This is a genomic window from Hyunsoonleella flava (assembly GCF_004310325.1).
GTDB lineage: Bacteria > Bacteroidota > Bacteroidia > Flavobacteriales > Flavobacteriaceae > Jejuia > Jejuia flava.
Window position 1 is genome coordinate 1 of record NZ_SIRT01000011.1, and the last position, 115,343, is coordinate 115,343.

The 115,343-nt window shown below is 35.6% G+C and carries 97 protein-coding genes (1 of these 97 running past the window's edge); 76 read left to right on the forward strand and 21 right to left on the reverse strand.

What is annotated here, in order from left to right; translation table 11 throughout:
* Window positions 1–169: 169 nt before the first annotated feature.
* Window positions 170–994 (reverse strand): universal stress protein, encoded by an 825-nt coding sequence (locus tag EYD45_RS12265; RefSeq protein ID WP_130964853.1) that lies wholly within the window; start codon window positions 992–994, stop codon window positions 170–172.
* Window positions 995–1,177: 183 nt separating this feature from the next.
* Between EYD45_RS12265 and rimP the strand changes: the two genes are divergently transcribed.
* The 3 genes from rimP to infB all read left to right on the forward strand — a co-directional run bounded on the left by rimP (window position 1,178) and on the right by infB (window position 5,637).
* Window positions 1,178–1,639, forward strand: a complete 462-nt coding sequence (gene rimP, locus EYD45_RS12270) for a ribosome assembly cofactor RimP (RefSeq protein WP_130964854.1) — start codon at window positions 1,178–1,180, stop codon at window positions 1,637–1,639.
* Window positions 1,640–1,652: 13 nt separating this feature from the next.
* A complete protein-coding gene (gene nusA / locus EYD45_RS12275) occupies window positions 1,653–2,885 on the forward strand; it encodes a transcription termination factor NusA (protein ID WP_130964855.1) in 1,233 nt (410 codons plus the stop codon).
* A gap of 73 nt (window positions 2,886–2,958) precedes the next feature.
* Window positions 2,959–5,637: a translation initiation factor IF-2 gene (gene infB / locus EYD45_RS12280; RefSeq protein WP_130964856.1), complete on the forward strand. Its 2,679-nt coding sequence runs from the start codon at window positions 2,959–2,961 to the stop codon at window positions 5,635–5,637.
* A gap of 65 nt (window positions 5,638–5,702) precedes the next feature.
* On the opposite strand, the gene EYD45_RS12285 is transcribed toward infB, so the two are convergent.
* A complete protein-coding gene (locus tag EYD45_RS12285; RefSeq protein WP_233702644.1) occupies window positions 5,703–6,065 on the reverse strand; it encodes an SPOR domain-containing protein in 363 nt (120 codons plus the stop codon).
* Between the two features lie 245 nt (window positions 6,066–6,310).
* Between EYD45_RS12285 and EYD45_RS12290 the strand changes: the two genes are divergently transcribed.
* From EYD45_RS12290 to queG, 13 genes are all read left to right on the forward strand, one after another.
* Window positions 6,311–7,612 carry a c-type cytochrome gene (locus EYD45_RS12290; protein ID WP_130964858.1) on the forward strand — a complete coding sequence of 434 codons (1,302 nt, stop codon included), beginning with the start codon at window positions 6,311–6,313 and terminating at the stop codon, window positions 7,610–7,612.
* Window positions 7,613–7,644: 32 nt separating this feature from the next.
* The gene (locus tag EYD45_RS12295; RefSeq protein ID WP_130964859.1) at window positions 7,645–10,746 is read left to right on the forward strand and encodes a TAT-variant-translocated molybdopterin oxidoreductase; all 3,102 of its coding nucleotides are present in this window, start codon (window positions 7,645–7,647) and stop codon (window positions 10,744–10,746) included.
* A 28-nt stretch (window positions 10,747–10,774) separates the two neighbouring features.
* Window positions 10,775–12,514 (forward strand): NrfD/PsrC family molybdoenzyme membrane anchor subunit, encoded by a 1,740-nt coding sequence (gene nrfD / locus EYD45_RS12300; protein WP_130964860.1) that lies wholly within the window; start codon window positions 10,775–10,777, stop codon window positions 12,512–12,514.
* Window positions 12,515–12,523: 9 nt separating this feature from the next.
* A complete protein-coding gene (locus EYD45_RS12305; RefSeq protein ID WP_130964861.1) occupies window positions 12,524–13,057 on the forward strand; it encodes a DUF3341 domain-containing protein in 534 nt (177 codons plus the stop codon).
* 9 nt (window positions 13,058–13,066) lie between these two features.
* Window positions 13,067–13,621, forward strand: coding sequence for a c-type cytochrome (locus EYD45_RS12310; protein ID WP_233702645.1), 555 nt, complete (start codon window positions 13,067–13,069; stop codon window positions 13,619–13,621).
* 20 nt (window positions 13,622–13,641) lie between these two features.
* Window positions 13,642–15,021 (forward strand): quinol:cytochrome C oxidoreductase, encoded by a 1,380-nt coding sequence (locus tag EYD45_RS12315; RefSeq protein ID WP_130964862.1) that lies wholly within the window; start codon window positions 13,642–13,644, stop codon window positions 15,019–15,021.
* Between the two features lie 30 nt (window positions 15,022–15,051).
* A complete protein-coding gene (locus tag EYD45_RS12320) occupies window positions 15,052–16,125 on the forward strand; it encodes a cytochrome c oxidase subunit II (RefSeq protein WP_130964863.1) in 1,074 nt (357 codons plus the stop codon).
* A gap of 26 nt (window positions 16,126–16,151) precedes the next feature.
* Entirely contained in the window at window positions 16,152–17,942 is a 1,791-nt protein-coding gene (locus tag EYD45_RS12325) for a cytochrome c oxidase subunit I (protein ID WP_130964864.1), read from the forward strand.
* A gap of 223 nt (window positions 17,943–18,165) precedes the next feature.
* On the forward strand, window positions 18,166–22,854 hold the full coding sequence (locus EYD45_RS12330; protein WP_130964865.1) for a gliding motility-associated C-terminal domain-containing protein: 4,689 nt from the start codon (window positions 18,166–18,168) through the stop codon (window positions 22,852–22,854).
* Between the two features lie 26 nt (window positions 22,855–22,880).
* The gene (locus EYD45_RS12335) at window positions 22,881–23,837 is read left to right on the forward strand and encodes a PorP/SprF family type IX secretion system membrane protein (protein WP_130964866.1); all 957 of its coding nucleotides are present in this window, start codon (window positions 22,881–22,883) and stop codon (window positions 23,835–23,837) included.
* 19 nt (window positions 23,838–23,856) lie between these two features.
* Window positions 23,857–25,743, forward strand: a complete 1,887-nt coding sequence (locus EYD45_RS12340; RefSeq protein WP_130964867.1) for an OmpA family protein — start codon at window positions 23,857–23,859, stop codon at window positions 25,741–25,743.
* Window positions 25,744–26,132: 389 nt separating this feature from the next.
* Window positions 26,133–27,155: a Holliday junction branch migration DNA helicase RuvB gene (gene ruvB, locus EYD45_RS12345; protein ID WP_130964868.1), complete on the forward strand. Its 1,023-nt coding sequence runs from the start codon at window positions 26,133–26,135 to the stop codon at window positions 27,153–27,155.
* Between the two features lie 39 nt (window positions 27,156–27,194).
* Entirely contained in the window at window positions 27,195–28,118 is a 924-nt protein-coding gene (gene queG / locus EYD45_RS12350) for a tRNA epoxyqueuosine(34) reductase QueG (protein ID WP_130964965.1), read from the forward strand.
* A gap of 52 nt (window positions 28,119–28,170) precedes the next feature.
* Here queG and EYD45_RS12355 read toward each other — a convergent pair whose 3' ends face one another.
* Window positions 28,171–29,556, reverse strand: coding sequence for an OmpP1/FadL family transporter (locus EYD45_RS12355; RefSeq protein ID WP_130964869.1), 1,386 nt, complete (start codon window positions 29,554–29,556; stop codon window positions 28,171–28,173).
* A gap of 279 nt (window positions 29,557–29,835) precedes the next feature.
* Between EYD45_RS12355 and sqr the strand changes: the two genes are divergently transcribed.
* From sqr to EYD45_RS12370, 3 genes are read left to right on the forward strand one after another with little or no spacing between them, the layout of a single operon-like run.
* Entirely contained in the window at window positions 29,836–31,080 is a 1,245-nt protein-coding gene (gene sqr / locus EYD45_RS12360) for a type III sulfide quinone reductase, selenoprotein subtype (RefSeq protein ID WP_130964870.1), read from the forward strand.
* A gap of 28 nt (window positions 31,081–31,108) precedes the next feature.
* Entirely contained in the window at window positions 31,109–31,417 is a 309-nt protein-coding gene (locus EYD45_RS12365) for a TusE/DsrC/DsvC family sulfur relay protein (protein ID WP_130964871.1), read from the forward strand.
* 33 nt (window positions 31,418–31,450) lie between these two features.
* Complete coding sequence (locus EYD45_RS12370) at window positions 31,451–31,924, forward strand: DsrE/DsrF/DrsH-like family protein (RefSeq protein ID WP_130964872.1); 474 nt, start codon at window positions 31,451–31,453, stop codon at window positions 31,922–31,924.
* 163 nt (window positions 31,925–32,087) lie between these two features.
* Here the strand turns inward: EYD45_RS12370 and EYD45_RS12380 are convergent, their stop codons facing one another.
* Entirely contained in the window at window positions 32,088–33,116 is a 1,029-nt protein-coding gene (locus EYD45_RS12380; protein ID WP_130964873.1) for a LacI family DNA-binding transcriptional regulator, read from the reverse strand.
* 169 nt (window positions 33,117–33,285) lie between these two features.
* Between EYD45_RS12380 and EYD45_RS12385 the strand changes: the two genes are divergently transcribed.
* The 13 genes from EYD45_RS12385 to EYD45_RS12445 all read left to right on the forward strand — a co-directional run bounded on the left by EYD45_RS12385 (window position 33,286) and on the right by EYD45_RS12445 (window position 55,694).
* On the forward strand, window positions 33,286–35,937 hold the full coding sequence (locus EYD45_RS12385) for a TonB-dependent receptor (RefSeq protein ID WP_130964874.1): 2,652 nt from the start codon (window positions 33,286–33,288) through the stop codon (window positions 35,935–35,937).
* Between the two features lie 101 nt (window positions 35,938–36,038).
* Window positions 36,039–36,407, forward strand: coding sequence for a glutaredoxin family protein (locus EYD45_RS12390; protein WP_130964875.1), 369 nt, complete (start codon window positions 36,039–36,041; stop codon window positions 36,405–36,407).
* A 1-nt stretch (window position 36,408) separates the two neighbouring features.
* Complete coding sequence (locus EYD45_RS12395) at window positions 36,409–37,761, forward strand: MFS transporter (protein WP_130964876.1); 1,353 nt, start codon at window positions 36,409–36,411, stop codon at window positions 37,759–37,761.
* 15 nt (window positions 37,762–37,776) lie between these two features.
* A complete protein-coding gene (locus EYD45_RS12400) occupies window positions 37,777–38,715 on the forward strand; it encodes a carbohydrate kinase family protein (protein WP_233702646.1) in 939 nt (312 codons plus the stop codon).
* Window positions 38,716–38,724: 9 nt separating this feature from the next.
* Window positions 38,725–40,287, forward strand: a complete 1,563-nt coding sequence (gene gtfA / locus EYD45_RS12405) for a sucrose phosphorylase (RefSeq protein ID WP_130964877.1) — start codon at window positions 38,725–38,727, stop codon at window positions 40,285–40,287.
* A gap of 102 nt (window positions 40,288–40,389) precedes the next feature.
* The gene (locus EYD45_RS12410) at window positions 40,390–42,684 is read left to right on the forward strand and encodes an NADP-dependent malic enzyme (RefSeq protein ID WP_130964878.1); all 2,295 of its coding nucleotides are present in this window, start codon (window positions 40,390–40,392) and stop codon (window positions 42,682–42,684) included.
* Between the two features lie 52 nt (window positions 42,685–42,736).
* On the forward strand, window positions 42,737–43,318 hold the full coding sequence (gene ruvA / locus EYD45_RS12415) for a Holliday junction branch migration protein RuvA (RefSeq protein ID WP_130964879.1): 582 nt from the start codon (window positions 42,737–42,739) through the stop codon (window positions 43,316–43,318).
* 6 nt (window positions 43,319–43,324) lie between these two features.
* Window positions 43,325–50,545 (forward strand): T9SS outer membrane translocon Sov/SprA, encoded by a 7,221-nt coding sequence (sov, locus tag EYD45_RS12420; protein ID WP_130964880.1) that lies wholly within the window; start codon window positions 43,325–43,327, stop codon window positions 50,543–50,545.
* 127 nt (window positions 50,546–50,672) lie between these two features.
* Entirely contained in the window at window positions 50,673–51,053 is a 381-nt protein-coding gene (gene gcvH, locus EYD45_RS12425; protein ID WP_130964881.1) for a glycine cleavage system protein GcvH, read from the forward strand.
* Complete coding sequence (locus EYD45_RS12430; protein ID WP_165453931.1) at window positions 51,046–51,426, forward strand: VanZ family protein; 381 nt, start codon at window positions 51,046–51,048, stop codon at window positions 51,424–51,426. Before gcvH ends, EYD45_RS12430 begins: the two co-directional genes overlap by 8 nt.
* A 59-nt stretch (window positions 51,427–51,485) precedes the next feature.
* The gene (locus EYD45_RS12435; protein WP_130964883.1) at window positions 51,486–52,205 is read left to right on the forward strand and encodes an energy transducer TonB; all 720 of its coding nucleotides are present in this window, start codon (window positions 51,486–51,488) and stop codon (window positions 52,203–52,205) included.
* A 319-nt stretch (window positions 52,206–52,524) separates the two neighbouring features.
* Window positions 52,525–53,322 carry an energy transducer TonB gene (locus tag EYD45_RS12440; protein ID WP_130964884.1) on the forward strand — a complete coding sequence of 266 codons (798 nt, stop codon included), beginning with the start codon at window positions 52,525–52,527 and terminating at the stop codon, window positions 53,320–53,322.
* A 278-nt stretch (window positions 53,323–53,600) separates the two neighbouring features.
* Window positions 53,601–55,694 carry a gliding motility protein RemB gene (locus EYD45_RS12445; protein ID WP_130964885.1) on the forward strand — a complete coding sequence of 698 codons (2,094 nt, stop codon included), beginning with the start codon at window positions 53,601–53,603 and terminating at the stop codon, window positions 55,692–55,694.
* On the opposite strand, the gene EYD45_RS12450 is transcribed toward EYD45_RS12445, so the two are convergent.
* Window positions 55,691–56,563 carry an MBL fold metallo-hydrolase gene (locus EYD45_RS12450; protein WP_130964886.1) on the reverse strand — a complete coding sequence of 291 codons (873 nt, stop codon included), beginning with the start codon at window positions 56,561–56,563 and terminating at the stop codon, window positions 55,691–55,693. The genes EYD45_RS12445 and EYD45_RS12450 overlap by 4 nt on opposite strands.
* 108 nt (window positions 56,564–56,671) lie before the next feature.
* Here EYD45_RS12450 and cyoE point away from each other — a divergent pair, with 108 nt between their 5' ends.
* The 15 genes from cyoE (at window position 56,672) to tsaB (ending at window position 69,473) form a co-directional block, all read left to right on the forward strand.
* On the forward strand, window positions 56,672–57,565 hold the full coding sequence (gene cyoE, locus EYD45_RS12455) for a heme o synthase (protein ID WP_394343500.1): 894 nt from the start codon (window positions 56,672–56,674) through the stop codon (window positions 57,563–57,565).
* 1 nt (window position 57,566) lies between these two features.
* Window positions 57,567–58,148: a cytochrome c oxidase subunit 3 gene (locus tag EYD45_RS12460; RefSeq protein WP_130964888.1), complete on the forward strand. Its 582-nt coding sequence runs from the start codon at window positions 57,567–57,569 to the stop codon at window positions 58,146–58,148.
* Window positions 58,149–58,397: 249 nt separating this feature from the next.
* Complete coding sequence (locus EYD45_RS12465; RefSeq protein ID WP_130964889.1) at window positions 58,398–59,387, forward strand: cytochrome c oxidase subunit 3; 990 nt, start codon at window positions 58,398–58,400, stop codon at window positions 59,385–59,387.
* 89 nt (window positions 59,388–59,476) lie between these two features.
* Window positions 59,477–59,857 carry a cytochrome C oxidase subunit IV family protein gene (locus tag EYD45_RS12470; protein ID WP_130964890.1) on the forward strand — a complete coding sequence of 127 codons (381 nt, stop codon included), beginning with the start codon at window positions 59,477–59,479 and terminating at the stop codon, window positions 59,855–59,857.
* A gap of 97 nt (window positions 59,858–59,954) precedes the next feature.
* Window positions 59,955–60,677, forward strand: coding sequence for a hypothetical protein (locus EYD45_RS12475; protein WP_130964891.1), 723 nt, complete (start codon window positions 59,955–59,957; stop codon window positions 60,675–60,677).
* Complete coding sequence (locus tag EYD45_RS12480) at window positions 60,664–61,410, forward strand: SCO family protein (RefSeq protein WP_130964892.1); 747 nt, start codon at window positions 60,664–60,666, stop codon at window positions 61,408–61,410. Before EYD45_RS12475 ends, EYD45_RS12480 begins: the two co-directional genes overlap by 14 nt.
* Window positions 61,403–61,933 carry a DUF420 domain-containing protein gene (locus EYD45_RS12485; RefSeq protein ID WP_130964893.1) on the forward strand — a complete coding sequence of 177 codons (531 nt, stop codon included), beginning with the start codon at window positions 61,403–61,405 and terminating at the stop codon, window positions 61,931–61,933. The genes EYD45_RS12480 and EYD45_RS12485 overlap by 8 nt, the downstream gene beginning before the upstream one ends.
* A gap of 89 nt (window positions 61,934–62,022) precedes the next feature.
* Window positions 62,023–62,238 (forward strand): hypothetical protein, encoded by a 216-nt coding sequence (locus EYD45_RS12490; RefSeq protein WP_130964894.1) that lies wholly within the window; start codon window positions 62,023–62,025, stop codon window positions 62,236–62,238.
* Between the two features lie 106 nt (window positions 62,239–62,344).
* Window positions 62,345–63,046, forward strand: a complete 702-nt coding sequence (locus tag EYD45_RS12495; RefSeq protein WP_130964895.1) for an ABC transporter ATP-binding protein — start codon at window positions 62,345–62,347, stop codon at window positions 63,044–63,046.
* Window positions 63,039–64,268 (forward strand): ABC transporter permease, encoded by a 1,230-nt coding sequence (locus EYD45_RS12500; RefSeq protein ID WP_130964896.1) that lies wholly within the window; start codon window positions 63,039–63,041, stop codon window positions 64,266–64,268. Before EYD45_RS12495 ends, EYD45_RS12500 begins: the two co-directional genes overlap by 8 nt.
* Before the next feature lies 1 nt (window position 64,269).
* On the forward strand, window positions 64,270–65,514 hold the full coding sequence (locus EYD45_RS12505) for an ABC transporter permease (RefSeq protein WP_207303312.1): 1,245 nt from the start codon (window positions 64,270–64,272) through the stop codon (window positions 65,512–65,514).
* 104 nt (window positions 65,515–65,618) lie between these two features.
* On the forward strand, window positions 65,619–66,737 hold the full coding sequence (locus EYD45_RS12510) for an efflux RND transporter periplasmic adaptor subunit (RefSeq protein WP_130964897.1): 1,119 nt from the start codon (window positions 65,619–65,621) through the stop codon (window positions 66,735–66,737).
* Window positions 66,738–66,739: 2 nt separating this feature from the next.
* The gene (locus EYD45_RS12515; RefSeq protein WP_130964898.1) at window positions 66,740–68,194 is read left to right on the forward strand and encodes a TolC family protein; all 1,455 of its coding nucleotides are present in this window, start codon (window positions 66,740–66,742) and stop codon (window positions 68,192–68,194) included.
* Window positions 68,195–68,304: 110 nt separating this feature from the next.
* A complete protein-coding gene (locus EYD45_RS12520; RefSeq protein WP_130964899.1) occupies window positions 68,305–68,799 on the forward strand; it encodes a TlpA family protein disulfide reductase in 495 nt (164 codons plus the stop codon).
* The gene (tsaB, locus tag EYD45_RS12525; protein WP_130964900.1) at window positions 68,799–69,473 is read left to right on the forward strand and encodes a tRNA (adenosine(37)-N6)-threonylcarbamoyltransferase complex dimerization subunit type 1 TsaB; all 675 of its coding nucleotides are present in this window, start codon (window positions 68,799–68,801) and stop codon (window positions 69,471–69,473) included. Before EYD45_RS12520 ends, tsaB begins: the two co-directional genes overlap by 1 nt.
* Here the strand turns inward: tsaB and EYD45_RS12530 are convergent.
* From EYD45_RS12530 to EYD45_RS12550, 5 genes are all read right to left on the reverse strand, one after another.
* Window positions 69,470–70,285 (reverse strand): mechanosensitive ion channel family protein, encoded by an 816-nt coding sequence (locus tag EYD45_RS12530; RefSeq protein WP_130964901.1) that lies wholly within the window; start codon window positions 70,283–70,285, stop codon window positions 69,470–69,472. The genes tsaB and EYD45_RS12530 overlap by 4 nt on opposite strands.
* 86 nt (window positions 70,286–70,371) lie before the next feature.
* Window positions 70,372–70,725 (reverse strand): DUF1304 domain-containing protein, encoded by a 354-nt coding sequence (locus tag EYD45_RS12535; RefSeq protein WP_130964902.1) that lies wholly within the window; start codon window positions 70,723–70,725, stop codon window positions 70,372–70,374.
* The gene (locus tag EYD45_RS12540; protein ID WP_130964903.1) at window positions 70,722–72,827 is read right to left on the reverse strand and encodes a thioredoxin domain-containing protein; all 2,106 of its coding nucleotides are present in this window, start codon (window positions 72,825–72,827) and stop codon (window positions 70,722–70,724) included. The genes EYD45_RS12535 and EYD45_RS12540 overlap by 4 nt, the downstream gene beginning before the upstream one ends.
* Window positions 72,828–72,916: 89 nt before the next feature.
* Window positions 72,917–73,117 (reverse strand): dodecin family protein, encoded by a 201-nt coding sequence (locus tag EYD45_RS12545; RefSeq protein ID WP_130964904.1) that lies wholly within the window; start codon window positions 73,115–73,117, stop codon window positions 72,917–72,919.
* A gap of 71 nt (window positions 73,118–73,188) precedes the next feature.
* Complete coding sequence (locus EYD45_RS12550; RefSeq protein WP_130964905.1) at window positions 73,189–74,094, reverse strand: NifU family protein; 906 nt, start codon at window positions 74,092–74,094, stop codon at window positions 73,189–73,191.
* A gap of 137 nt (window positions 74,095–74,231) precedes the next feature.
* On the opposite strand from EYD45_RS12550, the gene EYD45_RS12555 reads away from it, so the two are divergent.
* Window positions 74,232–75,236, forward strand: a complete 1,005-nt coding sequence (locus tag EYD45_RS12555; RefSeq protein ID WP_130964906.1) for a PorP/SprF family type IX secretion system membrane protein — start codon at window positions 74,232–74,234, stop codon at window positions 75,234–75,236.
* 103 nt (window positions 75,237–75,339) lie between these two features.
* On the opposite strand, the gene EYD45_RS12560 is transcribed toward EYD45_RS12555, so the two are convergent.
* Window positions 75,340–76,494, reverse strand: coding sequence for a vWA domain-containing protein (locus EYD45_RS12560; protein ID WP_130964907.1), 1,155 nt, complete (start codon window positions 76,492–76,494; stop codon window positions 75,340–75,342).
* Window positions 76,495–76,507: 13 nt separating this feature from the next.
* On the reverse strand, window positions 76,508–77,221 hold the full coding sequence (locus tag EYD45_RS12565) for an SIMPL domain-containing protein (RefSeq protein WP_130964908.1): 714 nt from the start codon (window positions 77,219–77,221) through the stop codon (window positions 76,508–76,510).
* A gap of 220 nt (window positions 77,222–77,441) precedes the next feature.
* Between EYD45_RS12565 and EYD45_RS12570 the strand changes: the two genes are divergently transcribed.
* The 16 genes from EYD45_RS12570 to EYD45_RS12645 all read left to right on the forward strand — a co-directional run bounded on the left by EYD45_RS12570 (window position 77,442) and on the right by EYD45_RS12645 (window position 88,409).
* On the forward strand, window positions 77,442–79,607 hold the full coding sequence (locus EYD45_RS12570) for a tetratricopeptide repeat-containing sensor histidine kinase (protein ID WP_130964909.1): 2,166 nt from the start codon (window positions 77,442–77,444) through the stop codon (window positions 79,605–79,607).
* A 135-nt stretch (window positions 79,608–79,742) separates the two neighbouring features.
* Window positions 79,743–80,477 (forward strand): LytR/AlgR family response regulator transcription factor, encoded by a 735-nt coding sequence (locus tag EYD45_RS12575; protein WP_130964910.1) that lies wholly within the window; start codon window positions 79,743–79,745, stop codon window positions 80,475–80,477.
* 34 nt (window positions 80,478–80,511) lie between these two features.
* A complete protein-coding gene (locus tag EYD45_RS12580; RefSeq protein ID WP_130964911.1) occupies window positions 80,512–81,027 on the forward strand; it encodes a gamma carbonic anhydrase family protein in 516 nt (171 codons plus the stop codon).
* Between the two features lie 191 nt (window positions 81,028–81,218).
* Window positions 81,219–81,584: a cupin domain-containing protein gene (locus tag EYD45_RS12585; RefSeq protein WP_130964912.1), complete on the forward strand. Its 366-nt coding sequence runs from the start codon at window positions 81,219–81,221 to the stop codon at window positions 81,582–81,584.
* A 56-nt stretch (window positions 81,585–81,640) separates the two neighbouring features.
* Window positions 81,641–82,087 (forward strand): hypothetical protein, encoded by a 447-nt coding sequence (locus tag EYD45_RS12590; RefSeq protein ID WP_130964913.1) that lies wholly within the window; start codon window positions 81,641–81,643, stop codon window positions 82,085–82,087.
* The gene (locus EYD45_RS12595; protein ID WP_130964914.1) at window positions 82,087–83,022 is read left to right on the forward strand and encodes a 2-hydroxyacid dehydrogenase; all 936 of its coding nucleotides are present in this window, start codon (window positions 82,087–82,089) and stop codon (window positions 83,020–83,022) included. Before EYD45_RS12590 ends, EYD45_RS12595 begins: the two co-directional genes overlap by 1 nt.
* A 9-nt stretch (window positions 83,023–83,031) precedes the next feature.
* Window positions 83,032–83,442 (forward strand): response regulator transcription factor, encoded by a 411-nt coding sequence (locus EYD45_RS17085; protein WP_130964915.1) that lies wholly within the window; start codon window positions 83,032–83,034, stop codon window positions 83,440–83,442.
* A gap of 110 nt (window positions 83,443–83,552) precedes the next feature.
* A complete protein-coding gene (locus tag EYD45_RS12605) occupies window positions 83,553–83,924 on the forward strand; it encodes a VOC family protein (RefSeq protein WP_130964916.1) in 372 nt (123 codons plus the stop codon).
* A 22-nt stretch (window positions 83,925–83,946) separates the two neighbouring features.
* Entirely contained in the window at window positions 83,947–84,405 is a 459-nt protein-coding gene (locus EYD45_RS12610) for a DUF4199 domain-containing protein (RefSeq protein ID WP_165453932.1), read from the forward strand.
* Window positions 84,406–84,411: 6 nt separating this feature from the next.
* Window positions 84,412–84,870, forward strand: a complete 459-nt coding sequence (locus EYD45_RS12615; RefSeq protein ID WP_130964918.1) for a DUF1801 domain-containing protein — start codon at window positions 84,412–84,414, stop codon at window positions 84,868–84,870.
* A 177-nt stretch (window positions 84,871–85,047) separates the two neighbouring features.
* On the forward strand, window positions 85,048–85,434 hold the full coding sequence (locus EYD45_RS12620; RefSeq protein ID WP_130964919.1) for a VOC family protein: 387 nt from the start codon (window positions 85,048–85,050) through the stop codon (window positions 85,432–85,434).
* A gap of 24 nt (window positions 85,435–85,458) precedes the next feature.
* Entirely contained in the window at window positions 85,459–86,223 is a 765-nt protein-coding gene (locus EYD45_RS12625) for a sulfite exporter TauE/SafE family protein (protein WP_130964920.1), read from the forward strand.
* Window positions 86,224–86,323: 100 nt separating this feature from the next.
* The gene (locus tag EYD45_RS12630; RefSeq protein ID WP_130964921.1) at window positions 86,324–86,782 is read left to right on the forward strand and encodes a TM2 domain-containing protein; all 459 of its coding nucleotides are present in this window, start codon (window positions 86,324–86,326) and stop codon (window positions 86,780–86,782) included.
* A 101-nt stretch (window positions 86,783–86,883) separates the two neighbouring features.
* Window positions 86,884–87,207 (forward strand): ArsR/SmtB family transcription factor, encoded by a 324-nt coding sequence (locus tag EYD45_RS12635; protein WP_130964922.1) that lies wholly within the window; start codon window positions 86,884–86,886, stop codon window positions 87,205–87,207.
* An 18-nt stretch (window positions 87,208–87,225) separates the two neighbouring features.
* Complete coding sequence (locus EYD45_RS12640; RefSeq protein ID WP_130964923.1) at window positions 87,226–87,735, forward strand: DUF6428 family protein; 510 nt, start codon at window positions 87,226–87,228, stop codon at window positions 87,733–87,735.
* Between the two features lie 59 nt (window positions 87,736–87,794).
* Window positions 87,795–88,409, forward strand: a complete 615-nt coding sequence (locus EYD45_RS12645) for an arsenate-mycothiol transferase ArsC (RefSeq protein WP_130964924.1) — start codon at window positions 87,795–87,797, stop codon at window positions 88,407–88,409.
* 16 nt (window positions 88,410–88,425) lie between these two features.
* Here the strand turns inward: EYD45_RS12645 and EYD45_RS12650 are convergent, their stop codons facing one another.
* The 4 genes from EYD45_RS12650 to EYD45_RS12665 are packed head-to-tail and all read right to left on the reverse strand — an operon-like array spanning window position 88,426 to window position 93,010.
* The gene (locus tag EYD45_RS12650; RefSeq protein WP_130964925.1) at window positions 88,426–89,436 is read right to left on the reverse strand and encodes a carboxypeptidase-like regulatory domain-containing protein; all 1,011 of its coding nucleotides are present in this window, start codon (window positions 89,434–89,436) and stop codon (window positions 88,426–88,428) included.
* Window positions 89,426–91,255, reverse strand: coding sequence for a GNAT family N-acyltransferase (locus EYD45_RS12655; RefSeq protein WP_130964926.1), 1,830 nt, complete (start codon window positions 91,253–91,255; stop codon window positions 89,426–89,428). The genes EYD45_RS12650 and EYD45_RS12655 overlap by 11 nt, the downstream gene beginning before the upstream one ends.
* Window positions 91,256–91,278: 23 nt before the next feature.
* Window positions 91,279–92,529: an aspartate kinase gene (locus EYD45_RS12660; RefSeq protein ID WP_130964927.1), complete on the reverse strand. Its 1,251-nt coding sequence runs from the start codon at window positions 92,527–92,529 to the stop codon at window positions 91,279–91,281.
* Between the two features lies 1 nt (window position 92,530).
* Complete coding sequence (locus EYD45_RS12665; RefSeq protein ID WP_130964928.1) at window positions 92,531–93,010, reverse strand: GNAT family N-acetyltransferase; 480 nt, start codon at window positions 93,008–93,010, stop codon at window positions 92,531–92,533.
* 122 nt (window positions 93,011–93,132) lie between these two features.
* On the opposite strand from EYD45_RS12665, the gene fbp reads away from it, so the two are divergent.
* Window positions 93,133–94,143, forward strand: coding sequence for a class 1 fructose-bisphosphatase (fbp, locus tag EYD45_RS12670; RefSeq protein ID WP_130964929.1), 1,011 nt, complete (start codon window positions 93,133–93,135; stop codon window positions 94,141–94,143).
* A gap of 71 nt (window positions 94,144–94,214) precedes the next feature.
* On the opposite strand, the gene EYD45_RS12675 is transcribed toward fbp, so the two are convergent.
* Entirely contained in the window at window positions 94,215–95,681 is a 1,467-nt protein-coding gene (locus tag EYD45_RS12675; RefSeq protein WP_130964930.1) for a glutamate synthase subunit beta, read from the reverse strand.
* Window positions 95,682–95,685: 4 nt separating this feature from the next.
* Window positions 95,686–100,197, reverse strand: coding sequence for a glutamate synthase large subunit (gene gltB / locus EYD45_RS12680; protein ID WP_233702647.1), 4,512 nt, complete (start codon window positions 100,195–100,197; stop codon window positions 95,686–95,688).
* Window positions 100,198–100,658: 461 nt separating this feature from the next.
* Here gltB and EYD45_RS12685 point away from each other — a divergent pair, with 461 nt between their 5' ends.
* From EYD45_RS12685 to EYD45_RS12700, 4 genes are all read left to right on the forward strand, one after another.
* Entirely contained in the window at window positions 100,659–101,672 is a 1,014-nt protein-coding gene (locus EYD45_RS12685; RefSeq protein WP_130964931.1) for an outer membrane beta-barrel protein, read from the forward strand.
* 105 nt (window positions 101,673–101,777) lie between these two features.
* On the forward strand, window positions 101,778–103,061 hold the full coding sequence (locus tag EYD45_RS12690) for an ammonium transporter (RefSeq protein ID WP_130964932.1): 1,284 nt from the start codon (window positions 101,778–101,780) through the stop codon (window positions 103,059–103,061).
* Window positions 103,062–103,291: 230 nt separating this feature from the next.
* A complete protein-coding gene (locus EYD45_RS12695) occupies window positions 103,292–103,630 on the forward strand; it encodes a P-II family nitrogen regulator (protein ID WP_130964933.1) in 339 nt (112 codons plus the stop codon).
* A gap of 34 nt (window positions 103,631–103,664) precedes the next feature.
* Window positions 103,665–104,903, forward strand: a complete 1,239-nt coding sequence (locus EYD45_RS12700) for an ammonium transporter (protein WP_130964934.1) — start codon at window positions 103,665–103,667, stop codon at window positions 104,901–104,903.
* A 335-nt stretch (window positions 104,904–105,238) separates the two neighbouring features.
* Here the strand turns inward: EYD45_RS12700 and EYD45_RS12705 are convergent, their stop codons facing one another.
* Window positions 105,239–107,830, reverse strand: coding sequence for a phosphoenolpyruvate carboxylase (locus EYD45_RS12705; RefSeq protein ID WP_130964935.1), 2,592 nt, complete (start codon window positions 107,828–107,830; stop codon window positions 105,239–105,241).
* A 436-nt stretch (window positions 107,831–108,266) separates the two neighbouring features.
* On the opposite strand from EYD45_RS12705, the gene nadA reads away from it, so the two are divergent.
* Both nadA and nadB read left to right on the forward strand, forming a co-directional pair.
* Window positions 108,267–109,193, forward strand: a complete 927-nt coding sequence (nadA, locus tag EYD45_RS12710) for a quinolinate synthase NadA (protein WP_130964936.1) — start codon at window positions 108,267–108,269, stop codon at window positions 109,191–109,193.
* Window positions 109,194–109,196: 3 nt separating this feature from the next.
* Entirely contained in the window at window positions 109,197–110,765 is a 1,569-nt protein-coding gene (gene nadB / locus EYD45_RS12715; RefSeq protein ID WP_165453933.1) for an L-aspartate oxidase, read from the forward strand.
* A 71-nt stretch (window positions 110,766–110,836) separates the two neighbouring features.
* Here nadB and EYD45_RS12720 read toward each other — a convergent pair whose 3' ends face one another.
* Window positions 110,837–111,169 (reverse strand): single-stranded DNA-binding protein, encoded by a 333-nt coding sequence (locus tag EYD45_RS12720; protein WP_130964937.1) that lies wholly within the window; start codon window positions 111,167–111,169, stop codon window positions 110,837–110,839.
* A 159-nt stretch (window positions 111,170–111,328) separates the two neighbouring features.
* Between EYD45_RS12720 and EYD45_RS12725 the strand changes: the two genes are divergently transcribed.
* Genes EYD45_RS12725 through EYD45_RS12740 form a run of 4 tightly spaced genes read left to right on the forward strand, consistent with a single transcriptional unit; the run spans window position 111,329 to window position 113,542 of the window.
* Window positions 111,329–111,859, forward strand: coding sequence for a DinB family protein (locus EYD45_RS12725; RefSeq protein ID WP_130964938.1), 531 nt, complete (start codon window positions 111,329–111,331; stop codon window positions 111,857–111,859).
* Window positions 111,860–111,871: 12 nt separating this feature from the next.
* Window positions 111,872–112,405, forward strand: coding sequence for a GNAT family N-acetyltransferase (locus tag EYD45_RS12730; protein ID WP_130964939.1), 534 nt, complete (start codon window positions 111,872–111,874; stop codon window positions 112,403–112,405).
* Between the two features lie 32 nt (window positions 112,406–112,437).
* Window positions 112,438–112,788 carry a hypothetical protein gene (locus EYD45_RS12735; protein ID WP_130964940.1) on the forward strand — a complete coding sequence of 117 codons (351 nt, stop codon included), beginning with the start codon at window positions 112,438–112,440 and terminating at the stop codon, window positions 112,786–112,788.
* Between the two features lie 58 nt (window positions 112,789–112,846).
* The gene (locus EYD45_RS12740) at window positions 112,847–113,542 is read left to right on the forward strand and encodes a hypothetical protein (protein WP_130964941.1); all 696 of its coding nucleotides are present in this window, start codon (window positions 112,847–112,849) and stop codon (window positions 113,540–113,542) included.
* A gap of 2 nt (window positions 113,543–113,544) precedes the next feature.
* On the opposite strand, the gene EYD45_RS12745 is transcribed toward EYD45_RS12740, so the two are convergent.
* Window positions 113,545–114,012 (reverse strand): CBS domain-containing protein, encoded by a 468-nt coding sequence (locus EYD45_RS12745; protein WP_130964942.1) that lies wholly within the window; start codon window positions 114,010–114,012, stop codon window positions 113,545–113,547.
* 126 nt (window positions 114,013–114,138) lie between these two features.
* Here EYD45_RS12745 and EYD45_RS12750 point away from each other — a divergent pair, with 126 nt between their 5' ends.
* Window positions 114,139–115,343 carry the 5' portion of a M28 family peptidase gene (locus EYD45_RS12750; RefSeq protein WP_130964943.1) on the forward strand. The gene runs 1,084 nt beyond the window's last position, so the window shows 1,205 of its 2,289 coding nt (coding positions 1–1,205); it begins with the start codon at window positions 114,139–114,141; its stop codon lies beyond the right edge, outside the window.

Sequence of the window (115,343 nt, forward strand, 5' to 3'; positions counted from 1 at the left end):
TGATTGCTCGCATCTTTGCGGTTATACAAAGACAAACACCTTATGTGGATACATTAAGGTTCGTAGCTTAAATTTTAACAAATTTTTTTTGGTCGAATCATAGAATACGCACTTATCAGCTGGCTTCATTTTTGTGCTATAGCTTGTTACTTCCTGTAAAATAATGTAATTAAATCCTAAACGTCATCACAGGTCGCCTCGCATGGTTTACCAAATCCTCGCTGATACTGCCGTTAAAAAAGTGCGATAATCCTTGGCGTCCATGAGTACTCATGCCTATTAAATCGGCATCAATGGATTGAGAAAAATTCATGATACCCTTTTCAATGGTTTCATCATTGTAAATATGTATCGAGCAAAAACTATGGGTTACAGTATCTAAAAACCCTTGAATCCTATATTTTGCTTCGGCAGTAGTCACAAATTTATTAGCGGTAACTACCATTAATAAGTGCATTTCAGCATTAAAAAATTCAGCAAATTTTAAAGCTTTCAAAAAAGGCACTTTGGCTTCTTCCTTAAAATCAGACGCAAATACAAAGTGTTCAACCTTAAATTCCTGATGTCGCTTTTTCACTACTAAAACGGGTGTTTCGCAGGTGCGCACTACCTTTTCGGTATTAGAACCAATAAGTAGTTCTTTAAACCCACTAGCGCCATAAGAACCCATAACAACTAAATCGATTTTGTGCTTTTCGCAAACACTGTTTATGGCCTTGTAAATATCATGGAATTCTACAGTTTCATGAACGGTAATGCCATCCAGATAGTCTTTTTTCACTAATTCTTCAAATTTTTTGTGAGCCAACTTCATAAAGAAAACAGCTTCAGGTAAATCGTTATAGCCTTTTAAAGGGTCTATTTCATGCAAGGGCAAATCCAAAACGTTCAACAAGTAAATCTCACTTTCATGTTGTTTTGCTAGTTGCGCTGCAACTTCTAAAGCCTTTTCGGCTTGCTCTGAAAAATCGGTAGGTACAAGTATTTTTTTCATGATGGGGAAGTGTTAGTTGTTAACTCATTTTTAGTGCATTTTTAGTGGAAACAAAAAGCAATATGAGTTCATATAAAAATAGGGATAAATTCTTTAAAAATCAATTAAATATATTATATTTGCGGCGTTGAAAAGGCGAAATTAATTATGAGGGGACGGAAAGTCCCCTCTTTTTATACTAAAATGTTTAAAGATACAGTACAAGGTTTATTGAATGATGCGTTAACCGAAAGGCCAGATTTATTTTTAATAGATTTTGATGTTAATACAGCAAATCACATTAAAGTAATTGTAGATGGCGACAACGGTGTTTTGGTGGAAGATTGTATGTTTTTAAGCAGGGCCATAGAGCATAATTTAGATCGGGAAGAGCAGGATTTTTCCCTAGAAGTGATGTCGGCAGGTGCAGCATCGCCTTTAGTAAATAAAAGACAGTATAAGAGACATATAAACAGAACCTTAAAAGTTAAAACCGCTTCAGAAAAAATTGAAGGTGTTTTAGCAGAAGCTACTGATAATGCTATCACGTTAGAGTGGAAAACCAGAGAGCCCAAACCAGTTGGTAAAGGTAAGGTTACTGTAAAAAAGCAAGCCAATGTGGCTTACGAAGATATTGTAGAAGCAAAAGTTATGATTAAATTTTAATTCAAGTAGAGTTATGGAGAATGTTGCGTTAATTGAATCTTTTTCAGAATTCAAAGACGATAAATTAATTGATCGTGTTACGCTAATGGCGATTTTAGAAGATGTTTTTAGAAGCGCCCTTAAAAAGAAATATGGAGATGACGATAATTTTGATATTATTGTAAATCCTGACAAAGGCGATCTAGAAATATGGAGAAACCGTATTGTGGTGGCAGATGGTGAGGTTGAAGATGAAAACCAAGAGATTTCCTTAACCGAGGCCAGAAAGATTGAGCCAGATTTTGAAGTAGGCGAAGATGTATCCGAGGAGGTGAAATTAATAGATTTAGGTAGACGTGCTATTTTAGCATTGCGCCAAAACCTAATTTCTAAAATACATGAGCACGACAATGCCATAATCTACGAGCAATTTAAAGATTTAGTTGGCGAAATTTATACTGCAGAAGTACATCATATACGACACAGAGCAGTTATTTTATTAGATGATGAGGGGAACGAGATTGTGCTGCCAAAGGACAGACAAATACCGTCGGATTTCTTTAGGAAAGGTGATAATGTACGCGGAGTAATTGACACTGTAGAGCTTAAAGGCGCAAAACCTACCATAATTATGTCAAGAAGCTCTCCGGTTTTCCTTGAGAAGTTGTTTGAGCAGGAAATACCTGAAGTTTTTGATGGTTTAATTACGATTAAAAAAGTAGTAAGAATCCCTGGAGAAAAGGCGAAAGTAGCGGTGGATTCTTATGATGATAGAATAGATCCCGTGGGCGCTTGTGTAGGTATGAAAGGCTCCAGAATTCATGGCATTGTACGTGAGTTAGGTAACGAAAATATTGATGTTATCAATTACACCAATAACTTACAACTTTTTATTACAAGAGCATTAAGTCCAGCGCGAGTAACTTCCATTAAAATTGATGAAGAAACAAAACGAGCTGAGGTTATTTTAAAACCTGAAGAAGTAAGTAAGGCAATTGGTAGAGGTGGTCACAATATCCGTTTGGCAGGTCAATTAACGGGTTACGAAATAGATGTGTTTAGAGAAGGTGCTGAGGAAGATGTAGAGTTAAGCGAATTCTCAGACGAGATTGAAGAGTGGATTATAGCAGAATTCAGTAAAGCTGGATTAGATACTGCGAAAAGTGTGCTAGAGCAGGACGTTGATGATTTGGTAAAAAGAACAGATTTAGAAGAAGAAACAATAAATGATGTCATCAGAATTCTTAAGGAAGAATTTGAAGACTAGTACCTCGTTAATTTCGCAAGAAGTTTTAACAGTATAGGTATTAATGATATATTTGAGATTTTAAAGGCAATTTATGGCTGAAACAATTAGATTAAATAAAGTTTTACGCGAACTGAATATTTCTTTAGATCGTGCTGTGGAGTTTTTGGATTCCAAAGGCATTGAGATAGAGAAACGTCCGACTACGAAAATATCTGAAGAAACATATAACGTTCTAGCAGATGAATTCGAAACGGATGCGAATAAGAAAATGAGGTCGCAAAAAGTGAGTGAAGCTAAGCTTAAGGAGAAGGAAGATTTACGCATTAAGCGTGAAAAGGAGCTTGAAGAAAAGCAAAAAGCTCAAGAAGCCATTGAAAAAGCACAGCAAGAAGAAGTTGTAAAAGCTTCAAAAGCACTTTCAGGTCCTAAAACTGTTGGGAAAATAGATTTAGATGTAAAGAAACCAGCAGAAAAGCCAGCGGCAAAAGAGGAAAAAAGTGCACCGGTAAAAAAGGAAGCACCAAAAGCAGAGGAAGCACCTGTAGCAAAGAAAGAAGTACCTAAAAAAGTTGAGGTTGATGGTGAATTGGTAACACCAGATGAAAAGGTTAAAACCCAATATAAAAAGCTTTCAGGCCCTAAAATTGCTGGCGATAAAATTGATTTAACAAAATTCAACAAGCCTAAAAAGAAGAAAGAAGAAAAGAAAACTGATGCCAAGGCGGGAGATGCCAAGAAAAAGCGTCGTCGTATAAGTAAAGCTGGCCCTGGTGGACCAGGTAGTAATAACGGGCAAAGAGGCGGTGGTAACCGTAATGATAGGTTTAAAGGAAAAGGACGCCGAAATGTTGTTAAGGAAGAGCCAAGTGAAGAGGATGTAAAAAAACAAGTGCGTGAAACACTTGAAAAATTACAAGGAAAATCTTCCAAAGGAAAAGGTGCAAAATATCGTAGAGAAAAAAGAGATCAACATAGAGATCAAACAGAAAAGGAATTACAGGCAGAAGCTGCAGAAAGTAAGATACTTAAAGTGACCGAGTTCGTTACGGCAAGTGAGGTTGCTACCATGATGGATGTTGGAGTAACTGAGATTATTTCTGCATGTATGTCCTTGGGAATGATGGTTACAATGAATCAGCGCTTGGATGCTGAAACGCTGTCTATCGTTGCAGAGGAATTTGGTTATGAAGTAGAGTTTGTTACTGCTGATATCGAGGAATCTATTGAAGAAGTTGAAGATAAACCAGAAGATTTAAAACCTCGTGCACCAATTGTAACAGTAATGGGTCACGTAGACCATGGTAAAACATCACTTCTAGATTATATCCGAGAGGAAAACGTAATTGCTGGAGAATCTGGAGGTATCACACAGCATATTGGTGCTTATGGTGTTACTCTAGATAATGGACAAAAAATAGCATTCTTAGATACACCAGGTCACGAAGCGTTTACCGCGATGCGTGCACGTGGTGCGCAAGTTACCGATATTGCTATTATTGTTGCTGCTGCTGATGATGACATCATGCCGCAAACTAAAGAGGCTATTTCCCATGCACAGGCTGCTGGGGTGCCAATTGTTTTTGCAATCAATAAAATTGATTTACCAGCCGCTAATCCTGATAAGATTAAAGAAGGTCTTGCTAATATGAATTTATTAGTTGAAGACTGGGGCGGTAAAATTCAATCCCATGATATATCTGCTAAAGTAGGTACTGGCGTAAAAGAATTACTGGAAAAAGTATTGCTTGAAGCTGAGCTATTAGAATTAAAAGCTAATCCTGAAAAACCTGCAGTAGGAACCGTTGTAGAAGCATTCCTAGATAAAGGCCGTGGTTACGTGTCTACTATTTTAGTTCAGGCTGGTACACTGCGCGTTGGCGATTATGTATTGGCAGGTCAGCATAGTGGTAAAGTAAAAGCGATGCATGATGAGCGTGGAAATGATATAGAGGAAGCTGGTCCATCAACACCGGTTTCTATATTAGGATTGGACGGTGCACCGCAAGCGGGAGACAAGTTTAATGTATTTGAAGATGAACGCGAAGCGAAACAAATTGCAGCCAAACGTTCTCAACTACAACGTGAACAATCCGTTAGAACACAACGTCATATTACCCTTGATGAAATTGGTAGACGTATTGCGCTTGGAGATTTCCAAGAGTTGAATATTATCCTTAAAGGTGATGTGGATGGTTCAGTTGAGGCATTAACAGATTCGTTCCAAAAATTATCCACTGAAGAAATTCAGGTGAATATCCTTCACAAAGGTGTTGGAGCCATTACAGAGAGTGATGTATTATTAGCTTCGGCTTCTGATGCCATTATTGTTGGATTTAATGTACGCCCCGTAGGTAATGCAAGAGATATTGCTGATAAAGAAGAAATAGACATCAGAACATACTCAATTATTTACGATGCCATCAACGACTTAAAAGATGCTATGGAAGGCATGTTGTCTCCAGAATTGAAAGAAGAAGTTACTGGTACTGCAGAAATTAGACAGGTGTTTAAAGTGTCTAAAATCGGAAGTATTGCAGGCTGTATGGTTACCAATGGTAAAATATTTAGAAACTCAGGGGTGCGCCTAATACGTGATGGTGTTGTTGTGCATACTGGAGAGTTGGCTTCATTAAAACGCTTTAAAGATGATGTTAAGGAAGTTTCAAAAGGATACGATTGTGGTATGCAAGTGAAAAATTACAACGATATCAAAGAAGGCGATATTATTGAGGCCTTCCATGAAGTAGAGGTTAAGAAAAAATTGAAATAAATAAAGTGATTTCAAGAAAAAAGCGAACCATTTGGTTCGCTTTTTTTGTTTATGGTCTATTGTGTTTACTTTTTCTTTTTTGGCTTGAAAATAAATGCTGCAGGAAACTTTCTTTTTATGCGTTTTAGTGCTCTGTCGGCTTCCAAACGTGTGCTAAAATTTCCAGCCCAAACTTTAAAATTAGGGGTTTCGTAATGCATTACTGGTCGCCAATCCCCAAAAGTTTCAGCAAAATCCTTCTGGGCATTTTGTGCGCCACTTCTGTTTCCAGAATACACTTGAATTTTATAACGTCTAGAATCTGTTTCATTTCGATTCATCTTCTTTTTCAGCTCTAAAAGGTCTGTTATTCTATCGTCTTGATTGATAGTTACTTTACCTTCTTGGGCATGTCCAATTACAGCTAAAAAGGCTGTAAATAGCATCATAAAAAAACTGTTTTTTAAACGCATAATATTTTCTTTAATTATCTATATGCAAATATATACGAGATAAATCATAACATTGGTCATTTTCTTATTTAGAATTTCTCTAAATTAGTAATTAACACTTCGCTAACATTTTGCGAATCGACTTTAAGTATTACTTTTGCGAGAGATTTTTACAACTGTGTTTTTTCATTATATTTATGAAAAAATCATACCAAAGTTTAGAAGTTAATATAACTAACAATATGAAACAGGTGATTCACCGTAGATTAAGCAATTCTATTCTTCAGTTAAGCTTAATTGTATTATTAGCGTTTACTACATCGATTTCGGCTCAGGAAGGAGATCCAGCAAAAGGAAAAGCTTTATTTAATGCCAATTGTGCTGCTTGTCACCAATTGGATAAAAAAATGACGGGACCTGCACTACGCAATGTGGAGACGCGCTTGTCTGAAGAGGAAGGTTTAGATAGGGAATGGTTGTATGCTTGGATAAGAAATAGCCCCGGAATGATTAAGTCTGGCGATGCTTATGCCAATAAAATATACAATGAGTATGGCGGTGCTGCGATGACGGCGTTTCCGCAATTAAGCGATGATGATTTAAACAATATTTTAGCCTATACTGCAGAAGAAAAGAAAGCACCTGCGGCTACGGCTGTTGCTACGACACCTGCAGGCGGAGACTCTGGCAACTCTGGAGGTATTTCAAATGAACTTATTCTTGGTGCTTTAGCAATTTTATTCATTTTATTGGCATTAGGCTTGTACCTAGTGAATAAAACACTGCGTCGTTTTGCGCAAGTGCAGGATGTTGAGTTGCCAGAATCTACAAGAACACCGCTTTGGAAAGCGTTTGTTCAAAATCAGTTCTTAATGATTGTGGTTGCTATATTCTTTTTATTGTCAAGTGCATATTTTGTTTATGGTTATCTATCTCAAATAGGAGTTGATCAAGGTTACGAACCTGTGCAACCAATACATTACTCACATCGAATTCATGCAGGTGATAATGGTATCGATTGTAAATATTGCCACTCATCGGCAAGAGTAAGTAAGCATTCAGGTATTCCATCGCTAAATGTGTGTATGAATTGTCATAAGTCAATTTATCAAGTAGCGGAAGAAACTCAGCAAGAAGGCTTACGCGAGTATGGTGTGGATTACAATGCTGAGATAAAGAAGCTGTATGAAGCTGTAGGATGGGATGATGAAAACCAAAAATATACTGGAGAAACTAAGCCTGTAAAATGGATTAGAATTCACAATTTGCCAGACTTCGCATATTTCAATCACTCACAACACGTTACTGTAGCTGGGGTTGAATGTCAAACATGTCATGGGCCTGTTGAAGAGATGGAAGTGATGTACCAGCATTCACCATTAACTATGGGATGGTGTATCAACTGTCATAGAGAAACAAACGTGGCTGTAAAAGACAATGCTTACTATGAAAAAATTCATGAGGAATTGTCCAAAAAGTATGGTGTAGAGAATTTAACCGCTGCTCAAATGGGTGGTTTAGAATGTGGAAAGTGCCACTATTAATCAATTTTAATAAGAAGTAATTCATATATAATATGTCATCAAACAAGAAATACTGGAAAAGTGTTGAAGAGCTAAACGAAAACAGCTCTATTGTTGAGACGCTAAAACAAAACGAGTTTGTAGAAGAAATTCCTACGGACGAATTTTTGGGAGATAAGGAAACTCTAGAGTCTACTTCTACTTCACGTCGTGATTTCTTAAAATATGTAGGTTTTACAACAGCTGCGGCATCGTTGGCGGCTTGTGAAGGACCAGTGAAAAAATCAATACCTTACGTGGTGCAACCGACGGAAATTATTCCTGGAGTTGCCAATTATTACGCCACTACAATCGCAAATGGTTTTGATTTTGCAAGTGTTTTAGTAAAAACTCGAGAAGGTCGTCCTATTAAAATAGAAAATAACAATATGGCAGCTACCAATGGTAGTGCAAATGCCAGAGTGCAGGCTTCTGTTTTAGGGTTATATGACAGTTTACGCGTTCAAGGACCGAAGAAGGATGGAGAGGATATTTCTTGGAGTGATTTTGATTCGGAAACAACTAAGGCGCTTATTGATGTGGCTGCTGCAAACAAAAGTATTGTGTTATTAACACAAACATTTGCTAGTCCATCTACAAATAAACTAGTAGCTGAGTTTTCTGAAAAATATGGCAACGTAAGTCACGTACAATACGATGCTGTTTCAGAATCTGCAGCTTTAGATGCTTTTCAAGCAAAATATGGAGAAAGAGGATTGGCAAATTACGATTTCTCAAAAGCAATGACTATTGTTTCTGTTGGAGCTGATTTCCTAAGTGATTGGCAAGGTGGAGGATTTGATTCTGGATATTCTAAAAATAGAATCCCAGATCATGGTAAAATGTCACGTCATATTCAGTTTGAATCTAATATGAGTTTATCTGGTGCAAATGCTGATAAGCGCGTGCCATTAACTCCAAGTCAGCAAAAGCAAGTTTTAGCTAAATTATATAGTTTAGTTGTAGGTGGTTCTGTGTCTACAGATTTACCAGACAACATTAATGATGCAGTTGCAAAGGCAGCTTCGCAATTAAAAAAAGCTGGAAGTAAAGGTGTGGTAGTTACAGGAATTCAAGATGTAAATGCTCAAACTGTTGCTTTAGAAATAAATGAGGCTTTAGGAAGTAAGGCTTTTGATCCTAAAACGCCTATCAAAACAAGACAAGGTAACGATAAAGCAGTAATGCAGTTAGTAGCCGATATGAAGGCTGGTAAAGTAGGCGCTGTTATCATGAGTGGTGTAAATCCTGTGTATACATTGCCGAATTCAGCAGACTTTGTAGAAGGTTTAAAGAAGACGGATTTGTCAATTGCATTTTCTTTAAAAGAAGACGAAACTGCTTCAGAATGTCAATATGTTGCCGCTGCACCACACTATTTAGAGTCTTGGGGTGATGTAGAATTGAAGAAAGGACACTATGGTTTAACACAACCTACTATTCGTCCTTTGTTTAATACAAGACAATTCCAAGAAGGATTATTGAAGTGGACTGAAAACGAAAGTTCTTACCACGATTATATAAAAGAAACTTGGGGTACTGACATTTTAGGTGGAAGTTCTTTTAACAAGGCATTACATGATGGTGTTTATGTTGGAACGTTAATTGAAGAGGTTGAGGCTGAAGAAGTAAGCGAAGAAAATCTTGAAGCGCCTTCTGGAAATGCAGCAAGAGCATTAGCGGCTTCTGCTAAATCTGAAGGACTTGAACTAACGTTATATACCAAAGTGGGTATGGGTGATGGGCAACAAGCCAACAATCCATGGCTACAAGAGTTTCCAGATCCTATTACAAGAACGGCTTGGGATAACTATTTAACAGTATCTAAAGCTGATGCTGAAGAATTAGGACTTACCAATACCAATGTAGCCAATGGTGCATTGAATAGTAATTATGCAAAAGTTACTGTAAATGGTTCTTCTGTAACAGTGCCGGTGATTATTCAACCAGGTCAAGCAAAAGGAACTGTTGGGTTGGCATTAGGTTACGGAAAGAAACTTGGTTTAAAAGAAGAAATGCAAACAGGTGTAAATGCTTATCCTTTATACCAAAACTTTAACTCTGTACAGAATGTATCAGTTGAAGCGGTTAGCGGAGAGCATGAGTTTGCGTGTGTACAGTTACACAATACATTAATGGGACGTGGTGATATCGTGAAAGAAACCACTTTAGAGATATTTAACACAAAGGACAAGGAGCATTGGAATCCTGTTCCAGTTGTGTCTTTAAACCATGAAGAAACTCCGGTTACTTCTCCAGAAGTTGATCTTTGGGATGAATTTGATCGTTCCATAGGGCATCATTTTAACTTGTCGATAGACTTGAATGCATGTACCGGATGTGGTGCTTGTGTAATTGCTTGTCATTCTGAAAATAACGTACCTGTTGTTGGAAAAACAGAGGTGCGTCGTAGCCGTGATATGCATTGGTTGCGTATTGATAGATATTATTCTTCAGATGATACATTTGAGGGCGACAATGATAAAAAGGATGAAATGTCCGGTTTATGGGGCGATAATGGTTCTCTTGGAGGATTTGGAGAAATGGAAGATCCAGCTGCTAATCCGCAAGTATCATTCCAGCCAGTAATGTGTCAGCATTGTAATCATGCACCGTGTGAAACGGTTTGTCCTGTTGCGGCAACATCACATGGGCGTCAAGGTCAAAACCACATGGCTTACAACCGTTGCGTAGGTACTAGATATTGTGCAAACAACTGTCCTTACAAAGTACGTCGTTTCAACTGGTTCCTGTATAATGGTAACGATGAGTTTGATTACTATATGAATGACGATTTAGGACGTATGGTATTGAATCCAGATGTTGTAGTACGCTCAAGAGGGGTAATGGAGAAATGTTCTATGTGTATTCAAAAAACACAAAAAACTATTCTTGATGCGAAGCGTGATGGACGTCAAATTAAAGATGGAGAATTCCAAACTGCTTGTTCTGCGGCATGTAGCTCTGGAGCAATGATATTTGGAGATATCAACGATAAGGAAAGTAAAGTTGCAAAACTTAAAGAAGATAATCGTATGTATCACTTATTAGAAAGTGTGGGTACCAAACCAAACGTGATGTACCAAACTAAAGTGAGAAATACAACTGAAGCATAAATCTAATTAAAGAATCAATTATATAATTATGGCGTCTCATTACGAAGCACCTATTAGAAGACCTTTAGTTACAGGAGAAAAATCATACCACGATGTTACTGTGGATGTAGCAAAACCTGTTGAAGGAAAAGCCAATAAGCACTGGTGGATAGTTTTTGGTATCTCACTTGCGGCTTTTCTTTGGGGAATTGGATGTATCATTTATACCATATCAACAGGTATCGGTACTTGGGGTTTAAATAAAACCGTAGGTTGGGCTTGGGATATTACAAACTTCGTTTGGTGGGTAGGTATTGGTCACGCAGGGACATTGATTTCAGCGGTACTTTTATTATTCCGTCAAAAGTGGAGAATGGCGATTAACCGTTCTGCGGAAGCGATGACCATTTTTTCGGTAGTTCAGGCAGGTTTGTTCCCAATTATTCACATGGGTCGTCCGTGGCTAGGATATTGGGTATTACCAATTCCAAATCAATTTGGGTCATTATGGGTAAACTTCAACTCGCCATTACTTTGGGATGTATTTGCAATTTCAACATATTTATCGGTATCGTTAGTGTTCTGGTGGACGGGTTTATTACCTGATTTTGCCATGATTCGCGATAGAGCAGTAAAACCTTTTCAAAAGAAAATATACGCTTTATTAAGTTTTGGATGGTCTGGTCGTGCTAAAGATTGGCAACGTTTTGAAGAAGTATCTTTGGTACTTGCTGGTTTAGCAACGCCGTTAGTACTTTCTGTACATACTATTGTATCCTTTGACTTTGCCACGTCGGTTATTCCTGGTTGGCACACCACAATATTCCCACCATATTTCGTTGCGGGCGCGGTATTCTCAGGATTCGCTATGGTAAACACGCTTTTGATTATCATGAGAAAAGTGTGCAGTCTTGAAGATTATATCACAGTACAGCATATCGAACTGATGAATATTGTAATTATGATTACAGGTTCAATTGTTGGTGTGGCTTATATTACAGAGCTATTTATAGCATGGTATTCTGGAGTTGAATACGAGCAATATGCATTCTTAAACAGAGCAACTGGTCCTTACTGGTGGGCGTATTGGTCAATGATGACTTGTAATGTGTTCTCACCACAATTTATGTGGTTTAAGAAGTTAAGAACAAGTATTATGTTCTCGTTCGTTATTTCAATTGTTGTAAATATAGGAATGTGGTTTGAGCGTTTTGTTATTATTGTAACCTCATTACATAGAGATTACTTGCCTTCTTCATGGACAATGTTCTCTCCTACATTTGTTGATATTGGAATATTCATCGGAACTATTGGATTCTTCTTCGTATTATTCCTATTGTACTCTAGAACATTCCCTGTAATTGCACAGGCAGAGGTGAAAACGATTTTGAAATCGTCAGGAGAACGTTATAAGAATATTAGAGAAAGAGGTGATAGCTTAGTAGGAACAGGTGCTGATGAAAGAACTTCAGGAAAAGTATCACATGTAATTGCTACAGAGCCGGAGCCAACGGTAATAGAAGGCGATAAGTCAGAAATGACAAGCACGCTATTAGAAAGTATTGGAACTTTTGACCCATCTACTGGTACAGCTGATGATTTAAAGAAGATAAGTGGAGTTGGGCCAAAAATGGAAGAAGTATTAAATAGTATTGGTATTTATACATTCCTTCAGGTAAGTAAAATGACCAAAAAAGAATACGACTTGTTAGACAGTATTACAGGTTCTTTCCCAGGAAGGGCAGAACGTGATGATTGGTCTGGACAAGCTAAAAAATTAATAAACTAAACGTAGTCAATGGAAGCTTCAAAAGTTATTCACGCTATATATACTGATGATGATGTATTAATGTCAGCTGTTAAAAAGGTAAAGGCAGAAAAGCATCATATTGAAGAAATATACACACCTTTTCCTGTACATGGATTAGATAAGGCGATGGGATTAGCACCAACACGTATTGCAATTACAGCATTCATGTATGGTTTGGTAGGTTTAACGGTTGCAATTGTAATGATGAATTTTATTATGATTAAAGATTGGCCGCAAAACATTGGTGGTAAACCAAGCTTTAGTTATTTAGAAAACATGCCTGCCTTTGTACCAATTATGTTTGAGCTTACGGTGTTTTTCGCAGCGCATTTAATGGTAATTACATTTTACTTACGCAGTAGAATGTGGCCATTTAAAAAAGCTGAAAATCCAGATCCTAGAACAACTGATGATCATTTTTTAATGGAAGTTGCTGTTCATGGAAACGAAAGTGAATTGCAAAATTTACTGGCCGAAACTGGAGCGGTAGAGATTAATTTAGTTGATAAAGAAGCGCATTAATATAGTTTTATGAAGAGCTTAATTAAAATAACAGTTATGGCAGTGGTTTTAGTGTCTTTTTCATGTAGAAAAGATACTGCACCAAATTACCAATTCATGCCAAATATGTATGAATCTGCTGGATATGAAACTTATGGGGAGAACCAGCTTTATGAAAACGGTATGGAAGCAAGAACGCCTGCCGAAGGAAGTATACCTAGAGGCTTTGTTCCTTTTGATATTGAAAACTCGACCGATGGTTACAATTTGGCAAAAGAAACGTTAAAGAGTCCTTTAGATTCCACTCAGGTTGATTTAGAAAGAGGTAAGGAGTTGTACGATATTTATTGTGGTATTTGTCATGGCAACAAAGGTAACGGACAAGGTAAGTTGGTAAAACGTGAAAAAATATTAGGTATTCCTAGCTATGATGATGCAGGAAGAGCTATAAATGAAGGGAGTATTTATCACACTATTTATTACGGTAAGAACTCTATGGGAAGTTACGCAAACCAATTAAACGAAGAAGAGCGCTGGCAAGTAGTGTCTTACGTTTTAAAGTTAAAAGCAGATTTAGAAAAGTAAGAAGATAAGATTATATAGATATGTATACATTTTCAAATAAATTAAAGACATTTTCTATCATCCTAGTAATACTTGGAGCATTAGGTGTAGGATATGGTTTTATGACATCTCATAAATCTTTTGAAGAAGTAGAGCACTTACTTGCAGAAGAAGCACATCATGGTGGTGGACATGGCGAAGAAGTACACGCAGCAGCAGGTCATGATGCCCATGCTAATAATTCACATGCAGCTGACACACATGATGATAATAGTCATGGAGAAGAAGCACACGCAGGAGTAGATGAGCATACTAAGCATATTGAACATGTACAACATCAAATAGCTAACAGACCTTGGGCTGCATTATATGTAGCGGCATTTTTCTTTATGATGATTGCATTAGGCTGTTTAGCGTTTTACGCTATTCAAATTGCATCCCAGGCGGGATGGTCCCCTGTGTTATTTAGGGTTATGGAAGGAATTACAGCTTACCTTTTACCTGGAGCAGTAATTGTACTTTTAATCGCTATAGCTTCTGGTACTATTGGTCACTACAATATTTTTATTTGGATGGATCCTGATGTTGTAGCCCATGATAAATTAATACAAGGAAAATCAGGGTGGCTAAACCTTCCAGGTTTTGCTATTCGCGGAGCTATATTTATTGCAGGATGGAGTTTTTACAGATACATTTCTAGAAAGTATTCACGCAAGTTAGAAGATGGAGAGGATAAGGGTACCTTTAAGAAGTTATTCAAGTGGTCTGCAGGATTCTTAGTGTTCTTTATTTATACAGAATCTATGATGTCTTGGGATTGGATTATGAGTGTAGATCCTCACTGGTTCTCTACATTATTTGGTTGGTACGTATTTGCGAGCATGTTTGTAAGCGGAATTACAGTTATAGCATTAATTTCTATCTACTTAAAATCTCGAGGGCATTTAGAGTTTGTAAACGAAAACCACTTGCACGATGTTGCTAAATTTATGTTTGCATTCAGTATTTTCTGGACATACCTTTGGTTCTCTCAATTCATGCTAATTTGGTATTCAAATATCCCAGAAGAGGTAACCTATTTTGTAACGCGTTTCCAAGATTATAAATTGCCTTTCTTAGGCATGGTTGTACTTAACTTTGTATTCCCAATCTTAATGTTGATGAATGCAGATTACAAACGTATACCGTGGTTTGTGGTAATGACTGGTCTAGTAATTCTATTTGGACACTACATCGACGTGTTCAATATGATTATGCCTGCTACAGTTGGTGATAGATGGTTTATTGGAATTCCAGAAATTGGTTCAATATTATTATTTGCTGGCTTATTCATTTTTATAGTATTTACAGCTTTAGCAAAAGCACCTCTATTGGTAAAAGGCTATCCTTTTAGAAAGGAAAGTGAAGAATTTCATTATTAATTAAGATATAAATAAAGACGACTGATAACAATGACTGCTTTATTAACAATTATAGTTTTAGTATTTATTTTGATAGCCATCTGGCAGATGGTTAAGATTTTTGATTTGGCTCAGGCCAAAAATGAGAATACTACTGCTGGAGTAGCTACCGATAAGGATAACACCATTAACGGTTACTTAATGATGGGCTTTTTGGCTTTCATTTATGTAATTACTATTGTGTCTTGCGTTAAGTGGGGCGATTTGCCATTAATGTCAAACTCTGCCTCTGCCCATGGGCCTACCATTGATAATTTAATGGTGATTTCTATGGTTATCATCTTCTTTGTGCAAACGGTTACTCAGTTTTTATTACACTATTTCGCATTTAAGTATAAAGGTGAAAAGGGTAAAAAAGCATTATTCTTTGCTGATAACAATAAGCTAGAGTTTATTTGGACAATAATACCAGTTATTGTTTTGGCAGGCTTAATTATCTATGGTTTGAATACTTGGATTAACATTATGGGTGTTGATGAAAGTGATGATCCATTAGTAGTTGAACTATATGCACAACAGTTTAACTGGAAAGCTAGATATGGTGGTGCTGATAATACGCTTGGTAAAGCCAATGTCCGTCTAATAGATATTGATCGTGCTAATATTTTAGGTTTAGACGAATCAGATCCTAACGCACAAGATGATATCATTACTACAGAATTGCATTTGCCAGTAGGTAGACCTGTATTGTTTAAAATGCGCTCTCAAGATGTATTGCATTCGGCTTATATGCCACATTTTAGAGCGCAAATGAACTGTGTTCCAGGTATGATTACGCAGTTTGGATTTACACCAACAGTTACTACTGCAGAAATGAGACAAACACCTCAAATGCAGGAAAAAGTGAAGAACATTAACGAAATTAGAGTAGAAAAAAGTAAAAAATTAATAGAAAAAGGAGGAGACCCTTTAGATCCTTATGAGTTTGATTACCTTTTGCTTTGTAATAAAATTTGTGGTAAATCACATTACAACATGCAAATGAAAATTGTAGTAGAAACGGAAGAAGAATACAATGCTTGGATAAAGGAGCAAAAGGAATTCAAGAACTCTCTAATTAACTAATTCAAAAAGAAAAACGATAATAGATTATGTCAGCACACGCAGATACTCACGCTCACGACGACCACGGACATCATCATAAAGAAACGTTTGTAACTAAATATATATTTAGTCAAGATCACAAAATGATTGCAAAGCAGTACCTTATTACTGGTACTATTATGGGAGTTATTGGTGTATTAATGTCCTTAATGTTCCGTATGCAAATCGCGTGGCCAGAAGAGCCAAATGTGATCTTTGAAGCATTATTAGGAAAGTGGGCTCCAGATGGAGTAATGGATGCAGATATTTATTTAGCACTTGTTACAATACATGGTACTATAATGGTATTCTTTGTTTTAACAGCAGGGTTAAGTGGTACGTTTAGTAACTTATTAATTCCGTTGCAAATTGGTGCAAGAGATATGGCATCAGGGTTCTTAAACATGGTATCGTACTGGCTGTTCTTTTTGTCAAGTGTGATTATGGTGATTTCACTATTTGTTGAGGCAGGACCAGCAGCGGCAGGTTGGACCATTTACCCGCCATTAAGTGCCTTACCTTTGGCTCAAGGAGGTTCAGGTGCAGGTATGACATTATGGTTGGTATCTATGGCAATATTTATTGCATCCTCTTTATTAGGTTCGTTAAATTATATTGTAACTGTAATAAATTTAAGAACTAAGGGGATGTCCATGACAAGATTGCCATTAACAATTTGGGCATTTTTTATCACTGCTGTTATTGGTGTTATCTCATTCCCAGTATTATTGTCTGCGGCATTATTATTAATTATGGATAGAAGTTTTGGAACATCATTCTTCTTATCAGACATATTTATTCAAGGTGAAGTATTGCATTACCAAGGTGGTTCACCAGTATTGTTTGAACACTTATTTTGGTTCTTAGGACATCCAGAGGTATATATTGTAATACTACCTGCCATGGGGCTTGTGTCTGAGATTATGGCATCAAATTCGCGTAAGCCTATATTTGGTTATCGTGCAATGATTGCATCAATCCTAGCTATTGCATTTTTATCTACTATAGTTTGGGGTCACCATATGTTTATTTCTGGTATGAACCCATTTTTGGGATCAGTATTTACATTTACAACCTTATTAATAGCCATTCCGTCTGCGGTAAAAGCTTTTAACTGGATTACTACATTGTGGAAAGGTAATCTCCAGATGAATCCCGCAATGCTATTCTCTATCGGATTTGTGTCGACCTTCATTACAGGAGGGTTAACAGGGATTATTCTAGGGGATAGTGCTTTGGACATTAACGTACATGATACTTACTTTGTAGTAGCCCACTTCCATTTAGTAATGGGTATTTCTGCACTGTATGGTATGTTTGCTGGTATTTACCATTGGTTCCCAAGAATGTTTGGTAGAATGCTTAATAAAAACTTGGGTTATATTCATTTTTGGGTTACTGCAGTTTGTGCCTATGGTGTATTTTTCCCAATGCACTTTATAGGAATGGCCGGATTACCTCGTCGTTACTATACTAACAGTAATTTCCCATTGTTTGATGATGTAGCTAATGTAAATGTTATCATAACCATTTTCGCATTAGTTGGTGGTGTGGTGCAAATAGTTTACCTATACAATTTCTTTGCAAGTATATTCTTTGGCAAGAAATCACCTCAAAATCCATGGAGATCTACAACTCTAGAATGGACAGCGCCTGTTGAACATATGCACGGAAACTGGCCAGGAGAAATTCCCCATGTACATCGTTGGGCTTACGATTATAGTAAACCAGGACATGACGAAGATTTCGTTCCTCAAAATATTCCGCTTAAAGACGGCGAGGAAGAACTACAGCATTAGATTTAATATTATATACCTTACATTCAAAACCCGTCCGTTTGGACGGGTTTTTCAGTTTAAATGAGTGTTTTTTTCGATGAAAAGTAATTTTTTTCAAAAAATTTCGATGAAATACAAAAAAATCAGTTAAATTGCAGTCGGAAAAATAGTAAGATGTTTCTGTTTAAGATTCACATCAATATATTTTCCAATTGCTATTAAGTATGATTTTTAACCATTCAAAATGAAAACTAAACCTACCCCAATGAATGTATGCTCACATATATTCTGTTGTTTATTGTTTTTGTTAATGTCATTTTACGCAACTGCGCAATGTCCAACAATAACAGACCCAAACCCTCCACCTATTTGTGATGCCTCAGGCTACACGTTCAACGACTTAAATGCCCTTGCTACTGATAATGGCAATGGTATTGTCTGGTATGATGTAGCTTCTGGCGGTACTCCATTTAATGTCAATGAACTGGTTTCTGAGGGAACGTACTACGCTGATGACAACTCTGGAACATGTGGAGTTAGAGCGTCTATTACAATTGATTTTCAAGTAGACCCTTCAGGGGAAAACCTTGACCGTATCTATTGTAGTAATGAAAGTGCAACAATTCAAACCTATATTGATGATGTGCTTCTGGGAAGTATTCCTTCAGGAGGTGCAGTAGAGGTATATAATGATTTTGATTTAACAGATCAGGCAAACCCAACAGATGCAATTCCAATCGGAGCTTCCAATTACTACATTGTTTTTGTAGATAATGGCGGCTGTAAAAGTCAAATTGAGATTGGTCAAGTAGGTGTATTCTCAGCACCAACGGATCCAACACCGGCGTCTCCACAGGAGTTTTGTTCCGATAGTAACCCATTAGTGGGAAATTTAGATCCAGGAACGACTTCTACGAATTTTCTTTGGTATAGCAGTTTAGATGGATCAGGAGACCCAATACCTCCAGCATTGGCACTTACCGAACCTTTGGTGGATGGAAACACCTACTATGTTCAAATAGATGATATCTTTTGTGTGAGTAATCCCGTTGCGGTTACAGTTAATATTGATACACCTGTGGAAGCAGGAAGTTCAGCAAATTTAGAATATTGTAATGATAATTTACCAGGTGCCGACTTTGATTTATTTGATGAATTAGGAGGAACACCTGATAATACAGGGACTTGGACAGGGCCTTTAGCAACATCAAATGGTTTTAGAGGTACTGTAAATATTTCAAGCTTAACAACAGCAGGTACCTACACATTTACATATACAGTTGCTAGTACTGGAGCTTGTCCTGATGCTGTTGCAACAGTATCTATCGAGGTTTATGAAACATTAAGTTCTGGAACGCCATCGGCCGCTAATCCTGCTTCATATTGTGAATCTGGATTACCAACAGATTTAGATTTATTTTCATTGTTGGATAGCGAAGATCCAGGTGGGCAATGGACACAAGGGACATTAAGTACGGACCCAGTTGTAACATCGCCTTTCGATTTAACAGGATTTACATCTGGCACTTATAATTTTACTTATACGCAAAATTTATTGCCAAATCCTTGTCCTGAGGAATCAACCACAGTACAAGTTGTTGTTTTAGCTGATCCAGATGCTGGTAATGCAGTCAACCAGACATTCTGTGAAAATGATTTGGCTACAAACTCACCATTTAATTTATTTGATGCTTTAGATGGTTCGCAGGACAATAACTCAGGAACATGGACTGATGCCGCAAATGCGACGGTCTCAAACCCAATCGATATTACTGGTTTTACAGTAGCAGGAAGCCCATATTTATTCACTTATACTATTGATAATGGCACCTGTTCAGACTCGGAACAAATTTCAATAACTATTGAAGATGCCCCAGAATCAGGCACACCAGTAGCTACTTTCCCAGAATTTTGTGAAGGAACAGCACCAGCAAGTTTTGATTTATTCGATTTATTAAATGGTGAAGATCAAACAGGAACATGGTATGTCGGTACAGACAACACAGGAGCAACAACACCAAATCCAATCGATTTGTCTAGCTTAACTCCAGGAACTTATGATTATACGTTCGACGTTGATGCCATTGGAAGTTGTGATGACCCATTGGTAACGGTACAAATCACTATAAATCCATTACCTAATACAGGAACACCATCACCAGCAACGTTTTGTGAAAATGATTTAGCCGCAAATTCACCGTTAGATTTATTTGGGCAATTGGCAGGAGAAGATTCAGGAGGTACTTGGACAGATGATGACACATCAGGAGCGTTATCTGGAAGTAATTTAGATTTAACGGCACTAACCATTGGCTCGTTTAATTTCACATATACTATTACTGATGTAAATGGTTGTACAAATAGTTCTACCGTAACGATAACGGTCGAAGATGCCCCAGAATCAGGCACACCAGTAGCTACTTTCCCAGAATTTTGTGAAGGAACAGCACCAGCAAGTTTTGATTTATTCGATTTATTAAATGGTGAAGATCAAACAGGAACATGGTATGTCGGAACAGACAACACAGGAGCAACAACACCAAATCCAATCGATTTGTCTAGCTTAACTCCTGGAACTTATGATTATACATTTGATGTTGATGCCATTGGAAGTTGTGATGACCCATTAGTAACAGTACAGATCACTATAAATCCATTGCCTAATACAGGAACACCATCGCCAGCAACGTTCTGTGAAAATGATTTAGCAGCAAATTCACCGTTAGATTTATTCGGGCAATTAGCAGGAGAAGATTCAGGAGGTACTTGGGCAGATGATGATACTTCAGGAGCGTTATCAGGAAGTAATGTAGATTTAACGGCACTTGCTATCGGTAGTTATAATTTCACCTATTCTATTACAGATTCAAACGGTTGTACAAATAGTTCAACAGTAACGATAACGGTCGAAGATGCACCAGAATCAGGAACCGCTAATACGCCAGTTGAATTCTGTATTTCTGAAATTACAACTGCTCAAACCTATAATTTATTCGATTTATTAACTGATGAAGACCAAACAGGTACTTGGAACGATGATGACGCAACAGGAGCCTTATCAGGAAACTTAGTTACCATTGATGGACTTGCATCAGGAACTTACGATTTCACTTATGATGTGGATGCCATTGGAAGTTGTGATGATGTAAATGTTACCGTAAGTATTATAATAAATGATACACCTGCGCCAACAGCCTCAGCTACTCAAGAGTTTTGTGACAGTGCTACGATTGGAGATTTATCGGCCACAGGGACAACAATTCAATGGTATGATGATGCTACAGGCGGAACTGCATTAGACGGCACTACGGCTTTAGTAGACGGAGAAGATTATTACGCAACACAAACCGATGGCACAACCAATTGTGAGTCTTCAACAAGAACTCAAGTTGATGTAACTATTTATCAATCACCAGATGCTGGAAATCCTAATACAACTGCAATAGTAGCTTGTAACGACAATAACAATATTGATTTATTCACAGGATTAGACGGTACTGAAGATACTGGAGGCACATGGCAAGATGATGACGCTACGGGAGCTTTGACAGGAAATATTTTTGATGCTAGTGGATTAGCACCAGGAACATACGATTTTACATATTTAGTTTCTGCAAATGCACCATGTGTGGATGATAGCACAACCATTACCGTTACTATCGAAGAACCACAGAACGCTGGGACAGATGCAACTTTAGATATTTGTAGTACAGATACCGTTACTGATTTATTTTCGCTTTTAGGAGGCGCAGATGCAGGAGGCTCTTGGTCACCAGCTTTGGCTAGTGGAACTGGAGACTTCGATCCAACAACTGATACGTCAGGAACGTACACATATACTATAACAAATGCATGCGGAACCGTAAGTAGCGATGTAGTGGTTACCGTTATTGAAGCCCCAAATGCTGGCGCAAATGCTTCGTTGGCTGCTTGTGCAGGTGACGGAACAACTGACCTGTTTACACTTTTAGGAGTTGATGCACAAACAGGAGGAACTTGGTCACCCGCTTTAACAAGTGGCACTGGCGTTTTTGATCCTTCTATGGATACTGCCGGAACTTATACTTACACAGTAACTGCAATAGCACCATGTTCGCCAGATGCAACGGCAGATGTTACAGTGACTATCGATGACAGTTTACCAGTAGTTGTCTTAGATCCTAATCCTACTTTTTGTTTGGCGGATGCACCTACTGTAGCAGATTTAAGTGATAGTATTCGTGCTACTGGAACAGTAAACTGGTACGAAGATGCTGCGTTAACAATGCCTTTGTCAGATACCGATAATATCGTTGACGGAGAAGATTATTACGCAACACAAACCAATAGTACTGGTTGTGAGTCTTCAGTAGCAGTTCAAATTGATGTTACTGTAAATGATGCAGCAACCCCTACTTTGGATGACTTTAATGAGGATTATTGTATCAATGATGGACCAACATTAAACACATTATCTCAAAATATTGTAGAGTATGACGCTGCTTTAGATAATATTGTTTGGTATGATGTCCCCATTGGAGGCGTGCCAATTCCAGATACTTCGGCATTAGGAAATACAACATATTACGCAGCTTTAGTAGACCAAACTACAGGTTGTGAAAGTTCAGTACGATTAGAGGTTACACCTGATATCACAGCCTGTGGTAAAATAAGTTTACCAGATGGATTCTCGCCAAATGGGGATGGAATGAACGATACTTACGATATTGATAATCTTGATATTCTATATCCAAACTTCGAATTAGAGATATATAACAGAAATGGAAACATTGTGTATAAAGGTAATGCGAGTACACCACGATTTGATGGTACATCAAACCAAGGAAGAGTTGTTGTAAAAGGCGATTTACCAGTGGGCGTGTACTTCTATATCTTCAGATTTAATAACGGAGTTGATGCTCCAGAACAAGGACGCTTATACTTAAGCAGATAATTTATAGATACAAAAGATTTAAAACGATGAAAAATTTAAATACATATCATAAAATAGCTGCTTTGTTAAGTTTGATGTTCATGTCATTACAAAGCTTCGCTCAACAAGACCCACAATTCACGCAATATATGTATAACATGAGTGTGATTAATCCAGCTTACGCCACTGCGGAAGAAGGCATTTTAAACCTTGGAGGGTTGTATAGAACCCAATGGGTAGGACTAGAAGGTGCACCTTCAACAGGAACTTTTTTCGCCCATACACCAATAAACGATAAAATAGAAATGGGAATTTCCTTTACCAACGATAATATTGGAGATATCGTTAATGAGAATAATATTTTTGCAGATTTTGCTTATGTGTTACCTGTTGGTATTGAAACCAAAATATCTTTCGGATTAAAAGCTGGTGTACGCATGTTTGATACTAACTTTAATGGTTTGCAACTACAAAACGGACCAGCAAGTGGGGATATCGCATTTAATGAAAACTTAAATAGGGCTTTCCCAAATTTAGGTATTGGTGCTTTCTTTTTTACCGATAACTATTATTTAGGGCTATCCGCTCCAAATATGTTGTCTACCAAACATCTTGAGAATGAAAATGGTATCAAGGCAACGGGTATTGAAAATGTGCATTATTTCTTTACAGGAGGTTATGTGTTCGATATCGATTCAAACGTAAAATTAAAGCCGGCATTTATGGGTAGAGCTGTAAAAGGTGCGCCTTTGGCCTTAGATATTACTGCTAATGTTTTGATAAACGAAAAGTTAGAAGCTGGATTGGGCTACCGTTTGGGTGATGCTATGAGTGCTTTGGTAAACTTTAGGGTGACGCCAGATTTGCGAATTGGTTATGCTTATGATTATACAACCAATAACCTTGGAGATTTCAATTCTGGATCGCATGAAATATTTATTCTATTTGACGTGGATTTATTCGGATTTAAAAACGGGTACGATCGCTCACCAAGATTCTTCTAACATTTAATACTAAGGAAACATGAAACATTTTATATACATACTTGCAAGCCTTTTATTAGTTAGCGGAATAGGGTTTGCCCAAAAGAAAAACTTAAAACGTGTAAATAAGCTTTTTGAAATGAGGGCTTATAAAGATGCTGCACAAATTTACGAAACCAAAGAGCGCAATCAGGAAGTGCTCCAGAATTTGGCAGACAGTTATTATTACAATGCCAGTCTTCAAAAGGCTATTAAAACCTACAGGGAATTATTCGTAGAATATGGCGATTCTATTGATATTGAATATCACTTTAGATTTGCACAGGCTTTAAAAGGCGTAAAGGAATACAAAGAAGCCGATAAGCATTTAAGACGCTACTATAATAAGCCAATTAATACCTTGGCATTTATTGCCGAAACGGATAAAACTACACCGCATACCTTCAAATTAAAACAAATTGAAAACAGAAACTCCAGTAGTGATTTTGGTTTGTCGTTTTATGGAGAAGATAAGGTAGCTTTTGCTTCCGCTAGAAACTCTGAGAATCCAACATATTCATGGAATAATTCGCCATATTTAGATTTATACAGCGGTACATTGAACAGTCAAAATGTGTTAGAAAACGTGCAACCATTTTCAGAATCAATTAACACAGAATCGCATGAAAGTAATGCAGTGTTTACCAAGGATGGAAAAACGATGTACTTTAACAGAACAAACACGACGCGCAAAAAAACAGATGAACAGCGTATTGCACACATTAAAATTTATAAAGCGGAATTGGTTGATGGCGAGTGGACAAATGTAACCGCCTTACCGTTTACCTCAAATGCCTACAGTACAGAACATCCAGCATTGAGCTACGATGAAAAAACCTTGTATTTCGCGAGCGACATGCCAGGAACTTTAGGGAGCTTTGATATTTTTAAAGTAGCTATAAATGAAGATGGTACGTATGGCGAACCTGAAAATTTAGGTGAAACTATTAATACGAAACACAGAGAACAATTCCCATATTTAAGTAAATACAATGTCCTGTATTTTTCATCGATTGGTCATTTAGGATATGGTGGATTAGATGTGTTTAGAAGCAATTTGGTTAATGGAGAGTTTAATAAACCAGTTAACTTAGGAAGCACAATTAACAGCCCATTAGATGATTTTGCCTATGTAGTAAGAGAAAAAGACAATAAAGGGTTTGTATCTTCAAATAGAACAGGTTATGATAGGTTGTTTGGTTTCAAAAGAGAACAAAACCCTCTAACGATGTATCAGGTGGAAGGTGTTGTTGAAGATTTAAATAGCAAGGAATTACTTGCAGGTTCATTAGTGACGTTATTTGATGAATCTGATACTGTAATTCAAGACACTATTGTTGGTGATGATGCATATTACATCTTCAAAATAGAGCCAAACAAAAAGTATAAAGTAAGAGGTACGCGAAAAGCATACATTCCTCAAGATGTTGAGTTTTCTACAGATAGCAAAGGGAAGGTGCAGCACAATATTTATTTGAGTTTAGAATCTTTTGCGGATGCTGAAGAGCGCGTAAAAGAAAAAGAAGATGGCGATGTACAAGTTGAATTAGATAAAATTTACTTCGATTTTGACAAGTCAGAGATACGTGAAGATGCTGCTACAACACTGAATGTGTTGGTAGATTTAATGAAGAAGTATCCATCTATGGAGGTGGAAGTTTCTGCGCATACCGATGCCCGTGGCCCAGATCAATATAATTTAGATTTATCAAAACGTCGTGCCGCTTCAACTTTAGAATATTTAGTTAGTCAAGGTATCGAACGTAACCGATTAAAAAGTATAGGTTACGGCGAGATGCAACCACTTAACAAATGCGTTAAAGAAGGTATCTGTGATGACGATGAATATGATATAAACAGGCGTTGTGAATTTACAATTCTAAAATAACCAACCATAAACCAACCAAAAGCCGGAAAGCCTTTCTACTGACTACGGTCAGATTTGAAAGGCTTTCGCTATTTCTAATTAAGTCATTTGTTTTATGTATTTTTATCATAATATAATGGCAATGATATGGGGTATTACATAGGAGCAATAGTTTTGTTTGTGATATTGGGTTACATTATCCACAAGTTATTCTACAAGAGGTTTATAAAATTAAATGGTAGAACACCTACAAGAAGAGAGTTGTTCAGCATATATCATTGGGAGGTTGTACTTGGAATAAGTGCTGTAACTGTTCTAGCACTTGTATATGTCCTAAAAGTCTCAAACATTTTAACCTTTTAAACACTTTAGAAACCCGAATAATCATCGGGTTAAGTCACACGATAATAATGAATGAACACCTAGACCCAACAAGCGAAAATTTTTCTCCAGAGGAAATAGATGTTGAAAAAAAACTGAGACCTCTAGAGTTTGATGATTTTACTGGGCAAGATCAAGTGTTGGAAAACCTTCAAGTTTTTGTTAAGGCTGCAAATTTAAGAGGAGAAGCCTTAGACCATACCTTGTTTCATGGGCCACCAGGATTAGGTAAAACTACTTTGGCACATATTTTAGCAAATGAATTAGATGTAGGTATCAAAGTAACTTCAGGTCCAGTATTGGATAAACCGGGAGACTTAGCAGGTTTATTAACCAATTTGGATGAACGTGATGTGTTATTTATTGATGAAATTCATCGCTTAAGTCCTATTGTGGAAGAGTATCTCTATTCTGCAATGGAAGATTACAAAATTGATATTATGATTGAAACAGGGCCGAATGCCCGAACAGTTCAAATCAATTTAAGTCCGTTTACATTAGTTGGTGCTACAACACGTTCAGGATTGTTAACCTCACCGATGCGCGCACGTTTCGGTATTCAAAGTAGATTACAATATTACCAAACCGATTTATTAACTACGATAGTACAACGAAGTGCCATGATTTTAGATGTCCCCATTTCTATGGAAGCTGCGGTAGAAATTGCAGGACGAAGTAGAGGTACACCAAGAATTGCCAATGCATTGTTGCGACGTGTTAGAGATTTTGCTCAAATAAAAGGCAACGGAAGCATCGATATAAAAATCGCAAAATTTGCTTTAGAGGCTTTAAATGTAGATGCGCATGGTTTAGATGAAATGGATAATAAAATTCTATCTACAATTATTGATAAATTTAAAGGTGGTCCGGTAGGAATTACTACCATTGCTACTGCCGTTAGTGAAAGCCCTGAAACGATCGAAGAAGTTTACGAGCCTTTTTTAATCCAACAAGGATTTATAATGCGAACACCTCGTGGTAGAGAAGTTACAGAGCAAGCATACAAGCATTTAGGAAAAATAAAAGGTAATATTCAAGGAGGATTATTCTAAAATTTCTTGTCACGCTGAACTTGATTCAGCATCTAAATGATGATTGAAGCTAAATCAAAATACACAAAACTCATCAAAACCGAAGCAAAACGCCTCGGTTTTTTGTCTTGTGGGATAAGTAAAGCTGAATTTCTTGAAGAAGAAGCCCCAAGATTAGAAAAGTGGTTGAACCAAAATAAGCATGGAGACATGCGCTATATGGAAAACCATTTTGATAAACGGCTTGATCCAACAAAACTGGTAGAAGATTCAAAAAGCGTAGTATCGCTATTGCTCAATTATTTTCCTTCAGAAGTTCAAAATTCTGAGAGTTATAAAATTTCTAAATATGCCTATGGAACAGATTATCATTTTGTGATAAAAGACAAATTAAAATCACTTTTACATTTCATCAAAGAGGAAATAGGAGAGGTAAGTGGTCGCGCTTTCGTAGATTCTGCGCCAGTTTTAGATAAAGCTTGGGCTGCAAAATCAGGCTTAGGTTGGATTGGTAAACACAGTAATTTACTCACCCAACAGGTAGGCTCGTTTTATTTTATTGCAGAACTAATTATCGATTTAGAATTGGAATACGATACGCCAGTAACCGACCATTGTGGTACTTGTACAGCATGTATTGACGCCTGCCCAACGGAAGCCATAACCGAGCCTTATGTGGTTGATGGTAGTAAGTGTATTTCATATTTCACAATCGAATTGAAAGAAAATATTCCATCAGAATTCAAGGGTAAATTTGACGATTGGATCTTTGGTTGTGATGTGTGTCAAGATGTTTGCCCATGGAATCGTTTTTCAAAAGCACACTCAGAACCATTATTTAATCCACATCCAGAATTGCTTTCCATGAGTAAAAAGGATTGGGAAGAGATTACAGAAGAGACTTTTAGAAAAGTATTTAAAAAATCTGCGGTGAAACGTACTAAATATTCTGGCTTAAAGCGAAATATTGAATTTCTTCAATAAAAAAGATTCTAAGAAAACTGTTTTCTTAGAATCTTTTTAAGGTACTTTAATCTTACTTGTTAAACTTATAACTTATACCTGCCATAATCATAGAGGTATTCATTTCATAAGATACAGAGGAACCAGGTATTGCTCCTAAAGTATTCCCAGGCGAAGCCATCATAGGAGATAGTATATTCCCTTGGGTGCTACCATCACTACTACCATAATGATAAACGGCATCTAGCGTCCAATTGCTATTTATTTCATAGCTAAAACCAAATTGGTAAGCATTTTTAATTATAGCTGTAGCGGGTACATTAAAAAAGGCTACTTCCTCTGGAATAGGATTGGAGCTATAAGTGTACCCAATTCGCAATGGCAATTTATTTATGACTTTACATTGAAGACCTGCCGATAGAATGGAAATATTTTTCCAACCAAATCCAGATACTGAAGCTGTCTGAGACCATCCAGTTTTGGAAAACCCATCTGTATTTTCATAATCTACTCTTCTAAAATCAAGAGCTAAATCAAAATCTCCTTTTGAATAACCAACACCAACAGAAAAAATAGAAGGGTAGTCCATTTGGAAATTATTGGTTGCTGTTGAATTGTCTAAGTACGTATTTTCAAATTCAAATTCGCTGAATTTTTGTGTGGTTTTGTATGATGTCCCTAATTTTAATCCAATTCCTGTATCATAAAATAAACCGAATTGAGCGCCTATTCCAGTAGACGATGCTTTGTCTGATGTAGGGTAACCAGAAGCATTAGGGTTGGCGGTAGGGTTTGGTTCTAATTCTAAGGTAGCATAATTAAAATTGGGTTGAATACCAATGGATAATTTATCGGTTATTTCAAAAGCATATGTTAAACCAATTTGCAATAGAATATAATCAGACTCAATACGTCCAAAACCATTAAAAGATTGTGGCCAGTTAATAGGGTTAGAAGCATTTGGATTCCAATCAGGATTCGGGTTCCCAGAAATATCAAGTGGAAGATTGGTTTCTTGTGGAAATGTTACCCCAAAACCACTTATACCAAAGGCAGAAGCCCCAAAAGTGTGTTTGCTACCCTTTTTCTTCCAAACCATAGCCAATGCTGGCATGGGAGAAAGACCTCTGTCATCTGCTGTTGTTCCGGTAACTGCTGGCGATCCAGGGGCTCCAGGACCAAGATCTCCAGGTTGCCATAACATGTTTGGAGGTAAAGTAGAACTTAATTCTGGAGATGAGAAGAACAAACCAACATCAAGCTTTATAATATTACCGTCAAATGTTGAAATAGCTGCAGGATTCCATTGTAAAGCTCCTGAAATATCTAAAGGTTGTGCAGTAGAAGCGCCGCCCATCGACATGTTAACGGCTCCCACACCTTGCATAATATGACCTGCTTGTGAAAAGGCGAAAATCGAAAAGAAAAGAAATAAACAGTTTAGAAGTTTAGTTTTCATAATAAAAAGTATTTAAGAGTATTCCATTAACATTTAATAAAATACTATGTTGGCTAAATTTTAATCAAAACTAGATTTTAAGTTGTATTTCAGCTATGATATTTATCACGTTTTGGTTTTTTTTTAGAAAAAAGCAATTTAAAGACACCTTGTGTAACCTTTGTTACACAAGGGTTTATGATGATTTTTGTCATATTTTTTTCAAGATATTCAAGTTAATTTTACTCAAAATTAGAATTAGAATATTTCTTATTCATAATTGACTTGAAACTTAAAAAAATGAAAAATCTAATAATTTTAGGAGCAGGCACAGCAGGAACGATGATGGCGAACCATTTGGTAGGCAAATTACCAAAGAAGGAATGGAAAATCACTATAGTAGACCAGTATAAAACTCATTATTATCAACCAGGGTTTTTGTTTTTACCTTTTGATACCTATACTGAAAATAAGGTTAAAAAAGAAGGAAAAAAATTTATACCAAAAACGGTCAATTATATTCAGAAAAAGATTGATAAGATTTTACCAGAATCTAATAAAGTTAAATTAGAAGACGAAACTCTAGATTACGATATTTTAATTGTAGCAACAGGGTCAAAAATTGCTCCAGCTGAAACAGAGGGCTTATTAGGTCCTTTATGGAGAAAAGATATTTTTGATTTCTATACGTATGAAGGTGCTTTGGCACTACGTAATAAGTTAAGAAATTGGCAAGGTGGAAAACTAGTAGTGCATATCACAGAGATGCCGATAAAATGTCCTGTGGCGCCATTAGAGTTTGCATTTCTGGCTGATTCTTATTTTAAGAAAAAAGGGATGCGAGATAAGGTTGAGATAACCTATGTAACACCTTTAGATGGTGCTTTTACAAAACCAACCTGTACCAAAGCATTAAATTACTTATTGGAGGAAAAACAAATTAAGATACAGACAGATTTTGCAATAATGGAAGTTGATAATGAAAAGAGAGCAATTGTAGATTATGTTGATAGGGAGATTCCGTTTGATTTGCTAGTAACCGTACCAACAAATATGGGCGATGAAGTTATAGAACGATCTGGCTTGGGTGATGACTTAAATTTTATACCAACACATAAACATACATTACAATCTAAGGCTCATGATAACATTTTTGTTATAGGAGATGCAACCAACGTACCTGCATCTAAAGCAGGATCTGTTGCGCACTTTCAAGCAGAAACACTAACGGACAATATTTTATTATACACACAAGGATATAAATTGAAACAAGAGTTTGATGGTCATGCCAATTGTTTTATTGAAACAGGTGATAATAAAGCGTTATTAATAGATTTTAATTATGATCAAGAACCAGTGCATGGAACATTTCCGTTTGCAAAAATAGGACCGCTTAAATTGTTAAAAGAAAGTGTATTTAATCATTGGGGGAAATTAGCCTTCAGGTGGATTTATTGGAATATGCTATTAAAGGGTATTTCTATTCCGTTTGTTGGCAGAAATATGAGTTTTAAAGGAAAGATATTCGATATAAAACAAAATTAAAAACAGTTAATATTTAAATTTTATAATCATGAAAAAAATAATCGCAAATAAAGAAATAGAAGTTAACGAGGAAGGATACTTGGTTGATTTTAAACAATGGGATCGTGAAATATGCGAATGTATTGCTGGTGAGTGCAATGTAGTAATGACAGAAAAACACTGGGAAGTCATTGAGTATTTGCAAGACAAACATCTTAAGGAAGAACCATTATCAATTAGAGGAATTAAGAAAAGTGGTGTTATAAACATAAAGGAGTTTTATGCTTTATTTCCTGGCGGACCGTTAAAAAAGTCAACATTGATTGCTGGTATTCCAAAGCCAAAAAGCTGTATCTAAAATAAACTATCAACGCAATTAAAACATAATATTATGGGAACTAAAGTTAAAAAAATGCTTTTCATTTTATCAAAAGCAACCATTGAAAATGCTTACGCAGCTTTTGTAATGGCAAACGGCGCAAGAATGGAAGGTATTGAGTCTGAAATATTTTTCACATTCTTCGGTCTAGAAGCCATTCAGAAGAAAAAATTAGAGCATTTACATGTTGCCACAGTTGGTAACCCTGGTATGCACATACCTACTATGTTAGGCGGCTTACCTGGTGTAGAGGCTTTAGCGACAAAAATGATGAAGAAAGAAATGGAAAAACTAGATATGCCACCTATTGGCGAATTTTTAGAAATCCTTTCCGATTCAGGGTGTAGGCTTTGGGCATGTAAGCTAGCAGTTGATATGTTTCATTTAAAAGAAGAAGATCTTATTGATGAATTAGATGGTATTTTAACTATTGGAGATTTTTACTCCAGAGCTGATCAAGAAGGCTGCCAACTTCTTTTTATATAGTTTAGAAACCATAGTTAGAAATTTTCATAATTACGAGTCATACAGTCAAAGAATAAAACTTATGATTCGTAATTAGCCTAAAGTCAATTTTACTATATAAATAAAAGTTGATATATTCTGCTTGCCATAAAACCAACAAATTTTTATGGTTTTAAAAAGTATGTTAACTTTTTGTAGATGCTCTAACAATCAAATCTGTTTCTAAAACAACAGTTTTAGGCTCAAAAGGTTTCTCTTTTTTTCGTGCTTTAATTTCTTTAAAAAGTTGTTTAAATGCGGCTTTTCCCATTTCAAATCCGGGTTGGTTGATGGTTGTAAGACTTGGAGATATCACAGAAGACATAAACCAATTACTAAATCCAACAATACTAATATCTGTTGGGATTTTTACACCCATTTCTTGAAATGCCGTCATAGCGCCTATAGCTACCAAATCCGTATTTATAAAAATGCCATCTACGTCATCATGGTCTGCTAATAATTGTTCTGCATTTTTTTTGCCTTCTTCAAAACTCATATCGCCACATTCACAAATATATACCAAGGATGGATCGTAAGGAATGTTATTGTCTATTAATGCTTTTTTGTAGCCTAAAAATCTATCAATGGAGTTTTGCGGTAATAATGCACCTCTAAAATGGGCGATACGTTTACAGCCAATATCTATTAAATGCTGGGTAGCGGTGTAAGCTGCTTTTCTATCATCAATTATAACTTTAGAGCATTTTACAACTTTAGCAATTTTATCAAACATCACTAAAGGCTTTTCTTGATTAATCACTTCATTTAAATGGTCGTACTTGGCGGTTCCATTGGCTAAAGAGATAATAATACCATCAACACGTTGGCTTAACAATAATTCAACTTGTTTTTTTTCCAATTCATAAGACTCATCAGATTGAAGAATAATAACAAGGTATCCTTTCTTTTCAGCCTGTGAAATAATACCTTTAATAACATTTGAAAAGAAATGGTGAACAATTACAGGAATAATTAAACCAATAGTCTTAGATTCTCTAGTTCTAAGGTTAACCGCAAAGGCATTGGGTTTGTAGTTTAATGTTTTAGCAAGTTCTCGTACTTGTAGTTTTGTTTTTTTACTAACATCAGGGTAATCCTTTAATGCTTTTGAAACAGTTGTTACAGAAATATTTAATTGTTCTGCAATATCTTTTAGTGTAACAATTTTCATTATAACAGGTGTTTAATAAACTAAAATATAGAAAAAAATTAAAATCGAAAACGTTTTCGTTACTTTCGAAAACGTTTTCGATTAAGAATTAGATAAATTATATCATTCATGACTATAGATTTGACAAAAATTAACTGAATAATTTATCGAATAACTAAAAAAGACAAAAATGAATGCAATTAAAAAAAGTGCGTTTTTATTAGTATTGATGTTGTTATCAACAAGTGCATTAATTGCGCAATCAATCTCAGGAAACGTTAAAGATGAAACGGGTATACCCTTGCCAGGTGTTAATGTTATTTTAGAAGGCACAACTAAAGGAGCTGTTACAGATTTTGATGGAAACTATAGTATTGATAATGTAGAAAATGGTGATTATACATTATCTGCTACATTTTTAGGTTATGCAAAGTTTTTGCAAAATGTTACGGTACAAGGTAATGATGTTACAGTTGACATAACCATGAAAGAAGACGCCCAATCTTTAGATCAGATTGTTGTAACGGGTGTTGTGAATCCAAAATCTAAAATTGAATCCAGTGTCTCTGTTTCTACAATGGATGTAGAGCTTATAGAACAAGCAGCTCCAAGAAGTGCAGGTGAACTTTTTAGAAATATACCAGGTATACGCGCTGAGTCTTCTGGTGGTGAAGGTAATGCTAACTTTAATGTACGTGGTGTACCAATTTCTTCGGGAGGTTCAAGATACTTTCAAATTCAAGAAGATGGTTTGCCATTAAATTTATTTGGAGATACGTCTTTTGGAAATGCCGATAACTTTTTAAGAATAGATTCTAATATTGGAAGAGTTGAAGCAATTAGAGGTGGTTCTGCATCAACCCAAACATCTAATGGTCCAGCGGGTATCATTAACATGATTAGTAAAACTGGTGCTACAGAAGGTGGTTCGTTGGGGACGACTTTTGGTTTAGACTACCAAACAAGTAGATTAGATTTTGAATATGGTGCACCACTAGAAAACGGAATGTCTTATCACTTTGGTGGTTTTATTAGAACAGGAGAAGGACCTAGAGAAATAGGATACCAAGGTAATAAAGGAGGGCAATTTAAAGCTAACCTTACCAAAAGATTTGACACTGGCTATGTACGCGTATATGCAAAACTATTGAATGATAGATCTGTAATGTATCTACCTATGCCAATGTTATTGGAAGGAAGTAATGATGACCCAACTTTCTCTAACTTGCCAGGTTTTGATATCACTAGTGATTCTCCTCACTCAGCATATTTACAACAAAGTGCAGGAACAAATCCTTTTGATGGAGGAGGTAGACATGTTAATGATGTTAGAAATGGTAACAATCCTGTATCACAATCTTTAGGAGCTGAGTTTTCTTTTGACTTAGGTGGTGATTGGAAAATAGCAGGTAAGGCCCGTTATTCTAATAATAGTGGAGAATGGGTGTCGCCATTTACGGCTGCTGTAGGTAGTGTTTCTGAGATTGAAACAACGGCAAGAGATGCTTCAAATGCAACAGGAGCATTGGTGTACGCTGATGGAGACAGAGAAGCTTTCAATCCTTCTAATGGATTAGCCCAAATTATACATATGTTTGATGTTACTGTAGACGATTTAAGCAACTTTTTTAGTGATGTGAAAATTTCTAAAAAGTTAAGTGATAACGTGGGTGTAACTGCTGGTTTATTTACAGCAACACAAAACACAAAAATCGGATGGCAGTGGAGTTCTTTCCTTTCTGAAGTTAAGGGTGGCGGTCAAGCAAGATTAGCAGATTTTGATGGTTTTTCTAGAAATGGTCAATATTCTTATGGTACGCCATTGTGGGATAATGAAGATGGAGATAATTGTTGTCAACGTAGATATAACACTGTACATAATGTAAACTCTCCCTATATAGGTGTAGATGCTGCTATTACTGAAAAGTTAAACTTTGATGGTAGTATCCGTTTTGAGAATGTTAACGTTAATGGTGCAATACAAGCAGGAGTTAAGTCTGCTGAGGGATATGGTCCATATGATTACGATGGAGACGGTGTTATACAAGGAATAGAATCTTCCGTACCTGTAATTGCAGGTACTGCAGGTCAAATAGTGAATGATGATTACAACTTTGTATCTTACTCTGCAGGGTTAAATTATAAGTTAAACGAAGGATCTGCTGTATTTGCAAGATATAGTTCTGGTGCTTCAGGAAGAGCTGCCGACAGAAATACGTATGGTGCAGATGGTTTAGCTGATGTTCAGTTTGATGAGCTTTCTCAACTTGAATTTGGTTATAAGAAAAGATTGAACAACGGTGTGCTTAACCTTACTGGGTTTATGAGTAATACAGAGGAAGGTATAAGTAATGAGTTAAACAGAACTGTAGGTAACCCTTTTAAAGCAATAGGTTTAGAAGCTGAAACAGCACTTGCATTTGGAGAAAACTTTAATTTTAATGGTTCGTTTACTTGGACAAAAGCTGAAATTGATGGTGGTGCTAACAAAGGGAATACTCCAAGAAGACAAGCAGATTTAGTATATAACTTGTCTCCTTCTTATAATTTTGGTGAAAATAGTCAGCATGGGTTTGCATTAAGTATCCTAGGTACAACTAAATCTTATGCTCAAGATGACAACGATTTAGTAATGCCAGCGTACGCTTACTTTAATTTAATTGGTAGAGCAGGCTTAACAGACGGTCTTTCTCTTGTATTGAGTGTAAACAACCTTTTTGATACTGTTGGTATTACAGAAGTTGAAGGAAATGGAGATGGAGCTTTTGGTTCTAATAGGTTAGCAAGGGCAAGATCGATAAGTGGTCGCTCAACAACATTATCTTTACAATATAAGTTTTAAGAAATCATATTAAGTTTAGTTTGAATTTGGTTGTTAAGAAAGAGTTGGGGTTTAATTTTAAGTTCCAACTCTTTTCATCTTTAACAAAAAAGTATATAAACATGAGAATTTTTGTATTATCATTTGTATTTGCCTTAATTGGTCAAGGCGCATACAGTCAAACTAAACCAGTAGATTCGGTTGCAATTGAGAGTGTGAAAACTAATAAATTAATTGTGTATGGTAGTGATACATGTCATTATTGTATTGATACCAAATCATTTTTAAAAGAAAAAAATATGGTGTTTACATATTACGATGTTGATGTAAATCTTGAAAAGCAAAACGAAATGATTGTAAAGTTGCAAAAGGCAGGAATATCGCTTGATGCCATATCACTTCCAATTGTAGATTTAAACGGAAAGTTGATAATGAATAATGTTGCGGATTTTGATGGCTTTCTAAAAAAACTAATAGAAAAAACTAAATAAGATGAAAATAGCAAAACCAAAATTGTCCTTTTGGCAAATATTCAATATGAATGTTGGTTTCCTTGGCATTCAGTATAGTTTTGGGCTGCAACAAACAGCTGTAAATCCTATTTTTTCATTTTTAGGTGCAGAGCACGACCAGCTACCATTATTAAATTTAGCTGGCCCAGTAACGGGTTTAATTATACAGCCCATAATAGGTGCTATTTCAGATAAAACATGGTCGCCTCGATGGGGAAGACGTAAACCTTTCTTTTTGATTGGGGCATTATTAGGTAGTTTGTGCTTGTTTGCTTTTCCATTTAGTCCAGCTTTGTGGTTTGCCGTTGGCTTACTTTGGATTTTGGATGTAGGAAACAATATGGCAATGGAGCCTTACAGAGCTTTTGTAGGGGATAAACTGCCCAACAGTCAGCTAAGTTTTGGGTATCAAATGCAAAGTTTGTTTGTTGGTGCTGGCATAGTTTTGGCAAATGCTTCCATCTTTCTTTTTCAAGATTGGTTTGGTGGTGTAGAGGAGGTTACCGAAAGTGTAACATCCATACCAAAATGGTTGTATTATTCCTTTTTTATTGGGGCTGTTTTGTCCATTTCAACCATTCTTTGGTCTGTTTTAAAAACACCAGAAATACCACCAACAGAAGAAGAGTTAGAGGATATAAAAAAGCATAATGCTTTATCACTTTCAGCAAGAATTAAAGCACCCATTTTAGAAATATTAGATGCCATAAAGGATATGCCAAAATTTATGTGGAAACTATCTGCGGTGTATTTGTTTCAGTGGTATGCCTTGTTTGTGTATTGGCAATTTATTGCACCAATGTTTAAGGAAAGTATGGGGTTAAACAGTTCTGAAGCTTTAAGTCAAGCTGCAAAAATGAACACAACCTACAATATATCAACTATAGTTTTTGCCTTAGCGCTTGTGCCATTAGCTTTAAAGTATGGTGGTAAAAAAGTATATGTGCTAAGTCTATTTTTAACAGGAATTGCAATGCTTAGTATTCCATATATACAAGACCCACTTTTAGTTGTATTACCTATGGTTTTATTTGGAATAGGTTGGGCAGCTATGATGGGAATACCCTATTCTATGGTGTCCAAAATTGTCCCGCAAGAAAGACGTGGTGTTTATATGGGGATTTTAAATATGATGATTGTTATACCCATGGGAATTCAAACATTAACATTTGGGCCTATTGTAAAACATCTATTAAGCAATAGTGCAGTTAATGCTATATTATTTGGAGGTGTATTTTTTATCATTGCAGGTGTCCTAGCATTAAGACTCAAGCAGCCAAAATCTACTGATGAAGATGAAGACATTGTTGTTTCGGTTGGTAGTGGCCATTAATTAAAAAAAATAGTTTTGAAACAAAATATAAGAGAAATAGATATTCTTTGTGTTGGAGAAGTTCTTGTAGACTTTATAGGTCATCAAACTGGAGAACTTATCAATAACACAAGAGATTATCACAGGTACTTAGGCGGATCACCAGCAAATGTGGCTATGAATTCTGCAAGATTAGGCTTAAAATCAGCAATGGTAGCAACTGTTGGTAATGATGGTTTTGGGGAGTATATTTTTGAGAGGCTTTCTGGCGTTGGTGTAAACACAAATTATATTAAAATAATTGGTAATAAACCAACTAGCGTTGTTTTTGTATCAAAGACAGATAGCACACCAGATTTTATTCCTTTTAGAAAAGCAGATTCCCATATCTTGGAAGATCAGATTTCAACAGACTTACTTTTAAAAACGAATATATATCACACAACGTGCTTTGCTTTAAGCAAAAATCCCGCACAAACCACTATTTTAAACAAGGCAGAAGAGGCTTTTAATTTAGGTTGTAAATTAAGTATCGATGTGAATTATGCTAAAAAGTTGTGGCAAAGTCAAGAAGAAGCGCTAGAGGTTATAAAATTGTACTGCAAATTTAACCCTTTGGTTAAGGTTAGTGAAGATGATATGCTTAGGCTTTTCGAGGAAAAATTACCTCACGATGAGATTTTCAGCTTCTTTCATTCAGAAGGTGTAGATACTGTGTGTTTAACTTTAGGAAGCAATGGTGTAAAATTATCTCAAAAAGATAAAGAGATTATCCAGCTACCTGCGATACAAATAGATGTTGTACAAGACGCAACAGGTGCTGGCGATGCATTTTGGTCTGGCTTTTTGTTTGCTTACATAAAGGAAAAGCCCATTGAAAAGTGCTTGGAAGTGGCATTACAACTTGCGGCATTAAAGCTTCAAAATGTGGGGAGGTTACCAGACAACATTAATATATTATCAGAGCTTTTATAAAACTAAACGATGTCCGAAGAATCTAATATTACAAACGGCGTTATGCTTAATGCTTATCCAGATAGTATTGGCAATACATTAAGCGATACCATTAGTATGCTTAAAAGGCCTGAGTTTAAAGATGTTTTTTCACTGTTCTATGTTTTGCCAACATTTTTTAACAGTGATTTGGATAGAGGCTTTTCAATTATAGATTACAATCTTAACGAAGATTTGGTGTCCAAGTCTGATTTAGAAGATTTAGAGCAATTGAATATTCAATTAAAGTTTGATATTGTATTGAATCATTTATCAGTAGCATCACCTCAATTTAAAGATTTATTAAAAAAAGGAGAGCAGTCTAAATACAAAGACTTTTTTATCAATTGGAATAGTTTCTGGGAAGGTAACGGTACCATGGGAGCTGATGGAATTATTATCCCAAAAAAGGAATATCTCGATAAGTTATTTATGAGAAAATCTGGATTACCAATTTTAAAAGTGCCTTTTCCTGATGGAACAGAAAAACCATACTGGAATACCTTTTATCAAAAAATTATTGAAGATAAAACGTTTTTAGGGCAGATGGATGTCAATGCAAAATCTGAACTGGTTTGGGACTTTTATGAAGAAACTTTACAAAAGGTCAGCAACTATGGCTGTCAGATACTAAGGCTGGATGCTTTTGCGTATTTGCATAAAGAAATTGGGCAATCAAATTTTTTTAATAAACCGGGAACATGGCAGTACCTAGAGCGTATCAAACAAATTGCAGATAAAAATGGGTTGACACTTTTACCAGAAATTCATGCCGAGTATGGATTGCATTTACATGATGAGGTAGCCAATGAAGGGTATCAAATTTACGATTTTTTCTTACCAGGATTAACTATTCATACCATTGAAAATAGTAGCAGTAAAGCACTTATAAAGTGGGCTAAAGAAATCATTTCTAAAGGTTACAAAACCGTAAACATGTTGGGGTGTCATGATGGTATTCCAGTGCTAGATTTAAAAGGTAAGTTTGCAAACGGTTTTTATAATAAAGGCCTGCTAGAAGATGAGGAGATCGAGACTATTATGAGTACTATTATAGAGCGCGGTGGGCGTGTAAAAAATCTTTATGACCCTGAAGGCAATAAGATTTCATATTACCAAGTAAATGCTACTTTCTTTAGTGCCTTAGGTGAAGATGAACAGAAATTGTTGCTTGCCAGAGCCATTCAATTGTTTATGCCAGGGATACCTCAGGTATGGTATTTAGATATTTTTGCAGGTAAAAATGATTATGAAGCTGCAGATGCTGGAGGAAGTGCTGGACATAAAGAAATAAATAGAACTAATTTGACCATGCAAAATATTGAAGAGGGACTTAAAAGAAAGGTTGTTTTAAATCAGCTTGAGCTATTAAGGTTGCGGAATACTTCCAAAGCCTTTTCAGGAACCGTTAGGATTAATGAAACTTCGAATAAAATCATTGATATTAAGTGGATTAATCAAAATGAATTTGCTCATCTAACAGCAAACCTTGACTCCTATAATTTCACAATAAATTACTCAGAAGCAGGGGAGCTCAAATCTTATGCTTTTTAAATTATTTTTAAGGTTTTTATAATAAATATTAATTTATTATAGGATTAGGCGTTTACTTATTAGGATTCTTATATTTGTTGGTTTAGTTGAGAATCCATTATTATGAGCGAAGAAAGTAAGAGAAGAGAGGCACTGATATACCACGCAAAACCTACTCCAGGTAAAATTAAAGTTGTTCCAACCAAAAAATATGCGAGTCAAAGAGACTTATCCTTGGCTTACTCTCCAGGAGTTGCAGAGCCTTGTTTGGAAATTGAAAAAGACAAAAATCAAGTTTATAGATATACCGCTAAGGGAAACTTAGTCGCTGTTATTTCCAACGGAACAGCAGTTTTAGGATTAGGGAATATTGGTCCTGAAGCCTCTAAACCTGTAATGGAAGGGAAAGGCCTACTCTTTAAAATTTTTGCTGATATTGATGTGTTTGACATTGAGGTTGATACCGAAAATGTGGATGCATTTATAGAAACTGTTAAAAATATAGCACCAACCTTTGGAGGTATTAATCTTGAGGATATCAAAGCTCCTGAAGCGTTTGAAATTGAGCGTCGACTGAAAGAAGAGCTGGATATTCCAGTAATGCATGATGACCAACATGGTACTGCAATAATATCTGCGGCAGCACTAATAAATGCCTTGGAACTGGCTAATAAAAACATTGAGGATGTAAAAATTGTGATAAGTGGTGCGGGTGCGGCAGCCATTTCTTGTTCACGTCTATACCAATCTTGTGGCGCGAAAAGAGAAAATATGGTAATGCTGGATAGCAAAGGTGTGATTAGGCAAGACCGTGATAACCTTACATCCCAAAAGGCTGAATTCGCCACTCATAGAAAAATAGACACACTTGATGAAGCTATGGTTGATGCTGATGTGTTTATCGGACTTTCCATGGCAGATATTGTTACGCCTGAGATGCTTAAAACCATGGCGAAAGACCCTATTGTGTTTGCTATGGCAAATCCAGATCCTGAGATTAAATACCAATTGGCCGTTGATACTAGGGATGATATCATTATGGCAACAGGTCGAAGCGACCATCCTAATCAGGTAAATAATGTCTTAGGGTTTCCTTTCATATTTAGAGGAGCTTTGGATGTTCGTGCAACAGGAATTAATGAGGCAATGAAAATGGCTGCGGTAAAAGCCTTGGCTGCTTTAGCCAAAGAACCTGTGCCAGAGCAGGTAAATGTGGCTTACGAACAAACGCGTTTGGCTTTTGGTAGAAAATATATCATTCCTAAACCTTTTGATCCTCGCTTAATTGCTGAAATTCCACCAGCCGTTGCAAAAGCAGCAATGGAAAGTGGTGTTGCCCAAACTGAAATTACTGATTGGAATAAATACAAGGATGCATTAAGAGAGCGTCTTGGTTCTGATAATAAGTTGGTAAGGTTGCTTTTAGGTCGTGCAAAATTGAACCCAAAACGCGTAGTATTTGCTGAAGCAGACCAATTAGCAGTGTTAAAAGCAGCTCAAATAGCACATGAGGAAGGTATAGCTATCCCTATTCTATTGGGTAGAAAAGAAACGATTGAAGATTTAATGAAGGAGATTGATTTTGAAGCTGATGTAACCATAATAGACCCAAAAACTGAAGAAGAAAACGAGCGCAAAAACCGTTATGCCAAAGTATATTGGGAACAGCGTAAACGTCGTGGGGTTACATATTACGCGGCACAACGATTGATGCGAGAGCGTAATTATTTTGCAGCTATGATGGTGAATGAAGGCGATGCAGACGCTTTAATCTCTGGGTACTCTAGAAACTATCCTTCAGTAGTAAAGCCTATGTTAGAGCTTATTGGTATGGCTAAGGGAGCTACAAGAATTGCAACCACTAACGTTATGATGACCAAAAGAGGGCCAATGTTTGTGAGTGATACATCAATCAACATAGATCCAACGGCGAAGGATTTAGCTAAAATTGCTGTAATGACTTCAAAAGTGATAAAGACTTTTGGTTTTGAGCCAGTAATAGCCATGACATCATATTCAAACTTCGGTTCCTCAGGAAACCCGAGGGCTTCAAAAGTAAGAGAAGCTGTAGCGTTACTGCATCGTAATTATCCAGATTTGGTTGTGGATGGCGAATTGCAAACAGACTTTGCTCTAAATGATGAAATGTTGCGCGATCAATTTCCGTTTTCAAAACTGGTAGGTAGAAAAGTAAATGGGTTGATTTTTCCAAACTTAGATGCTGCAAATATTACTTACAAACTTTTAAAGGAACTTAATGAAGCAGATTCCATTGGGCCAATTATGATGGGAATGAAAAAACCAGTACACATTTTACAGCTGGATGCTAGTGTAGATGAAATCGTAAATATGACCGCAGTTGCTGTTGTTGATGCACAGAATAAGGAAATGTGGGAGCTAGAAAAAGATATTTCCTAATGTTTGAAACGCAAATAATTTCATTACATTTGGCAGGTTAAGAGGGAAATTAATGATTACACATATTCAAGGAAAACTTGTTGAAAAGAACCCAACAGATGTTGTTATAGATTGCAATGGTGTGGGGTATTTGCTGAATATTTCTTTACATACCTATTCTCAAATTCCTGATAAAGAATTCTTAAAGTTATATACACATTTGCAGGTAAAAGAAGACTCGCATACCCTTTTTGGGTTTTCTTCAATTGCAGAGCGCGAAATTTTTAGGTTATTGATTTCTGTAAGTGGTATTGGCGCAAGTACGGCAAGAACTATGTTGTCCTCGCTTTCACCTAAACAGGTAAGAGAAGGCATTGCATCAGAAGATGTCGCGCTAATTCAATCCATTAAAGGTATCGGGGCTAAAACCGCCCAACGTGTAATTATAGATTTAAAAGATAAAATTTTAAAGATTTACGATATAGACGAAGTTTCGGTTTCTCAAGACAATACCAATAAGAATGAAGCGTTATCTGCTTTAGAAGTTCTTGGTTTTGCAAAAAAGCAAGCAGAGCGTGTTGTGGATAAAATTATGGTATCACAACCTGATGCAACTGTAGAAACCATTATAAAACAAGCCTTAAAAAATTTATAAGAGATTTTGAACATAACTAACCATAGCTGTCATAAATCGATTAAAACCTACGTTGCCCTCATTGCCCTCCTGCTTTTATCGGTATCGGTATGGGCGCAGCAACCTGCTCAAGATTCTACAAAAACAGGCTTTAGTTTAGGAAACATCAAATTCCCTAAACTTAATGGGATTGAATCTAAATATACGTACGACCCTGTTACAGACAGGTACATATACACCGAAAAAATAGGTGAGTTCAATATCAATTATCCTATCATTTTAACACCAAAAGAGTTTAAGGATTTGGTGGCTAAGGAGAATCTAAGAAACTACTATAAAGAAAAAATTGACGCTTTTGATGGTAAGAAGAAAGGTGCTGAAGACGAGCAGAAAAATTTGTTGCCAGAGTTTTATGTAAACTCGGGCTTTTTTGAAACTATTTTTGGAGGGAATACTATTGAAGTAGTGCCACAAGGTTCGGTTGAAATGGATTTGGGTGTACTTTTTTCAAGACAAGATAATCCATCTTTCTCGCCAAGAAACCGTAGTAATTTCACTTTTGATTTTGACCAACGTATCAGTCTAAGCCTTTTAGGTAAAGTAGGTACACGTCTTCAAGTAAACGCTAATTACGATACACAGTCCACCTTCGATTTTCAAAATATTATAAAATTAGATTATACGCCAACGGAGGATGATATCATTCAAAAAATAGAGGTTGGTAACGTAAACATGCCATTAAACAGTTCCTTAATTACAGGAGCTCAGAGTTTATTTGGTGTAAAAGCGCAACTGCAATTTGGTAGAACAACGGTAACAGGCGTGTTTTCTGAGCAACAATCACAAGGAAATACAGTTGTAGCCCAAGGCGGAGGAACTTTGGAGGAGTTTGATTTTTTCATAAGAGATTATGATGAAAACCGACACTTCTTTTTAGCACAATATTTTAGGGACACCTACGACGAAGCGTTAAGAAATTACCCTTTTATTAATAATAGAGGATTGCAAATTACCCGTTTAGAAGTATACATCACCAACCGAAGTAATAGAACCGACAATGTTAGAAATGTGGTGGCGTTACAAGATTTAGGAGAAAGTGATAAACTGTTTTCTCCATTTGTAAATGTTACTGCTGGCCCTGGTGCGTTTCCTGATAATGGGAATAACAATTTAGACCCAACTGCCATTGGTAGTGGTTCTGTTTTAACGGAGGCTATTCGAGATATTGCAACCGCACAACAAGGTTTTGGCGCCATACAGAACAATGTTAATGAAGGTTCTGATTATGGGAAAATTGAAAATGCAAGAAAACTACAAAACGGACAAGAGTATAGGTTTAATGCAGACTTAGGGTATATTTCCTTAAATCAACGTTTAACAGCTGATGAGGTTTTAGCGGTAGCCTATCAATTTACAGTTGGCGGTCAGGTATATCAAGTTGGTGAATTTGCAAACGACGGTGTTAATCCTAATGAAGTTGAAACCAATAATCAAGGGCAAGTTACACAGGTTACCAATAAAGCTTTGGTACTAAAAATGCTTAAAAGTAGTGTTACCAATGTACAGCAACCTATCTGGGATTTAATGATGAAAAACATCTATGATACGGGCGCTTTTAACTTAAGTCAGGATGATTTCACATTAAACATTTTTTATAATGAAGCCTCGCCTTTAAACTTTATCACACCTGTTGAAGGCACAACATTTCCACTATTTGATAATCATACACCAACAACACCAGGAGATGACAAAGAAATAGAGGAAACCACGTTGATACGGTTGTTCAATTGGGATAATTTGAACTTTAATAATGACCCACAAGGCAATGGTGATGGGTTTTTCGACTTTGTTCCGGGTATAACGGTACAGCCTCAAAATGGAAAAATTGTATTTACAAAAGTAGAGCCTTTTGGACGTTACCTCTTTGATGTTTTAGATGATGATAATAATCCAAACAATAATGATGCGGATTATGAAGCAGATGTTTACACCAACCCAAATCAGGAAAAATACGTTTACGATATTCTTTATAAGAGTACAAAAATTGCGGCATTAGAAGAGGCAGATAAAAATAAGTTCAAGCTAAAAGGGCGTTATAGCTCAAGTGGTGGCGGTGATGGTATTCCAATAGGTGCTTTTAACGTGCCCCGTGGTTCGGTAAGGGTTACCGCTGGCGGACGTGTATTAATTGAAGGTGTAGATTATACCGTAAATTATCAGTTGGGGCGTGTTCAAATTTTAGATGAAGCCTTAAAAGCATCCAATACACCAATACAAGTTTCTACTGAAAATAACGCCGTATTTGGGCAACAAACCAGACGTTTTACAGGGATAAATATAGAACATAAATTCAATGATAATTTTGTATTAGCGGGTACACTTTTAAACTTGAACGAACGCCCAATTACACAAAAGGCAAATTTTGGTTCAGAGCCTATCAATAATACTATTTTCGGTTTTAACGGTAACTTTTCTTCTGAAGTGCCTTTCCTTACTAGAATGGTAAATAAGTTACCTAATATTGATACAGACGTGCCATCCAATATTTCCCTAAGGGGAGAATTTGCGTATCTAGCACCGGGAGCACCAAATGGTACAGACCTTAATGGGGAAGCCACCTCATATATTGATGATTTTGAAGGTACACAAAATGCCATAGATTTAAAAGCACAACAATCTTGGTTTTTATCAAGTAGACCTTTAGACTTAAATAATTCTCCAGGGGATGACAATGCTGGTATCCAAAACGGTTATGGTAGAGGTATGCTAAACTGGTATACTATCGATCCCATTTTTTATAGCGTGAGACGACCAGATGGCGTTTCTGATGAAGATTTATCAAGCTTGTATACAAGTCGCGTGTTTATCAATGAATTATTCCCTGAGCAAGATTTGGTACAAGGGCAAAATTCAATATTATTCACTTTAGATTTAGCCTATTACCCAGAAGAACGTGGGCCTTATAATTTTAATCCGACAGCTAATAGCACTCCAGCTACTGATCGTTGGGCAGGAATTACACGTCAATTAACCTCTACAGATTTAGAACAAGCCAATGTGGAATACATTGAGTTTTGGCTGCAAGACCCTTTTCAGGAAAATCCAGCTAACCCTGGCGGGAAGTTGGTGTTCAACTTAGGGAATATTTCAGAAGACGTGGTAAAGGACGGAAGAAAGCTTTACGAAAATGGTTTGCCAGAAGATGGCGATATAAGCCTATTACCCCAAACAGATTGGGGAACTGTAGTGCCATTAAATCAGTCTTTAGTTTACGCATTTGACACAACAGGTCAGGAGCGTACTAACCAAGATGTAGGTTACGACGGTTATAGTGATGCTGATGAAATTCAAGAATTTGGAACAGCATTTGGAGACGACCCCTCAAATGATAACTACACCTTCTTCCTAGATGCCGAAGGTGGTATTTTTGAGCGTTACAAACAATTCAACGGTGTAGAAGGTAACACTCCAGATGTGTTTACAGATACGCAGAGAGCAAATAATCCACAACCTGATGTAGAGGATATTAACCGAGATAACACAATGAATACCATTGATAGTTATTACGAATACGAACTCGATATCACCCCCGCAACCTTAAATATTAATAACGAATTTATCGTTGATACAAAAAATGTTGAGGCGCAAAGTGAGGATAACAGACGTATTCTGGAAAATGGCGAAGTGGTGTACCCAAAATGGTATTTGTTCAGAATCCCAGTTACCAAAAGCACAAGAGCAGTTGGTGGTATTACCGATTTTCGATCAGTGCGTTTCGTAAGAACCTATTTAAAAGACTTTAATCAAAATACGGTATTCCGTTTTGGAACCTTAGATTTGGTAAGAAGCGATTGGAGACGTTATAACCAAACACTACAGGCCAACAATGATGATCCATCAGATGATGACACAGATTTTTCGGTGGGTATCGTCGGGACTATCGACAACGAAGGATCTTATGTAAGGCCACCAGGCATTGAGCCAGAGCAGCTGTTCAACAATAACACAGTAGTGCGCCAAAATGAGCAAGCCTTGGTAGTTAATGTGTGCGATTTAGAGTCTGAAGATTCTCGAGCAGTATTTAAAAATATTAGTATTGATATGCGTCAGTATAAACGCTTAAGAATGTTTTTACATGCGCAAGATGATGAATACGGTTTCACCGATACAAGCGCTGAACGTCTAGTTGGATTCATGAGAATTGGAAATGATTTGAATGATAACTACTATCAAATTGAAATTCCCTTAGTAAAATCTCCAAATGGTTCTTTAAGACGTGAAGATGTATGGCCATTTGAAAACGAAATTAATTTACCACTTGATATTCTAGGTAAAATTAAAGCTGAAGGAATAGCCAGCGGTACCCTGCTTGATGGCGAACCTACGTATTACGATGTTGTTGGTGATGATATAGTTGAAGTTACAAATTCGCTTACGGGATATGTTACTGGCCAACACCGTGTCGCCATAAAAGGAAATCCAAACTTTGGGGATGTAAGAACATTGATGGTGGGTGTTAAAAATGCTACAAATAGCGATGTTTGTGCCAAAGTATGGTTTAATGAATTACGATTATCTGATTTGGACAATGAAGGTGGTTGGGCAGCAGTTTTGGCATTGGATAGTAATGTAGCAGATTTTGCAAATGTAAGTGCTACAGGTAGAATGAGTACTTCTGGCTTTGGAGGATTGGAACAAGGCCCTAGCGAACGTGCTCTTGAAGATGTACAGCAATATGATGTGGTAACCAACATAAATGCGGGACAATTGTTGCCGAAGAAATGGGGCGTGCAGATTCCGTTTAACTATGCTCAAAGTGAAGAATTAATCACACCAAAATTCGATCAGTTTTATAAAGATTTAAAATTACAAGACCGTATTGATGCTGAAGATACTCAGGAAGGTAAAAATCGTGTAAAAGAACAATCAGAAGATTATACAAGACGTCAAAGTATCAATTTAATCGGCGTTAGAAAAAACAGGACCACCGATAAGACACCAAGATTTTATGATGTTGAAAATTTCACTTTTAACTATTCATACAATAAGGTTGAGCATCGAGATTTTGAAATTGAAAATTCAGTAAATAAAACGTTGAGAGCTGGTGCAAACTACGCCTTCAATTTTAATCCTGTTACCATAGAACCTTTTAAGAAAAACGATTCGCTGTTCACAGGAAAATACTGGAAGTTTTTAAAGGAGTTCAATTTGAATTTACTACCCACAAGTTTTGCAGTGAATACAGATATTAATAGACAATTTAACCGTCAAAAATTTAGAGAAATAGATTTAACGGGTGGCAACATTGGCGTTGAGGAATTATTTCGTAGAAATTATACGTTTGATTTTCAATATACTATAAACTATAACTTAACGAAAGCACTACAATTAAACTTCACGGCAGCAAATAATAACATTGTTAGAAATTACTTCTTAGGTGATGATTTAATTGCTGGAGAACAAGACCCAAGACTTGATGTATGGGACGGACTTCTAGATATTGGAGACCCTAACAGGCAAACCCAAAGTTTAGGTATCAATTACCAATTGCCTATTAACAAAATACCAACCTTTAGTTTTATCGATGCCACATATCAATACAATGGGGACTTTCAATGGCAAAAAGGGTCAGATTTTTTTGAAAGACCATTAGCTGATGGTGGTATAGGTGGACCAGCGCATACTGTTCAAAATTCCAATACTCATAATTTAAATACGAGTTTGGATATGCGACGCCTGTATAAATACATAGGTTTGGAAAAGAAACCAACACGTACGGTGAGAACGCGCACCAGAAGTACTGGCGGACCTCCGGGAACCAAGGAAGGTGATGTAAAAAAACCTAGAAGTAAAAATAAACCTGGAACAAAATTATTAAACGCGGGGATTGATATTTTAACCAGTATTAAGCGTGTACAAATTAACTATTCTGAAAATAACGGAACATTTATTCCAGGTTACACCAGAACTCCTGGTTTTGTTGGGACATTAAAACCATCATTTGGTTTTACCTTTGGTTCACAAAGTGATATCAGGCAGGAAATTGCCAGACGTGGTTGGTTAACATCGTTTCAAGAATTTAACCAACAATTCACACAAACCCATAGCGAGCAGTTGGATATTTCAGCAAGTTTGGAACCCGTAAGGGATTTAAAAATTGATATTTCTGGAAACAAAACCTATTTTGAGAATTTTGCCGAAAATTTTAGAGTTGATCCAGTATCACGCGATTATATTGCGTTAACACCAAATACTTTCGGAAACTTCAACATTTCAACAGTTATAATAAAAACAGCTTTTGGTAAAAGTGATGAAACAGGCTCTGATGCATTTAACGATTTTAGAGCAAACAGGCTTACTATTGCACGACGTGTTGCTGCTGCAAGGGGTGCCGATGTAAATGATGTGGATGCAGAAGGTTTTCCTCGTGGTTTTGGTAAAAATAGTCAGGCAGTATTATTACCAGCGTTTTTAGCGGCATATAGTGGTCAGGATGCAAACAGCGTTAATCTTGATGCTTTTAGGAGTGTGCCTATCCCAAATTGGGATTTAAAATATACAGGTTTTATGAAATTCGCTTGGTTTAAAAAGAATTTCAGACGTTTTTCAATTACGCACGGGTATCGCTCTAGTTATAATATCAATCAATTTCAGACAAACTTGGATTTTAACGGCATAGACTATTCGCTAGGATATGATGCTCCTGAAAATAATGATACCAAAGACCAATCAGGTAATTATAAAAATGAGCGTCTGTTCAGTAATATTAACCTAACGGAAATGTTCAGTCCATTGGTTAGAATAGATATGGAAATGAAAAATTCCATGAAGATTTTGGCTGAGGTTAGGAAAGACAGATTACTTTCTTTAAGCTTTGATAATAATTTATTAACCGAAGTTATTGGCAACGAATATGCCTTAGGTTTAGGATATCGTATTAAGGATGTGCGTATCAAATCAAAATTGGCAGGTGCTAAAAAGCGTATTGTAAGCGATTTAAATATGAAGGCTGATATCTCGGTAAGAGATAATAAAACCATAGTACGCTATTTAGATTTAGAAAATAATCAGGTCACCTCAGGACAAACCATTTGGGGTCTTAAATATTCAGCAGATTATGCTTTTAGCCGAAATTTAACTGCTATTTTCTACTTCGATTATGCCTTTGCAGATTATGCCATTTCAACAGCCTTTCCGCAAACCACTATTCGTTCAGGCTTTACTTTGAGGTATAACTTTGGGAATTAATCCTCGTGATCCTGAGGGGAAAGTGCAAATGTGTCTTCCGGTATCTTAGGCTAAACAATTAAATATATATTTGAAATCTAATTTCGAATAGATACATTTGTAAACAATACTTTTTTAAACTTTTATAATGAATATACCATCAGAATTAAAATACACCAAAGACCACGAGTGGGTAAGAATAGAAGGTGATTTGGCCATCGTAGGCATTACCGATTTTGCACAAAGCGAACTAGGTGACATCGTTTATGTTGAAGTAGAAACATTGGATGAGACCTTGGATGCCGATGAAATTTTTGGAACCGTAGAAGCCGTTAAAACCGTTTCTGATTTATTTTTACCATTATCTGGAGAAATAGTGGAGTTCAATGAAGCTTTAGAAGACGAGCCAGAAAGTGTAAATTCTGATCCTTATGGCGATGGATGGATGATAAAAGTGAAATATTCTGATGCTTCTCAAATTGAAGGATTGCTATCTGATGAGGCATACAAAGAATTGATTGGTGCTTAAAAAGGCAGCTTTATTCCTTGCCATTCCTTATACCATTGCATTAGCAACGGTAAGTTTAATCAATTTAAGTGGAAAATTACCAGATGTTGAAGTTGATTACGCTGATAAGATATTCCACTTTTTAGCTTATGCCATTCTTTGTTTACTGTGGTACGCAGTATTTCGTTTCAGTAAAAATCAACCAAAGAAAAAAGCGGTTTTAAACGCAGTACTTTTTGCTGTTATATTTGGTATAATTCTTGAGGTATTACAAGGTACATTGACCACTCACAGATCGCTTGATGTTTATGATGCCATAGCAAACAGTTTAGGAGCATTGCTAACAGGAGCGCTTTTGTTGATGAAAGGGGGAATACAAGTTAAAAATGGATAAAGGCTTGTTTTTTTCCTAAATAAGTAGTTATTTTAGCAATCTGGAAAAACAATAAAATTATGGAACCTAAAAAAAATCCGAAAGCTAACGTAGGCAGAAACAGTGGTTTGTTTTTTGCTATAGGTTTAGCACTTATGCTGTTTTTAGCATATTACTCTATCAATTATAAGACCTATGACAAGTCTGATATTGATATAGGACAATTGAACTTAGAAGAAGAGTTAGAAGAGGAAATTCCATTAACGCAACAAATTGTAACACCTCCACCGCCACCTCCGCCACCAGCAGCTCCAGAAGTCATTGAAGTTGTTGAGGATGAAGAAGAAGTTGAGGAAACTGTAATTGAGTCTACCGAGGTTGACCAAGAAACAGAAATTGTTGAGGTTGAAGAAATTGAAGTAGAAGAAGTAGAAGAAGATATCGAGGTACCATTTGCAGTAATTGAAAATGTTCCAGTATTTCCAGGATGTGAAAAAGGGAATAATGCAGCTAAGAAAAAATGTATGTCTGATAAGATTGCGAAGTTTGTAAACAGAAAGTTTAATACAGAATTGGCTGGAGATTTAGGATTATCAGGTAGACAGCGTATCAACGTTATATTTAAAATTGACAAAACAGGTAATATTACAGGTGTAAGAGCCAGAGCACCACACCCTGGATTGGAAAAAGAAGCAAAACGTGTGATTAGCTTACTGCCAAAAATGAAACCAGGTAAACAAAGAGGTAAGCCTGTTACAGTACCTTACTCATTACCTATTATTTTCCAGGTACAAGATTAAAATTAGTTCTGCTTAAGCAGCGATTAGAATAAATAAAATCCCGTTACATAATTTGTAACGGGATTTCTTTTTTGGTATGCTTCTTGTGATTTTATCATAATATTAACATTATAACTATGATAATAAAACGAGTAAGAACCATTTACTGTTTTTCGCATGCTAACAGTTCTTAATCTTATGAATTTTATTAGTGAAACTCTATTTTGGAAAATTGCGTAGCAATAGATTCAAAATAGTTAGTTGAACTAATCCCGCTTTTTCAGCGGGATCTTAGATTCAGCAGTTTCTCTTCATTGTAGTTTTAGAAAAATCACAACAAATGAAAAATTCAAAACAATCTCACGACATCGTTCGGCAAAACGATGATAGCGTGAAACAATCACATCGGCATGATGCAAATTTACAAAAAAACTCTACCCTCTATTTTCAAGTAGGCCTCATAGTTTGTCTTTTAGCCGCTATTGGTCTGTTGGAAATGCAATTTGAAACAAAAACAACGGACATTGCTTTAGAGCACAAAAAACCAACCGATGTTTTTGATATGGAGGCAATTAATTTTAAACCTTACGAGGAACCAAAGCAAAAACAGCGTGTCGAAAAACAGGAGAAAGCAGCAAAGAAGTTTATTGATAAGATTGAAGAAGTCAAAAATGATACAGATTTACCTGAAGATATTGTTGAGACCCTTGAAGAAGCAACTTCAGATGTTCCTATAGATCCTTCAACATTCAACAAGATAGAGAAACCTATAGAAGAGGTTTTTGATATTAGAGCTGTAGAGCAAGTTCCAATATATCCCGGTTGTGAAAATAAGAAAGGTAATAAAGCGAGGAAAAAATGTATGTCTGATAAAATAGGCAGATTAGTGCAAAAGCGATTCAACGGTGGCATTATAGCTTCTCGAGAAGGTTTATCTGGTACGCAGAGGATTTTTGTACAATTTCAAATTGATAAATTAGGTTACGTTACCGATATTAAAACGAATACTAAAAGTGTAAGATTAGGAGACGAAGCACAAAGAGTAGTGAATAAAATTCCACAAATGCTGCCAGGTAAGCAAAACAATAAACCTGTAAGTGTTCGGTACACTTTACCCATTACATTTATTGCAGAGTAACATTATAATTTAGCATGCATAAAGCCGTTATCTTTTTTTAGATAATGGCTTTTTTAGTGAAATTCAATTTTGAGAAGTTTAAAGAACGTATTCAACATTGTAAATTGAACTAATCCCGCTGGATAGCGGGATATTCTTAAGAAAATACACTATCTTTCAATCCAAAATGTAATCATATCCATTATATGAAATGAGCTATTGCAATAATGTTGATTTTTTTACCAAAATATCCAATAGCGAATTACATCTGACCTTTTAAAAACAATAAAATTTATCAGATGAAACAATTTGTTGCCCTTCTACTTTTTATTTCCCATTACACTGCATTTTCCCAAAATGATGTTGCTTATGAAAAGCCTCCTGTTTTCCCAGAATGTTCTACAGCAACCATTGATAGTTTGCAATCATGTTTTGATAAAAACGTATTTCAGCACATAAAGGATAATTTTAAGGTGCCTCAAAAAGTATCCAAGGAAAATTACAAGGGCAAAGTGGTTGTGCTTTTTGAAGTTGATGCCACGGGTACCTTTAGAGTGATGTTTGTCGATGCGATGTACGATGAATTGAAACAGGAAACCCAGAGAGTTTTTGGGTTATTGCCCAAAATAAAACCGGCGACATACAGCGGACGAAAAACGTTTAAGCAATACTCCATATCAATTCAAATTCCTATTGAAGATTTCAAATTACAAAGCTCAAAAAAAGTAAACGAAGTTAATGCAATTGAGCAACGAGTACTTGCTGCAAAACAAGAATTTGATAGCATAAACAATACACTTATACCTTATACAAACAAAGCATTAACCAGTCAGTTAAACATTCAGTTTACCCATAGCGATTATGCACGTTTTGATCGCGCAATGAATCTTATAGGCACTAACAGCCATACTGCACAAAAACCGTTTTTGTACACCGATGTGTCTAAATATCATGATTTTGAGGCCGAACGAGAACGCTTAAAAAGAGATACAAATACTTGGGTAGGTAAAAAGTTGTGGAACGAACATTTGGTGCAATTGCAGGGAAAGGATTACTGGTTCACGATTGACCCTATTTTTGATTTACAATTAGGTTCCGATTCTGAAATTGGTGGTACTTACAATAATACCAGAGGATTTATGGTTCAAGGTGGTTTAGGTAAAAAACTAAACTTCTATTCCACGGTTTTTGAAAGTCAGGGGCGTTTTGCAGGTTATGTAAACCGTTATATTGAGAGTATTCGAGCATCAGGATCTGAGCCTATAGTTCCCGGTAGAGGTGTTTCAAAACGTTTTAAAACGGATAGTTATGATTACCCGGTGGCAGAAGCGTATTTATCCTATTCGCCGGCTAAATTTCTAAATGTACAGTTTGGTCATGGCAAAAATTTCATAGGTGATGGCTATCGTTCTCTGCTTTTGAGTGATGTTACAAGTCCGCACCCATTTTTAAAACTCAACACCAATTTTTGGAAAATAAAGTATACCAACACATTTATGTGGATGCGTGATGTACGTCCAGAAGTTCTTGAAGATGGTGCATTTTTAACAAAATATGTTGCTAATCATTACTTAAGTTGGAATGTGTCCAAACGGCTAAACTTAGGATTGTTTGAATCCGTTGTATGGAGAAATAGTAACAACCGTGGTTTTGATGTTAACTACCTTAATCCCATTATTTTTTACCGCGCCATTGAGTTTGAAACAGGTCAGGATGCAGGAAATGCGTTATTGGGGGCATCTGTTAAATATAAGTTTACAGATAACATAAACGCCTATGGACAATTTATTCTAGATGAATTTTCATTAGGCGATATAAAAGCTGGAGAAAAAAGTTGGAAAAACAAATATGGATATCAATTAGGTATTAAATATTTTAATGCATTTAAGGTTGATAATTTGTTGTTGCAATTAGAGTATAACCGTATTCGCCCTTATACCTATTCCCATAACAGCATTGTGTTAAACTATGCACATAATAATCAACCGTTGGCGCATTTATGGGGTGCTAATTTTAGCGAATTGATTGTAATTGGCCGTTACCGCTACAACCGTTGGTATGGCGATGCACGATTTATTTTTGGCACCAGAGGTTTTGACTTTAATGATGGTACCGACAATTTTAGTTATGGAGGCGATATTTATAGAAATGAACAGGACAGACCTTTTGAAACTGGGGTGAACGTAGGGCAAGGTATAAATACGAAAACGTTTTTTGCTAATTTACAGGCTGGCTATGTGGTAAATCCGGCATCAAATCTTAAGGTTTTTACCGACATAACCATTAGAAATTTTAATCCAGAAGCTATAACAACCAGTACATTTAAAAACAACACCTTTTGGTTAAACTTTGGAATTCGTACGGATTTGTTTAATTGGTATTTTGATAATTAATTCTTCTTCAAACTCCTATAAAACGTCCTCTTAATTTTCTCGGAATTAATAAAACAACAGCCATAATCTAAAGCATCATAGGTTTTAGTGATGGTATTGTTAGCAGCAACTTCATCCTCAGTTTTACCTTTTTTAATTTCTGCTAGAACATTGGCCTTTAAAGTCTCCAACATCTTTAAAAAAGTTTCGTATTCTGCTTTGTTTGATAATGCGCCATGACCCGGAATGATTTTCGTGTTTTCATCAACCAGCATTAACCCCGTTTTTACAGCATTGATGTAACCGTCAACGCTTCCACCAGATTTTAAATCCATGTAGGGGTAGCGTCCATTAAAATAAGTATCGCCAGTATGCAGCACATTACTTTCTGTAAAGTATAATAGTGCATCGCCATCAGTATGTGCGCTATCTACATGAATAACCACGACGGTTTCACCATTCATCTGCACGCTTAGTTTATCATTAAAGGTGATAACAGGTAATGCTATTGCAGGACTTTTTTCTTTCAATCGTTTTTTTACATTATCGTGAGCCATTATTGTAGCACCCAGATTTCCAAAGTTTTCGTTACCTCCGGTATGATCACCATGGTGGTGGGTGTTCATAACATATTTTATAGGTTTATCACTCAGTTGCTTTAAGGCTGCTACAATTTTATCTGTTAAGGGAGCGAATTGGTCATCAATAATTAAAATACCGTCCTCTCCCACAGAAACACCAATATTGCCACCGGCACCAACAAGCATATACGTGTTATCGGTAAGTTTTGTAGTTGTAATGGTTACTTTATCCCATCGTGATTGTGCCGTAATATTGAAGAGGTTAAAAACGATAAAAATAAGTGCAGAAACTGATTTTAAAATGCTCATAGTAATTTGAATTAAGTCACTAAAAGTTAAAGATATTAAAAATGAACCTAACATTGTGGAAATAGGTTTTATAGAGTATCTTTGCACTCGCATTTAAGTATCATGGCTTTGAGCAACACAAAAACTTCGGTAACAACGCCTTCTGTAATTTCAGATTTTAAGGAAATTACCAAAATGCGTTTGTCTGTTAGCGTTGTGTTTTCATCGCTTGCGGGCTATTTACTAGGTGTGGATGTTGTTGATTTTAAAGTGCTGTTGCTATTGGCCTTAGGCGGTTATTTTATGGTAGGTGCTTCAAATGGTTTTAACCAAATTATAGAAAAAGATTTGGACGCCTTAATGAACCGCACTAAAAACCGCCCAATTCCGGCGGGACGCATGAGCGTTACTACAGCATTTATTATCTCATCTATTTTTACGCTTTTAGGCATTATCATTTTATACAGCATCAATAAGCAAACTGCGATGTTTGGTGCTATTTCCATTTTTTTATACACCTGTGCTTATACACCTTTAAAAACAAAAACGCCATTAGCCGTTTTTGTTGGGGCCATTCCTGGAGCTATTCCATTTATGCTGGGGTGGGTTGCGGCGACCGATGATTTTGGTATTGAACCGGGCACCTTGTTTGCGCTACAGTTTTTTTGGCAATTCCCCCATTTCTGGGCTATAGGTTGGTTTTTGTATGACGACTATAAAAAAGGCGGATTTTTTATGTTACCAACAGGAAAGCAAGACAAAGGTACAGCAGTACAAACCATAATGTATTGCATTTGGACGGTGATAATTTCAATACTACCAGTATTTGGTTTTACGGGAAGGCTACAACTATCAATAGTAGCAGCCATACTTGTGTTTGGTTTAGGGCTTTGGATGATATATTATGCGGTACGCCTATTTAGATTGATGACCGAAAAGGCGGCAAAACAGTTGATGTTGGTAAGTGTATCGTACATTACGTTGGTACAGATTGTTTATGTGATTGATAAATTTATAGCTTAAGATGGATTTAACCCAAGGAACACCACAGGAAAAGAATAGTAGAGCAAAAAAGATGATGCTATGGTTTGGTATAGTGTCATTAATTATGAGTTTTGCAGGATGGACGAGTGCTTTTTTGGTAAGTCGTTCTAGACCTGATTGGGTTAAAGATTTTGAATTGCCTAATGCATTTATCATAAGTACGGTAGTTATTATTTTAAGTAGCATTACTTTTATACTTGCAAAGCGGGCATTAAAAGGTGGCAATAGAAATGGCACTACCATTTTGTTGTTGACGACGCTTGCTCTAGGTGTTGTGTTTATATTAAATCAGTTTTCTGGATTTCAGCAGATTATTGATTTGGGCTATAATTTTACAGGTCCAACAAGCAACGTAACGATGAGTTACATTTATTTAATTGCATTTGTGCATATTTTACATGTGGTAGTTGGATTAATTTGTTTATTGGTTGTAATTTATAATCATTTTAAACAAAAGTATAATGCCGAAAATATGCTTGGTTTTGAATTGGCTGCTACCTTCTGGCATTTTATTGATATCCTTTGGGTGTACTTATTTTTATTCTTGTATTTTGTGAGCTAATAATACGCTGATAACCTTGGTTTTACTTGAAAAACAAGACTTTGGCAAGTGCGCCTGCGTTAGGGATTGCAGCGATAGCTTTTGGCGAGGCGCGCATCGAGCCAAAACTACCAGCGGAAAGCCCGACCCGACCCTAGGAGGGGAACGCCCAAATTGAAATTAATGAGTTTTTAATTTTTAGAGAGTGATATTTCGTTAGATGAATAAAATGATTATTTTTGTGCAACTTTTAAATAATAACCATTATATATGAGTACAGTAGCAGTAGAAGGCAAAACTTGGGGGGGAGGTAACCAACCTTTGAAGGCAAGTTATGGAAAAATGATGATGTGGTTTTTCATTGTTTCCGATGCATTAACGTTCTCTGGGTTTTTAGCGGCCTACGGATTTTCTAGATTTAAGTTTATCGATTCGTGGCCAATTGCCGATGAGGTGTTTACGCACTTTCCGTTTTTACATGGTGTAGATGCACCGATGTATTATGTGGCGTTTATGACGTTTGTACTTATTATGTCGTCTGTAACCATGGTATTGGCGGTAGATGCAGGTCATCATTTAAACAAAGCTAAGGTGACGTTTTACATGTTTTTGACTATTATTGGCGGTATTATATTTGTTGGCTCTCAGGCTTGGGAGTGGAATACATTCATCAATGGTGATTATGGCGCTGTACAAACCAAGGGCGGTAATATTTTACAGTTTGGTAAGTACATTGAAAAAGATGGAGAACAAGTATTTAAGCGTGTTGCGGTAAGAGATTTTGCAGTTAATGCCCATGGAGAGCGCGTAAGACATGAACGCAAAAACGGATTATGGTTTGTAAGCGAAGGTACTTTACCTACTTACAGCATGGATGAGGTGATACATGGATTACAAGCTAATAAGGATATACAAGTTAGAACTCAAATTATAAACGAAGAAGGTGAGAAAACTGTGTTATCTAGAGAGGAATCCATAAACCAAATCATGAAAAACGGGAAGGTTTATGTTGAAGGTGCAAATCTTAAAGTAAATGAATATGGGTCTCCATTGTTTGCCGATTTCTTTTTCTTTATAACAGGCTTCCACGGATTTCACGTATTTTCAGGAATTGTTATCAATATCATCATTTTCTTTAATGTAGTTTTAGGTACTTACGAAAAGCGTAAGAGCTATGAAATGGTTGAAAAAGTTGGTTTATATTGGCACTTTGTAGATTTAGTTTGGGTATTTGTATTTACATTCTTCTACTTAGTTTAATTTAAAAATTACGCCTCTAAGTTAGTTGAGGCAACACATAAAAATTGTCATTCCCTTGAAAACGGGAATCTAAATAATAAAAATTTAAAATGGCACACGAGCATAAATTAGAAATATTTAGAGGCTTATTGAAGTTTAAAAGCAATACTCAAAAAATTTGGGGTGTTTTAATTTTACTTTCTATTGTAACTGCAATTGAAGTTGCATTGGGTATACTTAAGCCAGATTGGTCTATGAGCCAAATTTTGGGCATGAAGCTTTTAAACTGGATATTCATTTTATTAACCATTGTAAAAGCGTACTATATTACTTGGGATTTTATGCATATGCGCGATGAAACCAAAGGGTTAAGACGCATGGTGGTATGGACAGCTATCTTCCTAATTATTTACTTGATCTTTATTCTTTTGCAAGAAGGTGGATACGTATTTGATGTTTATAAGGATGGTTATATAAAAAGAGATTTTTAAGCACAATTTCGTGTTAAAATATATAATGAAGGTGGTTTTTAAGAACCACCTTTTTTATTTTTGCAAAACATTTACTTAAAGCTAGTATCTAGGTTTTATGAATTATAAAAAAGCAGGTATATACGCAATTTTAGTCATTCTTTTTTTTCTTCCAGTTACCTTTCTATTGTTTCTGTATCCAGCTACCCATAATTATACACCTCTTGATATTGTAAATGAAAATGTAAAGGACTTAAATGGGTTTTCTTCAGATGCTGAAGAGGATATTCTTTTAAAAGATCACATCACAGTTTTAAGTTTTTTGGGAACGAAACCTATGGAACGGTTAACCGCCATGTCTAATTTAAAGGAGCTGGTTTATGATAAGTTCAAAGGGTTTAAAAAATTTCAAATAGTATTAGTTGCTCCTATAGAAAGTAAAGAAGATGCAGAACAACTACGAAAAGAAATCAGTCTTTATGAGGATTTACGCTTTTTACATCTTGTCTACGGTACGCCAGAGCAAGTAACAAAAGTATTTAATAGCTTGAAGTATGGCACGCCTTTAAATACCAATTATGCTACGGATGACGTTTTTATCATAGATAAGGATTTGATTCAACGTGGACGCATTGACGATAGGGAAGACCGCGAAATTGAGAAGAACAAACCCGTCTACGGGCTTAATTCATACAACTGTATAGAAGTGGCTACCATTAAAAATAAAATGAGCGAGGACTTACGTATTTTGTTTACCGAATACAGACAAAAGCGTAAAGGAGAATTTAACTCTGATACAAGAAGAGCTGATGATTTAAAAGGAGACGATGAAGAAAACTAATTATTCTTACATAGGGATTGCATTCGTTATTTTAGTTTTTGGTATTTGGTTTGTACCAAGAATTGTAGATAGAATAAATAATGATGATGTATCTCGTAAAGAAAGCAGAAGCGACCAGAAGCGTGAAACAGTAACCTCTAAAGCATCAGGTTTGGCTTTTATTGAAAATAATGGTGTAAAGAGAAAGGTTCCTGAGTTTAGTTTTACAAACCAAAGAGGGAAAACTATAACCAACAAAGATTATGAGGGAAAGGTTTATGTGATAGAGTTCTTTTTCACTACATGCCCAACGATTTGTCCTAGAATGAATAATAACCTAGTAAAAATTCAAAACACGTTTAAGGATTTTGAGAATTTTGGTGTGGCATCATTTACGATAAATCCAGAGCATGATACGCCAGAAGTATTACAAGCTTATGCTGACACTTATGGTATTACAAACCCTAATTGGCATTTATTGACTGGAAAGAAAGATGAAATTTACAAGCTAGCTAATGAAGGATTCTACATTTATGCAGCAGAAAATGCCTCAGTTGAAGGTGGATTTGAACATTCTGGTAACTTTGCATTAATTGATAAGAATGGATTTATTCGCTCAAGAAAAGATGGATTTGGAAACCCAATAATTTATTATCGTGGGATAACTTCAGAAGAAGAAGGTGCTGATGATAATGGCGAAGCAGAACAAATAAGTATATTAAAAGAAGATATAAAGAAGTTGCTAAATGAATAATTCTAAAGCCTTACTGGATGAAAAAAAATACAACAAGTTAATTGTTGTATTATCCATAGCCATTCCCGTAGTTGTTGCGGCATTGTTTGGTATTAAGATTGATGCAGAATTACCTATATTTTTACCACCTATTTATGCAACGATTAATGCTATAACAGCTTTAGTTTTGGTATGTGCATTTATTGCAATAAAGAAAAAAAAAATAAAGTTGCACGAACGTTTGATAAAGTTTGCCATTATGTTGTCTGTTTTGTTTTTGGTGATGTATGTGGCATATCATATGACGAGTGATTCTACAAAATTTGGTGGCGAAGGTACTATTGCGTATGTGTACTATTTTATATTAATCACACATATTCTATTATCAATAGTGGTTATCCCTTTTATTTTAATTACTTACGCAAGAGCAATTACCAACAATATTGAAAAGCATAAAAAAATAGCTAAAATTACATTTCCATTATGGCTTTATGTGGCTATTACGGGTGTAGTAGTTTATATTATGATTTCGCCTTACTATTAATAAAACGCTGCTTCGAGGAGCAAGTTTTGTGAACTCGAAGTAGTTAGTTGAATTAATACTGCTGGATAACAGGATCTTTTTAAATTAAAATGAAAAAAATAATTCTCATTCTATTTTTTCTTCTCTTTTTCCTAAAGAGCAGCGCCCAATGTGCCATGTGTAGAGCGGTTTTAGAAAGTGAGGAAGGACAAACCGCTGCCGAGGGTATCAATAATGGTATTATGTATTTAATGGCTATTCCCTACATCTTGGTTGCGGGAATTGGATACCTGATTTACAGGAAGTTCTATAAGTTAAAAAAGTAATAAAAGTTTTTTTTAGCATTTTATGTAACATTTTTTTGTAATTGTAGTCTTATTGCAAAGTACATCTGTTAAAATTGACTAATTTAACATTCTAATCAATCAAAAAATGCTTAAAATCAATCAGTTACACAAATCCTATAAAATAGGAGATTCCAGCTTACATGTATTAAAGGGAATAGATTTGTCAGTAGAAGAAGGCGAAATGGTTGCTATCATGGGGTCTTCGGGTTCAGGGAAATCTACCTTGCTTAATATTATTGGCATGCTAGATGTGGCAGATTCAGGAGAGTACATTCTAGACGGCTTACCGATTGATAATCTTACAGAAAAGAAAGCCGCCGTTTATAGAAACAAATTCTTAGGTTTTATATTCCAATCCTTCAACCTTATCAATTATAAAAACGCGCTGGAAAACGTGGCACTTCCTTTATACTATCAAGGTTTAAAGCGCAAAAAGCGTCAAGAATTAGGCATGTTCCATCTAGATAAAGTTGGGTTAGCTGATTGGGCACATCATTTGCCTAAAGAATTATCTGGTGGTCAAAAACAACGGGTAGCCATTGCTAGGGCTCTAGCTGCAAACCCAAAATTGTTGTTGGCAGATGAACCTACAGGAGCTTTGGACACCACGACGTCATACGAAATTATGGAGTTTATTCAACAATTAAATGACGAAGGTAAAACCATTTTGATGGTAACCCATGAGGAAGATATTGCCAATATGTGTAAGAGAATTGTGCGTTTGAGGGATGGCGTTATCATGGAAGATAAAGCAATCACCCAAGTAAGAGCAAGTCAGTATGTTTGATTTAGACCTTTGGCGGGAAATATTTCAAAGTATTAACAAAAACAGAACGCGTAGTCTGCTTTCAGGCTTTACCATTGCGTTTGCTATTTTGCTATTTACCATTCTTTTTGGAATTGCCAATGGGCTTGAAAACACATTCATTGAGTTGTTTGGAACAGACGCTCAAAACTCTATAGTTATTTTTCCTGGAAGAACAACCAAGGCGCATAAAGGGATGCAGTCTGGTAGACGAATTAGATTTAAGAACGAAGATTACGATTACATATTAGAGGAGTTTGGAAATAATGTAGAATATATTACTTCTAAAGTAAACAGGAATGTTGAAGCATCCTTCAAAGGAGCAAAAGATTCTTATCAGGTAAGAGCTGTTCACCCTGAACACATGTACATAGAAAATAATATAGTTGAAAAGGGAAGATATATTAATAACTCAGATTTAGAAAACAGAACAAAGGTTGCTGTTATTGGACAAGTAATTGATGAAGATTTATTTGCTAATGTGGAATCTATAGGGAAATATATCAATCTTAATGGGATACCGTATAAAGTAGTTGGGGTTTTTTCAGATGACGAAGGAGATAACGAAGAAAAAGTTATATATACTCCCATCACCACTGCTCAAAGGGTTTATGGCAATAATGAGTATATAGATTTTATTCATTTGACTTACAATCCAAAGTTAAGTTATGATCAAGCTATTGCTTTTGGAAACTCGTTAACAAGAAAACTAAAAGATAAGTTTGATGTTGCCAGAGATGATCAAAGGGCTATTCGAGTGAGGAATTTTGCTGAGGGAACTAAAGGAGTAAGCCAAATGATGTTTGTGCTAAATATTATTGTACTCTTTATTGGTTCAGGAACACTAATCGCTGGTATCATGGGTATCAGTAATATCATGGTTTTTATAGTAAAAGAGCGTACTAAAGAAATTGGGGTTAGAAAAGCTTTGGGAGCTTCTCCCCGATCTATTGTATCTATAATTTTATTAGAATCTATTTTAATTACATCCATTGCCGGATATGTAGGTTTATTAATTGGAGCAGGAGTATTGAAGTTAGTAGGACCAGGCTTGAAAGAGTATTTTATAACAAATCCTGGAGTAGACACTGGTGTAGTTATAGGGGCGACTATCATATTGATAATATCAGGTGCTTTAGCTGGTTATTTACCAGCAAATAAAGCGTCTAAAATAAAACCAATCGTAGCACTAAGAAACGAATAAAATGATAAAGTTTTTATTTGATGGCGATACATGGCAAGAGTTGTACGATAGTATTCGTAAGAATAAGTTACGTACTCTTGTTACCATTTTTGGTGTTGGTTTTGGAATATTTCTATTGATAGTTTTGCTAGGTTCTGCTCGAGGTATGGAAAATTCCTTTAATAGACTTTTTGGTGATTTTGCTACTAATACCGTTTTTGTTTGGGGGCAAAGAACTGCTAAACCTTTCAAAGGGTTCCAAGAAGGTAGGAGAGTTAGGCTTACTTTGGATGATGCTTACAGAGTAGAAGATAATATTCCTGGGGTAGAGTTTGTTGTTCCTAGAAATCAGAGAGGTTCACAAGTTAATAGGGGGTTTCTATCAGGGACTTTTCAAATAGCAGGAGATTACCCGCTTTTGGACAAGGTGGAAAAAAAGAAGCTTATTCATGGACGTTTTATTAATGAGAACGACATGAAAAATAAAAGAAAAATAGCTGTGATTTCTGAGGATGTGTATAAGCAGTTATTCGAAAAAGATGAAAAAGCAATTGGAGAATATATAGAGATTAATGGTATTAACTTTAAAGTAGTAGGTGTCTTTAAAGTTTCTAATATCAATATGGGACCACCGATAAACATGCATATCCCCTTCACCACATTTCAACAAATTTTTAATCAGGCGGGTAGAATAGGTTGGATGGTTATTACCGCCAAACCTGAATTTAATATAGTTCAAGTAGAGAAGGATAGTAAATTATTGTTAAAAAACACGCATAAAATACATCCGGATGACAGAAGAGCATTTGGCAGTGCAAATGCTGGACAACAGTTTGCGAAAGTAACAGGGTTTTTAAAAGGTATGCAATTTTTAACATGGTTTGTAGGTATTGCAACTTTAATCGCGGGTGTTTTCGCTATTGGCAATATATTACTTATTACAGTTAAAGAACGAACAAAAGAAATAGGTTTAAGACGTGCCATAGGTGCCACTCCATTGGAGATTAAAAGTCAAGTTATACTTGAGGCTATAGTATTGTGCCTAATTGCTAGTATTATCGGAATTATATTTGGCGGTATTACCTTGATGATTATAAATGCAACAGCAGGACAAGGTCCAGATGCAACTCTAGTTAACCCTTCTGTATCTATTGCTGTGGTACTTGCGGCTCTGCTTATATTAATAATATTAGGAGTTTTAATAGGCTTAATTCCAGCCTTTAAAGCAACAAGTGTTAAGCCTATTGAAGCATTAAGAGAAGAATAAACAATCAAAAAAATGAACCTTCTACAAATAAATAATTGTTTTCAACTATGCAATGTCATTGTAGAAGCACCATTTGACAAATTATTAATAATAAGAATAATCAAATGAATAAAACAGTAAAAATTATTTTAGTTCTATTGGCGGTAATCGCTTTGGTTTTTGTGTTGAAATATTTTATGGATGCCAACTCAAAAGATATTGAAGAGTTTGATGTGGCAGAACCATTCTACACTACTATAAGCTCGCAAGCAGTGGCTACAGGTAAACTAAATCCTGAAGAGGAAATCGAATTAAAACCCCAAATAACAGGTATCGTCGATAAAATTGTCGTAGAAGAAGGAGATAAAGTAAAAAAAGGCGATTTAATTGCAAAAATTAGAGTTGTGCCTAATGAACAAAGTTTGGCCAATGCTAAAAGTAGAATTGCGACCGCTAAGTTATCATCCGATAATGCAGGTGTACAATTTGCTAGAGATAAAAAATTGTTTGAGAAAGGCGTGATTTCTATTCAAAACTTCGAAAATAGTGAATTGTCTTATAAACAAGCACTGGAAAATTTAAGACAGGCTCAAAACGACTATCAAATTATTAAACGTGGTTCTATTTCAGGAGGAAGTGCTGCAAATACAAATATTATAGCTCAGATTTCTGGAACTATTTTAGAGATTCCTGTTAGAGAAGGGGATCAAGTAATTCAAAGTAATAACTTTAATGCAGGTACCACAATTGCTACCATTGCAGATATGAGTAATATGCTTTTTGAAGGAAAAGTTGATGAAGCAGAAGTTGGAAAACTTGAAGAAGGAAAAGATATAAAAGTAGTACTTGGTGCGATAAACGATAAAGAGTTTCCAGCTAAATTAACATTTGTAGCACCCAAGGGCATAGAAGAAAACGGAGCAGTTCAGTTCACTATTAAAGCCAATGTTAAACTAGACAGTATTGCAAATATTAGAGCAGGCTACAGTGCAAATGCCGAAATTGATTTAGAAGGTAAAGACAGTGTTTTAGCTATAAAAGAAGCTTTGCTGCAATACAAAAGATCAAGCGATAAACCTTTTGTAGAGATTCAAAATGAAGATGGAAAATTTAAAAGGAAAGATGTAAAAATTGGAATTTCTGACGGGATTAACGTAGAGATTTTAGATGGTGTAGAAGAAGGCGATAAAATAAAAGTTTGGAACAAGGCTTCTGATGACAAGGAAGATGAAGAAAACGACTAAGCATGAAGAAGTTAATTAAAAATACAATTTTACTAGGACTTTGTTTTGTTGGAATCTCTGCTTTTTCCCAACAAAAAAAATGGACATTGTTAGAGTGTGTTAATTATGCCTTAGAAAACAACATCTCTATTCAACAAAGTGAGTTAAATGTTCAGCAAAGTGAGATAAATAAAAAGGATGCCATCGGTAATTTTTACCCTACGTTTAATGCAAATGGTAATCATTCTTGGAATATAGGTTTAAACCAGAACATCACAACAGGTTTGCTGGAAAATCTTACTACGCAGTTTACCTCGCTAGGGCTATCCTCAAATGTTACCATCTATAATGGTCTGCAAAATGTAAACCAGTTACACCGCTCTAATTTGGCAATTTTGGCAAGTCAGTATCAACTTGCCGATATGAAGGATGACATTTCTCTGTTTGTAGCCAACTCTTTTTTACAAATACTTTTTAATAAAGAGCAGCTTAAGATTCAAAAGGCACAATATGAAATCACTAGCCAAGATTTAAAACGCACACAAGAATTGGTGGATGAAGGTGTGCTTCCGCGGGGAGATGCACTTGAATTAAAAGCGACATTGGCTTCTCAGGAACAGCAAATGGTGAATACTGAAAACGCACTGTTATTATCCAAAGTAAATTTAGCACAAACGTTACGTATTGACGATTACCAGAATTTCGATACTACTGATGTTGAGTACAACGTGCCACTAACTAATATATTAGATGAATCTCCTGAAGCTATTGTTGAAAAGGCGAAAGAGAACAGATATGATCTTAAAATAGCTGATGCTAATGTGCAACTAGCAGAATATGATTTAAAGTTAGCCAAGGGTAACCTGCAACCATCCCTAACAGGGTTCTACAGATACAATACACGTGCCTCTTACAGTGATAGAGTTTTAGGTATAGAGAGAAATCCAGATGGTACAACTAGCGAAATTGGTTTTGTAGAGGGTACGGGACAAGCAGTACTAGCGCCCAATTTTACAACAAATAGAATTATTGGAGGGCCAGATGCCTTATTTAATCAGTTTAGTTTAAATGACGGACATAATTTTGGTGTTAGCTTAAACATTCCAATTTTAAATGGTTTTTCAGCGAAGAATAATATACAACGCAATACGGTAAATTTAGAACGCTCTAAGAATCAATACGAACAAGCGAAGTTAGATCTTGAAACAGAGGTTTACCAAGCAATGAATGATGCCAGAGGTTCTCTAAAAGCTTATGAAGCTGCTTTAAAAACAGAAGATGCTAGAAAAGAGGCGTTTAATTATGCTAAAGAACGCTATAATCTAGGGGTGTCCAATTCTTTTGATTTTAGTCAGTCACAAGCACGTTACGAGCAATCACAAAGCGAAGTGGTTAGAACAAAATACGATTATATTTTTAAGCTTAAGGTGCTTGAATTCTATTTTGGAATTCCAATCACTCAGCTAAGTCAGAACTAAAGTTTTCGCATTTGCACTTCAAGGTTTTGCGAAGCAGTTTTGTTTTTAACTTAAAAGTTTAAGACATTTACGGTAATATAATCTCTTTTTGGGGTTAGTTTAACTATTGTATGAAGAAAATCTTGCTGATTTTTGTGTGCTTGTCTTGTTTTGTTATAAACGCACAAAAAAAGAAAATTTGGGCAAAATCGTATCTAAATAAGAAAGCCCCAGAACTCATTGTAGAAAAATGGCTTACTGAAGCACCAAATACAAATGACAAGTTTGTACTTATAGATTTTTGGGCTACTTGGTGTGGCCCATGTAGAAAGGCAATTCCAAAATTAAACAAATATCAAAAGGAATTTGCAGATGAATTAGTGGTAATAGGGATTAGTGATGAAACCGAAACTAAAGTAAAATCAATGCAAAATCCAGTTATGGATTATTTCAGTGCCATTGACTCCAAAGAACGCTTAGAGCGCAAGTATGAAGTAAAAGGCATTCCTCATTGTGTTCTTATAGATCCAAATGGTATTGTACGATGGGAAGGCTGGCCAGATTTGGAAGGGTTTGAACTAACTTCAGAGGTTATTAAAGCTATTATTGATAAGTATAAAAACTAATGGCTATTATTCTCAATCTTGAAACAGCAACTACAAACTGCTCGGTTTCACTTTCAAAAGAAGGAAAAACAATTGCATTAAAGGAAGATGCTAGAAATGGCTTTTCCCATGCCGAAAAGCTGCATGTTTTTATTGATGAAGTTTTAAATGAAGCCAATATACCGCGTTCTGATATTGACGCTATTGCAGTAAGTAAAGGACCAGGGTCTTACACTGGCCTTCGAATCGGGGTTTCTGCGGCCAAAGGATTGGCATTTGCTTTAGATAAACCACTGATTTCTGTTCCAACATTGGATATTTTGGCACATCAAGTTATATGCGATAAAGGAGAGGTTATTGTTGCAATGCTTGATGCCAGACGAATGGAAGTGTATTCGGCTATTTATAACTCAGAATATCATCAAGTACGTGAAACACAGGCTCAAATTTTAGAAGAGGACTCATTTAGCCAATACTTAAACAAAGGGAAAGTTCATTTTATAGGCAACGGTGTTGAAAAAACTAAAGCCTTAATACAGCATCCCAACGCTATTTTTATTGAAGATAAATTACCATCAGCCAATGAAATGGGAGTGCTGACTTATGATAAACACAAAATAAGCGACACCGAGGATGTCGCTTATTTCGAACCATATTATTTAAAAGATTTTATTGCGATTAAGCCAAAATCTTAAGCATCTTTGTGTATCTCCACGCTGTGTGGGTAAGGAATTTCGATACCAGCTGCGTCAAGAGCTAACTTACATTTTTCAATAGTACCGAAGTATACATCCCAATAATCTGCAACGGTTGCATAAGGTCTTACAGCAAAATTTACTGAGCTATCAGCAAGCTCTGATACATTCACAGAAGGTGCAGGATCTTTTAAAACTTGTGGGTTATCCGTCAATACCTTCATCAAAACATCTTTAGTTTGTTTTATGTCTGCATCATAACTTACACCAATTGTTAAATCTACCCTTAATTTCCCTTCGGTAGAATAATTCGTTATATTTCCATTAGACAAAGCACCATTAGGAATAATAATTTCTTTGTTGGTTGGGGAAACTATTTTAGTTGTAAAAATTTCAATTTCCTTTACCACCCCAAGTTCACCTTGCGCTTCAATTAAATCACCAATTTTTATTGGTTTAAAAATCATTATTAAAACACCACCAGCAAAATTTCCAAGAGATCCTTGTAAGGCCATACCAATAGCTAAACCTGCGGCAGCTAGTATTGCAGCAAAAGATGTTGTTTCCACACCTAATTGCGATAGAATTGCTAGGAATAAAAGGATTTTCAATATCCATCCAATTAGATTAAGTAAAAACTTTTGTAAACTCTCGTCGTAGTTCTTTTTGGTCATTACTTTACTGACGCCATTGTTTATTTTTTTGATTATCCATGAACCTATAATCCATATTACGATGGCTCCAATAATTTTTAGGCCATATTCAACGATAAAGCCTTGTGCCATGTCTAGATATTTGTCTACGTTTTCCATAAATTTTAGTTTTTTAAGTAAGTACTAAATTAAAAACTATTAGTTAGTTTTTAAGTGATTAAATGATAAAAAATGATTAATTAATTTTAGATAAAGCAAAAAAGTAGCGCCAATATTGCTGGAATTGATTGTACATAAAACAACTTTATTTGCTTTGTTGAGTAAGACCCATAAATTCCTGCTATTGTCACACAAATTAGAAAGAATATTATAAATTCTTTATTATCAGTAATAAGCGAATACCCTAAACCAGCAGCCAAAAACCCATTGTATAAGCCTTGGTTTGCAGCCAAAACCTTTGTGTCTTCAGCAAATTGTTTGGATTTTAAACCGAAAGCTTTGATGCCTTTGGGTGTTGTCCATAAAAACATTTCTAAAATTAAAAAGTAAAGATGTTCTAACGCAACGATTGTTGCTAATATGATGGCTATAGTACTCATTTTTCTAATAAGTTTATGGCTTTGTCAACTTCTGAAACAGGCAGTTTACAAGCTCTGTTTACGCAAACGTAAATAAAGGTTTCGCCTGGGTTATATCTGTTCTGAAGTAAAGGCATATCATTTTCAGTCGTACTTCCTGCAATTAGTTTATTTGGAATATAATACTGATTTAGCTCTGAAACTTTTTCTTTAGCCTTTGTTCCAGCAATGGCAACTTCATAAAAAGGATTGGTGTAATTCAACATTAAATCAAACCAATTTGAAAATGCAGTAGGATATTGTGACATTTCTGGTTTTACATTATTTAACATGGTCATGGCTGTTTTCTCAAAGATTTTATTGTCGAAATAATGGTTCAGTTTAAATAAATCCTTTGCCATAATCGAATTACTTGCAGGTATTACATTGTCATGATATACTATGTTTCTCGTAACCAATGCCACATCTTCATCAGAGGTGTAAAAAAACATATTGCTTTTTTCATCATAAAAATGCTTGAAAGTATAGTTGGCTAAATTGTTTGCTTTGGTTAACCATTCATCATTTAATGTAACCTCATAAAGGGCTATAAATGCTTCAATAACTGTGGCATAATCTTCTAAATAGCCGTTTATTTTGCTCTCGCCCTCTTTGTAGGTGTGGTTTAGTCCTCCATCCTGTCTTAGCACTTTTGAAACAATAAAATTAGCGTTTTCAATAGCTACTTCGAGATAGTTTTCATTTTGAAATACGCGATAAGCATCAACATAGCCTTTTAACATTAACCCATTCCAAGATGTTAAACCTTTATCGTCCATTCTTGGTTTAGGCCTTTTGTTTCTAGCTTGATTAAGTATGGCTTTCCATTGCTGTTTTTTCTCTTTTAGTTGCGTAGCTGAAATATTATGTTTTTTGATTATGGTTCCATCATTATCTTTTCTAATCAACACATAATTACCTTTTTCCCAAAGCCCATAATTATTGATGTTATAATACTCAGAAAATAAATCGAAATCGTCTTTCAGAAGTGTTTTGAGTTCCTCTTTTTGCCAAACGTAAAAAGCGCCTTCTTCTAACTCGTCTTCATTATTATTGCTATCGGCATCAAATGAAGCATAAAACGCACCTTCTGGTGTTGTCATTTCATCCTCAACAAAGCTCAGGGTTTCTTCTACTACTTCTCTGTAAAGTTCGTTTTTAGTGAGTAAGTAAGCGTCTGAATATAAACTTACCAATTGGGCATTATCATATAGCATTTTTTCAAAGTGAGGTACATGCCATCTTCCATCTGTGGAATATCTAGAAAACCCACCACCAACATGATCGTATACACCACCAAAAGCCATTTTTGTAAGTGTAAGATTTACGAATTTCAGAAGCTCATCATCATTGTTTTGATGGGCATAGCGTAACAAAAATTGATAGTTACTTGGCATCATAAACTTGGGTTCACGGTCTGTACCTCCAAACTTATAATCAAATGTTTTAGACCACTTAGAAATGGCATCAGCAATAAATTCCTTTTCAAAAGTGGGAGCGTCATTATTTACTTCAACTATTGAAATAGAGTTTATCCCGTTTTGAACGTTTTCGGCCTGTTGAATTAATTTTTCAGGTTCTTCTTTATAAAGGTTTGAGATGTTTTTCAACACGTCGATCCACTGATCTTTAGGAAGGTAAGTTTCTCCCCAAATAGGTCTGCCATCAGGTAATGCTATCATATTGAGAGGCCAACCACCGCTGCCTTTCATTAATTGTAGCGCATTCATGTATACTTGATCTACATCAGGGCGTTCTTCTCTGTCCACCTTAATGTTTATAAAATTGTTATTCATTACTTGAGCTACCAAACTGTCTTCAAAGCTTTCGTGTTCCATAACATGACACCAATGACAAGAAGAGTAACCGACACTAATTAGCATTAATTTATTTTCGGTTTTAGCCTTTTTAAGAGTTGCCTCATTCCACGCGTGCCAATCTACAGGGTTGTGTGCATGTTGTAATAAGTATGGGCTACTTTCATTAATCAACGCATTTGTATATTGATGTTGATTGGAAGTTTTGGTATTCTGACCTTTGCAGCTCATAAGGATAATCAGAAATAGTAATACGTTGTACTTCATTAATCAAAGTTAGTTAAAAGCGCCGCATAAAAAAAGCGTTCATCCCGATAGCAATCAGGAGAACGCTTAAGTTTAAAACTTAGTGATGCTTATTTTACTTCAAAAGTAATTTTCACATTCACTCTAAATTCTGTAATCTCACCATCATTAACACTAGCACTTTGGTCTTGAACATATACTGAGCGTATGTTCTTTACACTTTTTGATGCTTCTTTAACTGCTTTTTTAGTAGCATCTTCCCAACTTTTTTCTGAGTTTGCTAAAACTTCAATTACTTTTAATACTGCCATGATATTTTGTTTTTAATGTTAGTAATTAATATAAATTATGATATTAATTTGACACTTGTTTATTTTAATGGTCACCCATTAACAGCCTCAACAGTCTCAACTTTTCCAGGTAACATTTGTTTCAACATGTTTTCAATGCCATTTTTCAATGTAAATGTTGAGGAAGGGCAACCACTGCATGCACCTTGAAGCAGTACGCTCACATTTTTAACATCGGCATCATAACCTATGAACTGAATATTGCCACCATCGCTTGCTACAGCTGGTTTTACATATTCTTCTAAAATATTTACAATTTCCTTCGAGGTATCGTCCAATCCTTCAAACTTTTTGTCTAGTTGAGGTGCCGATTTTTCCATTTGTTCAACAGCTTCAGGCAATACAATTTCTTTTCCATCAGCTATGAAATTTCTAATGAATTCTCTTAATTCAACTGTGATATCCTGCCATTCCGCTCTATCATATTTAGTAACCGAAACATAGTTTTCTTCAATAAATACACTTTTTACGAATGGAAAATGAAACAACTCTGTTGCTAAAGGTGATAGTTTGGCATCATCAATAGAAGTGAATTCAAACATTGCGGTTGCAATCTTTTTATTGGCAACAAATTTCATCACTGCCGGGTTTGGTGTCGCTTCAGCATAAACAGTTACTGGTGTTTGTTTTTTTGGTGTAGCTTCTTCTGTTATTACAACGCCACCATCATTCAGATAGGCTTCAATCTGTTGTGCAACTTCATCTTGCACATCATTCCATTCCACAATATCATAGCGTTCTACCGCGACAAAATTTCCTGATATATACACCTTTTTTACAAAAGGAAGATAAAATAATTGTTGTGCCAAAGGTGAAGTTTTAGCCTCGTCTATATTGCTGAATTCAAAACTTTGGTGCTTTGTAATAAACTGGTTAACCTCGAATTTAACTATGGTATTATTAGATGTTTCTTGCACAGAAACCTTGAAATTGCTCATTTTAGCTATTTTTTTACAAAAATACTAAAAGAAAACCTAGTTATCCATATATTTGAGTTTAGTTATTATGTTTTCTGGATGTAATTTTTTGAAAAAGAAAACGTTTACTAAACACCAGTTTACCTAGATTGTAACCTATGAAATTGAAATATACTATTTTATTACTGGTTGGAATGTTGTGCATTCCGAGTAGCAACGCCCAAGAGGGACTTCCAATATATACAGATTATTTAACGGATAATTATTATTTGATACACCCGTCCATGGCTGGTGCCGCTAATTGTGCCAAGGTGCGTTTAACAGGTAGACAACAATGGTTTGGACATGAAGATGCTCCAAGATTGATGACATTGAGCGTTAATGGTAGAATTGGAGATTCTCCATCAGGCATTGGAGGTATGTTGTATGCTGATAAAAACGGATTTCACTCGCAGACAGGAGCGTATTTAACTTATGCTCACCATTTGATGTTTTCTAGAAGTGAGGTAGATTTAAATATGTTGTCGTTTGGTTTAAGTGCTGGTTTTATTCAATATCAATTGGACGAAACTACGTTTCCATTTGATGGGCAAGATCCAATTGTACAAGGTGTGGTACAAAGCGCGACTAATTTTAATATCGATTTTGGGTTTTCTTATCATTACCTAGACTTTTATGCTCATGGTACTATAAAAAATGTGCTTAAAAACGAAGGTATTAATAATGACGTTTTAATCACCAGTAATTTAAGACGCTACTTATTATCTGTTGGAGGCGTTTTTGGTAAACTAGGTAGTGAATGGAGTTTTGAGCCGTCTGTGATGTTTCAATATAGAGAGGGCACACAGGAATCTATGGTAGATTTTAATGCCAAAGCATATAAACAAATGGAATTTGGAACACTTTGGGGTGGATTATCATATAGACAAAGTTTAGACGGTGCCGAGTTTTTAAATAACTCCGGGGGTGTAAGTAGCCAAAAGTTGCAGCAAATAACACCTTTAATTGGTGTAAACTACAATCAGTTTATGTTTGCGTATACGTATACGTATCAAACAAATTCAGTGGTGTTTACTAACGGCGGGTTTCATCAACTTACTCTCGGTTACAACTTTAGCTGTAGAAGAGAACGTTACGATTGTAATTGTCCAGCGGTTAATTAAATATGGATTTTGTCATTGCGAGGAGGTACGACGTGGCAATCTCATAAATTTTAAGAAGAAGATTACTTCAGTCATACTTCCCTCGTAATGACGAGTTATGTTTTTACCAAGTGTACTTTTTCTTTTTAGCTTGGATTTTGATGGCTTTTGTCATTGCATTTTCTAAACCATTCTCTGTATTGTTCTCTTTTTCAGAAATGTAAGTTTTACGTTTTTTGTTTAATTCTTGAATTTGTTTTTGAATAGATTCACGCTCTTCTTTCATTTTTGAAACGTAAACTTTGATTTCTTCAGAAGATTTGTTTTTTAATACCTCTGGCAAAGCTTCTTTATCAATATCTTCAACGCTTACTTTTTCTTCTTCAACAGCGTCTACTAAATCCCATCGAGAGTTTTTATACAAATGCGAGCTTTTGCTAACTGTTCTGCTCACAGCGTTGGCTTTACTGTAACCACTGGCATTCATATCCTGTTCTGCCTGCATTCTCATTTTACGTTTACCATAAGTTCCGTAAGCCACATATGTTTTATTTAATTTAATATTTAATTGAAGGATTTCATCATCGTATGGCGAAGCAATATGTACTGTAGCTTTGTTATGGTTAATCGCCATATAGTCGCCTTGTGTCAAATCTGCACCTGCTTTCCAATAGGTAGAAATACCTTGATTATAATCCCCACAGAAAATGGTATTTACCGTAACGTCTTTTTCTTTAGCATTTGTTGATGCGTCTTTGTAGTTCACCCTGCCTTGAGTAAAAGGTTCATTACCTGCAATAAATATCAATTTTAAATCATCTGGGTTTTTACCCCAGTTTAGTTGATTTAAGGATGTTTGAATTACTTGTCCGCAATATTCATTTCCGCCATTTGTGGTTAAGGAAAATAGTTCTTTAGAAATTTCATCCAGGTCGTCACTAAAGGCCAATACCTGTCTGATGTACCCTTCCTCTCCAGGTAATCGGTCGTTGCCATATTCATACAAGGCGATTTGTAAGTTTGGCTTACCATTGCCGCATTTGGCGTAAGAGAGTTCGTTTACAATTTCCCAAAGTTGCGCTTTAGCTTGGTCTATCAAACCGTCCATACTGTTGCTTGTGTCTAATAATAGCGCCACTTTTATAAATTGTTTGTTGGGTTCTGGGTGCTCGGTTTCTACTACATTTATTGCATAGCTTTGTTTTTTGTTGTTTGCGTTGCATGCCGTAAAGCTTAAAACAGCTATTGCCAGCATAAAAGTTTTAAATAATGTTTTCATGATTTTACGTTTTTTAATTTAAGATGAATTTTGCCATAACCGTTTCTTTAAGTATTATAGGCTTCAGGTTTAAGTTCTCTATTTTTCTTGCAAATGACTGGTATTCTTGGGTGTAATTTGAATTAATACTATTAAGTTGATTGGCTAAAACGTTAAAATTATTGGAGCTTATTTCTTGGATGAATATTGCTTTCCCAATAGTTTGCCCAATGGCTGCTGTATAATCATTGGCTTTTTCTTTGGCAGTTTTCAAAGCCTTTAATTTTGTTTCTCTTCTAAAAGTCTCAAGTTCAGTATGACTTGTTTTTGTAATTGAAATATTGGAAATATCACAAGCGTCTAAGGCTTCATAAACTTCCCCAAGCGTTTTTCCATCGTTTACTATTAATTGATAGTGTTTGTTTTTAACAACCTCGTTATCACCTAAAAATTTCCTATGGTAACTTCCATTAAAATCTAGAACAGAAAGGTTTTTATCAACATTAATATTTAAAGTCTTTAAAGTTAAAATCATCTGATTTTCCTGTTTTTCAATGCTTAACTTCCCTCTTTTGTCATTTTCATTTAAAACAATTTTCAGGAAAATTTCATTTGGAATTATTTCAGTTTCAACGGTACCCGTCACTTCAATAAAAGGTTGGTCGATAAAATTCTTTTGTCCGCTTTGTGAAAAACTAAATGCATAACATAGAAAAAGTAATGCGAAGAGCTTGAATGTGTGTTTCATTTTGATTTATGTTTTTTGATTGAATATGATTTGGCAGTAAAACTATTACCAAAGTATTTTTAAAAAAAAGACGAATGAGTGAACAGGACGTTTCAATGAGTTTGGCAATATTACAAATGGGTAAACCACGCTATTTTGAAGTTAAAACGAGCGTTTTTCAAGAACGCCTATTTTAATATGCCAATGAAAGTGCGTAAGTTTAGCTATTCTAAATAGAGATATGCAATATCATCTTAAATATATATGGTGCCTGATATTGATTTTCGCAGGCTTTAGCATACAGGCGCAGGATGATCTTTTGGGTAACACTCAAAGGTTTACCGTCCGTGGCTCTGTGATAGAACAAGATACACGTGATCCTATTCCCGATGTAAATATTCAAGTGAATGGCGATTCTTATACCACCACGGATATATTTGGTGAATTTAGAATTGAAGCTCAAAAAGGCGATCAACTTATTATACGACATAAGGATTTTGAAACTATATATTATATCATTGAGAGCAACGAGCGTATAACAGTTGAAGTTGAGCCTAACGAAGCAGAAAAACTGGTAAGTAAAAAATTTAAAAGGATTAGAGGCTCAGGATTTAATTCATTTATAGATTCCGCAGAAACCTACCTAAAAAAGGATGCCCAAAAAAGTATTCAGTTTGTTGCTGATGCTTTAGAATTTAGTAATTCTAAAAAGGAAAATGGCGATGCTTACGAAGTACTTGGAGACATCTATATGTTCTGGAAACAATACGATTTGGCAGTTTCAAACTATCGGATTAGCCTCCAAAGTAAAGACACCAATGAAACCCGACTAAAATTGGCAAAGGCCTACAGGTTAAACAAAAATTTTCAGGAAAGTATACAAGAGTATAATGGTATAAACAAAAGGGCACTCTCCAACTATCAGACGGTATCGCTCTATGAAGGTTTGGGTGATGTTTATAAAGGCACTGGCGAATTTGATAAGTCTATTAGTGCCTATAACCGAGGGCTAGAAGTTGCACAGAAACACTTGATTACGCCAAAGGTGACAGATTTGAATTCTAAAATTGCTGAGGTTTTAAGTGAAAAAGGAGAAGTTGCAGAAGCAGAGGTGTATTTTGATAAGTCGCTTAAATTAGCAAATACACAACCCAAAAAACGAGCTGTTGAGGAAAAGGTAAAAGTGGCCGATTTTCAAAATACGGTATCTAATTTTGCGGATGAGATTGTACTACGGAAACAGGCTTTAGAAGATATAGAAGACATCGAAACAGATTCTATTTTAGATAACGAAAGTCCGCTTACTCCGCAAAAACAAAAATACAAAATAGGACGCGCCTATGCTGAACAAAATGATTTTGGCAACGCTATAGAGTATTTGGAAGAAAGTATTGCAGAGGCTGAAACCAAAGAAGATTTGGTTGTACAAAAAGATGCCACCAGAAGGCTTTCAGAAGTGTTTAAAACCACTGGAGATTTCTCAAAAGCCTTAGAAGCTTACCAAGAATATGTGGATGTAGTGGATAAGCTATACCGAAAAAAAGAGCAAGAGATATCTCAAGCCGCACTTTTTCGAAAAGATTTGTCTACAAAGCAGAATAGAATTAATAGTTTGGAGAGCGATCGGGAGTTATCTGAGAGTCAGTACCAATTAACTGTTGAGCAGTCCAAGCGTCAAAAAGTAATTATCTATTCCTTGATTGGAGGTTTGTTTCTATTGTTGCTTGTGGCGTTTTTAATGTTTAAATATATACGCCAACAACGGTTGGCGAATAATTTACTTGCTCTTAAGTCGTTGCGCAGTCAGATGAATCCGCACTTTATCTTTAATGCATTAAATTCAGTAAATAGCTTTATTGCATCAAATGATGAACGGACCGCCAACAAGTATTTAACAGATTTTTCAAAATTAATGCGAGCTGTTTTAGAAAACAGTGAGGAAGATTTTATTCCGCTAGAAAAAGAAATTGAACTACTAGGACTGTACACGCAATTAGAGCATTTTAGATTTCAAGATAAATTTGATTACAGCATTCATGTAGATGAAAAGATAAAGGTTGAAAACTTTGTGATTCCGCCAATGCTTTTACAGCCTTATATAGAAAATGCAGTATGGCACGGATTGCGTTATAAAAAGTCAAAGGGGCATCTAAACATTGCAATCACCCAAGAAAAAGAAGATGAAATAAAAATCACAATTACTGATGATGGTATCGGGCGTGAAAAATCGAAAGCACTAAAAACTAAAAATCAAAAGAAACAAAACTCCAAAGGCATGGGCAATATCAAAAAGCGTGTGGCCATTTTAAATGATATGTATAAGGATAAGGTGGATGTGTTTGTGGATGATTTTCAAGATGAAGAGGATACAGGAACAAAAGTTGTGGTAACGCTAAAGAAGGATTAAGAGCATTACTAACCCTCCAAAAAGATGGAACTCTTGCTTTTATTTAGGGTTAGTGAAAAAAATATGTGGGATTTTAAAAATTAAAACACTTAGTCACCTCGAGCGCAGTCGAAAGGTCTCATAAATTAAACAGAAATGAAACTAACATCAATAATAGTAGAAGACGAAGAAACCAGTAGGCAAATACTAAAAAACTATCTACAAAAGTATTGTCCGAATGTCGAAATATTAGGTGAGGCTGCAAATATCGAAGATGCTTTAGTTTTGATTAGAAACAACAACTTAGACTTAGTTTTTTTAGATGTAGAAATGCCCTATGGTAATGCTTTTGACCTTTTGGAAAAAGTAGGCGATGTGAATTTTGAAACCATTTTTGTCACCGCATACGACCATTACGCCATTGATGCCCTAAATGCCCATGCATCTTACTACCTAATGAAGCCTATTTCTATTGATGAACTGATAAAAGCAGTAGATTATGTTACGGATATAAAAACTAAGGAAAATGCTTTACAGGATGAGGTTTTGGTGCCAAAAACGCAAAGTATCAATGGTAAAATAACCATCCCTCAACAATCAGGTTTTGAAGTGTTAAATACTGCGGATATTTTGTATTGTAAAGCTGACGATAATTACACCGAAATATACCTCAACACTAACAAACGAAAAATAGTTAGCAAGACACTAAAATATTTTGAAGAAGCCTTAAACGATTCTAGTTTTACCCGTGTACATAAATCTTATTTGGTAAATGTAAACGAAGTAGTGAAATACCAAAAAGGCAAAGGAGGTAGTGTAGTGCTAAGCAACGGAAAGGAAATTATGGTGTCAGCGTCTAGAAAGTCAGAGCTGCTGTCGTATTTTAAATAATAAATAGTCAATAATAAATAATCAGTATTTTACAATGCCAGTAATTCAAGAAGTAAGAGGAAAATCGCCCAAAATACCAAAAGATTGTTTTCTAGCCGAAAACGCAACTGTAGTTGGCGATGTTACCATGGGAAACCAATGCAGTGTTTGGTTTAGTGCAGTAGTTCGTGGTGATGTAAACTTTATAAAAATGGGCAATAAAGTTAATGTGCAAGATGGCGCAGTAATTCACGGCACCTACAAAACAGCCCCAACCACCATAGGCAATAATGTATCCATCGGCCATAATGCATTGGTGCATGGGTGTACCATTCACGATAATGTTTTGGTAGGCATGGGCAGCATTATTATGGATGGCTGCGTGGTAGAATCCAACTGTATTATTGCCGCTGGCGCCGTTGTTCCCAAAAATACCATCGTAACATCAGGTTCAATATATGCAGGTATTCCCGCCAAAAAAATAAAGAATGCTAGTGAAGAATTAATATCAGGCGAAATCAATCGTATTGCAGATGCTTATATAAAATATTCTAGCTGGTTTAAAGAGTAATTTGGGCGTTCCCCTGTCGGGTCGGGCTTTCCGCTATATCTTTTTGCTATTACAGCTTCGAGAATCTCAGCCTCCATATCAAAAAGGATGCCGCTACAATCCCTAACGCAGATGCATATATTCTAGAAAAAACGGGAATACTTCATACCAAAACATCTAAACAAAGTCATAAAACTTTGTAATTTTACCTTATGAAAGCAATAAATATCAAAGAAAAGTTATCTAAGTTCAGCAAGAATTGGCATCCGCATCAAATTGCAACTGTAGATAATATGCAGGTAATTTTAGCAAAACTAAAAGGCGAATTTGTGTGGCATAGTCATGATGATGAAGACGAACTTTTTCAAGTTATAAAAGGTACATTACACATGCAATTTAGAGACCGAACCGAAGTGGTCAACGAAGGCGAATTTATTGTCGTACCAAAAGGTGTAGAGCATAATCCTTGTACAAAAAATGATGAAGAAGTACATGTGCTTTTGTTCGAGAAACAAAACACTGCGCATACAGGAAATGTAGCCCATGAAAAAACACAAACACATTATCCTAAAATTTGACTAAAGCAATAGTTTACAGAGTGTTAGTTTAGGGTGTCGTTAGAATTTAATTAGTTATGAATAAAAGAGTATTTTGGTTTTATGGAGCTTTACTTGTATCCATTATTGTCTTGGTTTTATTGTTTACAAGGTCTTCTGTATTAACGATAGCACTGGATAAAAATAGTACTATTCCACTTGGAACATTTATCACTTGGGCAGGAATAATAAGTTTGCCACTTGCCTTATATTGGGGGATTTATAACTTACGAAAACCCTCTCTACGCTTTCATAAGTTTTTAGCTTTACTACTAAAAGTTGTTTTAGTGATAAGTTTACTATGGGTACCTATTTCATATGGTCTTGCTGGTAATCTATCATTTACATTTAGCGAGACAACGACATTTCAAGGCGGACAATTAGCAATGCGGATATTCTGGATTTTAAGTTATGGCATTGCCATTGGTACAATTTCAATTGTGTTATTGTATTGGATATCTCTTGTATTTAAAAAAAATCAATAATGACAGTCCTACATTTAGATACTAACCACGATTTATTAATTAATCAACTTAAGGGTTTAGGTTTCATAAATCATGAAGATTACACCTCTTCAAAAGGTGAGATTGAAGCAAAAATTGGTAACTACGATGGTATTATTATCCGAAGCAGATTCACAATAGATCAGCAATTTTTGGATGCCGCAAAAAACCTAAAATTTATAGGTCGAGTAGGTGCAGGATTGGAAAACATAGATTGCGATTATGCCGAAAGTAAAGGCGTGTATTTAATATCGGCGCCCGAAGGTAATCGAAACGCTGTGGGTGAGCATACTTTGGGCATGCTCCTGTCCTTATTTAATAAACTAAACAAAGCCGATAGAGAAGTGCGCAATGGCAAATGGCTAAGAGAAGACAATCGTGGGATAGAGTTGGATGGTTTAACTGTAGGTTTAATCGGTTATGGTAATATGGGGAAGGCTTTTGCGAAAAAACTAAAAGGGTTTGACGTGACGGTTTTATGCTACGATATTAAAGCTAATGTTGGAGATGAAAATGCTACACAAGTTTCGCTACAGGAGCTTCAGGAAAGGGTGGACGTGGTGAGCTTGCACACACCGGAGACACCGCTTACGTTGAATATGGTAAATTCAGAATTCATCAATCAATTTAAAAAGCCGTTTTGGTTAGTAAATACAGCTAGAGGTAAAAGTGTGGTAACTGCAGACTTAGTTTCCGCCTTAAAATCTGGAAAAGTTTTAGGTGCTGGTTTGGACGTTTTAGAATACGAAAAAAAGTCTTTCGAAAGTCTGTTTGCCAATAAAATGCCAGAACCTTTCCAATATTTGATACAGGCAGAGAACGTATTGCTGTCACCTCATGTTGCAGGGTGGACGGTAGAGAGTAAAGAAAAATTAGCCCAAACTATCGTGGATAAGATTAAGACGAAATTTTGTTAAATTTAATCCGTGAAGAAAACCATTCTTGTTTTTTCGGGGTTGATTTTGGCCTTAGTACTTTTATTTCAAATAAGTACTTATTCTATACATTCAGGAAATCTTAAAATTGAATTTGCTGTTGCTGTTATTGCGGTGGTATTTTTAATAGTGGGTATTTACATCAACAAAAAAAGTTTGCATAAAAATCAATCCGATTCAAAAGACATCAATTATCAAAAAATAAAGGAACTAGAAATTACTGAACGTGAATATGAAGTCCTTCAAGGTATATCAGATGGGCTATCAAATAAAGAAATCGCAGATAAATTATTTCTTTCAGAAAGTACTATCAAAACTCATGTATCTAATCTTCTAATAAAGCTTAATGCCAAAAGAAGGACACAAGCACTTCAAATAGCAAAAGCGCACCAAATTATTTAAAAATTCATACATTTAGACTAAAGTGCTAGTCATTTGGTACTTTAGTATGACCCTTATTTCTGCCTGCATTCCTAGTTTTGTTTCATAATATTAATCAAAAACCAGACAGTATGAAATTAGGTGCATTTTCCATTAGTTTATCCGTAAAAGACATTCACAAATCTAAAGCATTCTATGAGAATTTAGGTTTCAGCGTTTTCGCTGGAGACATAGAACGCAATTATCTCATCATGAAAAATGGTAATGCTTTGGTGGGGTTGTTCCAAGGTATGTTTGAAAACAATATTTTAACCTTTAATCCAGGTTGGGATGAGAGTGCGAATACACTGGATGACTTTGACGATGTAAGAGACATTCAAAAGCACTTAAAAAGCAAAAATATTGCTTTAGAACGTGAAACAGATAATGCTACTTCCGGACCTGCAAGTATCGTGTTTTATGATCCAGATGGCAACACAATCTTAATAGACCAACATGTATAGCAACATTAATTTTTTCTCAATTATGAAACAGACAGTTTTAAAATATGGCAGTTACGGTGCTCTTGTTGGCTTCTTAATTTTTGTCATTCATTTAGCTTTAGGAAAAGATTTAGATTTCGGTACATTAGAAATCTTAGGGTACTTATCCATTTTTGTATCACTTTCGTTTATTTACTTTGGTATTAAACATTATAGAGATAAGGTTAACAATGGTACTGTATATCTTGGGAAAGCAATATTAATAGGAGTTTTAATTTCTGTATTGGTTGGTATTGGTATAGGTGTTGCAGATTACATTTATACGCAATATATAAACCCAGATTTTTTTGAAGACTACACACAAATGTTAATTAAAGAAGGTAGAGGCGATGAGATTATTGAAATGACGAGTACAATGGGCGCATTATTTATGGTTGCATTAGTAACTGTAATCGGATTTGTTATATCTTTAATTTCAGGTTTAATTCTTCAACGTAAATAAAAAAACATGCAATACGACGCCACATCACCAGAGGATTATATTAGTCAGGTTCCTGAGGAACGACAGGCTACCTTAGAAAAACTAAGAAACATTATTAATACTAATTTGCCTAAAGGTTTTGAGGAAGGTATCATTTATAAAATGATTGGATATTATGTACCACATTCGGTGTACCCTGATGGATACCATTGTGATCCTAAAATACCTTTACCTTTTATGAGTTTTGCCTCTCAAAAAAACTCTGTAAATCTTTATCACAGTGGGATTTACGCAAAAAAAGAACTGCACGATTGGTTTGTTAATGAATATCCTAAACATAGCAAACGTAAGCTGGATATGGGCAAAAGTTGTATTCGCTTTAAAAAACTGGACGACATCCCTTTTGATCTGATTGGGGAATTGACTAGAAAAATGACTTGCGAGGAATGGATTGAAATTTACGAAAGTGCCATAAAGAAGAACTAAGGTTTTTTTGACTACGAGGACTGTGTTAGGGATTGTAGTGATAGCTTTTGGTGAGGCGCGCATCGAGCCAAAACTACAAACGAAAAGCCCGACCCGACGACGTTGGTGTAATAAACTTTTTGGGACAATCATAGAGGGTAACACCCAAATAGAAATTAACAATAATATCATTTTAAAATGAAAAATAGAGTAACAGGAATAGGTGGATTGTTTTTTAAAACGAAAGACCCTAAAGCCAGTAAGGCTTGGTATAAAAAGCACTTAGGCTTTAATACGAATGATTATGGTTGCACGTTTTGGTGGAAGGATAAGGATGGTAACGATTGCTCTACGCAATGGAGCGTTTTCCCAGAAAGCACCAAGTATTATGAGCCCTCTAAAAAGGATTTTATGTTTAATTATCGGGTTGAAAATTTAGTAGAATTACTAAAAGTCTTAAAATCTGAAGGTGTTACTGTTATAGGTGGGATAGAAGAATATGAGTACGGGAAATTTGGATGGATTTTGGATAACGATGGTAATAAAATAGAACTTTGGGAGCCTGTAGATAGTGCTTTTTTGTAATTTCGCAGGCATAAGCCATAACACTTGTCGTATTTAGAAATTCTTCAATCCTATAGTTTATCTACCATACAATGGGCTGCGATACTATTTGCAGTGTTTATTTTAGGGTTTTCAAAATCTGGTATAAAGGGTATAGGTATTATTATTGTGATAATACTAGCCTTTGTATTTGGAGAAAAGGCTTCCACAGGAATCTTGCTTCCTATGCTTATATCCGCTGATATTATTGCAGTTAGTTATTATAACAGGCACACGCAATGGAAGTTTATTAAAAAGCTCTTACCGTCCATGATCGTTGGTGTATTGGTTGGTGTTTGGGTAGGTGATACTATATCAGAAGTTGTATTTAAGCGGGTTATGGCACTTATTATTATCGGTTCCATTGGCATAATGTTATTTTTTGAAAAAAGAAAAACTGATACTGTTCCGCATAATAAGTTGTTTTCAAATTCGGTAGGCTTTTTGGCGGGTTTCACTACTATGATTGGAAATTTGGCAGGCCCCATTTCTAACATCTATTTCTTGGCCATGCGCTTACCAAAAAATGAGTTTATTGGTACCGCAGCGTGGTTATTTTTCATCATCAATGTCTTTAAGTTGCCATTTCATTTTTTTGTTTGGAACACTGTTACTAAAGAAAGCTTGTTGCTAAATTTGGTATTAGTACCAGCGGTGGTAATTGGTTTCTTTTTTGGGGCTGCTTTGGTAAAGAAAATATCTAATGTAAATTACCGAAAGTTTATAATTTTAGTTACCGCCATTGGCGGGTTGCTCATGTTAATCCGTTAAGTTATATAATTGTAACGTTTTTAAATATTGAAATACATATAGTTAGTAATGAATATGTTTTTTTATTACTTTTAGATTCTAATCAAAAAAAACTATTATCATGTCAGACGAAAAAAATTTAGGAGACGATTTAAACGATATGTTAGGAGACGCAAAAGAAGGTGCTAAAAAGGCAGCAGATAAAGCAGGTGAAATGGCTGATGAGGCTAAGGAAAAAGCAAAAGAATTTGCTGATGAAGCTAAAGAAACAGCTTCTGAGTTTGCCGAAAGTGCCAAGGAGACATTCGCATCTAAGGATAACAAAAAAATCCTAGCAGGCATATTAGGTATTTTATTTGGTGCCTTTGGTATTCATAAGTTCGTACTCGGTTATCAAAAAGAAGGAATTATTTTATTGGTAGTCACAATTATTGGTATTGTATTATCTTGTGTAGGTATTGGTGTCTTAGTGGTATGGGTAACAGGCTTAATAGGTCTTATAGAAGGTATTATATACTTAACAAAATCTGATGAAGATTTTTATAATACATATCAAGCAGGGAAAAAGCCTTGGTTTTAAAATAAAGTTGAAGTCTGAAGTTGTATCTTCAGACTTTTTTTGATAAAATTATATCGTAATATTGCAATGTTACAATTATATTTGTATTAGAAAATAAAATTATGGGTGCATCGAAACTTGATATTTATCCAGAAAGTATTAATCAAATGGCAGCTATTGCCAAGGTATTTGCGCATCCTGCTCGTATCGCCATACTGCAATATATAAGTAAGCAAGAGTCTTGTATTTGCAATGATATTGTAGATGAAATAGGTTTATCTCAACCTACAATTTCCCAACATTTAAAAGTAATTAATGATGCAGGATTGCTGAAGGGTAATTTTAAGGGGAAAAGCATATGCTACTGTTTAAATGTGGAACGCTTTAAAGAGTTTCAAATAGTATTAAATAGCTTTTTTAACGGTACAACATCAAACTGTTGTTAATGAACTAAAGATATAATTATGAAAACACAAGAATTACTGTCGCTATTAGAACAGCACAAACATAAAAGCTTATTATTTGAATATAGCCCAGAAGCATTTGTAGGGACAAATTATCATATTACAGAAGTAAAACACATCACCGTAGACTCTATAGATTGTGGTGCTCAAACGGACTCATGGAAAGAAACCATTATTCAATTATGGGAAAGTCCAATAGAAAAAGGTAAAGCACAATATATGTCTGGTTTAAAGGCTTTGGGTATTTTAAATAAAGTTGGAAAAATGAAACCTTATACAATGGATGCTGAGGTTAAGTTTGAATATAGTAATGCAACATTTCATACCGCACAACTATTTGTTAACGATTTTGAAATACAAGGCAATAATTTAATATTTAAATTGGCAGTTGAAAAAACAGACTGTAAAGCAAAAACACTATGTGGTGTGCCAGATAGCGTAGTTGCCGTCGCTGAAAAAGCAGTTGAAAACCTAGAATCTTGCTGTTCGCCCAGTAGTGGTTGCTGTTAAGCTCTTTCTGTTATTGATTGTATAGCGACGTTATCACCTTTTTTTAAATAAACCTATAAATGAAACTATTTCAAGATATTTCTAATCTTATTAAAGCATTAGATACCCATACAATTACTGGAGATAGAAAAGAAACACTATCAGTATTAGTGGATTATTTAAAAAACAAAATCGATTCAGGAAACGCTATTCGTTTAAATTTTATTTGCACTCACAATTCAAGACGTAGCCACCTATCCCAAATTTGGGCGCAAACAATGGCGGCCTACTTTGATATTAAAAATGTATCCTGTTATTCAGGTGGAACTGAAGCCACAGCTATGTTTCCTAAGGTTGAGGAAACCTTAATAAATCAGGGTTTTAAAGTTGTCAAATTATCTGAAGACGATAACCCTGTGTATAGCATTAAGTTTTCAATAAATGAACCATCTATAATCGCTTTTTCTAAAGTGTTTAGCAATGAATTTAATCCGTCTTCTGAGTTTGCAGCAATACTGACCTGTTCTTCGGCAGATGAAGGGTGTCCAATCGTTTCAGGTTGTGATAAGCGTATCGCTATTACTTATAAAGACCCAAAACAATCGGATGGAACACCTCAGCAAACAGCAGTCTATTTGGAGCGCAGTTTACAGATTGCAACGGAGATGAAGTTTGTGTTTTCTAGGTTGAATTAAAGTATTTTTTGAAGAACTACAACCCATAATCAAAAGGTAATAACTCCCCAACGCGTTGCTCTCCCATCACACCAGTGAAGCGCACTTTGTCCACATTGGTATAGTTTCCAAAGAAATCTATAAAAATTGAGGGGGCTAAAAATTCAATACTTGATTTTTCCCAATTATTGAATAGTATATTTAATGGTTGACGTAAAGACACCCGTTTTATCTCAGTACCATTTTTAGTTTCTATATAAATATACTCCCAAGGGTCTTCAATCCTTGTGCTTTTAAAGAATAATTGAAATTTATTTTCTGCAAATTTCTGCGCGTAAAGGGCACGCATAAATTGTAACCTAGAGCCAGCATAAGCCTTGTTTCTGTTTTTAATGGCTTTTTCCTTATTAAAAATCTCAAAATCCTTGTAATAAGTGCTGCCAAAAAAGCCAACTGACCTTACATCAAAGGTATTATTACTAGAACCTCGAGGCATAAATCTTAATATAAAGGAAGTAAGATCATAAGTTATGTAATATTGCAGTGCTTTGTTTTCAACTCGTATGGGTGATTTAGAATACCCTCTTAAAACTCTTTGTTTTCTGTCATAACGTAGAATAATATCTTCTTCATTTAAAATTGTACAAGATTTTCCAAATCTGGAAGTTCCAAGAAATTCTTTTCTAAAAAACCGTAATTTCTGTTTTCGGGTTAGCCCGTCATTAGCATTTACAATAACTTCATTTAAAGATTCGTGGTTCTCTTCTAGAAAAACTGTAATAGTATTTTTCTCCCTGTAATCGGTTATCACTTGTTTTTTATAGCCCAAAAATGATATGATTAGGGGAGATTGTATGGCATCTGAATATTTAATAGTAAACTCTCCTTTGCTATTTGTAATAGCGCCAATGGTGGTATTGTCAAAATAAACGGTAGCAGTTTCAATTGGAGCCTTTGTTTTTGCATCTAAAACAGTGCCTTTTATAATTTGGGAATAGCTTACAAATCCATGTAATAAAAATAATAGAGAAAATAATTTACCCCTCATTGTTTTCCATAAACTTTTGCTCTAATTCCGCCTGAAACTCCTCCATTACAGGGCGCACGGTACTTTCGGGTAAATCGGCAATTTTAATGTACATCAATCCGTCTACCGAGTTGTTAAAAAGTGGGTCTACATTAAAAGCTACCAGTTTTGCATTCTGTTTGATATATTTTTTAAGAAGAACAGGTAAGCGTAAAGCACCTGGTTCTATTTCATCAATAAACTTGTCGAATTTATTTAAATCGGCTTCGGCCTCATCGAAGACAAAATCCTTGTCGGCATCTTTTAGTTTTACTTTGAACTCCTTTTTCGGACGAACATATTGCGCTATGTAGGGATCGTAGTAATGAGATTTCATAAACTCTACCATCAAAGATTTTGAGAAGTTTGAAAATTGATTGCTAATGCTAACACCTCCAATTAGGTAGTTATGTTCCGGATGGCGCAATGTAGTATGTACAATGCCTTTCCAAAGTAAAAATAGAGGCATTGGCTTTTGCTGGTACTCTTTTATTATAAAAGCACGACCCATTTCAATAGATTCGCTCATCATTTTGTAGAGCTCTGGTTCAAACCGAAATAAATCCTGTAAATAAAACCCGTTAATGCCGTAAAGCTTAAAGATTTTAGAGCCTAAACCCATTCTGTAAGCACCTGCAATTAATTGTCTTTCATTGTCCCATAAAAACATATGGTGGTAATAATCGTCAAAGGCATCTAAGTCTATGGCTTCATTGGTGCCTTCGCCTACTTCTCTAAATGTAATTTCACGTAATCTGCCTATTTCTCTGAGAATATTAGGGATTTTTTTAGCATCAGCAAGATAAACCTCATAGTTTTTGCTTTCTAATAATCTGGAGTTGTCTTTTTTAAGGGCTTCAACCTCGTTTACCATGAGACTGCTATCTACAGGTGTTACGATATTTTTAGGCGATTTAGGTACTTTTAAAGACGAAGAAATATTATCCAGTATTTTGGGTTTAGCCTCAAAAGCATTGGAGAGCATATACGTCTTTTTTCTTATAAATTCTGAAAACTCATCTAAGGATTCATGCTCTTTTTGATCTTTAATTGAAATAGGTTTACCTATTCGAACTTTAATCGTACGTCGTTTTTGGGTAAGAAGTTCTGAGGGTAATTTCGCGGTTCTAAATGTGTCACTAATTTTAGATAACTTATAAAATAGCTTGCTGTTTTTTGCATGAAAATATATGGGGACAATAGGTACTTCCGCCTTTTTAATCAATTTCATTGCGGCTTCTTCCCATGGCTTGTCTACAACCAATTTGCCATCGCGATAGGTGGATACTTCTCCAGCTGGAAAAATTCCTAGTGGATGTCCTTCGCGTAAATGTAAAATGGCATTTTTAAACCCGGCGATGCTTGATTTTACATCCTTTCTGTCCTCAAAAGGATTTACAGGCATAATGTAAGGTTTCAAAGGTTCAATTCTGTGAAGTAAAAAATTAGCAATAATCTTAAAGTCTTGGCGTTGCTCCAGCATCAATTTTAAAAGCAGTATTCCGTCTATCCCACCTAAGGGATGATTTGAAACTGTAATATAGGCGCCATCTTTGGGTAAACGATTTAAGTCCTCATCTGGGATTTCAAATTTAATTTGGAAATCGCCCAAAATGGCGTTTAAAAAACTAACCTCTTCTAGATGTTTATTTCGCTTATAAATTTTGTTGAGGGTAGATATTTTAAGCACCTTCATGAGTAACCAGCCTATAAAAGTGCCTAAAAACCCATATTTATCCAATTGTATGGCTTTTGCTACTTCTTTTGCGGTTACTAAACCCGTATCTTGCTGTTTCCCCATTAGCGTAAAAGTAATAAATAAAACTATTTAGTAACTATCTGCACAGTTTCTTGAGTTAACTGTTTTAATAACACTGTTTTATCTTCTTCTAACTTTTCTAAAACCTCGGCATTATAATGTCTAATCGTGTATAATGAAACGTTTTCATAGCAAGTCACTCTGAATTTTGCTTTAAGATGTTGAAGTAGCGGTTCTAGGTTGTTAAAAATATTGTCAATACAAACTGAAAAGCTGATGGCTGAATTTTGAATGACATCAACTTTCATTTTGTAAGTATGTAATAACTTAAAAATACCACTGATGTTGTCTTCAACGATATATGAAAAATCTAGAGAGGATAAGGAAATTAAAACCTGATTCTTTTTTAAAATAAAGCATGGAACATTAGGTTGTAGTGTAATGCCTTTGCCAACGCGAGTACCTTCGTTTTTTGGATTTAAAAATGACTTTACAAATAGTGGAATTTCTTTTCTTTGTAGGGGCTGTAATGTTTTAGGATGAATTACGGAAGCACCATAAAAAGCTAGTTCTATAGCCTCTTCATAAGATATTTGATGCAGCAATTGGGCATTGTCAAAATATCTGGGGTCTGCATTTAAAACCCCAGGAACATCTTTCCAAATAGTTACGCTTTTAGCATTAAGACAGTACGCATATATGGCTGCAGTATAATCACTGCCTTCTCTTCCCAGTGTGGTTGTAAAATTATTAACATCACTACCTAGAAACCCTTGTGTAATATTTAAAGTATTCCTGTTAAAGTTTGACGAAATATTTTGTTGAGTTTGTTCCCAATTTACATTGGCACGTCTGTAATAATTATCGGTTTTAATATGTTCTCTGGCATCCAGCCAGTGATTTTTTAAATTGATACTATTCAAGTAAGCACTGATAATGCTCGTGGCCACTAGTTCTCCAAAACATATAGTTTGGTCGTAAACAAAATTATAATCAGGAGATTTATTGGTTCTTAAAATGTCGCTAAGCTCTCTAAAAAGGCCATTCACTTCTTTAAAAATGGGGTGGGATTCATTTTCGAACAAATCCAATAAAATACTGTTGTGGTATTTAATAACATCTTGTAAAGCGCTTTTAAGTAAGGTTTTCTTATTGAAATAATTATTTAACACAATTTCCAGAGCGTTGGTAGTTTTACCCATAGCTGAAACCACCACTAGTGTGTCTTTATATCCGATGGTTTTTAAAACCTTGGCTAGATTTTTTACACCTTCGGCATCTTTTACTGAAGCACCACCAAATTTAAATACTTGCATGTTATAAATTAGAAATATAATTTTTTATACCCTCTTCATTCATTTGCACAACATCCCAATCACGCATCACATTTGCGCCATTTTTTTCATAAAATTTAATTGCAGGCTCATTCCAATCCAATACCTCCCAGTTTATGCGTTTAACTCCTAAACTATGGCTATATTTCACTACTTCATCTAATAATTTTGAACCAATACCATATCCGCGCATTTTTTCGCTTACAATCAAATCCTCTAAATGAATAGCTCTTCCTTTCCAAGTGGAATAGCGATTATACACCAAAGCAATTCCCTCAATTTGAGAATTAATTTCAGCAACAAAACAATGAAATTGTGGATGTTCTCCAAAACCGTCATTCTGTAAGTCTTCTACGGTTACTTCAACAGCATCTGGTTCTTTTTCATAAATAGCTAACTCTTTTATAAGTTTTAGCACGTGTGGCATATCCTCTCTTTTTGAGTCTCTGATTATCAATTCCATAATTTATTTATAAAGTATTCAAATATAGTTTAAAGTTCAGCATTTTAAAGCATTTATGTATTGCGAAAACGATGTAGTTTGGTAAAATTTATGGATATTTGCAGCACTAAACTTAAACATTTATGTCGCACAAAAAACAAACTTTAGGAGAATTTATCATTGAAAACCAAGCATCGTTTAAATATTCATCAGGAGAGTTGTCCAGTCTCTTAAATTCTATTCGTTTAGCAGCAAAAGTGGTAAACCATGAAGTGAATAAAGCTGGTTTAGTTGATATTATCGGAGCTGTGGGTGATACCAATATTCAAGGTGAAGATCAGCAAAAGCTTGATGTTTATGCCAATGACAAGTTCATTCAAACTTTAACAAAACGAAACATTGTTTGTGGGATAGCGAGTGAGGAGGAAGATGATTTTATTACTATCAATAGTCAAGATGAAAACCATCAAAACAAATATGTTGTTTTGATCGATCCTTTAGATGGGTCTTCAAATATTGATGTAAATGTTTCTGTTGGAACTATATTTTCAATATACCGAAGGGTTACTCCTGTGGGGACACCTGTTCATCTTAAAGATTTTTTACAAAAAGGAAGTGAACAAGTAGCTGCGGGCTATGTGGTGTACGGTACATCTACTATGTTAGTGTATACCACTGGTGATGGTGTTAACGGATTTACGTTAAACCCGGCAATAGGTTCTTTTTACCTATCACATCCAGATATGCAATTTCCTGAAGATGGAAATATTTATTCAGTGAATGAAGGTAATTATATTCATTTCCCTCAAGGTATAAAAGACTATATAAAGTATTGTCAGTTAGAAGAGGATGATAGACCCTATACATCTAGATATATTGGATCTTTAGTTTCTGATTTTCATAGAAATATGATTAAAGGTGGTATTTATTTATATCCGCAGAGTTCAAAAAACCCTAATGGTAAACTACGTTTACTTTATGAGTGCAATCCCATGGCCTTTTTGGCAGAACAGGCTAATGGGAAAGCTAGTGATGGTTTTACAAGAACAATGGATGTGGAGCCTACCGAACTACATCAACGTGTGCCTTTTATTTGTGGAAGTAAAAACATGGTGGAAAAGGCTGAAGAGTTTATGCGAAATGCAAAAAGGTAACTCTCTCATTATCAAATATAAAAAATGCGAACTGAAAAGTTCGCATTTTTTATTCAATTAAGTTTTATTTGTTAGTGTAACCCAACCAAATCCCCACTTGCATCCTTTGTAGGCAAATCTGATTTACCCATCAAATAAATGTCAACTTGTCTTGCAGCTTCTCTACCTTCTGATATTGCCCATACGATTAAGGATTGCCCACGACGCATATCACCAGCAGTAAAAATATTAGGAATATTGGTCTGGTATTTACCGTACTCAGCTTTATAATTAGAACGTGCATCAGTTTTAATACCCAACTTGTCGGCTAGGGTACTTTCAGGTCCAGTAAAACCAAGTGCCAATAATGCTAAATCACAAGGCCATGTTTTTTCAGTACCTTCAATTTCAATTAATTGAGGACGTTGTCCAGGTACCATTTTCCACTCTACGTTAACAGTTTTTAAACCGGTAAGTTTATTGTTTTTATCTGTAATAAACTCTTTAGTATTAATGAGCCAGTTACGCTCAACACCTTCTTCATGAGATGAGGATGTTTTTAACTGTAATGGCCAAAAAGGCCAAGGTGTAGTTGGGGAACGGTGTCCAGGTGGCTTTGGCATAATTTCAAAATTAACTACCGATTTTGCGCCATGTCGGTTGGATGTTCCGATACAATCAGAACCTGTGTCACCACCGCCAATAACAATTACGTTTTTATCGGTAGCCATAACTTGATTCTCGACCTTTTTACCAAATAATACTTTAGTTTGCTGTGTTAGGAAATCCATGGCTTGTACCACACCATCAGCATCAATACCTGGTGTTGGTAAGCTACGTCTTTCAGTCGCTCCACCGCATAATACTACAGCATCAAACGCTTTTAGCGCTTCAACATCGTAATTCACACCAACATTTACATTGGTTTTAAACGTTATACCTTCTTCTTCTAAAATGGCCAGACGACGATCGATAATTTCCTTCTCCATTTTGAAGTTTGGAATACCGTAACGCAATAGTCCACCAATTTCGTCATCACGTTCAAAAACGGTAACTGTGTGTCCAGCTCTGTTTAACTGTTGTGCAGCAGCTAAACCAGCAGGACCAGAACCTACAACAGCAATGGTTTTACCAGTTCTTGTTTTAGGTGGTTGTGGCTTAATCCAACCTTCTTGAAAAGCACGTTCCACAATTTGTTTCTCAATATTTTCAATTGAAACAGGATCTTCAATAATACCCAGTACACACGATTTTTCGCATGGTGCTGGACATAGTCTTCCAGTAAATTCAGGGAAATTATTTGTTGAATGCAATATCCAAGAGGCTTTTTGCCATTCACCTTGGTGTACCATATGGTTGAAATCTGGAATAAGATTTCCTAAGGGACAACCACTATGACAAAACGGAATACCACAATCCATGCAGCGCGACCCTTGTTTTGTGATCTCCTCTTCAGAGAGAGGCACAGTAAATTCCTTATAATGTTTTACACGGTCTTTTACGGGCGTGTACTTTTCGTCTTGTCTTTCAAATTCTTTAAAACCTGTTACTTTCCCCATGATTCTAAGCTGTTAATTCTTCTACCATTTGTTCTTCAGTCTCTAAACGCTTTAATGCACGTTTGTATTCAATTGGCATTACTTTTACAAATTTGCCTAAGGCAGTATCCCAATCTGACAACAACGTTTTTGCAATATTACTATCTGTATAAAGTTGATGTTTCTCGATAGACGCTTTTAATTCGTTAGCATCTTCACTTGTAATGTCCTCAAATTCTATAGTTTCTGTGTTACACAAGCCATTTACAAACTTGTTTTCAGGATCGTACACATAGGCGATACCACCACTCATACCAGCTGCAAAGTTTCTTCCAGTTTTACCGAGAACGATAACGCGACCACCAGTCATATATTCACAACAATGATCTCCTACACCTTCAACAACCGCTGTTGCTCCTGAGTTACGTACCGCAAAACGTTCACCAGCTATACCATTTATATAGGCTTGACCGTTTACCGCACCAAATAAACATACGTTTCCAACAATAATATTTTCATTGGCTTTGAAATCAGCATTTTCAGGTTTCTTGACAATTAACTTAGCACCTGATAAACCTTTGCCTAAATAATCATTGGTGTTTCCTTCTAAAGTGAAGGTTAAACCAAACGCTCCAAAAGCACCGAAGCTTTGTCCAGCAGAACCTGTAAAGTTGATATTCAAAGTGTCTTCAGGTAGACCTAAATGACCGTAGATTTTAGAAATCTCGTTACTTACAATAGCACCAACGGTTCTATTTATATTGCTAATTGGGTAATGCAATGTCATTTTCTCTTTTCGGTACAATGCACGATGAGAATCTTTCAAAATAGTAAAATCCAATACGTTATCAAGATTATGATCTTGTTCTTCGGTATTTCTAACTATTAATTTGTTGTACGCCGCTGGTCTATGCAATATACTTGATAAATCAAGACCTTTAGCTTTATAGTGCTTAATAGCTTTATTAGCATTTATTTTATGGGTTTGACCCACCATTTCTGCCATGGTTCTAAAGCCTAATTGCGCCATGATACCCCTTAATTCTTCCGCTACATAGTAGAAGAAATTGATCACATGTTCTGGTGTACCTTTAAAGTTCTTACGCAGCTCTTTGTCTTGAGTTGCGATACCTACCGGACAGGTGTTTAAATGACATTTACGCATCATTATACATCCTGAGGCAACTAGAGGCGCTGTTGCAAAACCAAATTCTTCTGCTCCTAAAAGTGCTGCTACAGCTACATCACGTCCTGTTTTTAATTGTCCGTCACACTCCACAACAATTCTACTCCTTAGGTTATTAAGCACCAATGTTTGTTGTGCTTCAGATAAACCAAGCTCCCATGGTAAACCAGCGTGCTTTAATGAGGTTAAAGGCGATGCTCCTGTACCGCCATCGTATCCAGAAATTAATACCACATCTGCTTTTGCTTTTGCAACACCAGCAGCAATAGTACCAACACCTACTTCAGATACTAGTTTAACGTTGATTCTCGCATCGCGATTAGCATTTTTTAAATCAAAAATTAATTGTGCTAAATCTTCAATAGAATAAATATCGTGATGAGGTGGTGGAGAAATCAATCCTACAAAAGGTGTAGAATTTCTAGCATTTGCTATCCAAGGCAGTACTTTTTCTCCTGGTAGCTGTCCACCTTCACCGGGCTTAGCACCTTGCGCCATTTTTATTTGAATCTCTCTAGCGTTTGTTAAGTAGTGCGATGTTACACCAAAACGACCTGAAGCAACTTGCTTGATAGCTGAGTTTCTGCTATCTCCATTTACATCGGGATGGAAACGGTTTCTATCTTCTCCACCTTCACCAGAATTGGATTTCCCCCCAATTCTATTCATGGCAATAGCCAAATTTTCATGGGCTTCACGGGAAATAGAGCCATAAGACATTGCTCCTGTTTTAAAACGCTTTACAATCTCGGTCCATGGTTCTACTTCATCCAGCGGAATAGGGTCTAGATTATCAAACTCAAATAACCCACGAATGGTCATCAAATTTTCAGATTGCTCGTTAATCGCTTTTGAGTAAACGTCATAGCTAGCTTGGTCGCTCAATCTAACCGCTTGCTGCAATTTAGAAACAGTAGTTGGGTTAAACATATGGCGTTCGCCATTACGTCTCCAACGGTAATCACCTCCAATGTTTAAGCCTAATTTTTTGTCAATAGGCTTTTCTGGATAGGCTTGTAAATAACGCTGGTTAATTTCTTTTTCTATTTCGTACAATCCGATACCTTCAATTCTTGAAGCGGTGTAAGGGAAATATTTTTCAACAAATTCTGAATTGAAACCAACGATTTCAAAAATCTGGGAACCTCTATATGAATGTAAGGTAGAAATACCAATCTTATTCATGATTTTAAGAAGTCCTTTACCAATGGCTTTGTTGAAATTCTCTACAGCTTCGTCTTCATCCATATTCTCAATAAATCCCTCTTTTACCTGCATTCTGATAATTTCGTTCACCATGTAAGGGTTGATGGCACTGGCGCCGTAACCAAATAGCGTTGCAAAATGATGTGGTTCACGAGGTTCGGCAGATTCAATGATGATATCAAAATAAGAGCGCTTGCGTAAGCGATTCATTTGATGATTTACATACGAACATGCCAACAAAGCCGGTATTGGTGCAAATTCTTCATTAACACCTCTGTCGGATAATATGATAATGTTTGTTTTGCGTTCTAAAGCTTTTTCAATTTGAACGATAATGTCATCCAGAGCATCTTCTAAACCATTCATTCCTTTTGCTTTTGGATAAAGCATTTGGATAGTTTCGGCTTTAAAACTTTCAATTTGAATGGTTCGTATTTTTTCTAAATCGGCATTCGAGATAACCGGATTTTGAATTCTTAGTTTTCTACACTGTCTTTCAGTAATACTGAAAATGTTTCGGTCTTTACCAAGATTTAAACTGATATCAGTTACAATTTCCTCGCGAATACCATCCAATGGTGGATTAGTTACCTGAGCGAATAACTGCTTGAAGTAGTTTGAAATCAACTGAGGTCTGTCTGATAAAACGGCTAAAGGCGTATCAATACCCATCGAGCCAAGTGCCTCTTTACCCTTTTGAGCCATTGGTGTGATAACCTCTTGGATATCTTCAAACGTATAGTTAAATAAACGTTGTCTTGTTTTTATATCAATGGTCTCAATTGGGCAAGTTTCATTGGTGTATGGCACGTCTCTTAAATGCAAACGTGTTTTATTCAACCATTCTTTATATGGACGCTCTGATACAATTTTTGATTTGATTTCTTCATCATCAATTATGCGTCCTTTGTTCATATCTACCAAGAACATTTTTCCTGGCTCTAATCTACCGTGGGATTCAATGTCTTCGGGCTCAATATCAACAACTCCAACTTCAGAAGCCATGATTAATTTACCGCTTTTGGTAACGGTATATCTTGATGGTCTCAATCCATTTCTATCTAATAATGCACCAATATAATCACCATCAGTAAACGGTACTGAGGCAGGACCGTCCCAAGGTTCCATGATACAACCGTTATATTCGTAGAACGCTTTTTTATCCTCGCTCATGGTGGCATGCTTTTCCCAAGCTTCAGGGATCATCATCATCATAATTTCAGGAAGCGAACGATCTGTATGGGTCAATAATTCCACTACCATGTCCATGGAAGCAGAATCTGATTTACCAGGAAGGATAATAGGGAATAATTTATCAATTTGAGGTCCGAAAACGTCACTTCTCATAATCTCCTCACGTACACGCATTCTACTTACGTTTCCACGTAGAGTGTTGATTTCTCCATTCTGACACATAAAACGGAATGGTTGTGCCAACTCCCAAGTGGGCATAGTATTAGTAGAAAAACGCTGGTGTACCAAAGCTAATCTGGTTACAAGGTCTTCTTGCTGCAAATCGGTGTAATAAGGCCCAATATCCTCAGGCATGATAATACCTTTATAAATTAAGGTAGTGGTTGATAAACTAGGTACATAAAAATAAGTACTCTCAGAAATCTTAGAATCTCTAATTTCATGCTCAGTAATTTTACGCGCAGCGTATAACTTCGCCTTAAAAGTTGTTTCATCAATTTCTTCAGATTTACCTATGAATAGTTGTTCTATTTTAGGTTCTGAAGCCAAGGCAATTTGTCCCAATTGCGTGGAGTCTACAGGAACCTTCCGCCATCCTAAAACCACAAGCCCTTGTGCTTTTATTTCTTGTTCAAAAATACTCTTGCAATAATTGTATTGGTTTTCAACTTTTGGTAAAAAAACCATCCCCACGGCATACTCTCTTTGATTTGGGATTTCAAAATCGCAAACACGTTTAAAATAGTCATGAGGGATATCTATCAATAAACCAGCACCATCGCCTGTTCTTCCATCAGCACTTACACCACCACGGTGCTCTAACTTTACAAGAATTTCTAGAGCATCATGTATAATTTGATTTGTTCGCTCTCCTTTAAGATTACAAATAAAACCCGCACCACAATTTTCATGTTCAAATTCTGGGGAATAAAGACCTTGTTTCTTCAACATAATCAACCTAATATTTAATTAAAAAAGCGTCGAACTACAAAGGTAGGCATAGAATTTATATTTCTATTAAGGCCTATTTCATTATTTCGATTTTTTAATAGAACTCAACTTTAAAATAAGTTTCTATCAATAATAATGAGATATTTTAATAAATATTCAATACATAAAATTTAATGATAAATGAGAATATGTGAATTATAGTGATGAATACTTGATTTCGTTAAAAAAAAACACATTAAAACGAAACAAAACTTGATGATTTTTCAATGAATGTGGTTGTTGATATTTCATAAAATTTAGTTAAAATAGAAATACCCCTAAAAAAATAGGGGTAAAATTTTTAAAATGACAAAAATTAATCAATTACCCCCTTTTTTTTATGGGGGTAATTCTTTTTTAGATAGTTTAGCCCCGTCTTAAGGAAATAAATTTTAAAAATTAATAACCAAAATTTAAACATTATGAAAAGATTATTTACCCTTACAATGCTTCTTTTTGCAACTGTAGTTTTTGCACAGGAAGATGAAAAGCCAACACTTTCTATATCAGGTAGTGTTGATGCTTATTACCAAACTTACTTAACAGCTTCAGATAACGATGCTCCAACTTTTGGTACTGCCTTTGCAGGACAATCTGGTTTTGCTCTTGGTATGGCGAACGTTATACTTAGTTATGAAGGAGAAAAAGCAGGTGTGGTAGTAGATTTAGTTACTGGACCAAGAGGTGCTGGTGCTACTTTTGCAACTGACATTGTTGATGGTATTGTTAACCAAGCTTATGTATACTGGAATGTTTCTGAAGGTACAACACTTACATTTGGTAGATGGAACACTTTTTTAGGATATGAAGTTATTGCTCCAGCAGCAAACTTTAACTATAGTTGTTCTTATTTGTTCTCTAGTGGACCTTTTTCACACATGGGTTTAAAAGCTGACTTTACTTTAGGAGATGATGTTAGCTTAATGTTAGCTGTTACTAATCCATGGGATACAAACGATATTTCAATGACTGGGGAATATGGTTTAGGTGCGCAATTAGGGGTTTCTGGACAGTATTTAAACTTATACTATGACAGCGGTAATAACGGAGGATTAGGTTTTGAAATCGACTATACTGGTGGTTTTGATCTGTCTGATTCTTTCTACTTAGGAATTAACGCTGCCTACAATGATAACGATGGTGCTGGCTTCTACGGTGCTGCATTATATCCACAAATTGCTACTTCTGATGATTTTTCTATAGGCCTAAGAGGTGAGTACTTTGCTTTACACGGTGACGGAGATGATTTACCATCTGTATTCGCTACTACTTTAACAGGAAGTTATACTGTAGACAATTTAATCATTAAGCCAGAAGTTAGATTAGATGCTTTAACTAATGCTGACGGAGGTCTCTATGGTAATTTTGTTGATAGTGATGGAGTTGCTACTGATAGCTTAGCAGCATTTACATTAGCCGCAATCTACACATTCTAAATATAAAAATGAGAAAAACTCATAAATAAAGAATGGAGCGAGTTCTTTATGAAAAGGAACTCGCTTTGTTCAATTTATAATTACTAACCATTAAAAATAAATATTATGTCATTATTAAACATGCCCCTTATAATGCAAGATACCGCCGCAGTTGAAGGCGATATGGGAATGTTATGGATGCTTATTTCTGGTATTCTGGTATTCTTAATGCAAGCAGGATTCACATTAGTGGAGTCTGGTATGACACGTTCTAAAAACGTAGTGAACATTGCAATGAAGAATGTATTGGATATCGCTGTAGGTTCTTTAGTGTTTTGGTTTATAGGTTACTCTTTAATGTATGGTGCATCTGATAGCGGATGGATAGGATGGAGTGGTTTTATGTTTAACCAAGGTCCAGCAGACTTATTCTTCCAAACTGTTTTCTGTGCAACAGCTGCGACTATTGTATCTGGAGCAATTGCTGGAAGAACTAAATATTCAACATACATTATATTTTCAGTGGTATTAACTGCCTTTATTTATCCGATTGCTGGTGGTTGGGAATGGAATGGTGGATGGTTAAATGATACAGATGGTATTATGCCAGCTGAGTTTATTGATTTTGCAGGTTCTTCTGTTGTACATGCCGTAGGTGGTTGGGCTGCATTAATTGCTGCTGCCTTAGTAGGGCCAAGACTTGGTAAGTACATTGATGGTAAAGCTGTTAACATACCTGGTCATAACAAACTATTGGCTGCACTCGGTGTATTTATCCTTTGGTTTGGATGGTTTGGGTTTAACGGTGGGTCTCAACTTGCTTGGGGTGGTGACGATGCAGTTGGCGCTTCAATGGTTGTTCTAGTTACCAACCTTGCTGCTTCTGCTGGTGCTTTAGGTGCTTTATTCTTGTCGTGGATTAAGTACAAAAAACCAAATATTGATATGACCCTTAATGGTGCTTTAGCTGGTTTAGTAAGTATTACAGCTGGTTGTGGCAACATGACTGAATTTGGTGCTATTACCGCTGGTTTTATCGGTGGAATTATTGTTGTTTTCTCGATGGAATTAGTTGAGCAAAAACTTAAAATTGATGATGCAGTAGGTGCGTTTTCAGTTCATGGTGTTGCTGGTGCATGGGGAACATTAGTTATTGGTCTTTGGGGAATTGACGGTGATGCTGGTATTGGTTTATTCAATGGTGGTGGTGCTGATCAATTTCTTGCACAGTTAATAGGTACATTAGCTTATGCTATATGGGCAGTAGCTACATCTTTTGTATTCTTAACGATACTTAAGAAAACTCTGGGATTAAGAGTTTCTGAAAAGGTTGAGATTGAAGGATTAGACCTTTCTGAGCACGGTGCTTTAGCTTATCCGGGTAAGAGACAGAGAGAAATAGAAAGCTAAAAATTTTCACTAATGCCCATAAGCATATGGCATTTGAGAAAATCATATAAACTTAAAGATTTATATATTAGTTAGTTTGATAAAAAAGGATGCTTTTCACTATAAAAAAAGCATCCTTTTTATACGTTTTTTAAAAAAGTAATAATAGTTTTTTATTAATAGAGCAATATTCTTAGTCACCTAAATATTTTTCTATTTTTGAAATCTTACTAATCAAAATAAGGCATATTATGAAGAAAATCGAAGCAATTATTAGAAAGTCAAAATACAGCGCTGTTAGAGATGCTTTGCATGCTGTGGGCGTTAATTTTTTCTCATACTGGGACGTAACAGGTTTGGGTAATGAGAAAGAGGGGCATGTATACAGAGGGGTGTCTTACAGCACAAGTGATATACAACGTAGATATTTATCAATTGTGGTAAATGATGACTTTGAAGACATAACAATTAAAACAATTTTAGAATCTGCTGCTACCGGAGAAGTTGGTGATGGGAAGATATTCGTTTCAGATGTGGATGAGTGTTACAGAATCAGAACAGGAGAAAAAGGAGGAGATACTTTAAAATAAAACCAAAATATTCAAAATAGACAAATAATTAATTATGGAAGGATTATTTACAGCAAATAACGTATGGATGATGATCTGTACAGCACTCGTTTTCTTTATGCATACAGGATTTGCGTTCTTAGAGATAGGTCTAACAAGACAAAAAAACACAATCAATATTTTATTTAAAAACATATTTATTATTACCGTAGGGTTGCTATTGTACTATCTAGTAGGTTTTAATTTGATGTATCCAGGATTTGAAGAAGGTTCAGCAGGATTTTTTGATTTTGCTGGATTCGGGATAGCTCCTCCAGAGAATGGAATGACACCAGAATATGCTGATGGGGGTTATACATGGTGGACAGACTTCTTATTCCAAGGCATGTTTGCAGCTACAGCAGCTACCATTGTTTCAGGAGCCGTCGCTGAACGTATGAAGATCGGACCTTTTATGATGTTTACAGTGTTATACGTGGGTATAGTATATCCACTTGCAGGTTCATGGAAATGGGGTGGTGGATTTTTAGATATGAGAGAAACACCTTTTTACGACTTTGCAGGTTCAACTTTAGTACACTCTGTTGGTGGTTGGGCAGCTTTAATAGCTGTTTGGTTATTAGGATCTAGAATTGGAAAGTTTAAAGACGGTAAACCACAAGCTATTCCAGGTCATAGTATTCCTATGGCAACAGCAGGTGTATTAATCCTTTGGTTAGGATGGTTTGGATTTAATGGTGGTTCTGTACTTTCTGCAGATCCTGAATTAACGTCTTTAACATTGGTAACAACATGTTTGGCTGCAGCTGCAGGTGGTGTGGTTGCTGCTTTTGTTTCGTTTTTGAAATATAAGAATTTAGATTTAACCATGTTCCTAAACGGAATACTAGGAGGTTTAGTTGGTATTACAGCAGGTGCAGACCAAATGAGTCCTGAAAATGCTATTGCCATTGGTGCTATTGCTGGTGCTTTAATTGTATTTGCAGTTGCATTTATTGATGCTATTAAATTAGATGATCCAGTAGGAGCCATTGCAGTACACTTAATCTGTGGTATTTGGGGGACACTTGCAGTTGGAATCTTTGGATCATTGGCTGGTGTAGATCAGTTTGTTAGTCAATTAGTAGGTGTTTTATCTTATGCTGCAATATGCGTGCCTTCTGCATTTATTATATTCTTTATAATGAAGAAAACAGTAGGAATAAGAGTTTCTGAAAGAGAAGAATTGGAAGGGCTTGATGCTCATGAGCATGGAATGGATGCTTATCCAGATTTCCGATTAAACGAGCATTAATATTTTATCAGTTTAGTTGATGCAAAAATGCCTCGCGAATAGCGAGGCATTTTTATTTTATGAGATTTAGAATATGTTTTGGATTTGAAAAAGTCTCTAATTATCGTTTTGCACACTGCTTTTTTAAGCTTGCCGTTATTTTTAAAATCGACAGCAATAAAATCTATCCCTAGTTGGGAAGTTATTCTATAATCCTATAAATCATTCCCAAGATATCTTACTTTAACGTGTCTTCTTATCATGGTACATAGTATCAATTCTATTTTAGTTCTAAAAGAAAACCCTAATTTACAAATAGTATAATAGGGTTTTTTAAATGGATATGTTATTTACTTTTATGCCGAATTTCTACTCGCATTAATATTGCCAAACAGAGATCGTGTTACTATTTTTTCAAAAATCACCTTTTCTGGATCATCTTTTGGAACACCTGCTTTTTCAAATTCTTGAATTTTCTTCAAAGCATATTGCTGAATGGTTAATAATGGTAAAACGATATGTTCTCTTACCTCAATTGAGGCTTTACTTGTTGGCTCGTTTTCCATAAGCTCATCATACCCCGATAATTTAAGTAATAAGCGCTCTGTGGTAAGGTATTCTTCGTAGATAATTTTCCAAAACTCACCAAACTCTTCATCTTTTGACATGTATTTTGTTAAATCGAAGAACGATTTGGTCAAAGACATCATACTATTATCAATTAATGTTTTAAAGAATTTAGAGTTGGTGTATAACTGCACAACCTTATCCCATTCGCCTCTATCTTCATATAACTTTAAAGCGGTACCAACACCATAAAAACCAGGGACGTTTTGTTTTAACTGACTCCAAGAACCTACAAACGGAATAGCTCTTAAATCAGAGAAGACTAGTTTGTCAGATTTACCACGTTTAGATGGTCTACTGCCTATATTGGTTTTTGCATAGTATTTTAGGGTACTCATACGCTCCAAGTATGGTATGAACATAGGATGACTTTTAAAGTCTTTGTAGGTTTGGTAGCTGGTTTCGGCAAGATCATCCATTACAGCTCTATCTTTATCAGATAAGAGATTCTTCTCCCCATCAATTCTGTTTTTTATTCCAGAACTAATTAATTGCTCAAGATTATATTGAGACGAATCATTTGTTCCAAAATTAGAGCTTACCGTTTGTCCTTGTATGGTTACCTGTACTTCTTTATCTTCAATAGTAGGACCTAAAGACGAGTAGAAGTTGTGTGTTTTTCCACCACCTCTTGCTGGTGGGCCACCTCTACCATCAAAAAATATGGCTGTAATATCATATTTTCTAGACATTGCTGTCAATAACTCTTTGGCCTTGTAAATACCCCAGTTTGCCATTAAATATCCGCCATCTTTCGTGCCGTCGGAGAAACCTAGCATAATGTGCTGTTTACTACCTCTTGCCCTTAGATGTTTCATATATTCTGGATTTTGATATAATTGCTCCATCACACCTGGTGCGTTTTCTAAATCTGGAATGGTTTCAAACAAAGGTGCAATATCTACAGTAAGGGCATCTTTAAAACCAACTATTTTAAGCATTGCAAAAAGCTGCATTACATTTAGAGCCGTTTGGTTATTGCTAATGATGTATCTGTTTGCACCGCGTTCGCCATTACTATCCTGAATGCCTTTGATTATGGCGATGGTTTTGAGTGTGTTTTTTACCATTTCATCTTCAAAAATATCTAAATCTTCAATGTCGTCATTTGCTTTTGATAAAATTTCAATTTGTTCAGCTTCAGATAAATCGTGATAGTTTTTTGGGAAAGATTTACTGCCTTTTTCAATTAAATAATCAATTACAGTAGTGAATACAGCATGATGAATTCTACTATCTTGTCTTATATCAAGTGTTGCAAATCTATAGCCAAACAAATGCACTCTGTTTATTAAGCTATTGATTTCATTGACGTAAAGCGATTGATGTTGCTCTACCACAAGGTTTCTAATAACAAACAATTCTTTGATAAACTCTTCTAATGTGATTGCCTTTTTTGTTTTTAAATCTATACTGTATTCATACATTATAGTTTCTAAGCGTATTACTTTATCCTCTACGCCTCTAAAGGTTAGCTTTTTTCTTAAATCTCTTAAATCTTCGTAATACTTTTTAAGAATGGAGCGTTTTAATTTATTTGCAACTTTTAGAGTGGTTTTTGGTTTAACAAATGGATTTCCATCTCTATCACCACCAGGCCAAAAACCAATATTTATAATATCATTGTGCTTTTTGCCATCGGCATAAATATTGGTTTGAATATAGTTATATATATCACCAAAAGTTTTGTAAAATACATTTTCTAAGTACCACATAAGGCTTTTTGCTTCAGCGTATGGTGTGGGTTTTTTATGTTTAAAAAACGGTGTTTTTCCAAGTTGGCCAAAAAGATTGTTTATACCAGATAAATCATTTTCTTTAATTGCTTTGGTTAAGGAAGTAATAATACCTAAAACCGAACCTGGATAAAACTGAGTAGGGTGGGCTGTTAAAACAATACGCACCTTAAATTCTTCTAAAAAGGCTTTAAGTTCGTCCATTTTTCCTTCAGACATGGCAGACCCTTTCAGGTTTCTAAGTGTACCAACACCATCCATATTGTTTACAACAGGGAAAGCGGCGTCCTCTATGGCATCAAATAAAACTACCTGTCTTTCAATATATTGAATAAACCTGAACAACAAGTTTATTTGGCTTTGCTTATTACGTCTTGCTTGATATTTAGTAAAAAAAGTTTCTACAATGGTAGTAGGGTCATCCCCATTTTCAAAACCTTTCTTGCAGGTTTCATGAAATAACGGCAATAAAACACCAGTTTTTGTAACGGCATCAAAAGGTAATGTCATAAATATACTGTTGTATATATTATACTTGGACAATACGGTTTGATTAAATCTAATTAACTTTGGTTCTACAGACATATATTCAGCTTTAGTAAAATGAGTCGTAAAAATACTAAAGGATTGTGTAACCTACCAGTCCATTAAAAGTTTTGTCAATATTTGTGATTTAAGGAATTATGGTTGTGAATAATTAAATAAAAAACGTACAATCTCAATATCTTTTTAATTAACATCGTTGGAAAACTGGTTTTCAGACTATTGTAAGATTGCTGTAATTGTTGAAGGAAGAATAAGGAGTCTTAATTGTGGATTTTTCGTTTTTGATTTTTTTAAATATTACTGCCTTTGATTAACAATAACTTAACGATTTAATTAAAAGATTAAAGGTCTTTTATTCGGGTTTATTTTTATTCAAAATAGGGTACCACCAATCTTTTTTATTAAGATATTTGTACCATAAAGCTTAATTAGCGACAACCAACCATGTTTTTGTAATTAAACATTTAAGAACTAAATGGACTTAGTAAAGGAAATAAACCGACTTAAAAAAGAAAAAAATGCGGTGATTTTAGCCCATTATTACCAAGTAGGCGAAATTCAGGATATTGCGGACTATGTAGGTGATAGTTTAGGTTTGTCGCAAAAAGCTGCTGAAACGGATGCAGATATGATTGTGTTTGCAGGTGTGCATTTTATGGCCGAAACCGCTAAAATATTAAGTCCGTCAAAAACCGTAGTGTTGCCAGATTTAAACGCCGGTTGTTCTTTGGCAGATTCTTGTCCACCAGAAGCTTTTGAAAAATTTACCAAAGCCCATCCAGATCACGTAGTGATTACCTACGTAAATTGTTCTGCAGAAATTAAAGCGCTAAGTGATATTGTTTGCACCTCGTCAAACGCTCTTAAAATTGTAGAATCTATTCCAAAGGAAACACCAATTATTTTTGCTCCAGATAAAAATTTAGGTCGATATATCATTAATGAAACGGGAAGAGATATGTTACTATGGGACGGCAGTTGCATTGTGCATGAAGCTTTTTCTATGGAAAAATTAATTCAGTTGCACAAAAAATATCCCGACTATAAAATTATAGCACATCCAGAATCTGAAACACATATTTTAGATACTGCTACCTATATTGGTTCTACTTCTGGAATGATAAATTATGTGAAAGCGCATCAAGATCAAAAATTTATCGTGGCTACCGAAGCAGGAATACTTCATAAAATGCAACAGGAAATGCCCAATACCGAGTTAGTTCCGGCACCTGCAAAGGAAGATAATACCTGTGCATGTAGCGAGTGTCACTTCATGAAAATGAATACCATGCAAAAACTTTATGATTGTATGCTCAATGAGTCTCCACAAATAGAAGTAGACCCGGCAATCATTGAACGGGCGCTGTTACCTATTGAGCGTATGCTTGAGCTTTCAAAATAAATTATGATTATTACTGATTATCTGGTTATTGGTTCAGGAATAGCAGGCTTAACGTTTGCTGTTAAAATTGCTGAAGAATTTCCAGAACGGAAAGTAGTGATTGTAACCAAGGATAGCGAAGATGAATCCAATACCAAATACGCCCAAGGAGGTGTGGCTATAGTCTTAGATAAAGACCAAGATTCTTTTAAAAAACATATTAAAGACACCTTGATTGCGGGAGATGGATTATGCGATGAAGCTGTAGTAAAAATGGTAGTTGAAGAAGGGCCTAAACGACTGGAAGAGCTATTATTATGGGGTGCAAATTTTGATACTGACCCTGACGGGGCTTTTAGTTTAGGGAAGGAAGGCGGGCATTCTGAATACAGGATTATTCACCATAAGGACATCACAGGTTACGAAATTGAACGTGCTTTGTTAACACGTGTGCGTCAATTACCAAATATAGAATTATTGCCTTATCACTTCGCCATTGATTTAATTACAGATCATCATATAAAAGATTCTGGAGTAAAACCGAAAACGTGTTATGGAGCTTACGTGCTCAACCAAAAAACTGGATATATTTTTACTGTAAAGGCAAATAGTACCTTATTGGCTACAGGTGGTATAGGTAAAGTTTATGGACATACTACCAACCCAACAATTGCTACTGGAGATGGTATTGCCATGGCGTATCGCGCAAAAGCACGTGTTAAGGATATGGAATTTGTACAATTTCATCCTACAGCTTTATATGATGTGGAAGGTGGTTCCTCATTTTTAATTTCGGAAGCCGTTAGGGGTTTTGGTGCCTATTTAAGAAATAAAAAAGGCTACAGGTTTATACCTGATTATGATGATAGGGCGGAATTAGCTTCAAGGGATATTGTGTCTCAAAGTATTGACAATGAGCTTAAGAAGTCTGGAGACGCTCACGTATTTTTGGATTGTACCCATTTAGATATAGAGAAGTTTAAAAAGCATTTTCCAAATATTTATGATAAATGTTTAGAAAACCATATTGATATTGAAACGGATTGGATTCCTGTTGTGCCTGCCTCCCATTATTTATGCGGTGGGATTCAGGTGGATAAAAAAGGAAAAACAACACTAGAAAATTTATTTGCCTGTGGTGAATGCACCCGTACAGGACTTCATGGTGCTAACAGGCTGGCATCAAACTCCCTATTAGAAGCATTGGTATACGCTCATAATATTTACAAGTACCATTCAAAACATAAATTAGAAGCTGTAAATGTAGAAATTCCGCTTTGGAATGAAGAAGGCACGGTAATTACCAAAGAACATGTTTTAATTCAGCATAATTTAAAAGAACTGCAAGCATTAATGCGCGACTACGTAGGTATTGTTAGGAATAATGCGCGTTTAAAAAGAGCAGTAAAACGTTTGGATGTAATTTATACCGAAGTTGAGGATTTGTATCGCGAATCAAAAGTGACGACTTCATTATGTGAATTAAGAAACATGATAAACGTTGCCCATTTAATTATTAATCAATCTTTAGAGCGAAAAGAAAATAAGGGTGGTTATTTTAATAGTGATAACATCAATGTGATTGTAGGTTAGTTGTTATGTATAAAAAAAGAAAAGGCGCTTCCCTCAAAGCGCCTTCTTTCCTTTTTGGAACAAAAAAAGGTCTATTTACTAAGCATTAGCAGTTCGTTGCAAATTACCTCAGTAATATAACGTTGGTTACCATTTTTATCTTCATAACTTCTGTTGGTCAATTTGCCCTCAACGGCAATTTCCTTTCCTTTAGAAATATAGTTTTCAACTACATTTACTAATCCACCTCTCACAACCACATTGTGCCAATAAGCGCGTTCTACTTTGTTGCCACTTTTATCTTTGTAGCTGTCGTCTGTGGCAATCGAAAATTTTGCAATTTTATTGCCATTGCTGAAGTTAATAATTTCAGGATCTTGTCCTAATCTACCAATCAACTGTACTTTGTTTCTAAGTGCGTTCATAATTTTAAATTTTAATGTTTAACAGTTAATACCATCGAGTTCTTATGTTTCGACACTGCAAATATGTAACAGCATTGAAAAGTTATTCGGTGATTACGCATTTAAATTCGTTTGTAAATATTTGTAGTCGTTTGTAAACGGATAATAATTATTGTATATTTGGCAAGAACATTAGTAAATATGGGGTTTCATGACATCATTAATCAATTAGAAAGCAATCAAGAGGTTTTTGACAATCTTTTAAAAAATAAAACCGATTACCATTATAATTGGCGTCCAAAACCTGAAAAGTGGAATCTTTTAGAGATAGTTTGCCATCTTTTAGACGAAGAAATTTTGGATTTTAGGGCACGTGTAAAACATGCTTTGGAATACCATGAAAATGAGTTGGTACCGATTGACCCCGAAGGTTGGGTAAAAACCCATAATTATAAAAGTAAGGATTACCACCAAACACTTAAATTGTTTTTAAAAGAACGTACTAACTCCATTGTATGGTTAAACCAACTTAAGGATGTTGATTGGGATAGTTCATTGAGTCATCCGCACCTTGGGAATTTATCAGCAGAACTGTTTTTAAGAAACTGGTTGGCTCATGATTATTTACATATCAGACAAATACTAAGATATAACCATAGCCTTTTAAAGTTGTCTTCAAAAATTGAATTAAATTATGCTGGTGATTGGTAAAATAATTAAAAAATGAAATTTCATATTGAGACAGAGCGTTTGATTTTAAGAGAACTCCGATTGACAGATTTAGACGGTATGTTTGAATTAGACTCCAATCCAGAAGTTCACAAATATTTGGGTAACAAACCCGTTAAAACTAGATCTGAATCTCAGAAAATTATAGAAAGTGTTTTAAATCAATATAAAGATCGTGGCATTGGGCGCTGGGCGGCTATTGAAAAATCGTCAGGAGATTTTATTGGTTGGTCTGGAATTCGACTTAACCAAGAATATAATATGAATGGTTTTACCAAATACTACGATGTAGGTTACAGACTGATTCCAAAATTTTGGGGCAAAGGGTATGCTACCGAATCTGGAAAGGCAGCAATTGATTATGCATTTAATGAAATGGGGCTTTCTAGAATTTATGCCACCACGGAAATAGGAAATCAAGCGTCGCATAATGCACTTTTAAAAATTGGGTTGACGTATTTGAATGACTTCTATTTTGAACCAGAACAACTGCAATTACGTTGGTATAAAATGGAAAAACCTGAATAAGGTAGTTTTAAATTAAAAAAGAATTGATAGAAATGGAAAAGCAGTGTTTGGAATGTGGCGATAAAATTGTTGGTAGAATCGATAAGAAATTCTGTAGCGATGGTTGTAGAAATGCCTATAACAATCGCATAAATAAAGACAGTAAAAACCTTATCAGGAATACTAATAATCGTTTACGAAAAAACCACAGGATTTTAGAAAGACTCAATCCTGATGGTAAAGTTACGCGCTCTAAAGCAACACTTGTTGAAATGGGATTTGACTTTAACTATTTCACGAGTATTTATACAACAAAAGCGGGTAAAGTATACTATTTTGTTTACGATCAAGGCTACTTGCCCATTGAAGGCGATTATTATGCGCTGGTGAAACGAAAGAAGTAAAACGTGTAACGGATTAAAAAATTAAGATACTTATATAACAAACAGCTAACCCATTTAAATGCCAGAACAAATTATAGTTCCCATAGTTATAGTAGTTATCATTATCACTATTGGAATTCTCGTTTACTACTTTAGTAAAAAACAAAAAATACTCAGAAAGCTTTCAAAGTTAAAGCGCAAGGATATTCTTCAGTTTAGAACCAACGAACCCACCAAAGTTACAGGTAAAGTATTGCATGTACATGAGCCATTTGTCGCGCCATTTAGTAAACGAAAATGTGTGGCTTACGAGTTTAAGATTCAGCAGCGAAAAAAGCGAGGAAAAAACTCCTATTGGAAAACATTGGTGGATGAAAAAAACATTCAAGACTTTTTTATTGAGCAAAAAGGAGAGGTAGCCATGATAAAACCGCAAACAGATCCATTAAATTTTGAAATATATTTGGTGGAGGATGAACATGTGTCCTCAGGTTTTTTTAATGCACCAACAGCTGAATTTAAAAATTTATTACAAGCCTATAATATTAACAGTAGAAATCTTTTAGGATTTAATAAACGGCTACGATACACCGAGCGCATACTAGAAGTTGGCGAAACGGTAACTGTTGGTGGTATTGCCAAATGGAAGGCAGTAGATATAACTATCGATGGCTACAACTATTCTAAAATTGCAACCTTAGAAAGTATAAAGGAACAAGAGATAATAATTACCGATTTGCCCAAAGCAAGACTTCAAAAAAGAGAACGTCTATAAAACTATTTCCAAGTTTGTCCCTTAAGTTTCATAGCGGCTTTTAGAACATCTTTTTGACTTATTTGCCCTACCAGTTTACCATTTTCAACTATTGGGAAACGACGACGCTTTGCCTCTAAAAATTTCTTAGCAGCGTCAAATATATTCATATTACCGTCTATAGTTTCAACATTACCTACCATGTGTTTTTCTATGGTTTGGTCTTGCATTGGCATATTATAGTAGCGGCTTTCGCTTATTTGCTTGATGCAGTCTCCTTCTGAAATGATACCGATTAACTCCTGTTTCTCGTTAACCACTGGGCCTCCGGAAATTCTATTTTTAATTAAAGCCTGCATTACGCTTTCAATAGACTGATCAGGAGTAAAGGTTATCAAATTTCTCGTCATGTAGTCACTCACCTTTAGTGGTGTGTTGTCAGCTGCTGTTGATTGTTGTCTTCTCGACCCTTGAAAACTTTTAATGCCCATAATATTCAAATTTTGTTAAACTTAAATATAGATAAAAATAATTAGTTTTCCTAAAACAGTGATTTATGGGCAGCTAGCAGGCATTATTTTGTATTTTTATAAATACAAATAAACTAAACTAAGATTATGATGAAGAAAGCTGTTGCAGTTATACTCATAATACTTGCTATCTATTGGAGTTTTTCGGCCATTATCCCAAGTAAAATTTCTAGTATGGATGCGCCAAACGCTCAGTTTTCAACCCAGCGTGCGCTTGTGCATCTTAAAGAAATCTCTAAAACCCCACATTTTTTAGGGAGCGAAGCACATCAAGAGGTGCAAAATTACATTGTTACAGCACTGGAGCATCTTGGTATTGAAACCCAATTACAAACCGATTACGCAATTGGTGAATGGGGGAATTTTTCAAAACCAACAAACATCCTAGGTAGGATTAAAGGTAGCGAAAAAGGAAAGGCTTTGTTGTTATTGACGCATTATGATAGTCATCCACATTCTTCCTTTGGTGCTAGTGATGCAGGTTCTGGTGTCGTTACGATTCTAGAAGGGTTACGTGCTTTTTTAAGCACAAACAAAACACCAAAAAATGATATTATTATTTTAATTACCGATGGTGAAGAGCTAGGGCTTAATGGTGCCGATATTTTTGTAAATAAACATCCGTGGGCCAAAGATGTAGGGCTAGCGGTAAATTTTGAAGCAAGAGGAAGCGGCGGACCAAGTATTATGCTGGTTGAAACCAATAAAGGAAATGCTAATTTAATTAAGGGCTTTGTAAATGCAAATCCAGAATTTCCTCTAGGAAACTCGTTGTTTTACAGTATTTATAAACTACTACCGAATGATACAGATTTAACCAGGTTTAGGGAAGATGCCGATATTGATGGTTTCAATTTTGCATTTGTAGACGATCACTTTGATTACCATACAGCATTGGATACTTATGATAGGCTGGACAGAAACACTCTAGAGCATCAAGGGTCATATCTTATGGCGATGCTCAACTATTTTAGCGCGGCAAATTTGGATGAGCTAAAAAGCATTGATGATCTTGTATATTTTAACGTGCCATTTTTAAAAATGGTCACTTATCCGTATTCATGGATTTTGCCACTTTTTATTTTAGCCGTTTTAGTTTTTGCGCTTTTGCTTTTTTATGGGCTTAACAAACGTAAAATTGAGATGAAACCCGTTGGTAAGGGGTTTGCTGCTTTTTTTGGAGCATTAATGGCTTGTGTAGTTTTGGGAGTTTTCGGATGGAAATTACTGCTACTACTTTACCCACAATATAGCGAGATGTTACATGGGTTTACCTATAATGGTCACACCTA

What these genes read in the sequence shown, in the direction of transcription:
- tsaB (WP_130964900.1), top strand. Translation starts at nt 68,799, where the DNA reads ATGGCTATTATTCTCAATCTTGAAACAGCAACTACAAACTGCTCGGTT.
- EYD45_RS12335 (WP_130964866.1), top strand. Translation starts at nt 22,881, where the DNA reads ATGAAAAATTTAAATACATATCATAAAATAGCTGCTTTGTTAAGTTTG.
- EYD45_RS12330 (WP_130964865.1), top strand. Translation starts at nt 18,166, where the DNA reads ATGAAAACTAAACCTACCCCAATGAATGTATGCTCACATATATTCTGT.
- EYD45_RS12665 (WP_130964928.1), bottom strand. Translation starts at nt 93,010, where the DNA reads ATGGAATTGATAATCAGAGACTCAAAAAGAGAGGATATGCCACACGTG.
- EYD45_RS12490 (WP_130964894.1), top strand. Translation starts at nt 62,023, where the DNA reads ATGAAAAAAATAATTCTCATTCTATTTTTTCTTCTCTTTTTCCTAAAG.
- nrfD (WP_130964860.1), top strand. Translation starts at nt 10,775, where the DNA reads ATGGCGTCTCATTACGAAGCACCTATTAGAAGACCTTTAGTTACAGGA.
- EYD45_RS12500 (WP_130964896.1), top strand. Translation starts at nt 63,039, where the DNA reads ATGTTTGATTTAGACCTTTGGCGGGAAATATTTCAAAGTATTAACAAA.
- ruvB (WP_130964868.1), top strand. Translation starts at nt 26,133, where the DNA reads ATGAATGAACACCTAGACCCAACAAGCGAAAATTTTTCTCCAGAGGAA.
- EYD45_RS12370 (WP_130964872.1), top strand. Translation starts at nt 31,451, where the DNA reads ATGGGAACTAAAGTTAAAAAAATGCTTTTCATTTTATCAAAAGCAACC.
- EYD45_RS12705 (WP_130964935.1), bottom strand. Translation starts at nt 107,830, where the DNA reads ATGTCTGTAGAACCAAAGTTAATTAGATTTAATCAAACCGTATTGTCC.
- EYD45_RS12630 (WP_130964921.1), top strand. Translation starts at nt 86,324, where the DNA reads ATGTCAGACGAAAAAAATTTAGGAGACGATTTAAACGATATGTTAGGA.
- EYD45_RS12735 (WP_130964940.1), top strand. Translation starts at nt 112,438, where the DNA reads ATGGAAAAGCAGTGTTTGGAATGTGGCGATAAAATTGTTGGTAGAATC.
- EYD45_RS12315 (WP_130964862.1), top strand. Translation starts at nt 13,642, where the DNA reads ATGTATACATTTTCAAATAAATTAAAGACATTTTCTATCATCCTAGTA.
- EYD45_RS12435 (WP_130964883.1), top strand. Translation starts at nt 51,486, where the DNA reads ATGGAACCTAAAAAAAATCCGAAAGCTAACGTAGGCAGAAACAGTGGT.
- nadB (WP_165453933.1), top strand. Translation starts at nt 109,197, where the DNA reads ATGATTATTACTGATTATCTGGTTATTGGTTCAGGAATAGCAGGCTTA.
- EYD45_RS12520 (WP_130964899.1), top strand. Translation starts at nt 68,305, where the DNA reads ATGAAGAAAATCTTGCTGATTTTTGTGTGCTTGTCTTGTTTTGTTATA.
- EYD45_RS12465 (WP_130964889.1), top strand. Translation starts at nt 58,398, where the DNA reads ATGAGTACAGTAGCAGTAGAAGGCAAAACTTGGGGGGGAGGTAACCAA.
- EYD45_RS12640 (WP_130964923.1), top strand. Translation starts at nt 87,226, where the DNA reads ATGAAAACACAAGAATTACTGTCGCTATTAGAACAGCACAAACATAAA.
- EYD45_RS12440 (WP_130964884.1), top strand. Translation starts at nt 52,525, where the DNA reads ATGAAAAATTCAAAACAATCTCACGACATCGTTCGGCAAAACGATGAT.
- gcvH (WP_130964881.1), top strand. Translation starts at nt 50,673, where the DNA reads ATGAATATACCATCAGAATTAAAATACACCAAAGACCACGAGTGGGTA.
- EYD45_RS12700 (WP_130964934.1), top strand. Translation starts at nt 103,665, where the DNA reads ATGGAAGGATTATTTACAGCAAATAACGTATGGATGATGATCTGTACA.
- gltB (WP_233702647.1), bottom strand. Translation starts at nt 100,197, where the DNA reads ATGTTGAAGAAACAAGGTCTTTATTCCCCAGAATTTGAACATGAAAAT.
- EYD45_RS12475 (WP_130964891.1), top strand. Translation starts at nt 59,955, where the DNA reads ATGAATTATAAAAAAGCAGGTATATACGCAATTTTAGTCATTCTTTTT.
- EYD45_RS12285 (WP_233702644.1), bottom strand. Translation starts at nt 6,065, where the DNA reads ATGATGCTATTTACAGCCTTTTTAGCTGTAATTGGACATGCCCAAGAA.
- EYD45_RS12340 (WP_130964867.1), top strand. Translation starts at nt 23,857, where the DNA reads ATGAAACATTTTATATACATACTTGCAAGCCTTTTATTAGTTAGCGGA.
- EYD45_RS12545 (WP_130964904.1), bottom strand. Translation starts at nt 73,117, where the DNA reads ATGGCAGTATTAAAAGTAATTGAAGTTTTAGCAAACTCAGAAAAAAGT.
- queG (WP_130964965.1), top strand. Translation starts at nt 27,195, where the DNA reads ATGATTGAAGCTAAATCAAAATACACAAAACTCATCAAAACCGAAGCA.
- EYD45_RS12610 (WP_165453932.1), top strand. Translation starts at nt 83,947, where the DNA reads ATGAAACAGACAGTTTTAAAATATGGCAGTTACGGTGCTCTTGTTGGC.
- EYD45_RS12410 (WP_130964878.1), top strand. Translation starts at nt 40,390, where the DNA reads ATGAGCGAAGAAAGTAAGAGAAGAGAGGCACTGATATACCACGCAAAA.
- nadA (WP_130964936.1), top strand. Translation starts at nt 108,267, where the DNA reads ATGGACTTAGTAAAGGAAATAAACCGACTTAAAAAAGAAAAAAATGCG.
- EYD45_RS12510 (WP_130964897.1), top strand. Translation starts at nt 65,619, where the DNA reads ATGAATAAAACAGTAAAAATTATTTTAGTTCTATTGGCGGTAATCGCT.
- fbp (WP_130964929.1), top strand. Translation starts at nt 93,133, where the DNA reads ATGTCGCACAAAAAACAAACTTTAGGAGAATTTATCATTGAAAACCAA.
- EYD45_RS12395 (WP_130964876.1), top strand. Translation starts at nt 36,409, where the DNA reads ATGAAAATAGCAAAACCAAAATTGTCCTTTTGGCAAATATTCAATATG.
- EYD45_RS12635 (WP_130964922.1), top strand. Translation starts at nt 86,884, where the DNA reads ATGGGTGCATCGAAACTTGATATTTATCCAGAAAGTATTAATCAAATG.
- EYD45_RS12495 (WP_130964895.1), top strand. Translation starts at nt 62,345, where the DNA reads ATGCTTAAAATCAATCAGTTACACAAATCCTATAAAATAGGAGATTCC.
- EYD45_RS12570 (WP_130964909.1), top strand. Translation starts at nt 77,442, where the DNA reads ATGCAATATCATCTTAAATATATATGGTGCCTGATATTGATTTTCGCA.
- EYD45_RS12605 (WP_130964916.1), top strand. Translation starts at nt 83,553, where the DNA reads ATGAAATTAGGTGCATTTTCCATTAGTTTATCCGTAAAAGACATTCAC.
- EYD45_RS12460 (WP_130964888.1), top strand. Translation starts at nt 57,567, where the DNA reads ATGGATTTAACCCAAGGAACACCACAGGAAAAGAATAGTAGAGCAAAA.
- ruvA (WP_130964879.1), top strand. Translation starts at nt 42,737, where the DNA reads ATGATTACACATATTCAAGGAAAACTTGTTGAAAAGAACCCAACAGAT.
- EYD45_RS12385 (WP_130964874.1), top strand. Translation starts at nt 33,286, where the DNA reads ATGAATGCAATTAAAAAAAGTGCGTTTTTATTAGTATTGATGTTGTTA.
- EYD45_RS12660 (WP_130964927.1), bottom strand. Translation starts at nt 92,529, where the DNA reads ATGCAAGTATTTAAATTTGGTGGTGCTTCAGTAAAAGATGCCGAAGGT.
- EYD45_RS12295 (WP_130964859.1), top strand. Translation starts at nt 7,645, where the DNA reads ATGTCATCAAACAAGAAATACTGGAAAAGTGTTGAAGAGCTAAACGAA.
- EYD45_RS12730 (WP_130964939.1), top strand. Translation starts at nt 111,872, where the DNA reads ATGAAATTTCATATTGAGACAGAGCGTTTGATTTTAAGAGAACTCCGA.
- EYD45_RS12645 (WP_130964924.1), top strand. Translation starts at nt 87,795, where the DNA reads ATGAAACTATTTCAAGATATTTCTAATCTTATTAAAGCATTAGATACC.
- EYD45_RS12690 (WP_130964932.1), top strand. Translation starts at nt 101,778, where the DNA reads ATGTCATTATTAAACATGCCCCTTATAATGCAAGATACCGCCGCAGTT.
- EYD45_RS12565 (WP_130964908.1), bottom strand. Translation starts at nt 77,221, where the DNA reads ATGAAACACACATTCAAGCTCTTCGCATTACTTTTTCTATGTTATGCA.
- EYD45_RS12620 (WP_130964919.1), top strand. Translation starts at nt 85,048, where the DNA reads ATGAAAAATAGAGTAACAGGAATAGGTGGATTGTTTTTTAAAACGAAA.
- EYD45_RS12535 (WP_130964902.1), bottom strand. Translation starts at nt 70,725, where the DNA reads ATGAGTACTATAGCCATCATATTAGCAACAATCGTTGCGTTAGAACAT.
- EYD45_RS12485 (WP_130964893.1), top strand. Translation starts at nt 61,403, where the DNA reads ATGAATAATTCTAAAGCCTTACTGGATGAAAAAAAATACAACAAGTTA.
- EYD45_RS12290 (WP_130964858.1), top strand. Translation starts at nt 6,311, where the DNA reads ATGAAACAGGTGATTCACCGTAGATTAAGCAATTCTATTCTTCAGTTA.
- EYD45_RS12515 (WP_130964898.1), top strand. Translation starts at nt 66,740, where the DNA reads ATGAAGAAGTTAATTAAAAATACAATTTTACTAGGACTTTGTTTTGTT.
- EYD45_RS12390 (WP_130964875.1), top strand. Translation starts at nt 36,039, where the DNA reads ATGAGAATTTTTGTATTATCATTTGTATTTGCCTTAATTGGTCAAGGC.
- EYD45_RS12675 (WP_130964930.1), bottom strand. Translation starts at nt 95,681, where the DNA reads ATGGGGAAAGTAACAGGTTTTAAAGAATTTGAAAGACAAGACGAAAAG.
- EYD45_RS12450 (WP_130964886.1), bottom strand. Translation starts at nt 56,563, where the DNA reads ATGAGCATTTTAAAATCAGTTTCTGCACTTATTTTTATCGTTTTTAAC.
- infB (WP_130964856.1), top strand. Translation starts at nt 2,959, where the DNA reads ATGGCTGAAACAATTAGATTAAATAAAGTTTTACGCGAACTGAATATT.
- EYD45_RS12695 (WP_130964933.1), top strand. Translation starts at nt 103,292, where the DNA reads ATGAAGAAAATCGAAGCAATTATTAGAAAGTCAAAATACAGCGCTGTT.
- gtfA (WP_130964877.1), top strand. Translation starts at nt 38,725, where the DNA reads ATGTCCGAAGAATCTAATATTACAAACGGCGTTATGCTTAATGCTTAT.
- EYD45_RS12550 (WP_130964905.1), bottom strand. Translation starts at nt 74,094, where the DNA reads ATGAGCAATTTCAAGGTTTCTGTGCAAGAAACATCTAATAATACCATA.
- EYD45_RS12555 (WP_130964906.1), top strand. Translation starts at nt 74,232, where the DNA reads ATGAAATTGAAATATACTATTTTATTACTGGTTGGAATGTTGTGCATT.
- nusA (WP_130964855.1), top strand. Translation starts at nt 1,653, where the DNA reads ATGGAGAATGTTGCGTTAATTGAATCTTTTTCAGAATTCAAAGACGAT.
- EYD45_RS12265 (WP_130964853.1), bottom strand. Translation starts at nt 994, where the DNA reads ATGAAAAAAATACTTGTACCTACCGATTTTTCAGAGCAAGCCGAAAAG.
- EYD45_RS12590 (WP_130964913.1), top strand. Translation starts at nt 81,641, where the DNA reads ATGAATAAAAGAGTATTTTGGTTTTATGGAGCTTTACTTGTATCCATT.
- EYD45_RS12480 (WP_130964892.1), top strand. Translation starts at nt 60,664, where the DNA reads ATGAAGAAAACTAATTATTCTTACATAGGGATTGCATTCGTTATTTTA.
- EYD45_RS12650 (WP_130964925.1), bottom strand. Translation starts at nt 89,436, where the DNA reads ATGAGGGGTAAATTATTTTCTCTATTATTTTTATTACATGGATTTGTA.
- EYD45_RS12560 (WP_130964907.1), bottom strand. Translation starts at nt 76,494, where the DNA reads ATGAAAACATTATTTAAAACTTTTATGCTGGCAATAGCTGTTTTAAGC.
- EYD45_RS12305 (WP_130964861.1), top strand. Translation starts at nt 12,524, where the DNA reads ATGGAAGCTTCAAAAGTTATTCACGCTATATATACTGATGATGATGTA.
- EYD45_RS12320 (WP_130964863.1), top strand. Translation starts at nt 15,052, where the DNA reads ATGACTGCTTTATTAACAATTATAGTTTTAGTATTTATTTTGATAGCC.
- EYD45_RS12540 (WP_130964903.1), bottom strand. Translation starts at nt 72,827, where the DNA reads ATGAAGTACAACGTATTACTATTTCTGATTATCCTTATGAGCTGCAAA.
- EYD45_RS12575 (WP_130964910.1), top strand. Translation starts at nt 79,743, where the DNA reads ATGAAACTAACATCAATAATAGTAGAAGACGAAGAAACCAGTAGGCAA.
- EYD45_RS12655 (WP_130964926.1), bottom strand. Translation starts at nt 91,255, where the DNA reads ATGGGGAAACAGCAAGATACGGGTTTAGTAACCGCAAAAGAAGTAGCA.
- EYD45_RS12355 (WP_130964869.1), bottom strand. Translation starts at nt 29,556, where the DNA reads ATGAAAACTAAACTTCTAAACTGTTTATTTCTTTTCTTTTCGATTTTC.
- EYD45_RS12720 (WP_130964937.1), bottom strand. Translation starts at nt 111,169, where the DNA reads ATGAACGCACTTAGAAACAAAGTACAGTTGATTGGTAGATTAGGACAA.
- EYD45_RS12585 (WP_130964912.1), top strand. Translation starts at nt 81,219, where the DNA reads ATGAAAGCAATAAATATCAAAGAAAAGTTATCTAAGTTCAGCAAGAAT.
- sqr (WP_130964870.1), top strand. Translation starts at nt 29,836, where the DNA reads ATGAAAAATCTAATAATTTTAGGAGCAGGCACAGCAGGAACGATGATG.
- EYD45_RS12745 (WP_130964942.1), bottom strand. Translation starts at nt 114,012, where the DNA reads ATGGGCATTAAAAGTTTTCAAGGGTCGAGAAGACAACAATCAACAGCA.
- EYD45_RS12580 (WP_130964911.1), top strand. Translation starts at nt 80,512, where the DNA reads ATGCCAGTAATTCAAGAAGTAAGAGGAAAATCGCCCAAAATACCAAAA.
- EYD45_RS12325 (WP_130964864.1), top strand. Translation starts at nt 16,152, where the DNA reads ATGTCAGCACACGCAGATACTCACGCTCACGACGACCACGGACATCAT.
- rimP (WP_130964854.1), top strand. Translation starts at nt 1,178, where the DNA reads ATGTTTAAAGATACAGTACAAGGTTTATTGAATGATGCGTTAACCGAA.
- EYD45_RS12505 (WP_207303312.1), top strand. Translation starts at nt 64,270, where the DNA reads ATGATAAAGTTTTTATTTGATGGCGATACATGGCAAGAGTTGTACGAT.
- EYD45_RS12740 (WP_130964941.1), top strand. Translation starts at nt 112,847, where the DNA reads ATGCCAGAACAAATTATAGTTCCCATAGTTATAGTAGTTATCATTATC.
- EYD45_RS12365 (WP_130964871.1), top strand. Translation starts at nt 31,109, where the DNA reads ATGAAAAAAATAATCGCAAATAAAGAAATAGAAGTTAACGAGGAAGGA.
- EYD45_RS12595 (WP_130964914.1), top strand. Translation starts at nt 82,087, where the DNA reads ATGACAGTCCTACATTTAGATACTAACCACGATTTATTAATTAATCAA.
- EYD45_RS12615 (WP_130964918.1), top strand. Translation starts at nt 84,412, where the DNA reads ATGCAATACGACGCCACATCACCAGAGGATTATATTAGTCAGGTTCCT.
- EYD45_RS12310 (WP_233702645.1), top strand. Translation starts at nt 13,067, where the DNA reads ATGAAGAGCTTAATTAAAATAACAGTTATGGCAGTGGTTTTAGTGTCT.
- EYD45_RS12530 (WP_130964901.1), bottom strand. Translation starts at nt 70,285, where the DNA reads ATGGAAAACGTAGACAAATATCTAGACATGGCACAAGGCTTTATCGTT.
- EYD45_RS12470 (WP_130964890.1), top strand. Translation starts at nt 59,477, where the DNA reads ATGGCACACGAGCATAAATTAGAAATATTTAGAGGCTTATTGAAGTTT.
- EYD45_RS12445 (WP_130964885.1), top strand. Translation starts at nt 53,601, where the DNA reads ATGAAACAATTTGTTGCCCTTCTACTTTTTATTTCCCATTACACTGCA.
- EYD45_RS12380 (WP_130964873.1), bottom strand. Translation starts at nt 33,116, where the DNA reads ATGAAAATTGTTACACTAAAAGATATTGCAGAACAATTAAATATTTCT.
- EYD45_RS12685 (WP_130964931.1), top strand. Translation starts at nt 100,659, where the DNA reads ATGAAAAGATTATTTACCCTTACAATGCTTCTTTTTGCAACTGTAGTT.